General features: G+C 37.3%; 96 protein-coding genes, 6 pseudogenes and 1 CRISPR repeat array. Of the genes and pseudogenes, 20 read left to right on the forward strand and 82 right to left on the reverse strand.

Annotation, left to right across the window (positions count from 1 at the left end; all coding sequences use genetic code 11):
* The 3 genes and pseudogenes from BALCAV_RS01140 to BALCAV_RS01150 form a co-directional block, all read right to left on the reverse strand.
* Positions 1-811, reverse strand: an 811-nt coding sequence (locus BALCAV_RS01140) for an RNA-guided endonuclease TnpB family protein (RefSeq protein ID WP_040323314.1), incomplete at its 3' end; no start/stop codon positions are given.
* Positions 812-955: 144 nt separating this feature from the next.
* A pseudogene (locus BALCAV_RS01145) lies at positions 956-1,504 on the reverse strand (hypothetical protein); the annotation flags it as partial.
* Positions 1,501-2,667, reverse strand: a complete 1,167-nt coding sequence (locus BALCAV_RS01150) for an iron-containing alcohol dehydrogenase (RefSeq protein ID WP_004428095.1) — start codon at positions 2,665-2,667, stop codon at positions 1,501-1,503. The gene BALCAV_RS01150 and the pseudogene BALCAV_RS01145, both read right to left, overlap by 4 nt.
* A 283-nt stretch (positions 2,668-2,950) precedes the next feature.
* On the opposite strand from BALCAV_RS01150, the gene BALCAV_RS01155 reads away from it, so the two are divergent.
* Entirely contained in the window at positions 2,951-3,463 is a 513-nt protein-coding gene (locus tag BALCAV_RS01155) for a DUF3231 family protein (protein ID WP_004428093.1), read from the forward strand.
* Positions 3,464-3,755: 292 nt separating this feature from the next.
* Here the strand turns inward: BALCAV_RS01155 and BALCAV_RS01160 are convergent, their stop codons facing one another.
* The 4 genes from BALCAV_RS01160 to BALCAV_RS01180 form a co-directional block, all read right to left on the reverse strand.
* Complete coding sequence (locus tag BALCAV_RS01160) at positions 3,756-5,318, reverse strand: sigma-54 interaction domain-containing protein (RefSeq protein WP_004428089.1); 1,563 nt, start codon at positions 5,316-5,318, stop codon at positions 3,756-3,758.
* Positions 5,319-5,439: 121 nt separating this feature from the next.
* Positions 5,440-6,072: a glycerol-3-phosphate acyltransferase gene (locus tag BALCAV_RS01165; protein WP_004428088.1), complete on the reverse strand. Its 633-nt coding sequence runs from the start codon at positions 6,070-6,072 to the stop codon at positions 5,440-5,442.
* Positions 6,073-6,871: 799 nt separating this feature from the next.
* On the reverse strand, positions 6,872-8,701 hold the full coding sequence (locus BALCAV_RS01175) for a hypothetical protein (protein ID WP_004428084.1): 1,830 nt from the start codon (positions 8,699-8,701) through the stop codon (positions 6,872-6,874).
* Complete coding sequence (locus BALCAV_RS01180) at positions 8,698-10,761, reverse strand: efflux RND transporter permease subunit (RefSeq protein ID WP_004428082.1); 2,064 nt, start codon at positions 10,759-10,761, stop codon at positions 8,698-8,700. The genes BALCAV_RS01175 and BALCAV_RS01180 overlap by 4 nt, the downstream gene beginning before the upstream one ends.
* A gap of 157 nt (positions 10,762-10,918) precedes the next feature.
* On the opposite strand from BALCAV_RS01180, the gene BALCAV_RS01185 reads away from it, so the two are divergent.
* Positions 10,919-11,497 carry a TetR/AcrR family transcriptional regulator gene (locus BALCAV_RS01185; RefSeq protein WP_004428079.1) on the forward strand — a complete coding sequence of 193 codons (579 nt, stop codon included), beginning with the start codon at positions 10,919-10,921 and terminating at the stop codon, positions 11,495-11,497.
* 143 nt (positions 11,498-11,640) lie between these two features.
* Here BALCAV_RS01185 and BALCAV_RS01190 read toward each other — a convergent pair whose 3' ends face one another.
* From BALCAV_RS01190 to hppD, 6 genes are all read right to left on the reverse strand, one after another.
* Complete coding sequence (locus BALCAV_RS01190) at positions 11,641-11,943, reverse strand: YerC/YecD family TrpR-related protein (RefSeq protein WP_004428077.1); 303 nt, start codon at positions 11,941-11,943, stop codon at positions 11,641-11,643.
* Between the two features lie 339 nt (positions 11,944-12,282).
* On the reverse strand, positions 12,283-13,440 hold the full coding sequence (locus BALCAV_RS01195) for a homogentisate 1,2-dioxygenase (protein ID WP_004428076.1): 1,158 nt from the start codon (positions 13,438-13,440) through the stop codon (positions 12,283-12,285).
* A 57-nt stretch (positions 13,441-13,497) separates the two neighbouring features.
* A complete protein-coding gene (locus BALCAV_RS22625) occupies positions 13,498-13,782 on the reverse strand; it encodes a fumarylacetoacetase (RefSeq protein WP_235213056.1) in 285 nt (94 codons plus the stop codon).
* Positions 13,704-14,765 (reverse strand): fumarylacetoacetase, encoded by a 1,062-nt coding sequence (fahA, locus tag BALCAV_RS01200; RefSeq protein ID WP_235213057.1) that lies wholly within the window; start codon positions 14,763-14,765, stop codon positions 13,704-13,706. The genes BALCAV_RS22625 and fahA overlap by 79 nt, the downstream gene beginning before the upstream one ends.
* A gap of 16 nt (positions 14,766-14,781) precedes the next feature.
* The gene (locus tag BALCAV_RS01205) at positions 14,782-15,738 is read right to left on the reverse strand and encodes a hypothetical protein (RefSeq protein WP_040323335.1); all 957 of its coding nucleotides are present in this window, start codon (positions 15,736-15,738) and stop codon (positions 14,782-14,784) included.
* Between the two features lie 42 nt (positions 15,739-15,780).
* A complete protein-coding gene (gene hppD / locus BALCAV_RS01210; protein ID WP_004428063.1) occupies positions 15,781-16,902 on the reverse strand; it encodes a 4-hydroxyphenylpyruvate dioxygenase in 1,122 nt (373 codons plus the stop codon).
* Positions 16,903-17,300: 398 nt separating this feature from the next.
* On the opposite strand from hppD, the gene BALCAV_RS23320 reads away from it, so the two are divergent.
* The 5 genes from BALCAV_RS23320 to BALCAV_RS01230 all read left to right on the forward strand — a co-directional run bounded on the left by BALCAV_RS23320 (position 17,301) and on the right by BALCAV_RS01230 (position 21,962).
* Positions 17,301-17,531 carry a DUF1450 domain-containing protein gene (locus tag BALCAV_RS23320; protein WP_003321556.1) on the forward strand — a complete coding sequence of 77 codons (231 nt, stop codon included), beginning with the start codon at positions 17,301-17,303 and terminating at the stop codon, positions 17,529-17,531.
* A 110-nt stretch (positions 17,532-17,641) separates the two neighbouring features.
* Positions 17,642-18,802 (forward strand): Leu/Phe/Val dehydrogenase, encoded by a 1,161-nt coding sequence (locus BALCAV_RS01215; RefSeq protein WP_003321555.1) that lies wholly within the window; start codon positions 17,642-17,644, stop codon positions 18,800-18,802.
* Positions 18,803-18,901: 99 nt separating this feature from the next.
* Positions 18,902-20,632, forward strand: coding sequence for an aromatic amino acid hydroxylase (locus BALCAV_RS01220; protein WP_003321554.1), 1,731 nt, complete (start codon positions 18,902-18,904; stop codon positions 20,630-20,632).
* A complete protein-coding gene (locus tag BALCAV_RS01225; RefSeq protein WP_003321553.1) occupies positions 20,629-20,937 on the forward strand; it encodes a 4a-hydroxytetrahydrobiopterin dehydratase in 309 nt (102 codons plus the stop codon). Before BALCAV_RS01220 ends, BALCAV_RS01225 begins: the two co-directional genes overlap by 4 nt.
* Positions 20,938-21,164: 227 nt before the next feature.
* Positions 21,165-21,962, forward strand: a complete 798-nt coding sequence (locus tag BALCAV_RS01230; RefSeq protein ID WP_003321552.1) for a sulfurtransferase — start codon at positions 21,165-21,167, stop codon at positions 21,960-21,962.
* A gap of 236 nt (positions 21,963-22,198) precedes the next feature.
* On the opposite strand, the gene BALCAV_RS01235 is transcribed toward BALCAV_RS01230, so the two are convergent.
* The gene (locus tag BALCAV_RS01235; protein ID WP_003321551.1) at positions 22,199-23,059 is read right to left on the reverse strand and encodes a selenium metabolism-associated LysR family transcriptional regulator; all 861 of its coding nucleotides are present in this window, start codon (positions 23,057-23,059) and stop codon (positions 22,199-22,201) included.
* Positions 23,060-23,164: 105 nt separating this feature from the next.
* On the opposite strand from BALCAV_RS01235, the gene BALCAV_RS01240 reads away from it, so the two are divergent.
* A complete protein-coding gene (locus tag BALCAV_RS01240) occupies positions 23,165-24,187 on the forward strand; it encodes a YeiH family protein (RefSeq protein WP_003321549.1) in 1,023 nt (340 codons plus the stop codon).
* 73 nt (positions 24,188-24,260) lie between these two features.
* On the forward strand, positions 24,261-24,797 hold the full coding sequence (locus BALCAV_RS01245; protein ID WP_003321548.1) for a GNAT family N-acetyltransferase: 537 nt from the start codon (positions 24,261-24,263) through the stop codon (positions 24,795-24,797).
* Positions 24,798-25,045: 248 nt separating this feature from the next.
* Here the strand turns inward: BALCAV_RS01245 and BALCAV_RS01250 are convergent, their stop codons facing one another.
* The 5 genes from BALCAV_RS01250 to BALCAV_RS01270 form a co-directional block, all read right to left on the reverse strand.
* Positions 25,046-25,819, reverse strand: coding sequence for a Cof-type HAD-IIB family hydrolase (locus BALCAV_RS01250; protein ID WP_003321547.1), 774 nt, complete (start codon positions 25,817-25,819; stop codon positions 25,046-25,048).
* A 54-nt stretch (positions 25,820-25,873) separates the two neighbouring features.
* A complete protein-coding gene (locus BALCAV_RS01255) occupies positions 25,874-26,488 on the reverse strand; it encodes a YdcF family protein (RefSeq protein ID WP_003321546.1) in 615 nt (204 codons plus the stop codon).
* A gap of 103 nt (positions 26,489-26,591) precedes the next feature.
* Positions 26,592-26,783 carry a hypothetical protein gene (locus tag BALCAV_RS01260; protein WP_040323319.1) on the reverse strand — a complete coding sequence of 64 codons (192 nt, stop codon included), beginning with the start codon at positions 26,781-26,783 and terminating at the stop codon, positions 26,592-26,594.
* A 346-nt stretch (positions 26,784-27,129) separates the two neighbouring features.
* Positions 27,130-28,743: an ABC transporter permease gene (locus tag BALCAV_RS01265; RefSeq protein ID WP_003321544.1), complete on the reverse strand. Its 1,614-nt coding sequence runs from the start codon at positions 28,741-28,743 to the stop codon at positions 27,130-27,132.
* Positions 28,743-29,657, reverse strand: coding sequence for an ABC transporter ATP-binding protein (locus tag BALCAV_RS01270; RefSeq protein ID WP_003321543.1), 915 nt, complete (start codon positions 29,655-29,657; stop codon positions 28,743-28,745). The genes BALCAV_RS01265 and BALCAV_RS01270 overlap by 1 nt, the downstream gene beginning before the upstream one ends.
* Positions 29,658-29,820: 163 nt before the next feature.
* Between BALCAV_RS01270 and BALCAV_RS23190 the strand changes: the two genes are divergently transcribed.
* A complete protein-coding gene (locus BALCAV_RS23190) occupies positions 29,821-30,090 on the forward strand; it encodes a TetR/AcrR family transcriptional regulator (RefSeq protein WP_326938278.1) in 270 nt (89 codons plus the stop codon).
* Positions 30,087-30,407 (forward strand): hypothetical protein, encoded by a 321-nt coding sequence (locus tag BALCAV_RS23195; RefSeq protein ID WP_326938279.1) that lies wholly within the window; start codon positions 30,087-30,089, stop codon positions 30,405-30,407. Before BALCAV_RS23190 ends, BALCAV_RS23195 begins: the two co-directional genes overlap by 4 nt.
* A gap of 501 nt (positions 30,408-30,908) precedes the next feature.
* Here the strand turns inward: BALCAV_RS23195 and BALCAV_RS01280 are convergent.
* The 4 genes from BALCAV_RS01280 to BALCAV_RS01300 form a co-directional block, all read right to left on the reverse strand.
* Positions 30,909-32,165: an L-lactate MFS transporter gene (locus BALCAV_RS01280; protein WP_003324289.1), complete on the reverse strand. Its 1,257-nt coding sequence runs from the start codon at positions 32,163-32,165 to the stop codon at positions 30,909-30,911.
* Positions 32,166-32,887: 722 nt separating this feature from the next.
* On the reverse strand, positions 32,888-34,243 hold the full coding sequence (locus tag BALCAV_RS01285) for an alkaline phosphatase (RefSeq protein WP_003324290.1): 1,356 nt from the start codon (positions 34,241-34,243) through the stop codon (positions 32,888-32,890).
* Between the two features lie 499 nt (positions 34,244-34,742).
* Positions 34,743-34,988, reverse strand: a complete 246-nt coding sequence (locus tag BALCAV_RS01295; protein WP_003324292.1) for a hypothetical protein — start codon at positions 34,986-34,988, stop codon at positions 34,743-34,745.
* A gap of 146 nt (positions 34,989-35,134) precedes the next feature.
* Positions 35,135-35,641: a cupin domain-containing protein gene (locus BALCAV_RS01300; RefSeq protein WP_040323321.1), complete on the reverse strand. Its 507-nt coding sequence runs from the start codon at positions 35,639-35,641 to the stop codon at positions 35,135-35,137.
* Positions 35,642-35,893: 252 nt separating this feature from the next.
* On the opposite strand from BALCAV_RS01300, the pseudogene BALCAV_RS21920 reads away from it, so the two are divergent.
* Positions 35,894-36,571 (forward strand): annotated as a pseudogene (locus tag BALCAV_RS21920) (ABC transporter permease).
* A 74-nt stretch (positions 36,572-36,645) separates the two neighbouring features.
* Here BALCAV_RS21920 and BALCAV_RS01310 read toward each other — a convergent pair.
* The 3 genes from BALCAV_RS01310 to BALCAV_RS01320 form a co-directional block, all read right to left on the reverse strand.
* Positions 36,646-37,470, reverse strand: a complete 825-nt coding sequence (locus BALCAV_RS01310) for an aldo/keto reductase (RefSeq protein ID WP_003321537.1) — start codon at positions 37,468-37,470, stop codon at positions 36,646-36,648.
* Between the two features lie 184 nt (positions 37,471-37,654).
* On the reverse strand, positions 37,655-38,533 hold the full coding sequence (locus BALCAV_RS01315; RefSeq protein ID WP_003321536.1) for a pirin family protein: 879 nt from the start codon (positions 38,531-38,533) through the stop codon (positions 37,655-37,657).
* 327 nt (positions 38,534-38,860) lie between these two features.
* Positions 38,861-39,139 (reverse strand): thiamine-binding protein, encoded by a 279-nt coding sequence (locus BALCAV_RS01320; protein ID WP_003321535.1) that lies wholly within the window; start codon positions 39,137-39,139, stop codon positions 38,861-38,863.
* 208 nt (positions 39,140-39,347) lie between these two features.
* Here BALCAV_RS01320 and BALCAV_RS01325 point away from each other — a divergent pair, with 208 nt between their 5' ends.
* Positions 39,348-40,208 (forward strand): polysaccharide deacetylase family protein, encoded by an 861-nt coding sequence (locus BALCAV_RS01325; RefSeq protein ID WP_003321534.1) that lies wholly within the window; start codon positions 39,348-39,350, stop codon positions 40,206-40,208.
* Between the two features lie 419 nt (positions 40,209-40,627).
* On the opposite strand, the gene BALCAV_RS01330 is transcribed toward BALCAV_RS01325, so the two are convergent.
* The 7 genes from BALCAV_RS01330 to BALCAV_RS01355 all read right to left on the reverse strand — a co-directional run bounded on the left by BALCAV_RS01330 (position 40,628) and on the right by BALCAV_RS01355 (position 47,248).
* Positions 40,628-40,981 (reverse strand): DUF4260 domain-containing protein, encoded by a 354-nt coding sequence (locus tag BALCAV_RS01330; protein ID WP_003321533.1) that lies wholly within the window; start codon positions 40,979-40,981, stop codon positions 40,628-40,630.
* Positions 40,953-41,408, reverse strand: a complete 456-nt coding sequence (locus tag BALCAV_RS01335; protein WP_003321532.1) for a MerR family transcriptional regulator — start codon at positions 41,406-41,408, stop codon at positions 40,953-40,955. The genes BALCAV_RS01330 and BALCAV_RS01335 overlap by 29 nt, the downstream gene beginning before the upstream one ends.
* A gap of 647 nt (positions 41,409-42,055) precedes the next feature.
* Positions 42,056-42,244 (reverse strand): hypothetical protein, encoded by a 189-nt coding sequence (locus tag BALCAV_RS21925; RefSeq protein ID WP_136446095.1) that lies wholly within the window; start codon positions 42,242-42,244, stop codon positions 42,056-42,058.
* Positions 42,245-42,351: 107 nt separating this feature from the next.
* Positions 42,352-44,004: a glycerol-3-phosphate dehydrogenase/oxidase gene (locus tag BALCAV_RS01340; RefSeq protein WP_003321531.1), complete on the reverse strand. Its 1,653-nt coding sequence runs from the start codon at positions 44,002-44,004 to the stop codon at positions 42,352-42,354.
* Between the two features lie 170 nt (positions 44,005-44,174).
* Positions 44,175-45,665, reverse strand: coding sequence for a glycerol kinase GlpK (gene glpK / locus BALCAV_RS01345; RefSeq protein ID WP_040323323.1), 1,491 nt, complete (start codon positions 45,663-45,665; stop codon positions 44,175-44,177).
* A 16-nt stretch (positions 45,666-45,681) separates the two neighbouring features.
* Positions 45,682-46,506 carry an MIP/aquaporin family protein gene (locus BALCAV_RS01350; protein WP_003323010.1) on the reverse strand — a complete coding sequence of 275 codons (825 nt, stop codon included), beginning with the start codon at positions 46,504-46,506 and terminating at the stop codon, positions 45,682-45,684.
* Positions 46,507-46,699: 193 nt separating this feature from the next.
* Positions 46,700-47,248 (reverse strand): glycerol-3-phosphate responsive antiterminator, encoded by a 549-nt coding sequence (locus BALCAV_RS01355; protein WP_003323011.1) that lies wholly within the window; start codon positions 47,246-47,248, stop codon positions 46,700-46,702.
* 273 nt (positions 47,249-47,521) lie between these two features.
* On the opposite strand from BALCAV_RS01355, the gene BALCAV_RS01360 reads away from it, so the two are divergent.
* Positions 47,522-49,519, forward strand: a complete 1,998-nt coding sequence (locus BALCAV_RS01360; protein ID WP_003323012.1) for a S9 family peptidase — start codon at positions 47,522-47,524, stop codon at positions 49,517-49,519.
* A 122-nt stretch (positions 49,520-49,641) separates the two neighbouring features.
* On the opposite strand, the gene BALCAV_RS01365 is transcribed toward BALCAV_RS01360, so the two are convergent.
* Positions 49,642-49,824 carry a hypothetical protein gene (locus tag BALCAV_RS01365; RefSeq protein WP_003323013.1) on the reverse strand — a complete coding sequence of 61 codons (183 nt, stop codon included), beginning with the start codon at positions 49,822-49,824 and terminating at the stop codon, positions 49,642-49,644.
* A gap of 233 nt (positions 49,825-50,057) precedes the next feature.
* Between BALCAV_RS01365 and BALCAV_RS01370 the strand changes: the two genes are divergently transcribed.
* Positions 50,058-51,593: an esterase/lipase family protein gene (locus BALCAV_RS01370; protein WP_052044315.1), complete on the forward strand. Its 1,536-nt coding sequence runs from the start codon at positions 50,058-50,060 to the stop codon at positions 51,591-51,593.
* A gap of 629 nt (positions 51,594-52,222) precedes the next feature.
* Here the strand turns inward: BALCAV_RS01370 and BALCAV_RS21020 are convergent.
* From BALCAV_RS21020 to BALCAV_RS01480, 24 genes and pseudogenes are all read right to left on the reverse strand, one after another.
* Positions 52,223-52,921 (reverse strand): LPXTG cell wall anchor domain-containing protein, encoded by a 699-nt coding sequence (locus BALCAV_RS21020; protein WP_003323016.1) that lies wholly within the window; start codon positions 52,919-52,921, stop codon positions 52,223-52,225.
* Positions 52,922-52,970: 49 nt separating this feature from the next.
* Positions 52,971-53,570 (reverse strand): signal peptidase I SipW, encoded by a 600-nt coding sequence (gene sipW / locus BALCAV_RS01380; RefSeq protein ID WP_003323017.1) that lies wholly within the window; start codon positions 53,568-53,570, stop codon positions 52,971-52,973.
* A complete protein-coding gene (gene tapA, locus BALCAV_RS01385; RefSeq protein WP_003323018.1) occupies positions 53,571-54,473 on the reverse strand; it encodes an amyloid fiber anchoring/assembly protein TapA in 903 nt (300 codons plus the stop codon). It abuts the gene before it with no gap.
* 131 nt (positions 54,474-54,604) lie between these two features.
* Complete coding sequence (locus tag BALCAV_RS01390; protein ID WP_003323019.1) at positions 54,605-55,306, reverse strand: TasA family protein; 702 nt, start codon at positions 55,304-55,306, stop codon at positions 54,605-54,607.
* 348 nt (positions 55,307-55,654) lie between these two features.
* Entirely contained in the window at positions 55,655-56,062 is a 408-nt protein-coding gene (gene dhaM, locus BALCAV_RS01395) for a dihydroxyacetone kinase phosphoryl donor subunit DhaM (RefSeq protein ID WP_326938281.1), read from the reverse strand.
* Positions 56,055-56,672: a dihydroxyacetone kinase subunit DhaL gene (gene dhaL / locus BALCAV_RS01400; protein WP_003323021.1), complete on the reverse strand. Its 618-nt coding sequence runs from the start codon at positions 56,670-56,672 to the stop codon at positions 56,055-56,057. Before dhaL ends, dhaM begins: the two co-directional genes overlap by 8 nt.
* Positions 56,673-56,695: 23 nt before the next feature.
* Complete coding sequence (gene dhaK, locus BALCAV_RS01405) at positions 56,696-57,691, reverse strand: dihydroxyacetone kinase subunit DhaK (protein WP_003323022.1); 996 nt, start codon at positions 57,689-57,691, stop codon at positions 56,696-56,698.
* Positions 57,692-58,005: 314 nt separating this feature from the next.
* Positions 58,006-58,251 carry a hypothetical protein gene (locus BALCAV_RS01410; RefSeq protein WP_003323023.1) on the reverse strand — a complete coding sequence of 82 codons (246 nt, stop codon included), beginning with the start codon at positions 58,249-58,251 and terminating at the stop codon, positions 58,006-58,008.
* A gap of 1 nt (position 58,252) precedes the next feature.
* Complete coding sequence (locus BALCAV_RS22630) at positions 58,253-58,609, reverse strand: YesL family protein (protein WP_052044316.1); 357 nt, start codon at positions 58,607-58,609, stop codon at positions 58,253-58,255.
* 84 nt (positions 58,610-58,693) lie between these two features.
* Positions 58,694-58,923: pseudogene (locus tag BALCAV_RS22640) on the reverse strand (DUF624 domain-containing protein); the annotation flags it as partial.
* Positions 58,924-58,970: 47 nt separating this feature from the next.
* Positions 58,971-59,414 (reverse strand): hypothetical protein, encoded by a 444-nt coding sequence (locus BALCAV_RS01420; RefSeq protein WP_003323025.1) that lies wholly within the window; start codon positions 59,412-59,414, stop codon positions 58,971-58,973.
* 190 nt (positions 59,415-59,604) lie between these two features.
* On the reverse strand, positions 59,605-62,418 hold the full coding sequence (locus tag BALCAV_RS01425) for a glycoside hydrolase family 3 protein (protein ID WP_003323027.1): 2,814 nt from the start codon (positions 62,416-62,418) through the stop codon (positions 59,605-59,607).
* Positions 62,419-62,456: 38 nt separating this feature from the next.
* A pseudogene (gene yicI, locus BALCAV_RS01430) lies at positions 62,457-64,771 on the reverse strand (alpha-xylosidase).
* A gap of 151 nt (positions 64,772-64,922) precedes the next feature.
* Positions 64,923-66,626 (reverse strand): ABC transporter substrate-binding protein, encoded by a 1,704-nt coding sequence (locus BALCAV_RS01435; RefSeq protein WP_003323029.1) that lies wholly within the window; start codon positions 66,624-66,626, stop codon positions 64,923-64,925.
* Between the two features lie 80 nt (positions 66,627-66,706).
* A complete protein-coding gene (locus tag BALCAV_RS01440; protein WP_040323347.1) occupies positions 66,707-67,588 on the reverse strand; it encodes a carbohydrate ABC transporter permease in 882 nt (293 codons plus the stop codon).
* Between the two features lie 41 nt (positions 67,589-67,629).
* Positions 67,630-68,589, reverse strand: coding sequence for an ABC transporter permease (locus BALCAV_RS01445; RefSeq protein ID WP_003323031.1), 960 nt, complete (start codon positions 68,587-68,589; stop codon positions 67,630-67,632).
* A gap of 209 nt (positions 68,590-68,798) precedes the next feature.
* The gene (locus BALCAV_RS01450) at positions 68,799-70,349 is read right to left on the reverse strand and encodes a response regulator transcription factor (RefSeq protein ID WP_003323032.1); all 1,551 of its coding nucleotides are present in this window, start codon (positions 70,347-70,349) and stop codon (positions 68,799-68,801) included.
* 93 nt (positions 70,350-70,442) lie between these two features.
* Positions 70,443-72,227: a sensor histidine kinase gene (locus BALCAV_RS01455; protein WP_003323033.1), complete on the reverse strand. Its 1,785-nt coding sequence runs from the start codon at positions 72,225-72,227 to the stop codon at positions 70,443-70,445.
* A 199-nt stretch (positions 72,228-72,426) separates the two neighbouring features.
* Entirely contained in the window at positions 72,427-74,793 is a 2,367-nt protein-coding gene (locus tag BALCAV_RS01460; RefSeq protein WP_003323034.1) for a glycosyl hydrolase family 95 catalytic domain-containing protein, read from the reverse strand.
* 81 nt (positions 74,794-74,874) lie between these two features.
* Positions 74,875-76,908, reverse strand: a complete 2,034-nt coding sequence (locus BALCAV_RS01465; protein ID WP_003323035.1) for a beta-galactosidase — start codon at positions 76,906-76,908, stop codon at positions 74,875-74,877.
* An 88-nt stretch (positions 76,909-76,996) separates the two neighbouring features.
* On the reverse strand, positions 76,997-79,222 hold the full coding sequence (locus BALCAV_RS01470) for a cellulase family glycosylhydrolase (RefSeq protein ID WP_235213059.1): 2,226 nt from the start codon (positions 79,220-79,222) through the stop codon (positions 76,997-76,999).
* Positions 79,223-79,580: 358 nt separating this feature from the next.
* Entirely contained in the window at positions 79,581-80,225 is a 645-nt protein-coding gene (locus BALCAV_RS01475; RefSeq protein ID WP_040323352.1) for a TVP38/TMEM64 family protein, read from the reverse strand.
* A gap of 283 nt (positions 80,226-80,508) precedes the next feature.
* Positions 80,509-80,652 (reverse strand): hypothetical protein, encoded by a 144-nt coding sequence (locus BALCAV_RS22500; RefSeq protein ID WP_168771643.1) that lies wholly within the window; start codon positions 80,650-80,652, stop codon positions 80,509-80,511.
* A 102-nt stretch (positions 80,653-80,754) separates the two neighbouring features.
* A CRISPR array of direct repeats spans positions 80,755-81,317; the repeat unit is 32 nt; unit sequence ATTTCAATCCACGCACCCATATAGAGTGCGAC.
* Between the two features lie 265 nt (positions 81,318-81,582).
* A complete protein-coding gene (locus BALCAV_RS01480; protein ID WP_003321846.1) occupies positions 81,583-81,936 on the reverse strand; it encodes a DUF1801 domain-containing protein in 354 nt (117 codons plus the stop codon).
* Between the two features lie 309 nt (positions 81,937-82,245).
* Here BALCAV_RS01480 and BALCAV_RS01485 point away from each other — a divergent pair, with 309 nt between their 5' ends.
* Positions 82,246-82,665: an acyl-CoA thioesterase gene (locus BALCAV_RS01485; protein WP_003321845.1), complete on the forward strand. Its 420-nt coding sequence runs from the start codon at positions 82,246-82,248 to the stop codon at positions 82,663-82,665.
* Positions 82,666-82,786: 121 nt separating this feature from the next.
* On the opposite strand, the gene BALCAV_RS01490 is transcribed toward BALCAV_RS01485, so the two are convergent.
* The 3 genes from BALCAV_RS01490 to BALCAV_RS01500 all read right to left on the reverse strand — a co-directional run bounded on the left by BALCAV_RS01490 (position 82,787) and on the right by BALCAV_RS01500 (position 86,515).
* Complete coding sequence (locus BALCAV_RS01490) at positions 82,787-83,386, reverse strand: sugar O-acetyltransferase (protein WP_003321844.1); 600 nt, start codon at positions 83,384-83,386, stop codon at positions 82,787-82,789.
* A 43-nt stretch (positions 83,387-83,429) separates the two neighbouring features.
* Entirely contained in the window at positions 83,430-84,080 is a 651-nt protein-coding gene (locus BALCAV_RS21035) for a CPBP family intramembrane glutamic endopeptidase (RefSeq protein WP_136446091.1), read from the reverse strand.
* A 287-nt stretch (positions 84,081-84,367) separates the two neighbouring features.
* The gene (locus BALCAV_RS01500) at positions 84,368-86,515 is read right to left on the reverse strand and encodes a glycoside hydrolase family 18 protein (RefSeq protein WP_003321842.1); all 2,148 of its coding nucleotides are present in this window, start codon (positions 86,513-86,515) and stop codon (positions 84,368-84,370) included.
* Between the two features lie 775 nt (positions 86,516-87,290).
* On the opposite strand from BALCAV_RS01500, the gene katG reads away from it, so the two are divergent.
* A complete protein-coding gene (gene katG, locus BALCAV_RS01505) occupies positions 87,291-89,525 on the forward strand; it encodes a catalase/peroxidase HPI (RefSeq protein ID WP_003321840.1) in 2,235 nt (744 codons plus the stop codon).
* 225 nt (positions 89,526-89,750) lie between these two features.
* Here katG and BALCAV_RS01510 read toward each other — a convergent pair.
* From BALCAV_RS01510 to BALCAV_RS01520, 3 genes and pseudogenes are all read right to left on the reverse strand, one after another.
* Positions 89,751-90,490, reverse strand: a pseudogene (locus tag BALCAV_RS01510) (amino acid ABC transporter ATP-binding protein).
* Between the two features lie 15 nt (positions 90,491-90,505).
* Complete coding sequence (locus tag BALCAV_RS01515) at positions 90,506-91,207, reverse strand: amino acid ABC transporter permease (RefSeq protein ID WP_003321838.1); 702 nt, start codon at positions 91,205-91,207, stop codon at positions 90,506-90,508.
* Positions 91,208-91,326: 119 nt separating this feature from the next.
* Positions 91,327-92,214, reverse strand: coding sequence for a transporter substrate-binding domain-containing protein (locus BALCAV_RS01520; RefSeq protein WP_003321837.1), 888 nt, complete (start codon positions 92,212-92,214; stop codon positions 91,327-91,329).
* A 268-nt stretch (positions 92,215-92,482) separates the two neighbouring features.
* Here BALCAV_RS01520 and BALCAV_RS01525 point away from each other — a divergent pair, with 268 nt between their 5' ends.
* A complete protein-coding gene (locus tag BALCAV_RS01525) occupies positions 92,483-92,935 on the forward strand; it encodes an OsmC family protein (RefSeq protein WP_003321836.1) in 453 nt (150 codons plus the stop codon).
* A gap of 287 nt (positions 92,936-93,222) precedes the next feature.
* Here BALCAV_RS01525 and BALCAV_RS01530 read toward each other — a convergent pair whose 3' ends face one another.
* The 7 genes from BALCAV_RS01530 to BALCAV_RS01560 all read right to left on the reverse strand — a co-directional run bounded on the left by BALCAV_RS01530 (position 93,223) and on the right by BALCAV_RS01560 (position 98,818).
* A complete protein-coding gene (locus BALCAV_RS01530; RefSeq protein WP_003321835.1) occupies positions 93,223-93,630 on the reverse strand; it encodes a hypothetical protein in 408 nt (135 codons plus the stop codon).
* Positions 93,631-93,785: 155 nt separating this feature from the next.
* Complete coding sequence (locus tag BALCAV_RS23200; RefSeq protein ID WP_003321834.1) at positions 93,786-94,655, reverse strand: methyl-accepting chemotaxis protein; 870 nt, start codon at positions 94,653-94,655, stop codon at positions 93,786-93,788.
* Between the two features lie 12 nt (positions 94,656-94,667).
* Positions 94,668-96,122, reverse strand: coding sequence for an aldehyde dehydrogenase family protein (locus BALCAV_RS01540; protein WP_003321832.1), 1,455 nt, complete (start codon positions 96,120-96,122; stop codon positions 94,668-94,670).
* Positions 96,123-96,409: 287 nt separating this feature from the next.
* Positions 96,410-96,919: a GNAT family N-acetyltransferase gene (locus BALCAV_RS01545; protein ID WP_040323359.1), complete on the reverse strand. Its 510-nt coding sequence runs from the start codon at positions 96,917-96,919 to the stop codon at positions 96,410-96,412.
* A 114-nt stretch (positions 96,920-97,033) separates the two neighbouring features.
* Complete coding sequence (locus tag BALCAV_RS01550) at positions 97,034-97,222, reverse strand: hypothetical protein (protein WP_003321829.1); 189 nt, start codon at positions 97,220-97,222, stop codon at positions 97,034-97,036.
* 126 nt (positions 97,223-97,348) lie between these two features.
* Complete coding sequence (locus BALCAV_RS01555; protein ID WP_040323361.1) at positions 97,349-98,281, reverse strand: alpha/beta hydrolase; 933 nt, start codon at positions 98,279-98,281, stop codon at positions 97,349-97,351.
* Positions 98,282-98,344: 63 nt separating this feature from the next.
* The gene (locus tag BALCAV_RS01560; RefSeq protein WP_152563025.1) at positions 98,345-98,818 is read right to left on the reverse strand and encodes a hypothetical protein; all 474 of its coding nucleotides are present in this window, start codon (positions 98,816-98,818) and stop codon (positions 98,345-98,347) included.
* Between the two features lie 682 nt (positions 98,819-99,500).
* Between BALCAV_RS01560 and BALCAV_RS01565 the strand changes: the two genes are divergently transcribed.
* Positions 99,501-99,785, forward strand: a complete 285-nt coding sequence (locus BALCAV_RS01565; protein ID WP_003321826.1) for a hypothetical protein — start codon at positions 99,501-99,503, stop codon at positions 99,783-99,785.
* Between the two features lie 208 nt (positions 99,786-99,993).
* Here the strand turns inward: BALCAV_RS01565 and BALCAV_RS01570 are convergent, their stop codons facing one another.
* From BALCAV_RS01570 to BALCAV_RS01615, 10 genes are all read right to left on the reverse strand, one after another.
* A complete protein-coding gene (locus tag BALCAV_RS01570; RefSeq protein WP_003321825.1) occupies positions 99,994-101,475 on the reverse strand; it encodes a plasmid pRiA4b ORF-3 family protein in 1,482 nt (493 codons plus the stop codon).
* A gap of 307 nt (positions 101,476-101,782) precedes the next feature.
* Positions 101,783-102,361 carry a DUF6037 family protein gene (locus BALCAV_RS01575; RefSeq protein ID WP_004429177.1) on the reverse strand — a complete coding sequence of 193 codons (579 nt, stop codon included), beginning with the start codon at positions 102,359-102,361 and terminating at the stop codon, positions 101,783-101,785.
* Positions 102,362-102,377: 16 nt separating this feature from the next.
* Positions 102,378-103,148 (reverse strand): HNH endonuclease, encoded by a 771-nt coding sequence (locus tag BALCAV_RS21040; protein ID WP_004429179.1) that lies wholly within the window; start codon positions 103,146-103,148, stop codon positions 102,378-102,380.
* A 447-nt stretch (positions 103,149-103,595) separates the two neighbouring features.
* Positions 103,596-104,390, reverse strand: coding sequence for a DUF3800 domain-containing protein (locus tag BALCAV_RS01585; protein WP_003321824.1), 795 nt, complete (start codon positions 104,388-104,390; stop codon positions 103,596-103,598).
* Positions 104,391-104,847: 457 nt separating this feature from the next.
* On the reverse strand, positions 104,848-105,663 hold the full coding sequence (locus tag BALCAV_RS01590; RefSeq protein ID WP_003321822.1) for a hypothetical protein: 816 nt from the start codon (positions 105,661-105,663) through the stop codon (positions 104,848-104,850).
* The gene (locus BALCAV_RS01595; RefSeq protein ID WP_003321821.1) at positions 105,653-106,111 is read right to left on the reverse strand and encodes a hypothetical protein; all 459 of its coding nucleotides are present in this window, start codon (positions 106,109-106,111) and stop codon (positions 105,653-105,655) included. The genes BALCAV_RS01590 and BALCAV_RS01595 overlap by 11 nt, the downstream gene beginning before the upstream one ends.
* Before the next feature lie 341 nt (positions 106,112-106,452).
* Complete coding sequence (locus BALCAV_RS01600; protein ID WP_003321819.1) at positions 106,453-106,833, reverse strand: IS3 family transposase; 381 nt, start codon at positions 106,831-106,833, stop codon at positions 106,453-106,455.
* 23 nt (positions 106,834-106,856) lie between these two features.
* A complete protein-coding gene (locus tag BALCAV_RS23480) occupies positions 106,857-107,135 on the reverse strand; it encodes a hypothetical protein (protein ID WP_003321818.1) in 279 nt (92 codons plus the stop codon).
* Between the two features lie 442 nt (positions 107,136-107,577).
* Positions 107,578-108,747 (reverse strand): hypothetical protein, encoded by a 1,170-nt coding sequence (locus BALCAV_RS01610; RefSeq protein ID WP_003321816.1) that lies wholly within the window; start codon positions 108,745-108,747, stop codon positions 107,578-107,580.
* Positions 108,748-108,901: 154 nt separating this feature from the next.
* Complete coding sequence (locus tag BALCAV_RS01615; protein WP_003321815.1) at positions 108,902-109,144, reverse strand: hypothetical protein; 243 nt, start codon at positions 109,142-109,144, stop codon at positions 108,902-108,904.
* A gap of 132 nt (positions 109,145-109,276) precedes the next feature.
* Here BALCAV_RS01615 and BALCAV_RS01620 point away from each other — a divergent pair, with 132 nt between their 5' ends.
* Complete coding sequence (locus tag BALCAV_RS01620; protein WP_003321814.1) at positions 109,277-109,729, forward strand: hypothetical protein; 453 nt, start codon at positions 109,277-109,279, stop codon at positions 109,727-109,729.
* Positions 109,730-110,149: 420 nt separating this feature from the next.
* Here BALCAV_RS01620 and BALCAV_RS21935 read toward each other — a convergent pair.
* Positions 110,150-110,308 (reverse strand): annotated as a pseudogene (locus BALCAV_RS21935) (IS5/IS1182 family transposase); the annotation flags it as partial.

Genomic DNA, 110,308 nt, shown 5'->3' on the forward strand with positions numbered 1-110,308 from the left:
GGTTTTTGATGATGTCTGTACTTAGTTTGTGAAGGAAATCGTCACGTTGGTTCATTACTCTTTCGTGTAATCTAGCAACTCTACGTTTTTGTTTCTGATAGTTTTTGGCATCAAGAAGGTTCATACCATTGTTTTTAGCATTTAACGCACGTCTTGAAAGTTTTCGTTGCTCACGTTTTAGTCTCTTTTCCATTTTGCATGTGAACTTATTGTTGTCAATCTTACGACCATCCGAAAGAACCGCAAAATCCTTGATGCCTAAATCTATACCGATAGATGATTCCGTTTTCTTCAAGGGCTGTACGTCTGTTTTGACTACAATGGATACAAAGAACTTTCCGCTTGGATTTCGTCTGACTGTAGCGCTCAGAATACGTCCTTCAACCTCACGACTTTTGGCCAAGCGAACATACCCTAGTTTCGGCAATTTAATTTTGTTGTCTACTATGGCAATGTTATGGTTTGTTTCTTTCGTGGTGTAGGATTGTACCTGATTCTTTTTTGATTTGAAGCGAGGTGCTTTATTTTGTTTCTTGAAGAATCGAGTAAAGGAATCAGCAAGGTTTTTCAGGGAGGATTGAAGGGCAATGCTGTCCACTTCTTTTAGCCATATGAATTCCTTTTTTAGTTGCGTTAATTCAGCCGAACAAGCATTGTAAGTTAACCCTTTGCCTGTTTCTTGGTAGGTATCGTTCCATTGCCCTAAAAAGCGATTAAAGACAAAACGAGAACAGCCGATGGTTTTAGCAATGAAGATTTCCTGTTCTTTGGTTGGGTAGAGACGGAATTTGTATGCTTTGTTGATGAGCATTGTTTTCACCTCCGATAGGAACGTATGTTCTTATTATACCTTAACAAGAATCTCTTTGGCTACCGCCAACCGCCATTCATCTCCCCCTTATCGTTGGGCTTCTCCCTTCACACGATTGAAGAGGGAGTCTTCTGTCGGAAAATGATAAAACCCAATACCAATGGCAATTGATATTGTCCATGGAAAGCTTTCAAACCTGCCACCAACTTCAAAAATCGTAATAACCGCAATGATCCCAGCCCCAAGAATCACTCCAGATTTAATCGCACTCGGCACAATACGAACGACTTTGTTCGCAAGCCCTGTCATCGCTAAAAAGATCGATAAAATTCCAAGTGTTAACTGAAACGCGATGAGTGCATGAATCTTTTGATCCTCTGGGAATTGTGAAACATAAATCATAATTAACGGGATAGCAGGAGTAATCCACCCTGGAACGACCGGGTCACCTAATAAATGATGTGTTAAATATAATAAGCCGTTTAAAATCACGATCGCTAATGCTACTTCAAATGGCATTCCAAGCAGCTCCATTAACAACGGGATCGCCGCTAAGTCAACCGCACACATCATTAATCCTTGCACATAATCAGGCCATTCAAAACGATAATGAACAAATGGAATACGTAATTTAAATGGACCTAAAGGAACATACGGCGTCTCTTGACCATGTTGACGTAATTTCCATTTCATTGGACAGACCGTCCTTCATAGGCTTCTTGGTAAATGGCGTAAATGTCATTACGCGATAGTCGACGTGGATTATTTTTTAGTAATCGGTCAATAAGGCTAGCATCATCGGCCATGAGGGCTAAATCCTCTTCACTTATCTCGATAGTCTTTAAGCTGCTTGGGATATTGACTTGCTCACATAATCTAGTCATCGCTTCAATCGCTAAATCTGCTGCCGCATTTTCACTCATTCCATTCGTTTGCTCACCAAGAGCTTCAGCGATCTCCTTCATCCGATCAATACAAGCGATTTTGTTCCATTTCATCACAAATGGCAACAACAATGCATTACTCACGCCATGGGCCACATTGAATCGACCTCCTAACGGATAGGCTAGGGCATGAACGGCACCGACCCCTGCATTGCCAAAGGCCATTCCTGCCATCAAACTAGCCGTTGCCATTTGTTCTCTTGCCTTCATATCGTCTGGATTGGCGTATGCTTTTGGTAAACTTTTGGCAATCATTTTCATTGCACCAAGAGCAAGTGAGTCGGTTATTGGTGAGGCATGAACAGAGAGATAAGCCTCAATTGCATGGACGAGAGCATCAATTCCACTAGCAGCTGTTACACTTGCTGGCATTGTTCTTGTCATTTCAGGAGAAACAATGGCTACATCTGGTAGCAAATAATCACTGACAATCCCCTTTTTAACTTGAGCCTCTTTATCCGATAAAATCGATATATTTGTCACTTCCGATCCAGTTCCTGCTGTTGTCGGAATCGCTATTAGAGGTGCCCCCTTTTCCGGAACTAAGTTTGTCCCAACCAAATCCGTTAAAACACCAGTATAAGTTGCGTACGCCGATACGGCTTTGGCAGTGTCAATCGCACTCCCTCCGCCAATCGCAATGAAGCCATCATGCTTATTTTGATTAAACATTTGTTTACATTTTTCAATGACTGAAAAGGCCGGTTCAGGTTCTACCTCTAAAAATAAACCGTATGAGACTTCTCCTAATAAATCAATAACTTGTTGTAATAATCCCGTTTTTTCAATAATAGCATCCGTTACAATCAATGGATTTTTCATCTGCAGCCTTTCTACTTCTTCTCTCACATGAGAGGTCGCTCCTGCCCCTGTAATCAATTTGTAAGCGCTCTTAAAACTAGATACTGTCATCGTTTACTCATCCCCCTTATCATTTGTTTATTTACATTGCAAAAATCGTGCCAATTTAATAAATCGCTTACACAAAGGGATGGATAAATCAAATCGATTATTTTTGTAATCAAATTGATTTGATTACAAATCAAACTAATAATAATACGTCACTTGAAAATAGTTTTGAATATAGTCATCAGCCCCAAAACTTTTAGAGAATAAAAAAAACGATTGATACATATTAAAAATGTGCATTTATAGAAAGGTGGCACACAAAATGAATTTACTTAGGAGGATAACAATGGGTATTTTAAGTGGTAATCCCCAAGATGAGCCAATGCATTATGGGGAAGTTTTTAGTGCGTGGAATTATTTAATGGTAGCGAATAAAGATATTGCTGATTCACAAGTTTTATTAAGTCATGTAGGTGATGATGATTTAAAAAAGCTATTACATGAATCAATCGAAGCAGGAAAAGGAGAAGTCAAACAAGTAGCTGAATTACTTAAAGCGAACGGTATTGCTCAACCCCCTGCTGCACCAGAACCTCCTTCAGCGGAACTAAATGATATTCCTGTGGGAGCAAGATTCCCTGATGCGGATGTTGCAGCAACGGCCTCGATGGCATTAGCAACTGGTTTAGTGACTTGCAGTAAAATTATGGCCCAATCAATAAGAGAAGATATTGGGATGATGTTTGGGCAATTCCATATAGCAAAAGCAGCATTAAGTGCAAAATATTTAAAACTAACGAAAGAAAAAGGTTGGTTAATACCTCCTCCCTTACATCATAACAAAAGTATAGATGACTGATAGCTTAAAGCTGGGACAAAAGAGTTTTTACTAACGAGAAATCCGAACATAATGGTTTATCGATGCCTTAAGACTTGCTTTCCGTAGGCGGCTGGTGAGCCTCCACGTGCATACGCACTGTGGGGTCTCACCTTTGCCTTTTATGTGTCCTCTGAAAAAGTCTCATTCTCACCATTAACGGCATTAAATGATCAATTATGGCTTGGGCAGAACGGTGCGTTCGCTCCTCCGAGGGGAGACCGCTAAGCTTTCCTGTCTTAAACAAATTCACTTTTCTACTATTACCGTAAAGTTACGAAGGTGATTGCCATTTTTTTCGTTTTACCACTAATGCTGATTGACTAATTCCAAGCGCTTCGGCCGCAGCTCTTGTCGTTTTATGAAAGGCAAGTGCTTGTTCAATTTTCTCTCGTTCGAAGTTTTCTATTGCTTGTTTTAATGACCGATTTATATTATGAGGTTGTTCTTCTTTGATGACATTGGGTGGCAATTGATGAACAGAGATATATGTCGTTTGTGATGTAACGACAAGGTATTCGATAACATTTTTTAATTCTCGGATGTTCCCTGGCCAACTATATGCTTCAAGATATCGCAACACTTCGTCCGTTAATATAACATGACGTTCATGTTTATCATTTAATTGTTTTAAATAGAGTCTAATAAGCCGTTGCACTTCTTTAGGTCGTTCTCTTAATGGGCGAATATAAAGAGGAACAACGGTTAAACGGTAATACAAATCTTCTCGAAACTTTCCTCCTGCAACCAGTTCTTCTAAAGGACGATTGGTCGCGGCAATGATTCGGACATCCACTTGTTTGGAAGTCGTGGAACCAACAGGGGTAAACGTAAGTTCATCAAGCACCTTTAATAATTTCACTTGGACAGATAAAGGCAAGTCACCAACCTCATCGAGAAATAACGTCCCACCATTCGCTACTTCAATTAACCCTTTTTTTCCTTTAGCTGATGCTCCAGTAAACGCTCCTGCTACATATCCGAACAATTCTGCTTCAACAAGAGATTCACTTAAAGCACCACAATTCAGTGCAACAAAAGGTTTTTCTTTCCGTTTCGAATGTTCATGGATATAGGAAGCTGTTCTTGTTTTTCCTACTCCAGTCTCCCCCATCAGACAAACCGTAGCACTTGAAGACGCCACGCGCTGCACCATGCCAAGAAACGCAATGGATTGTTCATCCTCAGCAATAAACGTCGTCTTTTCACTATTCGGTAAATACCGATCAACTTCTGCCTGCCATTCTTTTAAATCTTCAAGCTCTGTTTGCATCTTAAATAAATCAGTCATATCACGAACGATGTTTACAACCATTAACATGGAGCCATCAGTATCAAACACAGGCGTTCCAGAAACCATCGCATTTCGTCCATTGGCGATACGTTGCATACGAGTGACAGCCTTCTTTTGCCTAATGACTTCTAATGAAATCGACCTAGATATATAACCCTTCTTCTCCATCTCACTCATATGCATACCGATAATTTTATCTGCAGTAATGCCAGTAATTCGTTCATAGGCTTCGTTAATAATTAACGTTCTTCCCTCACCATCTGTCACATACAGACCATCATAGAGTGAATCAATAAGTATACGAAACATCTCACTCTGCAAAAACTGATCGAAATTTTGACCTTTATCGTAGGATTCTCTTTTTTGAAAAAATTGTTCGAGTGTCAATGTTGTCAAGCCAGACTGAATGGAGTTGATGACATCTTGAAGCGATAAATCTCCTAAAATCATTCCATCATCGCTTTTAATCACTATTTTTTGCTTGTTCCATTTTGTCATTTCTACTAAAGCCTCTTGAAGTGTACTCTTTTGTTTCAACTCCATGTTGTTCACATCCCTTCCTTTACTAGCACGACTCTGTGTCGACTTCTCCCATGATTTTTGCTTTCTAAAAGAAGAACTTCAAACTTAATCCCTACAAAACTTTTGCAATAAAAGGACTTTGCTACGCAGATTTTTTCTTCTTAATCATACTAGATATAGTCCTTTCCGTTTTATTAGCTATTCTACGGTAATTCTCCAAATGTTTATATACACTCAATAACGTTAATAAAATCGCAATCAATATGCTATATGTTCCAAAATCAAAGATAATTGTCGTAATGACAAAGGCCGCATACATAGCGATAACCCCGACTACTAAATAATCACTTATTAAAGTTATCAGCACTAACGTTATGATACCAATTAAAACGAGCTTCCAATCAATGGCTAGTAGTACTCCAACCATAGAAGCTGTCCCTTTGCCCCCATTAAATTTCATCGTTACTGGATAAATATGGCCAATTACGACTAGAAAACCAACTAAATAAACGAGTGTATTCATTACTTCCTTAGTAACCCCATAATGACTTGCAATCATTTGAATGACAACGACAGGGATAACCGCTTTCAAAATATCAATCAAGGCAACAATGATGCCATATTTCCATCCTAATAGTATCGTCGTATTAGAAGCACCTGCATTTTTAACCCCAGCATTTTTTATATCTACTTTTTTTATTTTTCCAACAATTTGTGAACCATGCAAACACCCAAAAAGATAACTAATGATTCCTGCAAAGAGGATGTATCCCATCTATCATTCTCCTTATAAATACTATTGATTGAAAATCTAGCTCTGTTTTACCTGATAATTCTTTTAATCTATCTAATGAAGCATCGGTTACTAACTGAATATGTTTTTCTTCAATTGCCCCCAAAGGTATATGTAACGGTGTAAATATAGACGACGAGACTTTTCGTTAAGATTTGTTTTCTATTTCGTTAATTAATTCTTCACCTTACCAGTAAAGAACCTTTCCCTCTGGTGTGTCCAATTAACATAAAAACGACCCCTCATTATAAAGATTCTGATTTTTTTGTAAGTAATTTCAAGATACCTCATTTAATTATCAACTAGCAAGAGATATTTTTCTCTTTAGCCGAGTTTCCAATACACGATAATCAACTGTATTTAAGGAGAGCATTCCTTCTATTATCATTAGGGTACTTGGGACTTTTCCAATCCAAAACCGTGGGCAATAAAGGCCTTCTTAAAATCTAGCATGTCCTAAAAGCCATAACTCCTTAAACACCGGGTACTAATATCCTTTACTCCTCACAAAACTACTCATGACATAAAAAGACGTTCCTTCATTAAAGGTAGATTGATTGATGACTGTATATTCCATTTCATATAAGTCATGGGCAATCCGCAGTTCCTTACTCTTAATTGTTTCTGCATATTCCGCTTCCGAACACCTAATAAGAGACTGATAAAAAAAGAAGCAGCCTCAGCTACTCCTTTTAAACTTTTAAATACTCCATCTCTATTCGTAATAATAGAGAAACTTCTAGGTTCGCTCAATTCGTCAAGTTGAATTCCGCGCTCCTTCTCATTCACCTAGTCCAAATAGTTTGAGCAGGCGCTTCCAAAAGCCTTGTTCTTCTTCTACTTCCTCATCGCTCGTTTCCATCTCTTTGCGCTTGATACTTTCTGTTTTGATGACAAATTGAACGGCCTGGATTTGTTCGTTATTTTGCTCTGAAACAAAAGAAATAGCCTCAAAATCAGATTTATCAAATTCAGCCATCATTTCATCGATCTCTGCTTGCATTTGTTCTGGCATATCGGAGGTCGCCTCATACAATTCCCCTGTTCCTTCATGCAATTCATTCACTCCATTATGGAGGTCCTTTGTCCCGTTAGCTAATTGAGTATTTCCTGAATGCAAGTCATCGTAAGAGTCCGATAATTGACGAACACCCTTTGTATAGCTTCTGATTCCAGTATGGAGTTCACCATAATGGGTCGCAACTTCGGTTAATCCGTCTTTTAATTGTTGCATAGCATCAGCAATATCGATATTTTCTAAACTAGACGAAAGGCCATCAGCGATTAATTGGAGGTGGTTTCCCATTTCTTTCGTTCCACTACTCACTTCTTGAAGCGTTGGTGCAACCGCGTCGAATCCTTCTTTAACAGCTAAGTACGTTCCCTTAGCAGTTTGGGCAGCCGAGTAGGAATCTATTAGTTTTTGAATAACCTCTTTGTCTGCATCACTACTATAAAGAAGGGCGATTTCTTCTTCTGTTATTTCCGCCTGAGGTATGGCATCCATTGCATCGTCTAAAGTGTTATAAGCGATTGTATAATGCTCACTTAATACGAGGAGACCTTCTGCCACTTCCTCTAACCCAGCCGAAATTTCAGCAAGACCTTCCTCAAGAGCTTGCCAATCATCAAGAACCAGCTCATCCATATCGCCATTAACGGATTGACTCATCGTTTTTAACGCCTCATGCATTAATTCAGACGCCGCAACCAGTTCTCCACCACCTTCAGCTACTTCTGACATTCCACCTTTAAACTGCTTGGAACCGTCAGATAACTGAATCATTCCATCACTTAATTCTTTTACTCCATCTTTTAATACGCCTACCCCATCATGGAGATCTCCAATCGCACTAGATAGAGTACTGATATCATCTGTCATCTCTTCTGTGTCAGGTAAATCAATCGACATCGAATAAGGAACAGCAACTATTTCCACTCCTTCAAATTCGAAATCAAGGACATCTGCTTGAACAGTTAGCTCCGCTTCTTTTTCAGGCAAAACGGTGAATGTCACTTGTTTATTTTTCCCGGCATTGGCAATAGTCGCATCCGGTGCCTCGATGTTCTGAAACTTTTCTTCACTTAGATTTAGTGTGATTTGTAACAAATAGTTTTCAAAAAAAGCAGGATCCACTTGATCATTTGCCTTCGTCTCTATGATGATTTCGACCAATCCATCCTTCCCTACTAATTGTTCTGGTTTTATATCTCTTCCATCCATTTTATAAGTAAGGAAGAACTCCCATGGCAATTCCACTTGCTCCCCCATATTACCTTGATAATAAAAAGGACCTTTTGGAGCATCGAGCACTAATTTGTCTCGCTCTTGTGTGATTTCCGATAAATCAGTCAAGTTTGTGACATCGCTGTACGAACCGTAATCTTCAACGATCCCTGCTTCGGTCACATTCAAATAATTGACGACATACACATTATGAACTTCCCCACTTGCTTGTAAATTGGCATAAACGACTTCATCTTTAGAGGCCATTTCTCCAGATGTTTGCTGCTCACCTTGTGAAGAAGAATTAGAAGCAGCATTTACAAAAAAGGAAGGCATAATGAGCAACATCGTTAAAGTAAGGGCTATCCAACGTTTCTTTCTCATCGTTTTTCCTCCTCATGATAATTAGCTTTATACGTTGTTTTTCTAATCCATTTATCAAATAGGACAAGTAATGCCGGTAAAAGACAAATGACCATAACAAACGCAAGTAAAGCTCCTCTTCCAAGTAATAAACCAACCGATGAAACAATTGGATTTGAAGAGGTAATCCATAAAACAAAGCCAACACTCGATAAAATGAGCGCCGAGACAATAATAGAAAACATTTTTTCGTCCAAAGCTTTTTTAATGGCTGCCACAGGTGACATCTGTTTACGGTAACCTTTATACGTTTCCATTAGTAAAATTCCATAATCAACCGTTGCCGCAAGCTGTACCGTACTGACAATTAAATACCCAACGAAAACAAGCGATGAATTCGTAAAATAAGGGACAGCCAAGTTAATCCAAACAGCTGACTGAATCGTTAACAAGAGGACAATTGGGATCGAAATCGACTTAAACACAAGCATTAACACAACAGCTATCGTAACAATCGTCATCACATTAACGACGATATTATCCTTCGTCACCGTTTCCTTCATATCATAAAGAGTTACACTCTCACCTAAACTAAGGGCCTCTTCTCCGTAAAAATCGGCTGCTGTTTCCCGCACCGTTTCCACAATTTGAAAAGGAACCTCTCCCTCAGGACCTTGATTCGTATTGATGATAATTCGACTGTAATTTTCAGAAAAGAATTCACTCGTAATCGAGTCATCTAAAAAGTCTGGTGGAATGGCAGCTCCGACCAAGTTCACATAAGCGATGGCTCCAGTAACAAACTCGCTTCCTTCTAATTCCTGTACGAGCTCTTCTTCTTTTGCAAGGTCTCCTTTTGGTACTAATAACACGATCGGAGTTGATTGACTAAACGTTTCTTCAATCGTTCTTTCATCTTGGCCAGCCCGCGTATTTTCTGGTTGGTCGCCTAGACCGTATATAAAGGATGTATTACTTTGAGCTAAAAAAGCAGGAACAATCAAAATAAAGACAATGATCACACTTGGGTATTTGAGCTTCATTAATTTATCGCCGATCCCTTTAAAGCTAGGAACGATGTTTTTATGCTTCGTTTTATCCATCCATTTATAAAAACATAGCGTCAAAGCAGGCAAAAACACGACCACACTTATAAAACTTAACAAAATCCCTTTTACTAAATTTAACCCAAGATCAGAACCAATTTGAAAGTCCATTAACATCAGAGCCATAAACCCAAAAAACGTCGTTGCTGCACTTGTCGCAATAACTGGAAAAGATTCTTTCATTGCTAGTTTCATAGCTTCTTCAGGAGAATTCGTCTTTTTCCGAAAGTCTGAAAAACTATGAAGAAGAAAAATTGCATAATCCAAAGAAACCGCTAATTGCAAAATCGGAGCAACGGACTGAGTGACATAGGAAATTTCCCCAAGAAAAATATTTGAACCTAAATTAATTAGAACCGAAACACCAATTGCTGTTAAAAAGAAAATAGGTTCAACCCAAGAGGTTGTCGATACGACTAAGATGATGATAATAATCGGCACTAGCAAAAGGGCTGCATACATCGACTCTGTCCCGGCCATTTTTTGTGAGGTAGCCGTATTTAATGCTTCACCTGCCATCGCATTCTCTTCACCAATTAATTCATAAATCTCATCTGTGACTGCTACTTCATCACCACCACGAATGCTTATCGAGAAGAGAGCACTTCCATCTTTATAATAGGATTCTACTAACTCTGAATCCATCATTTCAATTGGCATTTTGAGATCGACTGCATCATCTAGCCAATTCACATGTGTTACGCCTTCAATATGTAAAAGCTCTTCTTTTATAACTAATGCCTCTTGTATCGAAACGTCAAATATCATAACCCTTGTATTCGGGATGGAAGCTGTAAATTCCGTCTCCATCACTTCCATGGCTATCGTCGATTCAGCATTATCAGGTAAATAATCAACCATATTATAGTTTATGGAGACAAAAAATTGTGCCCCCACAGACAAAAGTGTCATCAGTAAAAAGACAATAACAACTGTTTTTTTATGTTTTAAAATTGCTCCAGTTAGGTCAACCATTCCACACCTCTTCTTGTCGACATTTCATTTTTACTTTAATATTATAACTACACGATGTTGGATATACAACAAACAGTTGGCTTGGAAATGTTGATAGAACAACACTTTGGACACTTTTGTTGGATTACTCCTTAAAAATAAAAAGAAGGTGAAACGTATGACCTCGAAATTAGATCGACGAAAACAATATACTCGAATGGTCTTAAAAGACAGCCTAATGAAGTTATTATTAGAAAAGCCGGTCGCAAATGTAACGATTAAAGAGCTATGTGAACGTGCTGATATTAATCGCTCGACCTTTTACAGCCACTATAAAGACCAATATGAATTACTTTACAAAATAGAAGAAGAAATTATCGAAGAAATGTATCTTACGTTGAGCCAGCACAACTTTACGTCAGAAAGTGAAACATTGCAGTTAACGAAAAGAATAGTGGAGTATGTTGCAGAAAAAAGTGAGGTTTGTCAGACGCTATTAGGTGACCACGGAAGTAATAGCTTTCAAAAAAGGGTGATGGCTATTACCCATGAATTACTAATTAAGAAGTGGACAGATGAAAACCATCTGCAGTTGAAGACTTTAAAATATGTTGCCCTTTTTACCGTGAGTGGTGGCATCCAAGTCATCCAGCATTGGCTCGCGGAGGGCATGATAGAATCTCCTGAAGAAATCGCCCAATTAATTAATGATTTTACGAATAAAGGTCTTTCCTTTATGAATACTTCTAACCATTAATGACAAAAGGAAAAGTTAGCTTTTGCATCTGCCGTCTAGCAGCTTGATTAAAGTTAACAACTATTGACTCATAGAAAAGAAGACTGGCTCCTCTTATGAGTCAGTCTTCTCTACTAAACTTATTCCATTATACAGTAAGCATTTTATTCAATAACACCTTGCTCTTTTAGTCGTTCGATCGCCACTCTAAGTCCGCTCTTTTCACGATGTAAGCATTGTTTGACACGAAATATTAAGTTCGACCGTGCATTGCTTTCTATGCTAATCGTTTCATAGGATTCCCCATTTAGCACACGTATACCGACTCGAAAACGTTGGACATAAGACTCTAGCTCTTTTGGCGTACACATATCTTCAAAAAAGTCGATGCACTCCTCTACTGTATTTAATGACAGCACAGCCTTATAAAATTGCTCTCTAGTTGCTCTATTCATATCCTTTTTCATAAAGCTCCCCCTATAGAAAGATAACGTCACACTGGCATTTTTTTCTCTTTTACATTTTGAGCAATGGAGTCACCTGGATCTTCTTCTATATGTTTGATTGAAATTCCTGTATAACCATAAAAAATAGCAATAAGCGGTGTAATAAAACACTTGAAGCTAAACAAAGCATACTCAACACCAATATTTAATGTCGACGTACTAAAAAAGAGGGATTACGAGTTTGATTTTCCATACATGACCTCCGCGTCGATTAATGAGATTGAACGCAAGGCAAAAACCTTGCGTTCATTAAATACCTAACCTATTTAACGTTTTCATTTTTTGTGGAGCGTACGTTCATCAATCTTCTTTCCAGCTATATTTATAGCTTTGTTGCTCGTATTTTCGAGCTTGCTTTACGACTTTTAATGGTCTAAAGGTGTCAATCATCACAGCGAGCTCCAGTGTTTCCTTTTTGCCGATGCTGCCTTCAATTTTTCCTGGGTGTGGACCATGGGGAATTCCAGAAGGATGTAAAGTCATCGACCCTTCATTTACTCCTTTTCGGCTCATAAAGTTACCCTTTACATAATAAAGTACTTCATCGCTATCAACATTACTATGATAGTATGGAGCCGGAATCGCCTCAGGATGATAATCGTACATTCGTGGAACAAATGAACAGATGACGAAATTATTCCCTTCAAATGTTTGATGAATCGGTGGTGGCATATGAATTCGTCCAGTAATCGGTTCAAAATCATCAACATTGAAAATATACGGGAATAAGTATCCATCCCAGCCGACCACATCTAATGGATGGTGACTGAATTGGTGGGAATGCATATACCCTCTAGATTTAGTTCTTACTTCAAAGTGACCTTTTTCAACATTTGTTTCTAGCTTTTCTGGTCCATGAAAATCCCGCTCACAAAATGGGCTATGCTCGAGTAATTGTCCATGAATATTTCGATAACGTTTTGGAGTCGTAATCCAACTATTCGTTTCAATGACTAACATCTTAGACTCTACCTCATCTGGGACAACCCGGTAAATCGTACCTATCGGGATCACAATATAATCACCTGGTTTGTAAGAAAGGGTGCCAAAGGTGGACTCTACTTTTCCTGTACCATAATGAACGAATAAAACTTCATCTCCATCGCCATTTCGATAAAAGTAATCCATTGACTTCGTCGGATTGACGACACCAATTAGAACATCCTCATTTCCTAAAAGGTATTCCCTTCCCATAACAGCATCGGTTTCTTCTGTATATTGATGCGAATATAAGTGGCGTGGTGATAAGTCCTGCTGCTCCTCATATTCGACCGCACAGCTATTTAATAATTTAGATTCGACCATTGCTGTTGGTGGATGATGATGATACAAAATCGATTGAATACCTGAGAAGCCCTTTGTCCCCATTACTTGCTCACGATATAATTCTCCATTTTCTTTCCGAAAAACCGTATGTCTTTTCCGAGGGATTTCCCCCATTTGTTTATAAAATGGCATAGTTGACTCCTCTCCTGATAATCGCTCAAATCAAAATATAGCAACCTATCTTTACGTTTATTCCTCTAGAAACGCTGGTAAAATTCGTCCAGTTACTTCGCCAAATCCGATTCGATAACCATCTCCTTGGCACCAACCAGTCATCGTTAACTCATCTCCATCTTCAATCCAAGTTCTCTCTTCCCCATTTTGGAAAACAAGCGGTTCTGTTCCTCTCCAAGAAAGTTCAAGTAAACTGCCTCGTTCTTCTTTTGTTGGACCACTTATCGTTCCTGATGCGTGAAGGTCACCTGGTCGTAAATTACAACCATTAATCGTATGATGACTAATTTGTTGAGCCATACTCCAATAAAGATATTGGAAATTAGTAGCGACGATTTTTTCTTTTTTGACATCGTTTTTCCTTTTAAATACACTTCTAAATTCACATCAAACGAGCTCGGTCCTTCTTTTGTTAAATAAGGTAATGGTGCTGGCTCCTGCTTCGGTCCATGCACTCGAAATGGCTCTAATGCTTCAAGTGGAACAACCCACGGAGATAGAGAAGTGGCAAAGCTCTTTGCCAGAAAGGGTCCAAGCGGTTGATACTCCCATGCTTGGATATCACGGGCACTCCAGTCATTCACTAATACTAAACCAAAGATTTGCTCTTCTGCCTCTTTAATAGGAATTGGTTTTCCTCGTTCATTCCCTGGTCCTATAAACCAACCCATCTCTAATTCGAAATCGAGTTGTTTTGTTGGTCCAAAGCTTGGAGATTGTTCAGTTGCTGCCTTTGTTTGACCATTTACACGTCTCACATCTGTCCCACTAACGACGACTGAACTGGCTCTCCCATGATAACCAATCGGTAAATGCGTCCAGTTAGGCATTAAAGCATTCTCCTTGCCTCGAAACATCGTCCCTACATTTGTCGCATGCTCCTTTGAGGCATAGAAATCCGTATAATCACCGATTTGTGCTGGCAATAATAACTCCACATTTGCTAAAGGTAACAAGGCTTTGTCTCTTAACTCTTGGTTGTCACGCAGGGTTGGTTCATCCTCCCTTAATAGCTGCTGAATTTGGTGACGGACATCACTCCAGGCTGTTTTTCCAAGAGCCATAAAATGATTAAGGGAAGATTGATTAAAGACTTTCTCACCCGCTGTTACCCCTTTTACATTTAGCAGTCCAGCCTCTTCCAATATAGATAGATCCAAGACATATTCGCCGATCGCGACTCCTACTCTAGGACTCTCATTTGAATGCGGTCGAAAAATACCATAGGGTAAATTTTGAATCGGAAAATGGGATTTTTCATGAACCGGAATAAAAGATTTCATCGTTTTGACCTCCATCCTATATTAATTGCAAGCTGCGAAGGTCTTCTCTTGGTTCATCAAAGCTACAACTTCCATACGAATAAACCATACCTTGACGCAATCTCTTTATCTCTGAATAGTTGACAACAGTCCCCTTCCACTCAATACCATCTTCTAAAAACTTAAAGCTTGTTGGTTCCTCATCAGAAAGAATTTCAATCAGAGTTTCGAACGATGGTTGATAAATTCTAGCGAGCATACTAGCTGTAAAAATATTTATAAAACCGTGCATATGGGTATTTACTTCCTGCCGGTGCATCCGAATCGGATGATGTAAACCCGCCGTGAATTTTTGTGGAATCTCTCGCTCACTACAGCCGATTAACACTTTGGCTACTTGTTCTGGTGTTGGAAAAGCATCAGCGGTAACACCACCCGTTCTCAACTTCAACCCAATGACTAATGAACTTGTCTCGTTATGACTGGCTATTTGTCTTAATGATTCCTCAACCTTCTGCTCCCATCCCTCATTTAAAGGGAAAGTCAGCTCACAAAATAGTTGGACATGATGTTTTCTGGCTTCAGCTGCAATTGCCTCAAGAAACAAATGACTTGGAATCAATGGAGGAAGCGGCATTTCAAACACATTAATCTGAACAACCTCTTTAAACTCATCCAAAAATTCAGAACATCTTTCCAAGTCAGCTCTTAAATTATTTAGACAACTTGCCTCATCTGTGCTCCGCTGTCCAACCACAGCTAGCTCTAATCTCTTCTCCTTTGAAAATAAGGATAAATAAGGAACCAATTCCTTTAACCGAGCTGCTGGAATAATAAATCGACCAAGCATCCAAGCATCTTTATCATTTTGATAATCTACAAAATTATGAATCGCTGTTTCAAGAGAGAGATTAGCAGGCGGAAAAAGTCCTGCGTAATCAATTAAATTTTCTAAGTAAGCCTGTATACTCGGGGTGTAATCGTCTCTCTTCAAGAGAACACTCCTTTCTTCACACATCTTATCTCCTTGCTCTTTTTAAATATTACCGCGACGCTCTTGCTCACGTTCAATCGACTCGAACAAAGCTTTGAAGTTCCCTTCTCCAAATCCTCTTGCACCTTTTCGTTGAATGATTTCAATAAATAAAGTTGGGCGATCAACTATTGGTTTTGTAAAAATTTGCAGCAAATACCCTTCATCGTCCCGGTCAACTAAAATATTAAGCTCCTGTAGTTTTTTCACATCCTCATCGATATCACCAACTCGAGCTATTAAATCCTCATAATACGTATCTGGAGTTTGCAAAAATTCGACTCCATTCTCCCGAAGTGTTTTCACCGTTGAAATCACATCATTAGTCAACACGGCTAAGTGCTGCACACCAGGACCATTATAAAAGTCTAAATACTCTTCAATTTGAGATTTACGTTTCCCTTCTGCTGGTTCATTGATTGGGAATTTAATACGTCCCGTTCCATTCATCATCACTTTTGACATCAAGGCCGAGTATTCTGTTGAAATATCGTCATCATCAAAATGTTTTAAGACATTAAACCCAAATACCTTCTCATAATAATTCGTCCACTCTTCCATTCTTTCCACATTTCCGACAACATGGTCGATTCCGACAATTCCTGATGGCTTAGAAAAGTTTGGTCCCTCATATGGTTGGTAGCCTGGTAGAAATAACCCTTGATAATCGCCATATTCAACCAATGTATGAACTGTATCACCATAAGTACCAATAATCGCCTTTTTCACGTAACCGCTTTCATCTTTATCAATCCATGGTTCTTTAATCGCAATTCCACCACGTTCAATCGCACCATAATATGCTTTATCGACATCTGATACTTTTAACGCAATATCTTTAACACCTTCACCATGTAGTTTAACAAATTTAGAAACCTCATGATCAGCCGTCAGTGAACCTGATAAGATAAGACGAATCGCCCCTTGTTCTAGTACATAAGAGACAACCTCTCGACTCCCTGTTTCCAATCCACGATAGGCTTTAATTTGAAATCCAAACGCCTGACAGAAATAATAAGCGGACTGCTTAGCATTGCCTACATATATCTCTAAATGATGAAAACTCTCTACTGGAAAAATATCTTCCGTTAATTGGTCTGCCTTACCCATTACTTTATTTTCCATTAGTATTCCTCCTAATTTTTAAAGCGAAGCCTGTTTGGTCAGAAGCGAGAAAAAATTAGGGTCGGCTGATGAAGATGTTCTTTGTCTTCATTCAGACGAACCGATTTTTCTCGAGCTTCTAACAGGCGCAGCTAGATTGAATATTTTTCCCTTACTAAAATAATAATATTTGGTCCCAATCCTTGCAAACACCTGCTTTGACGCTTCGCTTCTTTACTGAAAAATAGTGCAAGTTTCCCCTAAAAAAATTCATGCATCAAAAGTTCTATTCCCTTATCCCTTCACCACAATAATGCGTTTAAGCTTTCATATCGATCCTTGCAAAGAGTTCTGATTCAAACATATACTCACTACAAAAATAAGACATTCTACAGGAGGTCAAACCATTGTGCTTTGATGTGAAGCTTTGCCCTAATAATGCGAGTGCACAATCAAATACGCTCAAGAATCAATTAAACAATCTTCCTTCTATTAATATTGTAGAAAAGCAATGTCTCAATTATTGCGGCCAATGTATAGTAGAACCTTTTTGCCTAATTAACGGGAAAAACATTTCAAGTGATACGGTTGAAAACCTCTATTCATCTATCACAAAATATGTAAGCTCCCAAAAATCAAGCTGTGTGTAAGTAAGGTCTGTAAGAGGAAATTGTGCAGATAACTTGAATCTATTTAATTTCGGAATTATATGTAAGCGGTATCAAGCATTCACCATTTTAAAAACTACGGGGGAATCATAATGGAAAAAATGACACTATCAAATAATCAAATGGAAGATTTCACAAACAACTCTATCGATTTGTTTGACAAAATGAAAAATCATGAGCAAGTTGTTTTTTGTAATGACCCAAAGACCGGATTAAAAGCGATTATCGCCATTCACGACACAACATTAGGACCGGCATTAGGTGGAACGAGAATGAGAAATTACGCCAGCTTTGAGGAAGCTTTGGATGATGTTTTAAAATTATCGGAGGGAATGACGTATAAATGTGCCGCTGCTGATGTCGACTTCGGTGGAGGGAAAGCTGTTATTATCGGAGATCCAACAAAAGATAAAACACCTGAACTATTTCGTGCCTATGGACAATTTGTCGAATCACTAAATGGCCGCTTTTATACAGGAACCGACATGGGCACTGAATTAGAAGACTTTGTTCATTCTTATAAGGAAACGAACTGTATTGCTGGCCTACCAGAAGAATATGATGGTGGTGGAGAAACATCGATTCCAACGGCTTACGGTGTCCTTTATAGCATTAAAGCCGTTGCAAACGTACTTTGGGGAAATGAAGACTTAACCGGCAGACGTTTTGCCATTCAAGGATTAGGCAAAGTCGGTTTTAAAGTCGCAGAGCACTTATTGAACGAAGGAGCCGATATATACGTAACCGATATTAACGAGGACACAGTGAAAAAAATCATCGACATTTCAGAACAACTTGGTAGAAAAGCCGTGGCAGTAAAAAATGATGATATTTATAGTGTAGAGGCTGATTTCCTTGTTCCATGTGCAATTGGTGGCATCATTAATGAACAAACAATTAATCAATTACAAGTAAAAGCGATTACAGGTGCAGCTAATAATCAACTCCTTCATAAAGAAAGTGCTTTAACCTTAAAGAAAAAAGGGATCCTATACGCACCAGATTATATTGTGAGCAGTGGCGGTATTATCCAAGTAACTGATGAACTATACACACCTAATAAAAAACGAGTTTTAGCGAAAACAAAAGCCATCTATCAATTACTGCTTGAAGTTTTTGAAGAAGCTGATAAACGAGACATCACAACCATTGAAGCGGCTAATCAAATTTGTCAAAACCGAATTGAAGCCCGAAGAGACCGGAATAGCTTCTTTTCACCAAAGAAACGTCGAAAATGGCAAATTCGTCATTAATAGAAGGATGGATAAATGACTACTAACAGTTGGATCCATTGATTTTCCAGTCAAGTCATTTTTAAGTCATAAAATAAAATAGGTGAGGAGTCATGAGTTATGAAAAAAGCGATACCTACACATTTAAAGCCGTTTGTTTCCCAGCAACATTATAATGCTTACAGTCCAATCGACCATGCCGTTTGGCGTTATGTGATGAGGCAGAATCATCATTTCCTTGAAAATATTGCTCATGAGGCATTCACAACTGGGTTAAAATCATCAGGAATCGACATTGATAACATCCCGAAAGTAAAAGACATGAACGAAAAGTTAAGTAAAATCGGCTGGGGGGCCGTTATTGTTGACGGATTAATTCCAGGCTCTGCTTTTTTTGATTTACAAGCACATGGAATCCTCCCGATTGCGACAGATATTCGTCAGAAATCGAATATTGAATACACACCTGCTCCTGATATCTTACATGAAGCGGCAGGTCACGCTCCTATTTTATTTAATGAAACCTATTCTAAATTTGTAAAATTAATCGGTCATATCGGGGCCAATGCGTTTGCAACAAAAGAAGAACATGAAGTATTTGAAGCGACAAGAGAGCTATCGATTGTGATGGAGGATCCATCTTCATCACAGAGTGAAATCGACGCGGTCAAAAAGAAATTGAAAGAAAAGCAAGCAGCGGTAACCGGTCTTTCTGAATCAGAACAAATTTCCCGGATCTTTTGGTGGACAGTTGAATTTGGTCTAATTGGCGACCTTCAACAACCTAAAATCTTTGGGGCTGGGCTACTCTCCTCTGTTGGCGAAAGTAAACACTGCTTATCGAATGAAGTAGAAAAACGTCGCTTTACGATCGAGGATGCCGCTGCCACCAGTTATGATGTAACCTCTATGCAAACCCAGTTATTTGTTTGTGAAAGCTTCGAACAATTGATTGAAGAAGTGAATCATTTTGGTAACACAATGGCCTTTCGACAAGGTGGGACCGAAGCGATTGAAAAAGCGATTGCTTCTAGTCAAGTTGCCCATATTGAGTACAACTCAGGACTTCAAATCACCGGATTATTCACTGAGCTTCTTAAAGACTCGGACGGAGAGGCCATTTATGTCAAAACTTCTGGCCCTAGTGCTCTTTCTGTTCAGAATAAACAGCTCGCCCACCATGGAAAAGAGGTTCACCTTGATGGATTTGGTGCACCAATCGGAAAGCTTTTAGGAGGGGTTCAGTTAGAGGCACAAACGGAACAAAGTTTAAAAGAGCTTGGTGTTGAAATCAATCAAAAGACTCGAATCACTTTCGAAAGTGGAGTTGAGCTCACTGGTCATGTCACTAATCTCATTTTTCATCAAGATACACTTATTTTAATCACACTAGAGGAATGCCTCGTGACTTATAAAGAGGAAGTATTATTTGACCCGTCATGGGGTACGTATGATTTAGCCGTAGGAAGTCAAGTCGTTTCCGCACGTCCAATCGCCGCTGATCATCTCTCCTATTATGGGGAATCTATTATAGTAGAAGAGGAAGAAAAAGCAGCGAATGCCCTGACACTATTAGAAGAATTATATTTAGAAGTTAGACAAATACGCGAAGCGACCACTTTTCAAGAGTCACCTCTTCAAAGTATTGTTCAAAATATTATGCTTGAATGTCCAGAAGAATGGCTGCTTCAATTAGAAATCCTTGAATTACTAGAAAAACATAATCCACAATCACCACTGAAAAAAGTACTGTTGATACAAATTGAGAAATTAAAGCAAGATGAACGTTACGTGCGATTAATTCAAAATGGATTAGATGTTATCTACAACCGGAGAACAATGGCCAAATGAAAAAACTCAATGAACAAGAAATCACTGAACAATTAACCTTAGTCCCTAAATGGAAAAGAAAAGAGACTAAATGGATTGAACGTCGTTACCGTTTTAACGAATTTTTGGATGGGATCACATTCGTAAATAATGTTTCCACTATCGCAGAAAGAGAAAATCATCACCCTTTTATACAGATTCAATATAAAATGGTCATTCTCAGCCTCTCGAGTTGGAATGAAAATGGATTGACTGACCTCGACTTTCAACTCGCCCAAGAGATGGACGAATTATTTGTAGAACAAACGAAAACTTCGAATCATTAGCAAGAAGCAGGGGTTTAGTCAATAGGACTCGTCTCAATTAAAATCGAAAAAGAACAAACCTCTCATCGTGATTGAGAGATTTGTTCTTTTTCTTTTTCGACAAAAACCGAGGGTGGCAGACACCTGTCAATTTGCTCTTAGGTCCATTTTTTACTCCGTCATGGTGGTTTTGTAGACGCTTTAAAGATAAGATTGAATATATCTTATATAAGAAAAGAGGAATGAATATGTCAGTATTTATCAATGCCGGGGAACTTCCAAAAGAAGTACGTTTTATTGATACGCGCTTTTCACTAACTGATTTATCAGCAGGACACAAAGCTTATCACAATGGCCATATTAACGGGGCGATTTATTGGGATCTCAATCAGGATTTATCTGACTTATCGAGTAAGAATGGGCGCCATCCTCTTCCTTCTCATGAGAAACTGCAAAAACTATTTGAAAAGTCTGGATTAAAGCAGGAACAAGTAATTGCCCTTTATGATAACGGCGGAGAACCTTATGCAACCCGTGCCTACTGGCTGCTTAAATACGCTCAATTTCCTCATGTATATGTTGTAAATGGAGGATTTGAAGCACTTCAAAAAGCTGGCTATGCTATTGATACTGCTGTTCCGCACTACCCAGAAACAACGCTTGAGCTTAAATGGGCTCCTACCATTTATGCTAGTCGAGAAGAAGTAAAAAAGATAGTCGACGGTCACATATCTGGTGTCCTTCTCGATGCAAGAGAAGAATTTCGTTACCGAGGTGAGTCTGAACCAATAGATAAAATTGCAGGACATATTCCATCTGCTCGTAATTATTTTTGGGCTCACTTAAAAGATGAACAGACACTTGCCCCAACAGAAGAGTTACAAGAAATCGTCTCCAAAGATGAACAGATTGTCGTTTATTGCGGCAGTGGTGTTACCGCCTCCCCCATCTATGCCGCATTAAAAGAAGCTGGCTACGAAAAGGTCAAATTATATGTAGGAAGCTATAGTGATTGGATTACTGCTTACGAAATTGAAAAAAGTTAAACACAAATACATCCATTTTATATTTATAGTTCAAATTTTTTGAAGGGTTGACCATTTTCCAAACAACGAGGACACCTCAAAGATCCTTTAACAGAAAAAAGTTCGGGAAGCCATTTCTTCTCGAACTTTTTAATGAATCTGTTTTCGCTGCGATAAGCTCACTCGACATGAAACTATTCCCCTTGTAAGAGTAATCCTCAAAGGCACTTAATTTAATAATTTCACCATATTCTTCTTCATAAATACTCTAACAACAGTTGGATGTTCCGACTGGACTTTGCCCCCTTTGTCAAAATATAAGAAAAAGCTCTTTCTTCATACAAACCGTCAATGGGAATGATTTCAAGAGTGCCATGCTTTAATTCTTCTTGAATGCTCGCCTCTGATAACAAGGCAATCCCCATGCCACTCGTAACACTTCCTTTAATCGCTTGGGTTGAGCTAAAGACAAAAGTCGCCCCGACCCTAATGTTATGGCTTTGAATTAAATGGTCAAATGATTGCCTTGTCCCCGATCCTTCTTCTCGGATAATCCATACTTGTTCATGTAAATCTGTCAATGTATGAATCTTTTTTGAAGACAACGGTGAACGGACGATGACGAGTCTGTCTTGTTGAAAAGGCGTCTGAATAACATCCTTTGAATGACTCGTCCCTTCTACCAATCCAATATCGACCTCTAAACGCCGAACAGCATCAATCATGTTATCCGTATTACCAATCGTAATATGAAAGTCTAGTTGTGGGTGATCTGCATGCAAGTTTGCAATGATTTTTGGTAATAAATATTCTCCGACCGTAAAGCTTGCCCCAATTCGGATCAGTCCAGAAGCTTGCTCTTTTTTCTCGTATAGCGTTTCTTGCAGCTCTTTATATAAATCTCTCATCTGCAAGGCTTTGTCATAAAAAAGCTCGCCCTCTGGTGTTAAGCTCACATGTTTTGTTGTCCGTTTAATCAACGCTGTAGCAAATTCTTTTTCTAAATTTTTGATATGAACACTTACGGTCGGCTGTGATAATGCTCGCTTAGCCGCAGTTTTAGTAAAATTTTTCTCCTGTACTAATGTGATAAATGTCTCTAGTTCGTCTAGATGCATAGACATCACCCTCAATTATTAATATTTTCTATAAGTATAATTATATATATTCATTTCACAAATAGATAGTTCTCGCGTATCCTTAATCATGACAGGGGGAACATCATGAAGAAATATCAACAATTACAGGACCGCTCATTTTATATTGGTATGTTAATCACACTCATTATTGCGGTTGCCTCAGCATTATTAGCTCAAATTCCCTACTTAACGATCATCGGACAGCTCGTGCTCGCGATGATTTTAGGAACAATCTGGAATCATACACTCAAGGTGAAAAATGAATGGAGAACGGGCATTGAATTTTCCAGTAAAAAATTACTGCGGCTAGGAATTATTTTATTAGGACTACGCTTAGATATAACTGATATTTATTTTGCAGGTTGGAGCACTTTTTTGTATGCTTTGATTTTGCTTGTGACTACACTTGGCGTCGTTTATTGGCTCGCTAGGCTTTTAAAAGTTGATAAAACGCTAAGCCTTTTAACCGCATGTGGAACAGCGATTTGCGGTGCCTCGGCAATTGTGGCGATTGTTCCACTTGTTAAAGCGAAACAGAGCATTACCGCTGTCAGCATTGCTGTTATTGCGATTTTAGGAACGATCTTTACCCTTCTTTTTACATTTCTATTTCCTATGCTCCCACTCTCGGCTTATCAATTTGGCCTCTTCACCGGGGGAACATTACATGAAATCGCCCATACTATCGCTGCCTCTTCAGCAGGTGGAACCGAATCAGAAGATATTGCACTCGTTGTGAAACTCACACGTGTCGCTCTACTAGTGCCCGTTGCGATTTTAATCGGATTTTATATTAACAGAAATGCTAAGTATAGCGATAAGTCCGTACATGGATTCACGACGCAAACACTCCCCATCCCTTGGTTTATAGTTGGCTTTCTAACAATGAGCACCATAAACTCGGTCGGAATTTTGCCAGAACCTCTGATTAACGTACTCATTACGATTTCTTATCTTTTACTCGGAATGGCAATGGCTGGTGTCGGCTTTAACGTTGATTTAGCCGTCTTTAAGAAACTAGGATTGAATGTGTTTTATGCAGGATTATTAGGAACAATTGTATTGGTTGGACTTGGATTTTCCCTTATCTGTTTATTAAATCTCTAATGACTTTTAATCACTAAGAATATGTATATAGTGTTATCATTTAGGGAATTGATTATTTTTAAGGGGGATTTTTATGCTAACATCTGAAAGAGTGCAGCTAAGAAAAATGGTGATGGAAGATAGTGAAATCTACCATAGTTGGCGTAATGATTTAGAGGTGATGAATTCAACTAGTCTCTCACTCGATCTGTATACATATGAGGAAACGAAAGCCTTTGTTGAGAATGTGATCTTAAGTTCAACAACCTCTAAAAGTTATATGATTACCGATGTCAACACCGACATCGCCATAGGAATCGTTTCACTTATTAACATTGATTCGAAAAATCGAAATGCTGAGTGCATTATTGATATCGGCAATAAAGATTACTGGGGCAAAGGCTATGGACAAGAATCGTTGGCATTATTACTCGATTATGCGTTTCTTGAAATGAACTTGCATCGTATCTCATTACGCGTTTTTTCTTTTAATAAAAAGGCGATTCATTTATACAAAAAGCTCGGTTTTGTCCAAGAGGGATTGAGCCGCGAAAGTCTTTTCCGTAAAGGCAAGTGGCACGATATTATCCAAATGGGCCTGTTACGAAGTGAATATAAGGAATCAATGTAACTAAAGTCATCCAGCTCATCAAAATAGCTCTTACGACACGATTCTCGGCTCTTCTCGTTTTTCGTGTCGTATTACTTCTTTGTTATTGATAGGTCAAGTTTACTCTCTTTTTAGCTTTAACTTCCGTAAAACTATCTCATTTTTTAGGAGTGCTTAGTAGGCAGGCTGTAATGATAAAGCTTAAATCTTGTTCAAGCCCTTTTGTACACTCTTTACTCGAAAAGAGAATGACTAAATCATTGATTCAGTTAAATGATTCCAAATTTTCTTAAAGCGAACTCAATCCCACCTTCACTCGATTTTTTTGTGACAAAATCCGCTGCTTTTTTTAACGATTCATTTGCATTCCCCATCGCAATACCTAATCCTACCAACTCTAGCATATCAAGATCATTGCCTCCGTCCCCAAACGCAATCGCCTCTGACTTATCCAACCCAAAATACGTTAGCACTTCTTTAATCGCAATCGATTTCGATACGTCTACTTGCAAAACGTTCGTAATAAACGGGTGCCATCTGCTAAATGTAAGGTGTGGAAATTGCTTTTTAAACTTTTTCACCATCTCCTCATTAGCATATAAACACATTAAAAAAACTTCCTGTCTATAGATCTCCTCCTTGACACTCGGGTATTGAGTAACCGACAACGTTTCTGCTAAGGCTGCTGCTATCTCTTCATTTTGCACACCATTCATCGTAAATTCTTCCGTAAAAAAAGAAAGTCCCTGATTATGTAAAGCAGCAAATTTGCAAACTTCTAAAAGCGTTTTTGCTTGCAAAGGTGATTTATATATGACCTCTAGTTGATGTTTTACATATCCTCCATTCGCAGTAATAAACGTCTCAATCCCAAGCTCCCTTAACTCATGACACATCGATAAAGGTCTCCCTGTTGCTGCGACAACCTTCATTCCTTTTTCTACTAAAGTTGCAATCGCCTTTTTAGTAGATAAAGGAATGTGTCCATTTGTATGATCAGTTAACGTCCCATCGACATCAAAAAAGATAATTTTATAATTCATATTCATGCCCCTCTATTTTGTTGATTTTGCATTAATAATGTTACTAGAATCCATTTATCCGTCTGAGATCTTGACCTCTTCATCGATAAGAATTCCTTCATTTACATATCGAATAATCTTCTCCACTTCTGTCTCCACTCTTAGTCGCCCATAAGGAGTTAAGAACCAATTATCTTCTCTTGCTGTTCGGTCATTAACAGGATATAAAGAGTACTCAATCCAACTTGGCATATAGGTTTTGAAGCTTAAATAGATTCGTAGCATTTGTATATAAGTAGTGACGACTAACACCCGTTTAATATTATGAAGATCAAATTCTCTGTCTAAGACAAGCAAGGATGCGAGCACATTTTCCTTTGTATGCAGGGACATATTTTCAACGAGGATCGCCTCTTCAGGAACTCCCATCCTCATCGCTTCTTTTTTTAAGAGTTCAGCCTCTGTTAGCTGCTGTCCTTGCCAAGTAACTCCACCCGAGAACAAAACCTTTTTTGCTTTCCCAGCTTGAAATAATTCAACTGCTTTAGGTAATCGATACTCAACCGCCTTGCTACTCCCAGGGACAAAAATAACATCACCTTTTTTATGATCTTGTTTAATATTACGAAAGATAAAATCAGTCTTCTGTACATCCGTTAATTGATTAGCTTGTAACTCTGATATTTTCATTTCATTCTCCCCTACTCCCATCTGTTCTTTTCCATTAAAACATAAACAACATAAATATTTGTATGCTTGGCTATGAATTTTGTGAATATTATTACATTTATCATTATAATCCTTTTTTGTTGATATTTTCATTACGGGTTTGCGGGTTTTCATACCGTAATCTCGGCCATCCGCCCATCTCATTACCTATCACCCTTTTTTCATACCATAATCTCTGCCGCTCGCGATTTTCATTACCTATTCCAGTTTTTTCGTACCCAAATCCGTCACAGCCCGGCTTTTCATTACCTATCAACTCTTATTCGCTCCCTAACCCCTGCCGCTCGCGATTTTCATTACCTATTCCAGTTTTTTCGCACCCAAATCCGACACAGCTCGGCTTTTCATTACCTATTCCGTTCTATTCGCACTCAAATCCGACACAGCTCGGCTTTTCATTACCTATTCCGTTCTATTCGCACTCAAATCCGTCACAGCCCGGCTTTTCATTACCTATCACACCTTTTTCGCTCCCTAATTCCCGCAACTCACGATTCTCATTACCTATCGCATACAAAAAAAGCTCCCAAAAGATTTAAACAATCTTCTAGAAGCTCACCCAACCCATTTTTCACCTTTTCACCCTATTAATCCGATTCAACTTACCCCGCTATATCTCGCTTCCGATAAAAAATGAATCCACATATCGTTATCGCTTTTGCCACTATAACTAAAAGAATCATCACCCAAACATTCATCTCATCGACTGGAATTTGTGGCACATATTCAAAAACTGAAATACCCTTCATCCAGCCTGGAAAATCAAGTAAATCGCCAAGATAAACAACGATAAAACCATACACTATATATGCCCAAATAGCCGCCGTTACTTTTGGAACTAGACCGACCAACAAGATAGCCAAACCAACTACGACCCAAATTGCCGGTAAATAGACAAGAGCTGCCCCCAAAATACTTCCAAATGATAACGCCTTATCCATCACCGTACTTCCAACTGACCATAAGCCAACCGCCAGTAGTAGTTGCATCACCATACTCACGACAATCGCTAAAACGTAATAACTTCCGAGCACTTTAGTACGTGATAGGGCACGACTATAATAATACTCCATCCGATTTTTATTTTCTTCCCCTTTCAATTTTAATACGACCATTACAGCTGGAATCGCACTAAATAACGACATAATCGCCATTAAAAGTGTGACGAACTGCTCCGTCATCGTGCTGCTTGAATCTTCAGGAATAAAGGCTTGCATAATTTCTAAATCGACAAAGTAAGTTTCTAGTTCTCCTAAAATCGATCCAAAAGTAGCACTTAGTACAAAGAGACCAATTGCCCAAGCAATAATATTCGTGCGCTGCAGTCTAAGTGCAAGACCGATGGGTGTTTGTAAAAAACGTGAAGCGTGTTTGTTCCCTTTTTTTACAGGAAGAAACCCTGAGTCTATATCACGAATCGCATTTAAAAAGAATCCAATAGTAGCAACAATAATAGCAACTCCCATTAATAAGAAAACAGGCCACCAATTATTGTCTAAAAAAACAGACGTTCTAACCGTCCAACCGAGGGGAGAGAATAAAGAAACCGTTTCATTACCAACATCCCCTATTGCCCGTACAAGATAAGTACCAATTAAAAAAGCAAAAGACAGCCCTACTGTCCCCTTTGAAGTTTCCGCTAATTGAGCAAATAAAATCGCAAAACTACCAAACAAGAGGCCAGTTGTCCCTAAAACCAGACTGTATAAAAAAGAACTACTAAAATCAATTCCTTCAATTCCAAGCGTACCTAACCCGATTCCAGTCAAAAGAACTAAAAGTCCATTAGTAAGAAGTAAAACAAGCGTAGCAGCACTTAAATAAGCGAGACGTCCGACAGGAAGAGAGCCAATCATTTCAGTCCGACCATCCTCTTCATCAGCACGAGTACTCTTACTCACCAGTAAAATACTCATTATCGCCACAGCGATCGCTGTAAAAAGCAACATCTCATAAGAAAAAATAACTCCAATTCCAACATTCGTTACGTCAGCTAAATCGTATCCACTTCCAACCATTGCTTTCATCGCCGGATTTTCCATCGTCAAGGCAAAAGCTTGTTTTGATTGTTCATCTGGATAAATACTCGGATAAGAGGCTGCCGCAGCCAACGTAATGCCTACTATGCCTAACAACCAAAAGAGAATTTTAAGGCGTTGTTGTTTCACCATCAGTTTCGAAATCGCCACTGTGCCTTTAAATAATCGAGAATACATTACACCGTACCCCCAACCCTAGAATCCTTGTGTTCTGTCCCTTGATAATGACGCATAAATAAATCCTCTAAAGCTGGCGGTGCACTTTCTAACTTTACAAGACCAAGTTGACTAATGTGGCGAATCACCGCATCAATTTCTTCTGTATCCACTTGAAAGGTAAACTCTGAATCAACCTCTTGAACATTGTGAACTCCCTTCAGCTCATTTAACAAAACGACCGGTTCTTTTGTTTTGATAACCATATTCGTCCGTGTCAAGTGGCGTAGTTCATCGAGCGTCCCAGTTTCAATGATTTTGCCTTGGCGAATAATTCCAACTCGATCACATAACTTCTCGACTTCAGATAAAATATGGCTCGAAAGCAAGACGCTTTTTCCTGCCTTTTTTGCTTCCAATACACATTCCTGAAAAATATGCTCCATTAAGGGGTCAAGCCCTGAAGTTGGCTCATCTAAAATAAACAAGTCTACATCAGATGCAAAGGCCGCAACTAAAGCGACTTTTTGCCGATTTCCTTTTGAATAAGTACGACATTTTTTTGTCGGATCTAAGGCGAATCGTTGAATTAACTCCTCGCGTCTTTCCTTATTTCCTCCACCACGTAATTTAAGGAATAAATCAATTACTTCTCCCCCCGATAAATTTGGCCAAAGGTTCACATCACCAGGAACATAAGCAATTCGTTGATGAATATCTACTGCATCTTGCCAAACGTCCTTCCCAAAAATCTTTGCATTACCACCTGTCGCTTTTAAAATTCCGAGTAAAACCCGAATCGTCGTAGATTTCCCCGCTCCATTTGGACCAATAAAACCAAAGACCTCGCCTTTTTTCACTTCAAGATTTACTCCGTTTAAAGCTTTAAACTTGCCGAATTCTTTTTGTAAATGGTTAATTTCAATGACAGGCATTATCCTTCACTCCTCATATAAGCAACATTTTTTATTTAGTTTTGAAATATTTTTATCTATATAGTTCATAATATATAAAAATAACTCCTTTGACAATACTTTATGAACTATTTCCATTGTTTTATTACATAATTTTGATAAACTTACTTTAGAGGTGAAAGAAATGAATGGTTTTGAAAGACGCAAAGAACAAAAGAAAAAGAACATTTTAGAAGCTTCACTAGCCTTATTTAAAGAATATGGCATTCAAAAGGTTTCGATTGCGGAAATCGCCCAAAAAGCCAACGTGTCCCAAGTGACTATATATAATTATTTTGAAAGCAAAGACAATTTAGTTCAGCACGTTTTTAAATATTATGTCGACCTAGTTTGGGAAGAACAAAAAGCACTATTTGACTTAGACCTTCCTTTTAAAGAAAAATTAAACGTATGATGTTTGAAAAAAGTGATTTGGCCGATGAAATAGGAGAGAAATTTTTCCAAGATTTTATGCTCGATTATTCAAACGGAAAAAGTTATGTCGAAGAACTTTATATAAAAGAAGGGCTTCCTAGATTAATCGAATTATTTAATGTAGGAAAAGAACAAGGTCATATCGATCAGAGTATTTCAAATGAAGCTATGTTACTTTATCTACAGATGTTTAAAGAATTTATGCAACGCAAAGACATAGCCCAAACCCTTTTACCGTTAACTGAGGATCTAACGAAGCTATTCTTTTACGGCATCGTCGGTGAAAAAGACAGATAGGGGAGTCAGGTCGCTCCTCTATTTTTGTAACAGCAACTGTTTAGTTGCCTCCACTCCCTTTTGGTAACCTCTTTTCTTGTTACTCCTCTCCTTTTCCTGCCTCCATCCCCTTTTCATAACTACTTTCCTTACAGCTCTTCCCCCTTCCTTGTTTCATAACCACTTCCCTAGGTACTCCTTACTAATTTTTGCCTCATTACTAGTTGTTATTAAATACCCCTTTTTTACTTTCTTGAAAAGCTCATGAACAAACTCCCCACGATAGTCGCAACTGCCGATTTTGATAATAAAAATATGGAATATGATTAAACATGATAGTCTCTCCTTTCAAAACTCTCTTGCTCTCTCTGAGCATATGCCCTAACTATTAGAAAGTTTCTCGCTCCATTCAAAGAAACCGTCTCAAACGGGTAACCCCTTTAAGACGGTCCTTTTATCAACCATATCCCATTCAACAAAACCGAGCATTTCCAACAACGTTCGAGTGGTGACAGGCACCACCTATGAGATCATCTGCTTCTGACTTGCTGCTAACTTTTGCTCGCTCTTCTTAATATCGAATTTTAATAAAATCGAAACGATAAAGGCAACTGAAATGAGTCCTAAGAAAACGAAAAAAACAGGTGTATAACTGCCTGAACGGTCATAAATTTGTGTTACAATTACCGGACCGAATACACCGCCAAGTGACCATGTTGTTAGCAGAAAACCATGAATGGCCCCTAGTTGTTTTGTTCCAAATAAATCTCCGACAAAGGCTGGTAGGTTCGAGAAACCGCCGCCGTAACAACTTACAACAAGTAATATAAACAGCTGAAAGAGAATAACACTCGTTGTAAATGGTAGTGTTAAGAATGCAACTACTTGTATCGCAAAGAAAATGACAAACACATTCGGTCGCCCAATATAATCCGATAAAGCGGCCCAACCCAACCGGCCACCTCCATTAAAAATCCCCATGATCCCAACCATTGTGGCGGCCGCAGCTGCTGATAACCCTACTACTTCCTGTGCCATTGGCGAAGCAACGGCAATCATCATAATTCCAGCCGTCGTATTAATCAGCATCATCGTCCATAGCATCCAAAATCGTCTTGTCTTGACCGCTTCAAATGCTGTAAGTTGTTGTAAATCTTTTTTGACAACTTTTTTTCCAGACGCGATATCCTTTTTCATATTAGCAGGCATCCAGCCATCCGCTGGTGGAGCGATATAAAGAGCTCCAGCTACCATTAATAAGAAATAACAGGCACCCAACACATAAAAGGTAGATTCAATCCCAATTGAGCTCATTAAACTATCAGCGACTGGTGCAGTAATTAATGCCCCTGAACCAAAACCAAGGACAGCCATACCCGTTGCTAGCCCGCGACGATCCGGGAACCATTTTACAAGCGTCGATACAGGAGAAATATAACCAATTCCTAGCCCTAAGCCACTTGCAATCCCGTACATTGCTAAAAATAATGGAAGTGAGTCAATCATTATCGCAACACCTGAACCCGCCTGCCCAATTCCGAAAAGGACAGCAGCAACCAAAGCTGATTTTCTTGGACCACTCTTTTCCACGAATTTTCCAAAGAAAGCAGCCGAAGTACCTGCTAATCCCATCATGATCGTAAAAGCAATGGTAACTTCTGTAGCTGTCCATCCCATCTGTTCACTAACCGGGTAAGTATACACACTATAAGCATAAGCCCCACCAATTGACAGGTGGATGGAGATTGCGGCCAAAGCAATTAGCCATCTGTTTTTCATATGTAAATCCTCCTCTTCGTTGCACCAATTTTTGAGAGCTTCCTCTGCTCCGTTCCATTGAAAGCCCTTACATTAGAAGTATATAATAAATTGACTAAATAATACAACAATTTAATTAATTGTATAAATTTCGAATACTACCCTTTGCTCATTTCCCCTTTACTTAAAAGACCCTATATTGAAAAGGTAGCGGTTTATGGTTGTTTAAAATTTCGCTCAAAAAATTATATAACAACCGTAGAGGTTATATATGGTGATTGCACTGGAAGAGTGGCGTTTGTAGGACAGTTTGAGACTTATTATTTCTCTTTTGTCTTTAAAATGTGGTTATTGGACATTCTGACTACCTTCCCTTTCTACTTTGTCCTTTAAACTTGGAATCTTGGACATTCTGACTACCTCCACTTTCTCTTTTGTCCTTGAAACTTGGAATCTTGGACATTCTGACTACCTCCACTTTCTCTTTTGTCCTTTAAACTTGGGATATTGGACATTCTGACTACCTCCACTTTCTCCTTTGTCCTTTAAACTTGGGGGATTGGACATTCTGACTCGCTTCCTTTTCTCCTTTGTCCTTTAAACTTGAGTTATTGGACATTCTGACTACCTCCACTTTCTCTTTTGTCCTAAAACAAATCTAATAGGAAATCAAAAAAGACTCAGAGATCCATTCACCTCTAAGTCCTTTGATTCGATACTAATCATAGCATCTTTATTGCCAATTAATGATTTTCCACATTTAATTCAAGCTTCATTGCTTTAGCTATTCGTTTTGGTATGTCTGTATTATTTAGAACACCATGGAATAAGTGAGAGGATGGACCATAGGCATAGAGTGGAACATCGACTCCTGTATGAGCCGTTGTTGACCAACCAACATAAGCTCTCTCGCTCACGATCTCATTAATGACAATCACAAGCACCTCATCACTTGCTTCCATAATACGCTCTTCCTCTTCTTTGGTCAGCTCGATGTTGGTATAGCGTACCAAAACATCATGTGCATTGCTTCTTTCTTCATTTAATTGACTTGCCATATAGTTTCCCGTCGCACTGACATCATGTAAAATGTCAACATTGGCTAAGTATTCATCATAACCCCCAACCGTCATGCCACCTGTCTCATGATCCCCTGCTACAACGACTAACGTATTCCCATCTTGTTCAGCAAATTCAATCGCTTTTTGTATAGCTGCTTCAAAGGCCTCAGTATCGGTCATAGCCCAAGCCGCATCATGAGCATGTCCGGCCCAATCAATTTGACTACCTTCGACCATTAAGAAAAAGCCGTTTTCTTGCTTTGATAAAGTTTGAATCGCGACTTCCGTCATCTCAGCTAGGCTCGGTTCATTTGTAGTAGATTCACGCTCTAATTCAGAGGCCATCGCATCAGCTGCAAACAACCCTAACAGTTTAGGATAATCCTCTTGAATAGCTAACAGTTCATCTCTTGTCTCTACAAATTGAAATCCCTTCATCATCGCTTCTTCAACGACATGCTGTTTGGGTTGGGTCCCACCTTCTGATTCGGGTAGAAAATTACTTTTTCCTCCCCCCAAAAGAACATCGACCTTCTCAATCATTTGCAAGGCTATCTCTGCTTCACTCCCTCTTGACTCCACATGAGAAGCAAAAACGGCCGGAGTCGCATGTGTAATAGTTGAAGTCGCAATCAGCCCTGTTGATTTTCCGGCTTCATTTGCTGCTTCAAGAATCGTCTTCAGCTCTTCTCCATCTGATGAAACACTTATCATTCCATTATTTGTTTTTACACCAGTTGCCATAGCAGTTCCTGCCGCAGCAGAATCCGTCACCCAGTTATCTTCTGAATAAGTTTTCATCATTCCAACAAGCATCTGATCAAAAATCGTTTCTTCTCCTTTATAAATGCGATAGTTTGTTGCATAACCCGCCGAAAAACCATCAGGAATCATAAAAATCACATTCTTGGTCTCTTCTCCTGAGGAAGCTTCCTCATTTACTACCTCTTCTGCTCCTGCATACCGAAAAAAGAAAATAACAGCTACTAAAATCACAAAAAAGCTTGCCACTACTCCGACCGATTTAAAAGTCTTCATTATCTCACTCCTCCTAAGTAATAAGTAACTTACATTTAAAAGTATATTGGATTATTATTAAGCTCCCTTAAAAGACAAGTAAAGGAAGATTAAGCTTGTATGAAGTTTCTCTGAGCAATTGCAAAAATGAATTGCTTTTAACGGAAAAATGATTTCAAATATACATCCTTTTCCCTATCAACTTTGCTTCTAACCAAAAAAAATAAATTATTTCAGAGGGACGAGGTGTAGAGTTCAGTGAAGATTGGTAATGAATTTCCGCTATCTCTCCAATTTCGGTTCGAATAATCAGCAATTCGTAATAAAAACCACTCACAGCCAGCGTTTTCGTTATAAATTCCAAATTAGGTAAAACTGCCTCTTTCATCCCCCACAAATATAGTCCAAGCAGAAAAAAAGAGGCCCCAAAATCCATAAAATGACTTTTGGTAACCTCTTCATATTTATACTTTAAACTTTTGAATAAGAGTCTGTAACTCCTCTGCTAATGTAGCTAATGTTACTGCTGTAGCTTGATCTCTTCCATCGAGGCAAGTTGTTCTTGGGTAGCTCCTGCCATTTCATCGGCCACGGATGCATTTTCGCTGGCAATAACAAGCAGTTGATTCGACGTCGAATTCACCGCCTCTATGTTTTGGGAAATTTGCCCTGAAATAAGAGCAACCTCCTCCATTCTTGGAACAATATCCTGAAACCCTTCCATAATCGCTTTAAACTTTTCTGTCGTATTTGTAGAAATTTGCAATTTTTAGCTGAAAAGTCATACCCGGAATATTCTAAATATAGACCCAAACTAGTAGAAAATCATTCAAAATAGCCGACCACATAAATAGCAGTCGACCCGTTAGAGCATCTTATAGGAGTACACTAAAAATTCAATCATTCTATCTATTAATAATGGTGATGCTCCTCTGCTGCGATGGCAATTGCTTTCGTTTCGTGCACAGTTCCATGCGGATGATGTGGAGGAGCATAAATGGAATACAGTTTTAACGGGATGGGACCTGTATTCAGTAGATTATGCCATTTCCCAGCTGGTATAATGATCGCATCGTCTTGTTGAACATGTTGCACATAAGTTAAATGGTTTGGCTGGTCTCCCACTTGAACAAGCCCTTGTCCCTGCTCAATCCGTAAAAACTGATCATTCTGAGGATGTATTTCTAAACCAATATCATCCCCGACATCAATGCTCATTAGCGTGACCTGTAAATGTCCACCTGTCCATAAAGCCTTACGAAATGATTGGTTGTTTTTTGTAGCACTATCAATGTTGACAACATAAGGTTGTGGCCCATAATCCCTGTTGAAATGATTTAATTGATGATTTCTTAAAGGAACATTCGAATGATTCATCCGTCTATTTTGATAATAAAAATATGGAATATGATTAAACATGGCACTCTTTCCTTTCTAAAATTCACCTACTCTACCTCATCATATGCCCTTGTGATTAGAAAGTTCTTACTATCCATTCAAGTACTTAACTTCTTACTCAATGGAGCTTTATTTTTATTGTTGGCTTTTATCGTGGTAAAATAGAAACAGAATAATATCAATTAAGGAGATTTGATTCATATGGCCCGCTTGAATGAAGCCGATTTAGAACAAAAGAAACTAGAAAGAAAAGAACAAATTGAATCCCTCTTAATGGCTATCGGCTTACCAATTGCGATTATGGTCATGTTCGTTTATGTTTTTGGGGGTGCCATTCAAACGGGCACCGATTATGTTAATTATGTGGTTCCTGGCGTCATTATTACATGTGTCGGATTTGGAAGTTCTTTAATTACGATCAGTGTTACACAAGATATGGTAGGTGGTTTGTTTGAACGCTTCCGCACGATGCCACTCCTCCCGTCCTCTTTAATGCTCGGTCATGTCATCGGAGGGTTTGTTCGTAACGCGATGGCAACGACCGTCATTTTCCTTGTGGCATAACTTATTGGCTTCCAACCAAATGCAAGCTTTCTCGATTGGCTCGGAGTCATTGGCATTTTATCTTTTTTTATGTTTTCTTTAAACTGGCTGTTTGTCGCAATTGGCTTACTCACTAAAAGTGTCGAAACCGCCAACGCTGCCACATTCCCGATGTTATTTTTACCCTATGTAAGCAGTTCCTTTATTCCGACAGAGACGATGCCTTCTTGGTTACACGCTTTAGCTGAAAACCAGCCGATGACCCCGCTTATCGAAACGGTGCGTGGACTGCTGCTTGGGACACCGATTGATAACAACCTTTGGTTAACGTTAGCCTGGTTTGGTGGTTTGTTTATCATATCATTTGTACTTGCCACTCTTTTATTTAAAAAGCGTAAACAGAACTAAACAGTCGTTCTTACTAAACAGCCTACCACATCGTATATAGACGATGTGGTAGGCTGCTTTTCCAATATATATATTTACCTTACATTCATTTCACTCGGTTTTGGACCTTTGCGTTCGTTACGGTCAAGCTGATTTATTTGTTCCATTTCCGCTTGCGTTAGCTCAAAATCAAAGACATCAAAGTTTTCTTCAATTCTTGATGGCGTGACGGATTTAGGAATGACAATCGAGTTATTTTGTAAGTGCCAACGGAGAACAACTTGAGCAGCTGTTTTTTCATGAGTTGCTGCAATGTTTTGAATCACATCAAGATTTAAAACTTCTCCCCCTTGTTGTAATGGGCTCCATGCTTCTACGTAAATATCATGCTTAGCACAAAACTCTTTTAATTCTCTTTGAGCTAAATACGGATGACATTCCACTTGGTTTAAGACGGGCTTTACTTCACATTCAGCCAAAATTCTTTCTAAATGGTCAATGTCAAAGTTACAAACACCGATCGCTTTCACACGACCATCGTGGTATAGCTTTTCTAACGCCTTGTATGTATCAACATATTCGTCAAATTCAGGCGTTGGCCAGTGCACTAAATAAAGATCCACATAGTCTAATCCAAGTCTTTCTAAACTTTCATCAAATGCTTTTAAAGTATTTTCATAACCTTGATCCGAGTTCCAAACCTTTGTTGTAATAAATAATTCTTCACGTGGGACAGATGATTCTTTTAAAGCTTTTCCAACACCGTTTTCATTTTGATAAATCATCGCTGTATCGATTGAACGATAGCCTGTTTCAATCGCCTTCGTTACCGCTACTGTTGCTTTATCATCTTCCACTTGCCAGACACCAAAGCCAAGTTGAGGCATTTTTAATCCATTATTTAACGTTATGTGATTCATTCGGCATCTCTCCTCATTTAGATGAATTCCGATAATTTAATATCGTTTATCATTCATATTATCGCACGTCCTTTAAGAAACCCCAAAAAGAATGCTCGCATTTCCCAACAATCTTTTCGACAAAATTTCCCCTGCAATCCTAGCATCAGGGTAGCCTTTATCAATACATTAGATCGCTTTTTAGTTAAATCGCAGGTGGACCAAATTTGCCCTCTCGATAATCGGTATAAGCTTGTTTAATTTCTTCCATTGAATTCATAACGAAAGGACCATAAGGAACAATTTCTTCTTTGATCGGAGTACCAGAATAGATTAGAACTTTAGAGCGTCGACTGTTTGACTTGATTCTAAATTCACTTTGCCTTAAGGAGTCTCCACCTTCATTATATGTAAGAGTAGCAACCCCATGTTTTGTTAAACGCACCACGTCTTGCTCATTCCCCAAATCTAGATCGCCCGATAATACATAAAGGAAAGCATTATGAGCTTCAGGTAAAGAATGGATGTAATTTGCTCCTTTTTCAAGATTGATTTCCGCTAATGTTATCGGGACGACTGAATCAAGCGGTCCTTTTACTTCACCAAAATCACCAGAAAACACTTTTACAGAGCCCCCTTCAATGTCCATTACCGGAGCATCCTCAGCATAAATATTTTGATAAGATGTTGCCGTTTTCCGGAGATTTTTCGGTAAATTCAACCACAACTGTAGCGTATGAGCAATATCATCCTCCACTCCCTCTTCGGCATGGCGAGCCGCCCAGCCTGCATTCATATATTGAACATCACCAGGCTCTAAAATGTCTCGGCCGCCTCCATTATCAATATGTTCTAATCTACCATCTACTACATAAGTAATCGTTTGAAATCCACGATGAGGATGATCAGAAAATGCTCCTCTTTTAAACCAATCTTCTGCCATTAAAATAAAAGGATCAAAATCAGCCCAACGATCAACTGGTAAGATCCAGCCTTTTTGAATAAACGGAAAAGATGCTTGTTCGTACTTCACATACCAGTGATCCTTAACTTTTCTTTGGAAATTCGACGTCTCTTTGTTCATTTTATCACTCCTCCATAAATACTTAACGTATCGCAACAAGTAGTTTATATATCCAGCTACTGATTTATTCTTAATAACCTTTTCAAAATCACTAAAAAACTAACATACTTTCTAAACAAAAAAGTATGTTAAGTTCTTTTAAAGCTTAAAAGAAAGCTTTTAAATAAGCAATTGATTTGCTCCTACTCCTTCTCTTATCTCGAAAACCCAAACATACACTCGCTCCCATACAAGCTTATTAACCAAATATAGAGTATAACCAATACATGAAGATAAATAATAAAAATAAGCAGGGTTTTAACACCACTGCTTATTTTTACATCTAAGCTATATTTTTTTATCTTCCAACGAAACGCCTTTCACACGATAATGAATCTTTATGTTACTGAAAAATTCATCAGCTCCGGCCTCAAATGCCTTAACATGGATGTCCTTAACTAATGTCATAATAGAATCAAAATCACCTTCTACAACGGTTTCTAATGGTCCCACTTGATAACGTAATCCAGAATTTTCGATTGTTTCAATTGTTTCCTCAATGATCCCACCAGTGTGGTCTTCCTTTTGGTTTGGTAATAACTGAAATCCAGCTAAGACTGTCGTCATTTTTTTACCTCCTCTTAATGAAATAAAGATATATTTTGGAATTTCCCTAATTATCGATTGTTAAACGTCAATCTTATATCGTTCAATAAAACGTTACAAACGACAAGCCATGCCAAAACATTTTCATCATTTAATTACTGCCATTTGAATAAAAATTCAATTTTTATTCAAAATAATACTGTGCTTTTAATCTAAAGGAGATGAATAAATGAAAGAAAGAATGTTTAAGTGGTTGTTAATTATTGGGCTTCTATTTTGTTATCAAATGACAGATCTCATGACCGTTTCTGCCAATAAGGATACAGCAGGTGATGTTTCACAGCAGTGGTGGAAAAAAGATAAACCTGATAAAGATTTTCCTGATCTTAGAGGAGGACCTGAAAATCCAGAACGACAACGGCAGCAACCCGTTGACATGAACCTCCTACAACAACGCTATCCTGACACGTTTATTTTACAAGGGCCTACAGATCAAAACCGTATTGCTTTAACTTTTGATGACGGTCCTGACGCACGCTTTACCGAAGATGTATTAGACGTACTAAATCAATACAATGTTCCAGCAACCTTTTTCTTATTAGGCTCAAGAGCCGTTGCTTATCCTGAAATTGTGACGCGAATTCAAAATGAAGGTCATGTTATTGCCAATCATACTTATTTCCACCCTAACCTTGTTGATGAATCTGACATTGAAACTCTAGAAAGAGAAGTATCGAGAACAGAAGATGCTTTGAATGACATTATTGGCTACCGCACAAGTTTGTTCCGTCCACCATATGGCTTTTTATACAATGAATTAGTTGAAAAACTAGCAGAAATGCAATATTTAGTTATTGGTTGGTCAGTCGATTCATTGGACTGGCAGGAAGACCCGCCTGAGACAATTGCTGCAAATGTATTAGATAACGTTCAACCAGGTGCAATTATTCTGATGCATGACGGGGCCGATTGGGATGGAGATAGAACCAATACGATCGAATCTCTTCATCAAATTATCCCGGCCCTGCAAGAACAAGGTTACGAATTTGTCACCGTACCAGAATTGTTGAATGTTCCATTTGCGAAATAGACAGTATAGAGAGGCCGTCTCAATCTTTTGGACGGTCTTTTTATTTACAAATTAAAATGAATGGTTTTAGGCGAATGAAAAATGAGCCATCAAAAAAAAGATCCGTTTTCGCAAAAGCACTTTCACCAGAACAAATCTCTTTGACCAATCGCTGTCTTATCCATTATCTATTTCAACTTTTCTGCAATGAGTGATGCCGCTTTTTTAGGAGTCATTCGATAAAAGAAGTCCATGAGCTTTGAATCTTTACCAGCCAAGACTCGGTATTGGTTATTTTCTGTACCTTTTACAATCGGATTAATTATGAACTAGATAGCGATTGACTTATTTCAGTAAGTTAATGGCTTTTTATAATCAACCTTTGACGGAAGTTGAGCAGCGATCACAAAAGCCTCTTAATATTTAATATATTAGGTCTATCAAACTATTTTTTGAATATGTGTTTCTCTAAAATGCTCGGTATATTTCAATCCAAACCCTAATGCCCGATCCATACAAATATGAGCGAACCAAATAAGGGCAACCATAAGTAAACTCGATACACCCATCGACAATGCGAAAATGATACAAATCATTGGAATAATAAAACTATGTCCTACATTATATAGACGAGCCCCGAACTGATTATTAATGAAGTACCCAATCATTGTTACATCAGGAAGTAATAAAAAAAGCGCAAATAAAAATAAAGAGTAATCAAGATAGATATAAAGAAATAGACACAAAAGAAATGCAACAGCATATTCAATCCTTATCAAACTCTGTAGAGACATACCCTCTAACCCCCTTGACCATTTTCCGATATAGCTCATCAAACTTTTCTTCCATAAGTTTTTTATTGTCTCTATACATTCCTGTATCAATCATATTTTGAACCTTTTGTAAGGAAAATAAAGAAAGTTGAAGAAATTCCATTTGATTTTCAATTTCTACTATCTTTTTCTTAAAAACCTTTGACGATTCTTCCATACATTCAATTGAAGGAGGCTTTTGCTCAAGAGTCAGAATAAAATCAATTTCTTGCAATGAAAATCCTAACTGCTTTAAGACTAGTATTAACTTCATCTGCATTTCAGATTTTTCATCATAAAATCGATACCCATTTTCTGATCGAATAGGACTGAGCAAACCTTGTTTTTCATAATAACGAACGGCATCACTACTTAAATGAAACTTATTAGCAAATTCTTTAATATACATGTTTTCTCCTCCTTACCATTAGGCTAACATTGGAGTATACTCTAAGGTCAAGATGATTTACAGAAGATTCAAATTTAATAGAAGATCGACTGCCACTCGCAAGTTGACCCCCTACGTAAAATCATAAAGGAAGTTCCCAAATGGTCAAACATATGACTTTTTAGAGAACAGCTCTTCTTTTTGTGCCGAGTTCCGCCTTGTTCGTCTTATATTTTTCGGCTGCTCTCCCTTTTACGCTGAGTTCGGCCTTGTTTGGCTTATAATTTAATCGCAACTCTTCCTTTTACGCCGAACTCAGCCTTGTTCGTCTTATATTTTTCGACAACTCTCCCTTTTACGCCGAACCCAGCCTTGTTCGTCTTATATTTTATGCCAACTCTCCTTTTTTACGCCGAACCCCGCCTTGTTCGTCTTATATTTTATGCCAACTCTCCCAATTCAAATTACGACTCGATATTATCTTCTTCCTCAAATGCAACTTCTTTTTCAAAGTTTACACTTAACTTGAAGCTTGAGCTTACCTACCACACACGGAAACAGATTATATATCCATACTCACTGAAAAACAGTTCGAGAAGCCCAACCCTTCAACGAACTGTTTTTTATTTAAGATTTTTTGAGACATACCCTATTCCTAGTACATTTAGCTATTTATATTGAGACTCTGTTAACTTATCTTTTATTCCTTTTAAGTTTGCAATGATTCTTTCATTTTGTTCCACTTGTTTTTCTGAATTTATTTTTATCGTTCTAATCCAGCCCATAACAAGCGCCGTTAAAATGACCAATATAATAAATAATAACAAAAAATCGTCCCCTTTTATCGCCAAAATCATCTTCATTATAACAAATAAAAGGTTATGAACTCTTTATTTTTTAATAAATGCTCTCTTTTTAGCTCACCCTCAGCTTAAGAAAGAAACCGAAAAAGGGTAGTAAATCATTATGCTTCCGTTGTTTGTTTAATCGCTTTTTCTAATTCTTGTTGGTGAAATTCCTTTTTCTCATCGTCCCATAAAAACTCGTTAGCCATATAATCGATGATGTTATTCTTATAGCGTGCCACAGTTGCCATATCAAATAAAATAGCTCCTGTTCTTCTATTGAAAAAATCGATTGGAGTTGCTGCCATTTCATAATCAACCGCATATTTTAACTTCGCCCACAGGACAATCGGCAATTGAAAACGTGCCGCTTCTTCTTCTCCAGCTTTTTTCACAAATTCGAATATAATAGGGCTATTTGAACCGTATAATGAAACTAAATGATCCGCCTCTTCCCGTTTTAAACCAGCTGATAGTCCAATTTTGATTTGTTCTTCTTTATAGTGCTTGAAACCTTTACTTCCACCGACATCCCCCCCTGAAATAGGGATATTTTTCGTTACACAAGCACTAAACTCTTTGTTTGTTTCTTCTTTTAATTCCTTTGCTAACAAATCAACAATCGTTTCGGCCATTTTTCGATAACCCGTTAATTTCCCTCCAGCGATCGTTATCAAACCGGATTTCGAATGCCAGATTTCATCCTTACGCGATATCTCTGATGGATCTTTTCCTTCTTCCCAAATCAGTGGTCGAACTCCAGCCCAGCTTGATTCTACATCTTCTTCGCCAACAGAAACCGATGGGAACATAAATTTTATTGCCTCTAATAAATAGGTACGATCATCATCTGTCATTTTCGGATCAATTGGATCATTTTCATAAAATGTATCCGTCGTCCCGACATAGACTTTGCCATCACGTGGAATCGCAAAAACCATTCGTTTATCAGGTGTATCAAAATAGACTGCTTGACCCATTGGGAATTTCGATTGATCAATGACAATATGGACCCCTTTTGTTAGTTTCAAGGATTTCTTTTCTTTTGAACCGTCTTTTTGTCTAATCGTATCCACCCAAGGACCTGAAGCATTAACAATCTTTTTGGCATAGACTTCATAGCGCTCACCAGTTAGTTCATCACGAACAACTACACCTACTAGCTGACCATTTTTGTACAATAATTCATCCGCTTTGGAATAATTTAATGCAATCGCTCCTTTTTGGTGGGCTGCTTTCATTACTTCTAGTGTGAGGCGGGCATCATCTGTACGATACTCAACGTAATAACCTCCACCTTTTAGGCCCTCTGATTTGACTAAAGGTTCCTTTTTTAATGTTTCATTCATAGAAAGCATTGAACGTCGCTCTGCTTTTTTTACTCCAGCTAGAAAATCATATACTCTTAAACCGATAGAGGTACTAAATTTCCCAAACGTTCCGCCTTTATGAATCGGTAACAGCATCCACTCCGGTGTCGTCACATGTGGACCATTTTCATAAACAACTTCTCTTTCTTTCCCTACTTCCGCTACCATTTTCACTTCAAATTGTTTTAAATAACGTAAACCACCATGGACAAGCTTAGTGGAGCGACTTGAAGTACCAGCCGCAAAATCTTGCATTTCAATAAGGCCCACCTTCATTCCTCTTGCTGTCGCATCTAAGGCTATCCCTACTCCTGTTATCCCACCACCGATAATTAATACATCTAGTGTTTCATCTTTTAATTGTTGTTTGATTGACTCTCTTTGTAAGTTTGAAAATTTCATTTGATTTCTCTCCTTCTTAACGAGCAAATTTTAGCTTCAAATAAAACAAAAAGAGACCAAAATGCACTATTCGCTCAGAATAATGCTTTTTGGTCTCTCCGAATCTCCTACCGAGTTATTAACTTAATTTCATTATAACATGTTTCCTCTATAATAGATACGTTAAAGTCTTATTTAAATGCAGTCGCTGCAAAAATAGCTTTCTTCCAACCCGCATAAAGTTGCTCTCGTTTTTCTTCCTTCATCTCAGGGATAAAACCTCTCTCCTTTGCCCATTGCTTAGAGATTTCCTCTTTATCCTTCCAATAGCCAACCGCTAACCCTGCCAAATAAGCCGCTCCTAAAGCCGTTGTTTCGCTAATATTCGGACGTTCCACTGGCACATTTAAAATATCAGCTTGGAATTGCATCAAGAAGTTATTATGAACAGCACCACCATCAACCCGTAAAGCCTTCAATTCAATCGCTGAATCAGCTTCCATCGCAGAAAGAACATCCTTTGATTGATAAGCAAGCGATTCTAAAGTAGCTCGAATAAAATGTTCCTTTGTTGTTCCACGTGTCAGCCCAAAGGTTGCACCGCGTACATCACTATCCCAATATGGTGTCCCGAGCCCTACAAAAGCAGGTACAACATACACACCATCAGTAGAATCAACTTTTACCGCGTAGTCTTCGCTATCCTTTGCATGTTGAATCATTCTCATGCCATCTCTTAACCATTGAATCGCCGAACCCGCTACAAAAATACTTCCTTCTAGAGCATATTGCACTTTTCCATCAATTCCCCAAGCAATCGTTGTCAGTAAACCATGCTCCGATTTCACCGCTTTTTCTCCTGTGTTCATAAGCATAAAGCAGCCTGTACCATACGTATTTTTGGCCATTCCTTCTTCAAAACAAGCTTGTCCAAATAAGGCAGCTTGCTGATCACCAGCAACTCCTGCAATTGGAACTCCTTGTCCAAAGAAATGATAATCAACTGTATGGGCATAAACTTCAGAGGAAGGCTTCACCTCAGGAAGCATCGAAGCTGGAACACCTAATATATCAAGTAATTCTTCATCCCATTTCAAATCGTAAATATTAAACATTAATGTCCGTGAAGCATTCGTATAATCGGTCACATGGGCTTTTCCTCCAGATAGTTTCCAAATTAGCCAGCTATCAATCGTGCCAAATAACAATTGACCGTTATCCGCTTTTTCCCTCGCACCATCCACATTGTCTAAAATCCACTTCACCTTTGTTCCAGAAAAATAAGCATCAATTAAAAGCCCTGTTTTTTCCCTAAATAAATCATTATGACCGGCCGCCTTGAGCTCGTCACAAATTTCACTCGTTTGTCTTGATTGCCAAACAATTGCATTGTAAATCGGTTCGCCTGTCTCCTTATCCCAGACAACGGCCGTTTCACGTTGATTCGTAATTCCAATCGCTTCCACTTGTGCAGGTTGAACACCTGATTCTGCAAGCACTCCTGCTAAAACGGCAAGAACGGAACCCCAAATCTCATTAGCATTATGCTCAACCCAACCAGGCTCGGGAAAAATTTGTGTAAACTCCTTTTGGACGGTATGAACACTTTCCCCTTTTTTATTAAATAAGATCGCTCTTGAACTTGTTGTTCCTTGATCAAGTGATAAAATATATTTTTCCATTTTAACTCCTCCTCGATTATGATACTTTTTTGATTTCTTGTTGCTCAGAATTCCCTTTATACCCGAACATCCAAGCTAACGCTAATATAACTATAATAACAGCTAAAATCACCAAAACGATATTTGAAAAGTTCCCCATAAAAAATACCTGATAAAAGACTGCTCCATGTGCTCCCCCCATAATCGGACCTACTACTGGAATCCAAGCATATCTCCATTGTGATGAACCTTTACCATGAATCGGAAGTAAAAAGTGAGCAAGACGTGGACCAAGATCCCTTGCTGGGTTTATCGCATAACCTGTCGTACCACCTAAAGACATTCCAATAACAACAATTAATAGACCAACTGCAAGTGGATTTAAACCTTCTGTAAATTCATTGGCTCCGATAAAAAGTAACCCTAGCACAAGTACAAATGTCCCGATCATCTCACTTAATAAGTTTGAAAATGTATGAGGGATCGCTGGACTAGTCGAAAATACAGCAAGCTTTGCCCCTTGATCTTCTGTCGCACGCCAATGCGGTAAATAATGAAGATAAACTATAACCCCACCAATAAAAGCACCTAGTAGCTGTGCGACAATATAACTTGGGACATCCGCCCATAAGAAATCACCATTAATGGCTAACCCTATTGTAACCGCAGGATTAAGGTGAGCTCCACTAATCGAACCTACTGCAAAAACCCCCATTGTAACAGCCAGACCCCAGGCAATTGATATGACGATCCAACCACCATTATGAGAAAAAGTTTTCTTCAGATTAGCACCGGCTACCACACCACCACCAAATATAATGAGAATCATTGTGCCTATTAACTCTGCTGTAAACGCTGACATCCAATCTCCTCCATTCTTTTTAACAAAAGAAAAGAGACCCACAATTAAGCAATTCCCCTTCTCTACGAATACAAAGGGAAATGCATAATGTGAGTCTCCTAACCTCCGCCACATGTATTAACTTGATAGGCAAAGTATATATTAATCATGAAAGCGTAGTCAACCCTTTTTTTACAAGTTTTTTCTGTTTTGTTTACTCGTGAAAAATATCCCATAAGGACGTCTTAGAAGTCGTAATAGCCGAAGCTCCTGCCGCTAGAGCGTTTTTTATATCCTCTTCCGTCCTAATTAACCCGCCTGCCAAAATAGGTGTATTCACCTGCTCAAGTACTTCCTTAATCATCCACGGCATGGCCCCAGGTAAGACTTCGATATAATCAGGCTTCGTTTTTTCAATGAGCCTATAGCTTTTTCCAAGTGCATGTGAATCTATTAAGAAAATCCGTTGAATCGCCACGACTCCTTTTTGTTTTGCCTTTAAAATAACACTAGACTTCGTTGAAATCAGTCCATATGGTTTAAATTCCTGACAAATAAACTCAGTTGCATAATCATCATTTCGAATTCCTTGAATCATGTCGACATGATAAATCATTTCTTTGCCATTCGACTTTGCCATCTTAGAAATATTCTTTAATTGAGAAATATGAGTTTCTAAAAGAATCCCCACTTTAAAGGGACTTTTTAAAAAATTCTCAAACTCCTTCATATTTGATGAAGCAGGTAATATAGATTGATCCATAGCCATTCCCCTTACTTCTAGTATAGTTGAATACAGTTTAGCCGACAGGAAATTTGTAAGCAAGGGGTAAAGGGGGGTAAATGTTCGTTGTATAGTCCACTTATGCATCTTTTTCATTCACATTCATTATCCTCCCTACTTTTTGACTAATACAACACTTCTTCTTTGCCAAAACGAAAGACTATTTTGTATAGTAAGATAATACCGACTAAATTCGAGTGGTGACAGGCACTTGTCTGCTCAGCCACCTATCCCAAACGGAGGAATGTATCAATGACAAAGCGTCCTATCACAGCAGTTGACTTATGCAAATTCAAGTTTGTAGGCGATCCTCAATTGTCCCCAAACAAAGACAAAATCGCCTATGTTTTAACTCATGTCGACGAAGAAAAAGATGGCTATTATTCTTATATTCATATCAATAGTTTAAAAGGTGATGATACACAATTTACCTCACATTATTCGGAGGAACATTTGGTGAGAGACACTTCCCCCATATGGTCACCAGACGGAAAATCACTCGCCTTTCTTTCCAATCGTACAGGAGTAAATCAAGTTTGGCTAATCGCTTCTAACGGTGGTGAAGCGAGACAATTAACTACGGTAGAACAAGGGGTTCGGGAATTTATTTGGTCACCTGATGGCAATCAACTCTCCCTTACAATTAAAGGTGAATTAAATCATACAACGGTGAAACAAAAAGAAAAAACAGAAGCAAAAAGTGATGTAAAAATCATTACGAGACTTCGTTATAAAATGGACGGGGTAGGGATTCTAAACGAAGAACGAAAACATATTTATTTATTTGACATCCAGACAAAATCTTATACTAAAATAACAGAAGGGGAGCATGATTTTTCACAACCTCGTTTCTCTCCTGACGGTCAAAGCTTATTTTATATCGGAACCAAAACCGAAGATAAAGAATGGGGCTACCTCCCTGCGATTTGGAAATATGACATCGCTTCAAAAGAAGAAAAACTTCTTTACCAAGGAAATGGAAACCTTAACGCTCCATCTCTATCACCAGACGGGAAATGGTTAGCAATTGCCGGCCATACAAGAGGAGAAAGAAAACAAGGCAATACGAACATTCTATTAATCGCTTTAGAAACAGGCAAACTCACAAATTTAACAGAGTCGTTTGATTACACAGTTGGTAACCTAATAGGCGTTGATGCAAGATATGATACAGCTGAGCTTCGACTAATTTGGGACTCTTCTAGTTCCCACATTTTCTTTAGTGCGACAGTTGGTGGGGATTGTCAATTATTTAAGGTGAATTTAGACGGTGAAGTTTCTGTTGCCCTTTCTCCATCTGTTGCATCTGTTACCTCCTATGATATTATCACCACAGAGCAGGCTGTTGCTGTTCTCGCAACACCTTTTTCAACTGGAGATTTAGTCACCTTAGACTTAAATAACGCAAACCAGATCGAACCACTCACAAAGTGGAACGAAGAACTATATAACGAGATTCATTTAAGCACCCCAGAAAATTTTCATTATAAGAGTATGGACGGATCAGAGATAGAAGGGTGGATTTTAAAGCCTTATGATTATCAAAAAGAGCAAAAATATCCACTAATTCTCCAAATTCACGGTGGACCAGCTACCGCTTACGGCAATGGCTTGCATCATGAAATGCAATTAATGGCAGCTAAAGGCTATGCGGTTCTTTATACAAATCCACGTGGTAGTCATGGGTATGGACATGATTTTGTTAATGCTGTGATCGGTGATTACGGTGGTATGGATTATGAGGATATTATGGCTGGGCTCAATTATGCTCTAGAACATTATAAATACATCGATCACGAGCAACTTTTTGTAACAGGAGGAAGCTACGGTGGTTATATGACGAACGTGATCGTCACTCGTACAAATCGTTTCAAGGCAGCTGTCACTCAACGCAGTATTTGCAACTGGCATAGCTTCTACGGAACGAGTGATATCGGCTTCTATTTTACAGAATGGCAACATGGGCACGCTGATTTATGGAATGATTTCGAGAAATTAATCAAACTCTCACCTCTTCACTATGCCCGCAACGTCAAAACACCAATCCTTATTTTGCACAGTGAACAGGACTTACGTTGCCCAATGGAACAAGCAGAACAGTGGTATATCGCCCTTAAACGGTTAGGCGTCGAAACGAAACTCATTCGTTTCCCAGATGAGAATCACGAATTATCACGTTCAGGTAAACCTCAGCATCGAATAGAACGATTGGAGCATTTGATTGGATGGTTTGATGATAGACGTAAATAATAGTATTTACTAAGAAAAAATGGTTCTTTGCCTGAGTCGTAAGCAAAGAACCATTTTTTAGTTTGTACATGAACTGTTCCTGTCAACTCGTTAGCAAGGACGCCTTCTCCTTTTCGAAATTATTAATGCATCCCTTTCCATTCGCCTTGATTTTTTGATGATTTTTTCTGTTTAGCCTTTTCTTTATGTGCTCGATTTGCAGCAGCACTACCCGGTTCTTTAGCGAATTCTGAATCCGTTTTACTTGCATCAAACCCTTGCTTATTCTTTTGATCTGTTCCTGTTTTTCCACTTCTTTTTGCCATACAAAATCACTCCTTTTTTTATTATGAGAAAGAAAAAGAGAAATATACATTAGGATCAAACTAATCCCATTTCCCTATATATCCGCATAGGACATACTCTTTTGAGCAAAAATCCATAATTGATCACTCTTAGAACAGCTTGATGATTGAACTGTTTAGCCTGATTCCCGACAGTAGTGAGAATAAAAGAGCTACATTAGAAGGGCGGTTCTTCGGTTAATAGGGTCTTTTTAATGAAAAAAAAAGCTTCTTCACAAAACCATTCATATCCAACTGTTCAACATACATACACTGAATTATCTTTTCAGAAAAGGAGTGTGGTATATGAAATCTATTTTAGTGAAAACGGTTTCAGTTATGGTTATACTTTTATTTTTTCCCCCTTTCAAGCAAATGCTGGCTTTCTTGGTATCGGCAAACCTGGTCCGGGAGATCCGCCTGGCTCGTGGACAGTTGGTGAAATGCCAGAGGGTGATACAAAAACACCTCTTCTCTTCTTGCATGGCTTAAACAGTTCTTCCTCCACATGGTTTGAGTCAAACGATATGTACCAACAAGCATATGAACATGGTCACCCTACTGCGTATTTAAACCTTTATCCTGACCAATCAAACTGGGATAATGCCGAACTACTCACCGAAATCCTACCTGAGATCTATGAATACTTTGGCGAAAAAATGATGGTCGTTGCTCATAGCAAAGGAGGAGTCGACGTACAAACGGCCGTCGTTCATTATGATGCGAGTGATTACATTGAAAGAGTCATTACGCTCGGTTCCCCGCACCACGGCAGTGAATTGGCGAATTTGGCCCATAGTTCTTGGACTTGGTGGTTAGCTGAAATTATCGGGATGCGTTCAGATGGTACAGACGCTTTGCAAACCGGAAACATGGCTTATTTCCGAAGTCAAACCGATCCACTATTTGATCCAAGCACTGTTCCATTTTCAACAATATCCGGAACGGCATGGGGCTCTTTTGGCTCTGTCCTTTATTTTGGTGGACTTTATTTATCTATTTATGGAACAAATGATGGGGCGGTGACGTTAAACAATTCAAGACTACCCGGTGCACCTGAGATCGCCTCTTTGCCATTGGATCACTTTGAAATCAATCAAGGTCACCTCATTTTTCCTTATTTACAAGGAGAGCTTAATCAGCAAAACATAACCACTCATTCCGGAAGTGATGGGGCAAATATGATTGTTCGTGGTGGTGAATTGAGAAATGAAGCTGAACAACCATTCACCGTTGAGAGTGATGTAAATGAATTAAATATTTTCCTATTAGCAAGTGATGAACTTGCAGAAGCCTCACTTCATGCACCAAATGGAAAGTTATATCAGATAGAAAGTGTTAAAAAGGAGCCTGAACATAGTATTTTTTATGGCACATATGTACACCATTTTAAAGTGCAAGCACCAGAACCAGGAATGTGGGACATAACAATGAGTCACGATCACGACGCCTCTTATTTAGCGGTTGCCATGTTCGAAGGAGGCATCAGTGAAGCAGTTCAGATGAATTTATCGAACCTCCAAACAAGTTTAGACAAAAATGAGATTATCCTCAGTGAAACGTCTTATACTGTTTACATTAATGATAAAAAAATGAGCGATTCCTCCACCATTCAAAGCCTTCCATTGCAAACTAACCAATCACAAACGCTCACAATCGACATTGAAGGAAAAACAACGACTGGCCAACCGTTTGAACGCACCATTATCACCCATCGTTACATTGATGAGAAAGGAATTGTATACGATTAAAAGAAAGACGGCTCAAAAGAGAAGTTAACCTTTTGAGCCGTCTTTTTTGTGGAGAGGAATGTTGATTTCGTGGATTGGTAATGAAAACACTGCGTTTTAGGAATTATGGTGCTTATTCTCGCGGATTGGTAATGAAATCATCGTAGTTCTTGGCTTACGGAGCTTATCATCCCTTATTCGTAATGTAATCAGCACAATTCCAAAATTACAGTGCTTATTAACTGTGATTCGTAATGAAATCATCCTCGTCCCGAAATTACAGTGCTTATTAACTCTGATTGGTAACGAAATCTTCCTGGTCCCAAAATTACAGTGCTTATTAACTCTGATTGGTAACGAAATCTTCCTGGTCCCGAAATTACGGTGCTTATTAACTCAGATTCGTAATGAAATCCTCACCGTTCCGAGATTACGGTGCTTATCAGCTCTCATTAGTAATGAAATTATCACTTTCCCCTAATTACGGCACTTATCAACATTAACTCAAAATGAAATCCAGCCCCCTAAAGTTAAGGCACAAAGATTCACTGAATACCCCTAAACGACAAAAAAGGCATCCAAAAGTTTCAACAAATAAACTTTTGAATACCTCGTTAAAGCTTTATGATTTCACACTAAACTCAAACGTGCTATTCATTCACATTCTTTCTCCGGTTGTATAAATAAAGAATACTCGCCAACACCATTATACAAATGCCCAGAGCAAGATAATTATAAGAATCAGTCGCCGTTGACGGAAGAATTTGACCATCTTTTACCTTCCCACCGAGATCACTTTCAGAAATGGGGCGTTGAGCTTTTTCCACAGCACTATCAGTATCACCATCTTCGTCAATTGGTTCTTGAGGCTGTTCTCCTCCCTCTGCTACAAACTTTAGCTCCACTTCAAATTCTAGTCCTTGGAATTCATTTCCTAACTCAGTTGGAAATCTTATAATCAGTGAAAGGTCCTCTTCATGTTGTGTTTTTAAGTGTCTTGGTTCAAAGCCAGTGAAATCACTTAACTTTCCCTTATATAAAGGACCATTGACAGTCTCAATTTCTAATAAAAATTCATTATAAAGTTTTTTAGAGCCGCCTTGAAAGAGTGCTTCCGAATTATACGTAAAATCTTCAGAACCTCTGTTTTGAATCGTTAAGCTCCGTTCCGCCCAATCACCTGGTTTCATATTATCGACCTGAAATAAGAAACTATCAGGGGAAGTTGAAATATTGATCGGATTCGTTTCTGCAAGCGTTTGATGACTATATTGGATACTCAAGCTGACGAGCAGAAATACAGTTAGTGCTGTTACTAGTATATAGATAAACCGTGTTTTTTTAACCATATCATCACCTTCAGCTAATGCGTAGTTTACGACCGTATTAATAAAATTTCTAAACCGATTCCTTCATTTCCTCTACTTTCGTTACTTCCTCTAATTTGCTTTTAGTCTTATTATCTTTTTCGAGTTGAGAAATTCCTTGCCAGATTGTAAAGCCTGAGTATATGAGTAATAATAGCCCAGGGAGAATTAATAGTAGAGCAGCCCCTTCTTTTGACTGAGCAAAATTGCCAACATAGCCTGCATATGGAATGGTAAAACCAACATATTCAGCGATGATATTTTCCGATAAAACGAGAGCACTATCTGGGGCATTGTTATTATCCCCCTTCGTTTCATACATGACATGCTCTCCACTTTGAACGACATCGATGACTCTATGAGTAATGAATTTGTTTTCATTTTCCATAAACGTAACAATATCGCCTTCTTGAAAACGAGTCATATCCCCACCTGGTTTCACCGCAATGATCGAGCCTGTTTGAAACTCAGGTTCCATCGATCCAGATAAGACCGTTTTAAATTGGTAACCAAAAAGTTCTGGTTCTCCTCCAGACGCTTTTGAGGATATGACAATAAAAACCATAAACACCAATGATACAAATAAGACAAAGCTAATTAGACGACTACTCCATTTCATGGCTACTTTCATTTATTCGTCACCTTCTTCTGTAGATTCAGATTCTTCCTCTTCTTTTTCACTTTTGGACATTTCTTTCATTTCCACTTTATTGACCTCGATTTCTTGATCAGCTTCTTTACTTTCCTTTTTTGGCTGCTCCTCTGTCGGCTTCTCTTTTTCTTTTTCTTTTTCTTTCTCTTTTTCTTCTATCTTTTCTTTTTGGTTATCTTCATTTGATTTATCAGTCTTTTCTTTTTCTGAATCAGATTTATTGTCTTCAACTTTAGTTTCTGTCGGCTGCTCAGTATCTTCCTTCTCCAACTCTTCTTCCTGTACTACATCCTCTTCTGTTTTTTCTTCAATCTCTTCCGTCTCTTCAACTTCATCTATTTCGAGATCTTCTGCCTCTTCTATTACACATTCAATGACAAAAAACTTCTCACTCCAGCTTTCTGTTCTTTCTTCATAATCATCATCATAGCCTTCTCGTTGATAGAGCTTAAATATATATGTACCAATGTCAGCATTTTCAAATATAAGCTCCGTATTCTGTTCTTGGTTGATTGGATCAATTACCCCTTCACCAACCTTCTGACCATTCTTTTTGGGATCTTCATTTTCGGAATAATACACTTCATATTCTGTTGAACCAAACATGTCAAAACCATTGTTTATTACTTTGATGGTGATATCTATCGGGACACAAGCTTCAAAATCAGCACTTTCACTAATAAAGCTCAAATCACTCCCGTCCCACCAAGTTCCCGTTTGAATCGACATTTTCGTTTGATCAGAATCACTAAAAAAGGCAAAGGTATCGGATGTTAAGACAGCGGTAGACAGAACGACCGCATACCAAATCGCAAGGAGCTGTGCTAAGATAACTAACTTTTTATACTTTTTTCGATACTTAACAGCACGTAAACTTCTCATCTTCTCTAATCCTCCTATAAATAAAGGCCTTTTTATTTGCTATCATAAACGTACAAAGAATTTTATAGATTTATGATAATAAATATGGGAAAAAGGTGAGGGTGAACTCACCTTTCCAAGTTGAAAATGAATTATCTTTCTTCTCCATCTGTTTGGAAGCCTTCAAAAGTCCAAGTAAGATCTAAGTCTAAATCTTGAAGATCGTTTTGGGCTTTACCCGTATCATTAAATCTAAATTGCACGGTAAAGTCTGCTGTCTCACCTGCTTTAATTCCTGTGATCTCCTCTGACACTTCACCAAATATAGGATCTACAGTAACCCATTTTCCAAATAGTGGCCAGATAATCCATTGCCAATATTCATAACCTTCTTCTAACATAATTTCTTCTAGATTTACCTTAGTTGCTAAGTCTTCTGGTGTTAAATCACGTAAATCTTTTAAAGAGACTTCAAACAACACTTCATAATCTTCATCACCAGTCGTATTTTTAAGGAATTGAACATAAAGTTGTTCCGCGTATTTATTAGCTAATGGATTCGGAACCGCTTCACCATTTTTTGTCACTTTATACTCTGTCTTCAGATCGACATACTTCATATCCAAACTTCCGTTATTTTGAAGCTCAAATGACCTCGGCATCCAATCACCAGGTTTTATGTTTTCCATCGGAATTTGAACGGTTGGATCTACATCTAAAACAATTGTTCCTGACGCAAAAGTATTCGTTTGCGTCGCCGTATCACTAAAATAAGCAAACGTTCCTCCTCCGATTAATGAAATACCTAGTGCTGCTGTTAAGACACCCATCCCCAACTTTTTCTTAATACTCATAAATGATTCCATCCTTTCACCCTTTTGGGTATGTAGTTTTTATATGAACCTTTGCGATTACAAAGGTATCAACCGGTAAAACTATAACTCCAGAATTAATTCCTTTTACAGAACAAAAACCGCTAATAACTCACTTGATTTGTTCTGTATAACGAACTGTTAACCCTAGTATATTTCATGTGAAAGAGAAAGGCAAAATAGTAAAATCACGCAAAATACCTATATAACGAACAAATAACTTTCAATTACTCTCATTTACTCTATTTTAATAACTTTTTCACAATATTATTTAAATTCATTCTTTTTAGCGAACAAAAAAATCGACAGGTGCTGCCACCTGTCGATTTTTTAGCTTGTCGGAATTTTGGGTATTCCCCTCACCATTTGTGCAGCTTCTTTTACTTCCTCTACCTCACTGCCGAAACCAGCTTCTACAACGGCTGCATAACCTCCTTCCAAAATGGGAGCATCGGCAATACATACATTTGATGCATCATCCAATAATTCTATTGCCATTTCAGAATTCATTAATGCACTCCCTAAATCAAACAAAATTACGACACCTTTCTCCGTATAGACGGACTCAATTGCCTTTTTTATATCAAGTGCATTTGTCCCAATTCCTCCACCTGGTTCACCACCAGCAATTGCGATCTTCACATCTGGCTGCATTTCCGTCATTAATGCTTGCAACCCTTTTACAATATGATAGCTATGAGACACAAAAACAAGGCTGACTCTGTCTATCTTACTCACCCCTTTTCGCTAATGTTTCGGCCAAGCTTAAAAAGAGCAAGTAAGATGAATAGGCACCTGCATCGATATGACCAACAGAGCGCTTTCCTAAATAAGCAGCTCGGCCTTTTTTAGCTTCTAAAATTTCGGTTGCCTTCATACAACTTTCTGCTGTTGCCCGCATTTTCTCGTGATTCAAGCTATTGGCTTTTTCTAGTTCAGCGACTACAGGTGACCAGACATCGATCATCGTTTTTTCACCAAGGACAGCCTTCCCCCGCTGCCTAAGTGCCTTTTCGCCTTCTCTTAAAGCAGAAATGAACAGAGCGTCTTTAATTGTCTCTTCTATCCCTAACGTTTGAGAAATTTTTAAAAAAGCACTTCCATAAAGAGGTCCAGATGCCCCACCTATTTTAGAAATGAACGTCATCGCGACTGCTTTTAATACATTTCCTGGACAAGTAAACGTTTTAGCTTCAAGCACTTTCACTGCCTCTGCTGTACCTCTTGCCATATTGTGGCCATGGTCGCCGTCTCCAATCGCTTGATCTAAATCAGTTAAATAGCTCTTTTCGCTTGAGATTTTTTCTTGAAATTTTTTTATCCACCATTTAACCTCGATAGTATTCACGTTCTTCACCTCCATTTTACCCCTTATCGTTTAAATGCTACTGTATCAGCCTCTTGTTTTAAAAGTGTCTTCAACTGGTCGTCCAAACGTAAAATCGTAATCGATACACCAGACATTTCAAGTGAGGTCATCCATTCACCTACAATCGTATCGACTACTTGAAGTTTCTTCTTATCTAACAGGGCCTTTAAATTGTAATGTAAGACATAAAGCTCCATCAGCGGTGTCGCTCCAAGTCCATTCACCAAAATCGCTACTTCTTCTCTTTCTTGGAGATTTAAGTCATTATTCACTTTTTGAAATAGCACTTCTGCTAATTCCTTCGCCGTTAAAATCTTTGTCCGCTCGACCCCTGGTTCCCCATGAATCCCCGTCCCAATCTCTATTTCATTTTCTGCGAGCTGAAAACCTGGTTTGCCTGAAGCTGGTACCGTACAAGGCGTTAGTGACATACCCATAGATTTGACATTTTGAATGACCTTATTTGCTACGGATTCTACTTGTTCAAGTGATGCCCCATTTGCAGCGAGGGCACCAGCAATTTTATGCACAAGAACGGTCCCAGCAATTCCCCTGCGTCCACTCGTAAATGAACTATCTTCAACGGCTACGTCATCGTTAACAATGACCTGTCGAACTTTAATTCCGTCTATCTCGGCCATTTCAGCAGCCATTTCAAAGTTCATGACATCACCGGTGTAATTTTTAATAATGAGCAGAACTCCTTTACCCCCATGTACTGCCTTAATCGCTTCATAAATTTGATCCGGTGTTGGAGATGTGAATACCTCACCTGCGACAGCCGCATCGAGCATTCCTTCCCCTACAAATCCTCCATGTGCCGGTTCGTGTCCACTTCCACCGCCGCTAACAATTCCTACCTTCCCGTTAACAGGTGCCTCTTTTCGTACGAGCACTGTCGTTCCTTTTAAACGGCGTAATCTATCAGGATGAGCCGCGACCATTCCTTCCAGCATCTCATCCACTACTGCTTCCACATCGTTTAAGATTTTTTTCATTGTTACTTCCCCCTTTAGGATTAAATGAACTTAAGATACAAAACTCTCATAGTAAGCGATTTCAGAAAAACTAATAAGAATTTTGAATTATTCTTTAAGCTTGTAATATCCTATTTTTAGTACTGAAGTTTTATGTATAATGTGATAACAATATTCTAAAATCTCTATATGCTGTGGGGCTTTTTCAAAGAGACGCACAAAATTTGGACAAAATAAAAAACCTCCTATCATTAGGAAGCTTTTCTACTTGTACCTGTTTCGACATTTCCCGAGAAATATCGAACGCCTTTTCTAATTTACAACAAACAAATAAGTTAGCTAAAATCTCCATTAAGGTATTTAGATAATAGCTTCCTTTCTACATACTCCCTGCCCTCAGGAGATAAATGAGTTCGCTCATAGTGAATAATATCTCCAAACACTCTATCTGCTAAAAATTTCACTTCACCAGTAAATGATGCATCCAACTTGGCATCATAACCGGATATTTGCACAAAAACCGATTGATGACCCGTACGAACAAAATCTATTACGTTGACACTATGCTTTTTCTGATGCACATTAATTCCCTCCAAGTTTCGACAGGTGTCTGTCATCTGTCGAAACCATGTTTCTTTTTTTATTTTCAATACGATTATAAGCTAATATAGTAGACCACATTAGAAAAGTCGCAATCGCACTTCCAAAAAAGAATAAAGTTAAACCAGGTATAAAATTAAATAGATAATAAACAGCTACCAATCCCGCTGCCATAAAGATTATAATATGTGGATTGATAAAAGAAACTAATAAACTCTGTTTAAAGTAATGAAGAAACTTCAAATCAAGATGAACATACAATGGAAATATAAGCATTAATAAAGCTAAATAAAAGAGTCCTATAAATACCAGACCAAAACTCAATAATGTATGAACCATTCCTGAAATCGTCCCTAAATAAATAAAGTTTATTACAAGAACATAACCAAAAACAACTAAAATAAGTCCAATGATATTTGATTTTATAAATTCCGTTTTAAAAACGTTAAAAAAGTTTTAAAGATCGGTACACTCTCTTCTTTCATTAACAGCATCCTTATGACCGTAAACATCGCTACTGTAGCTGGCATAAAACCGACAATAAACAAGCCTATTATCATAAAAAGTAGCCATAGTAAATTTATATAAGCTAAACGCATAATCCAATCTGAGATTGTATATAGCGGTGAATCTGCCCAACTTCTTTGCATCATTATCACCTTCTCTACAAATAGTATTAATTTCGATACTAACGAGTCGATTAAGACTCACCATCTATCATAGCCTCTAATAGATTAAGACCATATGAATAAAAAGGTCGTTCCTTTATCATCACAGCAATATAAGAGCTTGGTTCAGCGATTTCTAAATGTTGAAAAAAACTAGTATCGCTATTAACAGTTATTGCATATACATGTTCTTCTCCTGTTTGCTCATTTGTTCCTATATGTTGATTTTCTTCTTCAACAACCGCTCCAATCGAATCAAGAGGATGTAAAATAACCGGATCAAAAATGATCGGAAACAGCGATTTCTCAACTAAGTATATATCTCCTTCACCCGCTACCATTTCTACCGTTAGTTTTTCCGGAGAAGGTAAAAACATTTGCACTTCCATGCTCATACCTTGATCATTATTGACAGCTTCAAAATAAGCTTCAATCTGTTCAGTATATGAAAAGGGAAGATCAGAAAACACCATCATATTTAAGTGCTCCTTCTCACTAGAATCGCTACAGCCCGAAATAAATAGCCATAATACTACCAAAACCAAACCTACACAATACTTACCCTTCAAGTTATCACCTGCTTTTCTATACAAATGAAAGAGGAAAAGGGGCTGCCACCTAAGATTGTTAATCTCCTAACAAGCAGTCCCTTTCTTTTCTGTTCTTTTAAAGGAGCTGGAGTTTACTCACTTGTATATCCCCATTCAATATGAAGTACATATCACTCTCTTCTGGTAGGAGCGATAGTTCAACTTCCACTTCCTGCCAATCATCAGATTTTGGAAAACTAGCCTTGCCCATCATTTCTCCATCTAAACGGCCTAAGTGCACTCTTATTTCTCCTTCTTCTAAAAAAGAGAAAGCTGTGATCTTTATCTTTTGGCAAGGAATCGTTCCGTTCACTTGATGAAAAGCAATCCAACCTTGATTCCCTACTGTTCGTACACAATAATTTCTCCCTGCGTATTCATCAATAATTACATTCTCATAATCATCATAATTAAACGCAGACACACCATCATGTAAGTTGCGAGCCGGAATATTATCTCCATCAACCTGAATTTCCGTACAACAAGCTATATTTTTAGAGGAACTTCCGATCAATAAACTATAAACTCCCTTTTCCACACAATATCTTTCTTGCGTGACATCCCAAAATTCGAGTTTTGAAATAGGTACAGTAAATTCAATCTGTTTTTTCTCGCCTGATTGAAGGTGAACTCTAGTAAAATCTAATAATGTTTTGAGCGGGCGTTTGACTCTAGAACGTTCTGCTCGTCCATAAAGTTGAACAACCTCATCCCCAGCAAATCTTCCTGTATTTTCTATACTGATCGTCACTTTCACTTGATCATCAGGTGATAAAGTAGTCTCGTTCACTTGAATATTGCTGTAATTAAATGTCGTATAACTTAATCCGTGCCCAAAAGGATATAGGACTTCCCCTTCAAAATATTGATAAGTACGCTTTCCTTTAATAATATCGTAGTCCATGATATCAGGTAGCTGATCAACAGAACGATACCATGTCATACTTAGTCTACCAGCTGGATTATAATCTCCAAATAAAACGTCGGCGACTGCCTTTCCTAACTCTGGTCCAGCATGGGAAGTGTACATAATTCCACTTAAGTTCTCATTTGCCCAATTAAGAGCATATGGATAACTACTTACAAGGACAGCGATTGTGTTTGGATTCACTTGTTTAACCGCTTGAAGCAACTTTTCTTGTTCAGGAGGTAAAACAATATCCTCACGATCTATACACTCTTTTCCATTAATGAACGGATTATTTCCAAGAACCACGACTGCATAATCCTGCTCGGCTGCTGCTTTGACTGCTTCTTCAATCCCGGCTTCGATTACTTCTATCTCATATTGAGCTCCTGTTTCCACCGACTCTTTATCATGCTCCTGCACAATTAATGATTGATCATCGGAAATAACGACTCGCTTTTCGTCCCAAGACTGAAGCCTATACATTCCCTCACTATTTTCTATAAATTGAAAGCTTTCTTTCACAAACCATCCTCTTGCCTCATCTGCAGTAGCTGTCATCATTGCTTCACCTACTGTCACATACTTTCCAGTTGATAGTGATTTTAAGGTTTGACTTCCCCAGCCCCAATCCGTCCATTCAAATATCTCTGCTTCCTCAACCTTACAGTTAGCCATCAATTTATGATTAAATGATTGATCTAACCCTATATAACTGCCTGTTTGGACTGAGCGAATTCTAATTAAGGGATTACCTGATTTATGGATCACCTTTTTATTTTGAAGTTTATGCTCGATTGCTTCCAATGCAGTGATCCGATAGGATGGCGTTCCACTATACCAATCAACTAGAACATCGTCTGACAGTGGGCCAATGACAGCTATGGACTCAGTCGTCCCTTCATTTAAAGGTAAGAGACCATCATTCTTTAGCAAAACCACTTGTTCTTGGGCTGCTTGATAAGAAAGTTGCTTATGCTCTTTTGCAAGTAATTTCGATTCAGAGACAAAGGCATAGGGATTTCTTTCTTCATCAAACTCACCCAGCCTAAACCGTACTTTAAAAGTGTTAATGAGAGCCTTATCTAGATCAGCTTCTACAAGTAACCCTTTAGATAATGCATCTCTCATTGCTTGTAGCGAAATTTCCGCATCATCAGTAATACTATCAATTCCGCTCTTAATCGTATCAGCTAACGCCTCTGAATAAGTTTCATAGTATTTATGATCATTAACAATTCCTACTACATCTCCTGCATCGCTTACAATAAAGCCATCCATTCCCCATTCTTGTTTAACTACTTCCTCTACATAAGGATGAAGCAGAGCCGGTGTGCCATTAATCGAATTATAAGCTGTCATAATGGACTTCGCTTTTCCTTCCACAATGGCTGGCTTAAATGCTTTAAGATAATACTCATGCATATTCCTTGGGTCAATACTAGCGGAACACTTATCTCGATTTATCTCATTATTATTTCCAAGAAAATGCTTTAAAGTTGCGACAGACTTAAGATAATCGGGATCGTTCCCTTGCATTCCCTTTACTAGTTCTGTTGTTAATTGTCCCGTTAATTCGGGATCTTCGCCATAGGCTTCTTCTGTACGCCCCCAGCGTGGATCCCTTTCCATATCAACTGTTGGTGCCCAAAGGGTCAAACCATGTTTAGAAGGATCTTTTTGATAAAACACCCTTGCTTCATCGCCAATAACGGTTCCTATTTTATTCATTAAATCTTTGTTCCATGTGCTAGACAGTCCTATGTTTTGTGGAAATACCGTCGCTTCTCCTAACCAGGCAATTCCATGGGCCGCTTCTGTTCCTTGTTTATGAGCTTTAATTCCTAGCCTTTTAATTTCGGGCTGATGTTGCATCATTAATTCTATTTTTTCATCAAGTGTAAATCTGTTGACTAAATCTTTTACTCGGTCTTCTACTAATAGCTCTGTATTCTGAAATGGAAATTTTACTGCTTGAGGCACTGAAATCTCTCCTTATGTGGCGATTTTTTAGACACCTTTTACAATTGAATCGTAAACTCTTGAACCTTTTTCCCTGGTGATAACTTTACTCCAAATGTCGTTCTTTCAATGAATAGCCCCTCTGCGCTAGAGACTGAGTCCATCCCTCGAAGAATCATACTCCACGGTTTAGTAGGTACTTGGTTAAACCTCACTTTTAAAGCAGTTTCACTTTTTTCAATCATAACTGTGAACTCCTCTTCTCCATTTTGATTTCTAATGATAGAAGTTGCTGAACTCGTTATTTGAAAGACATGAAGCTCTACTTGCTCGGCATAATCATAATCTGGTTTTGTATCTGTATCACCAACTGCAATGATAGAATTAGGACGAGCAAATAATGGTAGACTCATATAATCATGATGCTCCTTTATCCATTTACCACCTTCAATCACTTCATTCGTTAAATAATTGGTCCACGAACCATTTGGCAAATAATAAGAAACAACTCCATTCTCACTAAACACGGGCGCTACTAGTAAGGACTCCCCTAACATATACTGACGATCCAAATAATCACATGAAGGATCACTTGGGTATTCTAATAACATCGCCCGCATCATAGGTATTCCAAGCTTAGACGAACGAAAGGCTTCATTATATAAATAAGGCATGAGCGAGCACTTTAATTTCGTAAAAAAGCGAATGACATCAACAGATTCCTCATCATAAATCCAAGGGACTCGGTACGATTTGCTCCCATGCAATCGACTGTGACTAGAAAGTAAACCAAAAGCTGCCCAACGTTTATACAAATCAGCAGGTGCTGTACTTTCAAATCCACCGATATCATGACTCCAATAACCGAATCCAGATAAACCTAACGATAACCCACCTCGAAGACTTTCGGCCATCGACTCATAGGTTGCATCACAATCACCACCCCAATGAATTGGAAATTGCTGCCCACCCGCCGTGGATGAGCGGGCAAATAAGGCCGCTTCACCGACACCTAATTGCTCCTCTAATAACTCAAAAACAACTTTATTATATAAATAGGAATAATAATTATGCATCTTCACTGGATCAGAATTGTCATAATAGACGACATCTGTAGGGATTCTTTCCCCAAAATCCGTCTTAAAGCTGTCCACACCCATGTCTAACAATCTTTTTAAGTGAGAGTTATACCATTCGCATGCTTCAGGGTTCGTGAAATCTACAATTCCCATCCCTGGCTGCCATTTATCCCACTGCCAAACATCACCATTTTCTTTTTTAATAAATATCCCTTTTCTACCGCCTCATCAAAGAGATCGGATTGTTGAGCAATATATGGATTAATCCAAACACATATTTTTAATCCTTTTTCTTTTAAGCGCTGTAACATCCCTTTTGGATCAGGAAATACCTCTTTATCCCACTCAAAGTCACACCACTTCAATGCTTCCATCCAAAAACAATCAAAATGAAAAACATGTAATGGGAGCTCTCGCTCGGCCATGCCTTGAACAAATTGATTAACGGTCTGTTCATCATAATTAGTTGTAAAAGACGTCGTTAGCCATAATCCAAACGACCATGCTGGAGGAAGAGCTGGTTTCCCCGTTAACGCCGTATAGTTCTCCAACACCTTTTTCGGTTCACCACCACCAATAATAAAATATTCTAATGACTCGCCTTCTACACTAAATTGAACTTTAGATACTTTTTCAGAGCCTATTTCAAAAGAAACGTTTTCTGGATGATTAACAAAAATTCCGTACCCTTTATTTGATAAATAAAAGGGAATATTTTTATAAGACTGCTCTGTACTCGTTCCCCCGTCTTTATTCCAAGTGTCAACTACTTGTCCGTTTTTAATAAAAGGTGTAAAACGTTCCCCAAGTCCATACAAATTTTCACCAACCGATATACCTAGCTCTTCTCGCATATAAGTCTTTTTTGTAGAATCCGTTATATGAGCCATCCCTTTATAACCGCTACCAGTTATTAATTCTCCGTCATATAAATACTCGGCCCCCCAACCACCTGTTTTCTTCATTTTCACTGTTAAGTTTCCACTTGATAATGAGAGCTCATCGTCATTTTCTGTTACATTTATGTGATTTCTTTGATCATGAATCGGGAATTCGGGAGAACGTGGCTTTACCCCTTTATGGTGAACGATCTTTACACGAATTACATCAGCGATAGGTGAAGAATATTCAACAGTGAGTAATGGTAAATCCAATTGTGCCCCACGATTTGTAAGATCTTGTGGAGCTACTAGTGCTTTTAAAGTTGTTTCATCATATGTTGCTTTAAAAAGTTGAACAGGCGTAATCAGTTCAAACCCTTCTCTTGTAAGCCAATTGCCATCTGTAAATTTCATCGTTATGCACTCCTTATCCTTAACAACGCTCTCGATTAAATAATGTCTCGTTTCACCTTTTTAAGAGAATGCTTGTTACGAATTCACATCTCATAACAAGCATTCAAAAGGCCTCTATTATAAAAGCTTAAGTCTCAAGCTTTCTGCGAGATTAGTTCCCTCCCCAAAGCTCAACTCGGTTACGAACAAGATTAGTAAATTCCCTTTCCGCTTCTTCAATTGCATCCGTACTAATTTCATCCATAAACTGATCATAAATTTCATCAAACTGATCTGGTCTTGCTAAAATGACCTGTGGGATTCTCGTAAACATAACATCTTGTGCACGTTGGAATGGTACAGCAATTGGTGAATTAGCACCATAATTAATTTCCCATGCAGCACCGTATGGTCTTGGTCGGAATTCATCCTCTTGTGGGAATAAATCCTTCCAAATTTCTGCTCCATAAGCAGCTAAAACTTCTTTTTCTACCGCTGTATAATCCTCAATTAATGTTTCTGGTGTATTAATCGTAAACGGTTGTCCTGATGAGTCTAAGACACCGTTTCCATAATGAGGACCGTAAGCTTTAAATACATTAATTCCCGTTCTTTCATTAAATGTGCTATCAGCTCGACGCTCTTCTCGTTGTTCTTCTGTTAAATAACGGTTGCCCTCTTCATCAACTTGATAATGCTCTCCTTCAATTCCCCAATTGTTTAAAATTTGAGCTTCTTCGCTAGCCATCCAGTCGAGAAATTGAATCGCACGTACCGGATCTGGATTATCGACAGTAATTCCGATTCCCCATGTTGAAAGATATCCAGTAGGTTTAAAGTTCCCATGCTTATAAGTTTCATCTAACGTTACAGGATAAACACCGTGCATTCTTTCAAACTTCCCATCTTCTCGTAGGGCTGTTTGCGTATCAGCAATTGACCACTCCGCATCGATCATTCCTAGCACACGCCCAGAGGAGATTTTAGATTTATATTGATCTTCTTGCTGAACAAAGCTTTCAGAGTCTAATAAACCTTCTGCGTTCATATGATTTAACCAGCGGAAATATTCTCTTTCTTCCGGCCTTTTATAGTGTAATTTCGCTTCATAAGTATCTTGGTCAATATACCATTCTCCATCATCAGGAGCACCTGTTGATAAGAAAGCAGGATTTGTTACGGAAATTAGTAATCTCCAATCATCTGCTAAAAGTGTTAATGGAATCGTCGGTTGACCATCAATTTCTGGATACATTTCATAATACGTTCTGATAGCGTTCTCAAAATCCTCTAATGTATTAATCTCAGGGTAACCTAATTCTTCCACGACTGCGTGTTGTAACCAAAACCCATTCCCAGGAGTTCTATATTCTTCATCTACTGGATTTGTGCCAATAAAATAAATTGAATCATCATCGTCACTCCATACCATTCGTTCTAAATACTCTCCATAGATTTCTTGAATATTCGGTGCGTGTTCTTCAATTAATGGTCTTAAGTCTACCATTGCACCAGCTTCAACTAATAGATTGCCATCCCCTTTAGGTAACATAAAGTCAGGATAATCTCCACCAGCAGCAAACAAAGAGATTCTCTCCGCTGGATCCCCAATTGCATAATCCGTTTCTAACGTAACACCCGTCGCTTTTAAAATCTCTTGCCCAATCGGTGAATTCATGCCATCCCAATCTGGATTATTGTCTGCAGCAAACAAGCTAAACGTAATCGGCTCTAAATCACCATCAATTTCAACATCCACAGTTGTCTCACTATCATTGTCTGTTGTAGTATCAGTATCCCCACTACAAGCTACTAAGCTAAAAAATAAACCGATAACAAAAAATAACATAAACCTTTTTCTGTACTTACTCATCATAAAATACCCCTCCCTTTATTAAAAAGCGTTGTATATCAACTCGTTCCCTTTGTAAAAGCAACGAGCTGTTACCGATTTCATTACTTTACTGCCCCTAATGTCATACCTTTTACAAAGTATTTCTGTAAAAATGGATAAACAAGTAAGATAGGTACAATGGTTACAATCGTAATCGCCATTCGAACCGACTCTGGTGATACTCTACTTACCAAATCTGCGCCTTGACCACCACGAGTAGCATCAATCCCTGCACTTGTGGCCGTATTTTGTAAAATTTTCATTAATTCATATTGTAAGGTTGTTAATGCAGGGCTCGCACTATTGTAAATATAAGTATCGAACCACATATTCCATTGCATAACGGCGATAAATAAGGCAATGGTTGCTAAGACAGGCTTACAAATAGGCAAAATAATTTTCCAATAAATAGTAAAATCGTTTGCTCCATCTATTTTAGCTGATTCTTGCAAAGCAGCTGGAAGCGTATCCATAAAGGAACGAATAATGATAATATTCCACGCACTCGCTAAAAGTGGTAATATATAAATCGCAAATGTGTTAATTAACCCTAAATCACGCATCAACATATAAGTTGGAATTAGTCCCCCACTAAAAAACATTGTTAATACAATAACTGTTGAAACAAATCGCCTTGCCTGAAAGTCTTTTCTCGCCAAAGTATAAGCGACCATCGAACAAACAAATAAGCTTAATACAGTCCCAATAACCGTTCTTAAAACAGAATTGATAAATCCGGTAACCAAACTATCGTACTGCAGAATAACCGCATAGTTATCAAATGTCCATTCCCTTGGCCATATGTAAATTCCTCCCCTTACTGTGTCCGTCGATTCATTTAACGATATAGCAAGGACATTTAAAAATGGGTAGAGCATGACGACAATGACAATCACCATAAACAAATAATTAATATAATCAAAAAGCTTCTCTCCTGGAGTCATTCTATTCAAACCCTTTTTCTTCTTCACGATTGTCACCTCCACTACATAACGCTCGTATTTGAATATCGTTTAAATACCCCGTTTGCAATCAACAATAAAACAATACTTACCATCGCATTAAATATACTAATGGCTGTACCATAAGAATATCTGCCCATACCAATTCCATAATTCAACGCATATAATTCTAAAACTTCGGAATATTCCCTCACTAGAGAATTCCCTAATAATAATTGTCTTTCAAATCCAATACTAATTAAATTTCCAATCGATAAAATCAAAATCACCAAGATGGTTGGTCGAATTCCAGGTAAGGTAATATGCCAAATTCGTCTAAATCGACCGGCACCATCAACTTTAGCTGCTTCGTATAATTGCGGGTCAACACCAGCCATAGCCGCTAAAAAGATAATAGAGTTCCACCCCATTTGTTTCCAAACATCAGAGGCTGTTACGATATACCAAAACCATTCGCCTTTTGCCATAAACTGTATGGGGTTGTCGACTATGTTCAAACCTACTAATAAATCATTAATGATTCCACCATCCGTTGAGAGCATCTTTGTTACGATCCCTGCTACAACTACCCATGAGACGAAGTGAGGTAAATAAGAAATCGTTTGGACGGATCTTTTAAATATGGAGTCTTTCAATTCATTTAATAAAACGGCAAAAACAATCGGGATCGTAAAACCAGCGACTAATAACAACACACTCATTGCTATCGTATTACGTAAAACTAAATAAAAATGGGGATCATTAAATAGTTCAATAAAATGAGCAAACCCTACCCATTCCTGTTCATAAAACGATCTTCCTGGCCTGAAATCTTGAAAAGCCATCGTCCAGCCCCAAACCGGAAGATAATTAAAAATTAATACATATATAACGACTGGAATTGACATTAGGTACAAGATTTTTTGTTTCTTCATTGTCTCCCAAAAGTTTTTTTTCTTTGGAATAACAACTTTTGATTGTTGTGACTCGACCGATATTTTCAATGTAATCCCTCCCTCTTTACTCTTCTATCATAGCTAATTTAAAGCGTTTCAAATACCCAAATGATTACTACTAAAATCATATAATAATTGGAACATGAAGTCGCTTACACCACTGTTTTATAAGGGATTTAATCGATTTATAAAATCAAACTATTATCTCTTGTACTTAGATTGGATAACAAAAAACCTCTTAATAAATAAGAGGTTCGTTATACGTTATTTTTCTCTTTTCGCCGATAGGTGGACGGCGATAGTCCGACATATTTTTTAAACTTACTATGAAAATAATCTACATTATTATAGCCGACTAGCTCAGCAACTCGATACACTTTGAGTCCTTCTAATAGTAATCGTTTCGCGTTTTTTATTCTTACTTTATCTAAATACGTATTAAAATATTCTCCCGTATGACTTTTAAACAACTTTCCTAAATAAGCACTATTATAATTAAAAAGTCTCGCAAGTTTTTCTAGTTTTAAATTCTCATGGTAATTATTATCAATTAATACTAATAATTTTTTTAATTGATCATCCGCCTGATCGTATTTAAATTCCCGATCAATCTCATCCATTATTAAATTAACAAAACACTGTAATTTCTGATAATTCCCCAATTGATAAATCTCCAATATTTTCTCAGATGTATTGGAAATAAACATTTCTTTATCTGGCTTTTCCTTTTGAAGTTTATTCATAACAATCGTTAGCACATAAACATAATTCTTTTTTATATGTTCTTCGGAATAAGGATGATCGATTAAATGAAAGATTTCAGACAATGCCGGCTCTACCAATTCAAGTTCCCCAACCTCTATCGCCATATAAACTCGATCAATAATGTCTGTCAGCTGAGTGGATGCTCTTTCATTTTGTCGTTTAATTAATTCCTGACCCTTTATGAGCATCCGATCCTGAGGAAAGAAAAACTTCTTTTCAATTAAAGTTAAAGCTGTATGATAGGAATCTTTAATTTCACATAACGAATCCACACAAGTTCCTAAAGCAACGGTATAGCTAATATCACTTCTTTTCATTATATCGCTAATTTTTTTATAAAGATTTTCAATAACACTCCGTTTATAAATATTGCAATTAATAATAATCCCTAAATAAGTTTCATGTAAAAAGATACTAGCCTCTTTGTCATGAATGACTAAATCCTTTATTTGCTCTTTGATCGTCAAAACCTGAAATATCTCAAGTCTTTTCTCTTCTATTTGAATTAATAGAACTTGGTATTTATCCCAGACCATTTCGAATTCTTTGGCTAAGCGTTTTCTCTCAGCAGTCATTTTATCGTACGTACTATTCAAGACATTAGATAAAATAAACCTCTCTCGTTTTCGCTCTTTTTCAATTAAAGTTAGTTCTTGAACCGTATTCTCTTTATCTAATTCTTTCTTTATCTCCACTAACGCATCTATTAAATCCTCTTCATCGATTGGCTTTAGTAAATACCCGGCTACATTGTGTTGAATCGCTTTTTTCGCATAATTGAAATCTGCATATCCTGTTAAGATTAAACATTGTATTCTTTTATTAAACTCTCGAATATTCTCAATTAACTGAAGTCCATCCATGCCAACCATCCGAATATCAGAAATAATCAAATGATATTCTTCATCTCTACACATATTCAAGGCACTTTGACCATCTTGGGCTAATGCTACTACCTGAAAACCATAGGCTTCCCAAGGTATAACCACTTTTAAACCTTCCCTAACTGTCGTTTCATCATCTACAATTAATACTTTATACATGAAAACCACCTCTATTTTAGAATCAATCTAGTGACATTTTCCAATAAGTTATCTCACATATAAAAGAATTATTGATAAGTTTACTTCATTTCTTTAAGCTCTCTTTAATGGAATCGTAAAAGAAATTCTCGTCCCTTTTTCTTCTTCACTAAAAATAACCAGCCCTTTCCCCGTGTTATAGGTTAATAAAATCCGTTCATGGACATTCTTTAATCCAATCCTATTCTCCTCTTCCATGTTATCTTCTGTTAATGCGAAGAAGATTTCTTCTTTTTTATTCTCTGATATTCCGATGCCATTGTCGATAACTTGTACAAGGAGATCGCCCCCTCTAATTTTCGTCTCGACAACAATTTTACCACCTTCAAGCTTACGTTCTAGTCCATGAATAACCGCATTTTCCACTAACGGCTGGATGATTAATGGTGGAATCTCAATATTAAGAGACTCTGAATCTATATTTAATTCATATTCGAGACGTTCATCAAAACGGAAATTTTGAATTTCTAAATAAGCTGTAACCATATCAATTTCTTGCTTTAACGGAACCATTTTCCCTCCAACCTCTAAGCTGATACGCAATAATTTTCCTAATCTTTTTACTACATGGGCAATTTCCTTTTCACCTTTTAAAAGGGTTTTCATCCGTATTGTTTCTAACGTATTGAATAGAAAATGAGGATTAATTTGACTCGCTAACATTTTTAACTTCATTTCATTTTGTCTTTTTTCTAAGACATTTTTTTCCCGATTCTTTTGTTCAACTTCCTCTAAAAGCTCCTTAATACTTATCGTCATCCGATTAAACTCAGTCGACAATTTTCCGATTTCATCTTCCCCTTCAACTTGAGCATAAGTCGATAAATTCCCCATTGCTACCGTTTGAATTTGTTTACTCAATATCGATATTCGTTTCGAAATTAAGTGTGAGACACCATAGATTAAAAATAGAGCAATAATGATACTAACCGAAATCACCACAAAACCTAATCTCTGTAACTTATTAGCTCCTTCCATAATGTGAGCATCCGGAATGATCGAAACAATTCTTAAGTCATTCACACTATTTGGGACCCTAATAGCATCTACCATAATATGAGAAGGATCATTAAAAACAACATCTTGAAATGTTCCCAAATCACCATTTATCAACTTGGGAGATATTGTGATATCCTCGAGATTATTTCCTATTAACTCACTTGCATTCGTAGCCACGATATTATTATTAGCATCTAAAAATAAAATAGGCAGACTTTCTTGGGACAGAATAAAGTTAAGATAATTTGTATTCATATCCACCGCTAAAACACCGTACGTATTAAATTCTGCAAAATGTATCATTCTTGTAATGCTAAAATTATTCTTAATCCCTCTTATTTCATCCTCTACAATCCCCCAGCTCATTAATCCACTATTTGCGATCGCTTCTTGGTACCACTCATTATTTAAAATTTCCTCTTTAACGGGAATAAATCTCCAATTATTTAACATCGAATCATTATTTACGTAAAATCGAATATTTTCAATTTCATTATAATAACGAATATTATTTTCAAAATAAGTAAAATTTCGATAAGCTTCTACTACATCATAGACAGTATCATAATTTGTATTAACGATGTCTTTTAAACGTTGATCAACAAGAAGAGCGTTAGATACATAAGTAGGCGGGACCAATGCATCAGAAATTCTCGCTTTTATTCTTGTCATATCTGAAACCGTTTGCTCAAGAGTACTATCTAAAGCCATCTTCCGTAATTCAGACGTTAAAAACAGACCCACGATCAGAACAGGAATAAAAACAACTACTAGAAAAGAAAAAATCAACTTATTTCTTAGTTTCATATTATTCACTTTCTTGAGAAAGAATTTCTTCATAAGTGAGCTCCAATGTAGTTAATTTCTGATGGAAAACGCTTTCATTTATCTGTAAAATCGATATTTTCTTTCATTTTATATTAGATAGGTCTAAAAATATACTGCAAGAATTTCAAAAAAAATCATATAAAAATTTGACATGACAAACAAAAAACCGTCCAATTATAAAATTACTTTTAATTGGACCGGCTTTTCTCTCTTATAAATCGATATTTATTTCTAATGGCTCATTTTCTAATAGGGTCACAATGACATGAGTTTGATCGTCTAAATGAACTAAGTCGGGATGATTACTAGAAACACTCGTCAGACCTTCTCTTATTCTTATCTCCACTTGCTGATTCTTTTTAGATTGGAGAACCACTTTCATTTTTTTCATTTCTAGATCCCACTCTAATCTATTTATGTCTACAGCGGTTCGAGTAAGTGCACCTGTTAAACAACCTTTTGTAATCTCTTCTGGAAGAGCTGGTAATAGCTCAATCCGACCTGGATATGAATAAACAAGCATTTCCAATACTAATGTTGGCACACTACAATTTGCATCAACATTATAAATTTCACGATTTGGGTTATGGGAAGTAACTAAACTAGAATAAATATAGTCCCCTTCTAAAAGTAGCTTTAAATTTTCCCTCACGACCGCTTTATTTTTTAACCGAGCCGCTACAATGCCACAGTGCATCACCCCATGAGCAGAATAATTTTCTCTTTCCCTCAATTTGAGAGCTTTTTCTGCTGCCTTAAATAGTTGGGGCGTTAATTCTGGAGTAATCTCATGACCTGGCCATACAGGATACAAGTGAGATATATGGCGATGATCATATTGATCATGTAAGTCTTTATGAATCCATTCTTTTAATGCCCCATCTTCATTAATCATATAATCTGGAAGTTTCTCAAGTTGTTTTTTCCACTTCCTAATATTTTCATGCTCTATTTGAAGTTCAACACATGTTTGGATTAAGTTTGTCAAAAGCTCTTTAGCCACAGCGATATCCATCGTTGCATTTATAGAAGCTTGACTTGTTTGCCAGCCTTGCTGAAGTAATTCTTGTGAAATAATTGGCGTATTTTCTGGCGAATAAGAGGGGATAAATAGGCTTTTTCCATTTTCATCTTCTTCCGTTAAAAAATCTTCATAAAACAGAGCAATTTCTTTCATTAAAGGCAGTGCTCTTTGAACAAAGAACTCTTTATCATCGCTTATTTGAAACCATTCAAAAAAGGGCATAACTAACCATTGTGCCCCCGCCGTCCAAAAACCTAATGGCCAATCAACATTAAAATGGGTATGAATATTATGATTGCCATCTGTTTTAGAACCTGCTAAAAAACCTCTACAGCCATATAGGACTTGCGCATTTATTTTCCAATCTGGAGAAATTTTTTCAATAAGATGAAAATAACCTTCCAATGCTTCTCGCATATTTCCAATCCCACCACTTGAAACCGCTAAATTGACATTGGCATCTGTTGTAAAATCCCCACTCCAAGGCGGACGCCAACCTCCTGTCCATAATCCAACTAAATTAGGAGGATAATCACCTGAGGAACAAATGAATACGTACCGTCCCATATCAAACATCTTTTGTAAAAGGCGCTGGTCCAGCTCTTGGCTCTGATTGAAAAGCAATGACTCGGTCGTCACATCACCTTCATCTGGAGGACCAATAGACAAACTCATTCGATTAAACATCTCTCTATGAAGCTGTTCATGTTTTTTTAATAAGTCAATATATTCGGTTTCTGCTAATGTCAAAAGTTTTGATTTGAGCTTATTTAACTGTTCTGTTTCTTCCTTTTGATGATCACTCAGCGGAATAATTTCAGTAAATACGATAATCTCATTCGCCTCTTCAATGATAAAACGCTCATTCTCTGAACTAATATTTCCTTTTTCCCCTTTTAACAAAATATACGAACTTCCCACATACCCTTTTTGGGAGACGGTATATTTACAAGCAAAGGATAGATGGGCTCCGTCGGTCATCACTTTATACGTTCCACTGCCCTCATGAATTAAATCATCGAGCAAAAGCTCACCATTTAACTTCCCATCCCCGATTGCCTTCATCTGAAGAATGGTCACATCATCCGCTCGTGAAATAAATAAGTTTCGTTCGTAGCCCCCTCGTTCATCTTCCCAGCTTACTTTCACCTCTCCAGTTTCAAAATCAACTGAGCGACGATAGTTTTCAATAACTCCTTGCTCGGATTGATTCCATTTTAGTGCATATGCGGGATGATAGGCATCCGTCCAAAGGAGAGAATGACCAGATTTATCCGCAAATAAGGCCGCTGCATCTCTAAATTTTCCTTTTTTCATCCTTTCCCTAATTTCACCTAGGTATGGGGCTATATGATTATTTTGAACAACATCTTCATGAAATGGCTCATATAACTTCTCATGATTAAGGATAATCGTTTCATTTAATGGTTGACCATATATTAAAGCACCCATTTTGCCATTCCCTGTTACTAATGCCTCCTCCCACCGTTCTGCCGCTCTTTCACTTACCAATCCTCTCGCCGGAATTTCAGTGTTCACTTCTTTTTTAATCACGTTACCTCAACTCCTTTGTTCGAGCAAATTGTAAATTTTAATATCCGGCTGTTTTAAATAGAAATTTGAAGTGCCTAAGATTCATTTGTTTATTTTTTCTAATAACATGACTCCTTGTTCTCTTAACTGTACCGTTCCTGATATCTCACTTCCCGTTAAAAGGTCAACGAACTCTTCCTTCACCTCGAATGAAGTCTCAATGTCATTATGATTTAAAACAAATAAAACGGCTCTTCCTTCTTTACTTCTCTCAGTTACTTCAACCCCACTCGGTGTAACTAGAAGGGAAGTTATCTCTTTTTCTTGACACAAGTTTTCAATAAGACCATTTATAAAAGCCTGCTCCCCACTTGAACCAACATAAATCGCTTTTCCATTCCCATAATTATTGGCCGTAACGACCGGTAAACCTTGATAAAACTCTGAGCCATATTCTGCTATTATATCGGCACCTTCTGTATGAATAATGTCAAAGAGAAGATTACAATCAAACTGACCTTCTAGCCTTCCCCACTTTTCCTTCATGACGATTTGATTAAAATGACTCGGATCAAGAGCATCAATTTCTTCAACCCAAATCCCTAACAACTTTCGAAGCTTCCCTGGATAGCCTCCTAACGTAACTAGGTCATGTTCATCGACAATTCCACTAAAAAAGGTGGTAATAAACGTTCCTCCTTTTTCAACAAATGATTCTAATTTTTGGTGATAATCTTTTTTTACCATATATAAAACAGGAGCTATAACAAGGTCATATTTACTAAGGTCATCCTCTGTGCTAACTATATCAACTGGAATGTTTAACTCATACAGTGCGGCATAATATTTATGTACCTCTTTAACATAATCTAACGACCCAGAAGGTCCACTCGATAACTCAATCGCCCAACGATTTTCCCAGTCATAAACAATCGCTACCTTTGCCTCGGTCCTCGAATCGATAAAAACATCTGATAACTGCTGTAACTCTTTTCCTAAGTCAGCTGTTTCCCTAAAAACCCTCGTGTGCTCATGTCCAACATGTTCAATCACAGCACCATGGAATTTTTCACAAGCACCGATAGAACGTCTTAATTGAAAAAACATGATCGTATCTGCCCCATGAGCCATCGCTTGATAACTCCATAACCTCATCACCCCTGGACGCTTTAAGGCATTATACGGTTGCCAATTTTGTTGGCTCGGCGTTTGTTCCATTAACATAAATGGTTGACCATCTTTCAATCCACGCATCAAATCATGGGTCATCGCTGTCAGACTGACCGGTGTATCAATCCCTGGATAACTATCCCATGAAATGACATCCATTTCTTTTCCCCACTTAAAATAATCCAACTCTGGATAGGTCCCCATTAAATTGGTCGTAACCGGAATATCAGGTGTATGTTTTTTTAAAGCGTTATGTTCCAATTTATAACACTCTAATAAACTTTCAGATTGAAAAATTCGATAGTCTAATGAAATCCCTTGAAAAGCACTCACATTCCCTTCGCCTTCTTCACTTAAAGCATTTGGAACGACAATTTCGTCCCATTCATAAAAGGTATGTCCCCAAAATCTCGTATTCCATGTTTGGTTTAGCTTCTCTAAACTCCCATATTTTTTCTGTAACCATCGCTGAAAACCATTCGTACAATTTTCACAATAACAGTAACCCCCATATTCATTTGAAACATGCCAAATTAAAACAGCTGGATGCTCTTTATATCTTTCGCCTAATTTATCGGCCATTTTTTCTGAATACTCTCGATAAGTAGGACTGTTCGGACAAGAGTTATGTCTACCTCCAAATGTTCTTTTTCTTCCATAAAAATCAACTCGTCGTACGTCAGGGTACTTCTTAGCCATCCAAGCGGGATGAGCAGCAGTACTCGTAGCTAAACATGTATAAATCCCTTGTTCATAAAGTCTATTAATATGAGCATCTAAATTTGTAAAACGATAAATGTCTTCATTAGGCTGATTAAGCGCCCAAGAAAACACATTCAGAGTCACTATATCAATCCCTGCTTTTTTAAACATTCGAATATCTTCTTCCCATACAGCAGGGTCATCCCACTGTTCAGGATTATAATCACCACCATACCAAACCTTCGGGAGTTTACGACTTATCATTTATTTAACCTCCAATGTTAATGTCCTACTTTTAATTAGATAGAGATAGTTGGCTTCCAAGTCTCATAACCTTGGAAGCTCCTTTTCCCTACATTTCAAACGATTGTCTCCTTTTTAAGTAAACAGTAAGTGCGGCTCCTAACAAAAACAATAGTCCTCCAAGCAGAAGGTAATTAAATACATTCGTAGCCGTATTTGGCAGAATGTCCCCACCCTTTTTGTCTACTGCTCCTCCTCCACTAGAACCTTCATCTTCATTGTTAATAGTTGAGGCAAGTTCTTCTTCTTTTTCCTTCTCTTTCTGCCATTCCTCGATGATTGTTTTTAACTTATTTAGTTCACTTTCGATTTCTTGAATACGTTTTAAAGCTAAAGCAAATTCCAAACTGTTCAGCTCTTCCTCCAGAAATCTTTCAAACTCCTTCAGTTTACTTTTTATTTCAGAGATTTCAGCTGTCACATCTAAACTTTCGATTTGACTGAGTAGATAACTAATTTGTTCTTGCAATTCATTTACTTTCTGTTGTAATTCTTTGATTTGCTCCTCTTTTTTATCTTCTTCAACTGAATCATTTTCTTCCTCTAAATCATCTGGTAATGGATTTTCTTCTTCAGGTTCTGTTGGCGTCTCTTCATCCTCTGGAACAAAAACACCGACAATCTCATCACCCTTTTTTGTAAGTTGATAACTTAAGGACTCTCCACTCCAAAAATAGAAGGTAAGATTTACGTCCCCATCATTTAATTCATCGAAAAAACGACCATAAGGAAAACTGATTTCATCCTTTTCATAATCTGGTGAAAAAGCATAGCCAAATTCTTTAAACGTCGTCCAATTATGTGGTCCAGCTGCACTTCCATCTGGATAAATCGCTTCCATTGTTTGTAGGGCATCACCATTAAATTGAGCAGGAATGACATAATCACTTGTGTTACCTTCTGAATTCTCCAAAACAGGAATATCATACGTAATGACCTTAAAATACCAATCAGCCCCTTGATTAAACGTCGCTGTTAAGACAGCATTCTCACCTAATGAGTCAGCTGACGTTAGCTCTTCTAACAAATTGGCTTTTACGATTAACTGTTGACCATTTAATACATAATCTTCTCCTTCTATCAATGGTTGCCCTTCCAAAAGTAAAGACACAAATTCATTTCCATTCAGATTAAGTTCCAGGCTTCTATCCTCTATGTCCTCTCCCGATTGTAAATAAATAAAATTTGCTTCGGCTGTGGCAGAACGAGTTTCCCAACTAGCCCTCATCATGTCATAGAGCTCTTGATCGGCCCATTCAAACGTCGTACGTCCAAAGTGTTGACCGTTGTCCCAAAGCATATGGGTTATTTCTTTCTCTTGTGCATAATGAATCATAAATTCAAAAAACTTCAATTTTTCTCCTTGCTGAACGACTCCTGTATGTGTATCAAACCCTAATAAACCATATTCTCCTAATACAACTGGAATACCATTGGCTGTAAATCTATCTGCTACCCGATCAAATGTCTCCATAATATGATTTTTTGCTTCATTATCAAAATGAGTATGGCCGGCCACATTCACACTAAATGGCCAAAATCCATAAAAGTGAACGGTAGAAATTAAATAGGGATCATCTAGTTCGATAATCGTTTCATATAAATGCTCTAATTCCTCTATATGATCTGGACTCGAATCTAAGGTCGGTAAAACCAATGGGCGTATATCATTATGACCACCCGATTCTCGAACAATGTCATAAAATGAAGTGTTTAGATCATATAGAAAGCCTCTTTTTTCTTCCTCTGTCCCCCAAAACCTTGGTTCGTTAATACTCTCAAACATCAGTTCTAGCGGATAATCTTTAAAATGAGCAGATAATTGCTGCCAAATCTCTTGAAAACGAGCGAAGGACTCATCATATTCTTCATACATACCAGACTCTAACCAAATCCAAGAGTCATGATGTACATTAATCATGACATATAAACCTTCCTCTAAAGACCAGTCAACTGCTTGTGTAACTCTATTAAGAAAATCCTCCTTAATTGTATAATCATGCCCTTCAGCCATACGCTGATCAAACGTTAGAGGAATTCGAATACTTTTAAATCCTTGAGCGGCAATCTCTTTGATTAATTCCTTTGATACAAATGGATTTCCCCATGCTGTTTCATCCTTACCAACTGCATCAAATGTATTTCCTAAATTCCATCCTGGTTGCATCTCTTGTACATATTGTTGAATATCCATCTCTTGTTTGTCTTCATTGAATGCAAAACTTGTTTCCACCAAAAACATACTTACGACAAGTACCGATGCTAATATGATCATGCTAGTCTTCCAAAGGAGTCTTTTCCTACTAATCTTTTCCATTACATTCATTCTCCAAATATCCTCCTTTTACTATTAACTATCACACTGACAAAACAAAAAGAGTGATAACAAAATTCTTTCTACCATCTAAAGTAGCTAAAGCCTCCTTTTACAGCACTGAATTAAAACGCTTTCATATTAAAAATAACATAGGCAAAATAACCAAAAAACCGGATTAATTAGAGGCAAAACTATATAAAAAATAGTGATAAACCTCAAATAGAAAAAAACACCTCCAATTGTTGTCCTAACAATTGGAGGTGTCATTCATCCGTATATTAATTAAATTCATTTCTTCTCTACTAAAAAAGAGCCCCTATAATTTAGGAAGCTCTTCTGTTTTCACTGCTGCTTTTTGCCAAAGACGATAGCAACTATATACGATCGCTAAGAAAACGGCATAGGCTCCAGCTATTAATAAAATTTGACTGGGATTATGAACAAAGGAATTTCCAACCGTTGCAAACAAGATCATCGCCGGAACTTTCCCTAAGGATGAAGCAATCGCATAGGATAGAAACCGTACTCTGCTTAGGGCAGAGTAGATATTGACGATAATGGATGGAATGACTGGGATTAATCGTGTCATAAAAATCGTCATAAAAGCATTTTGTTCAAAAAGCCTCGTCACTTTTGCTAATGAACGATACCGATTCAAAAGCTGAATTCCCCAATCCTGATATCCATATCGGACAAAAACAAACATTATAATAGAAGCAAGTGAAGAACCAATCCACGTGACCGCGCTTCCTAAAACTCCACCATAAGCTGCTCCTAATAACGCTCCGATGATCGGATACGGAATAATTGGAAATAGGGCAAACAATGTAGCCAACACCATCGTTAACAAGACAAATTGCGTTCCACCCTCTTGTAACCAAACAAGCAGCCCTTCTCCATATACAAAAATAGATAAAGCCACTAATAAATATATAAATATAATGATTATTTTACGGTTCATAAAAGAATCTCCCATCTTCAAACTCCCTTTATTTTCTCACAAAACGAAGGAGAGTAAAGAGAAATGAATAAATATTCGATTCATTTTCAGAATTCGATAGGGGCACTTGTCGAACTACCTCTTTTTTTGCGGGTGGAGAGGGGCAGGAGTGGATTTTGGAAGTCATTGAAGCCAAAGCGAGAGAATTGGGAGGGGCAAAGAGAATCATAGAGCCGCAATGAAGCCAAAAGCCAGCGAATCAGAGCCGTGAAATTTCGACAAGATCAACTGTCACCTGTCGAATTTACTTCCTATTTAATTCAGCTTTTAACTTCTCTTTCATTCGCTCTACTTTGTTCACTTTTTTAAAGGTCAGGAATGAAATTAAAGTAACGATGATAAGCGTCCATTCTTTTTCTTCACGATTTTGTTCCAAGATTTTTTCCATAAGTTACTCACCTCCTATATATAATGCGACAGAAGTTTCATAGGCAAGCACGCCATATAAAGTGCGACTGTAGCTAATAAACGACTAGACGACTTCTTAAATATTTCAATCCACGCACCCATATAGAGTGCGACGTTAATATTAAATCGATAAGGAGGTTTTTTAATGATTTCAATCCACGCACCCATATAGAGTGCGACTATTTTCAGTACTAGCACTCCTAATGGTGATTGTATTTCAATCCACGCACCCATATAGAGTGCGACCTAAAGTCACCATTAGTTATTAAATTTTGTATCGGTATTTCAATCCACGCACCCATATAGAGTGCGACTATGATGCGATAGGCAAGGCTGACGCGGTGATTATTTCAATCCACGCACCCATATAGAGTGCGACCGTAAATGTGGCTGAAATCATACTCAACATTAGAATTTCAATCCACGCACCCATATAGAGTGCGACGACGAAACGATTGACGTTATTGACCTTAAATATGGATTTCAATCCACGCACCCATATAGAGTGCGACAAATTGAAAAAAACGAGAAGAATAAAACCGTTAAATTTCAATCCACGCACCCATATAGAGTGCGACTTGCTTGCTTGTCTCGTTTGATTGATTGTTTTGTAATTTCAATCCACGCACCCATATAGAGTGCGACTACGATTTTTGACTAAATAACGCTCAAAACCACTCAAATATATAAAAAACTTTCTCTTATTACTACAATACAGCAATTCCCCACTCGATTACGCACATATTTTCACATAATACTGTCTTTTTTCAGTGCGAATCTACTAGGTATTTTATGTTTGCTATAGGTTCGCACCGCTGTCAAAAATAAAAGACTCTTTAAGTTACACAGAGAACAGACTATAATTATAAAAATATTAGTGACCCTGTACCTGAAGCCCATTAACTTGTCATTATTTATTCAGTTCTATCGCTTCTTGAATGAGAGAATTATACAAATCCGCTCTTATATCCTCTACTTTTTTCACCTGGATATGACGCATATCTTTTCCCGTTCCTTGAAGTACCCCTTCCTTGTCATTAAGTTTTGAACCTTGGTAAAGGCCAAGGTTTACATGGTTTTTGGCAGGTGCTAAGTAACAAACAAGTCCACCTTGTGCATAACTTGGTTTTGACCATTTCACTTCTTCCACTAGTTCAGGCGATGCCTCCCATATAATCTTTCTCAAACTTAGCGTTATTTCCTGAGTATGTTCTGGGAGCTCTTCAATTAATTCCGTCACCTTAACATTTTCTCTCGTATTCATTGTCGTCCTCCTATACGTCTCTTCTAAAATCCCAAAATAGCCTTCTCACTAATTACTCTACAGCACCTATAATACCATAAAAAAACATTTATTCATTAAACTAACACATCCCTTAACACTCTCTCAAGTAGCTATCTCAAAAACTCAAAGTGAAAAGCAACTACTAACAATTCAGAAGCTCTTCACTATTCTTATCAGGTATAAGAATCCTCATTCATAACCACCTAGTAAAAATAGTCTTTCATGTTAAAATAATGTGAACAATCAATTTATTACTAAAATACATACCTACTAAAAGGAGCTGTTGAGATGTTTAAAACTGACATTATCGTCCGATTCAATGATTGTGACTCTTTAGGTCATGTGAACAACGCTACATACTTTACCTATTTTGAAGAAGGAAGAAAAGGACTTTTTCAAATATTTAACCCTTCTTTAGAAATCCGTTCTTGGAATTTGATATTAGCTTCTACCAAATGTGATTATTTACATGAAGTTGTCTATGGCCAACGGCTCACCGTTTACACGTGGGTAAGCCGACTTGGAAACTCAAGTTTTGATGTCGAACATGCGATACAAGATGAGGATAAAAACTGGGTTGCACGTGGAAAAGCAATATTGGCTTGTTACAATTTTGATACAAAAAAATCAACACCCTTAACTAATGAAACCCGTGAAAAGCTTCTCAATTATCAAACTGGCCCTAGTGATGCTCCGGAACTAGCATAAAACGATTTGTTACTCGTAAAACTAAAATGGCAGGCATAGAGGTTAGCTCTATACTTGCCATTTTAATTTTATATAGTAGAGATTGAACAACCTCCAACATTTTAGAAATGCCTATACATAGTTACTTATTAATCTTTCTATCCTTATGGTAATATACCTTATCTCGTTCGCCAATCTCCCGTAGCACCTTACAAGGATTTCCAACGGCTACGACATTGGCTGGTATGTCTTTTGTGACCACACTTCCTGCACCAATAACCGAATTCTCACCAATCGTGATTCCTGGAAGTACAACAGAATTTGCTCCAATCCACACGTTATCTTTAATAGTAACAGCTAAGTTGAATTGCATTTTCATCTTTCTCAAATCAGGATCAATCGGATGACCAGCAGTAGCAATCGTAACATTCGGTCCAAACATCACATCATTTCCTACATAAACAGGTGCATCGTCGACAAGCGTTAAGTTAAAATTAGCGTAAACACCATTTCCGAAATGTGTATTTGATCCCCAATTCGCCCTTAAAGGAGGCTCTACATAACAATCATCCCCACATTCCGCTAATAGCTTTTTTAATAAACTTTCACGTTTAGCAGATTCAGAGGGTCTCGTTTGATTAAAAGCATATAATAGCTCATTCCACTTCTGTTGTTCACTCATTAATTCATTTTCTGTCGGATCGTACAGCTCACCACTCAACATTTTTTCTTTACTATTCATTTCTATCTCCCCTTCACGATTTATCGTTATACTTCTTTATTTTTCACACTATCAAACTCTCTTTACCACTTTTCAGAACTTTTTTATTCGGTAAAAACACAAATTTTGCATCAACGAGAATATGTAAAAGAATAGGTATCCATAAACTTCCTGTCAGTACAAAAAGAAAGAAAAAAACAGCTCCTAAATAGGCCGTGAGTAACACACCCTTTAATCCTTGATACAAATGAACAATTCCAAATAATAAACTTGATATAACCCCTATAAAAATAATTGGAACTTCGATTGGAAAGTGACTAAAATAATAGAGCATTACACCACGAAAAATAATTTCTTCACAAACCCCTGCTGTCACAGCAACTAAAAGAAAAAGGACACGCTCACCAAATGTAGATGGTAATAAAAATTGAATACTTTCATCCGCTAAGCTTTCTGCTATTTTTGTTCGAATTGCTTTTGAGTAACGGATCATCAATGAAAAGAATAAAAGTACAATGCCTACTCCTACTCCAATACCTAGTATAGTTTCTAGATTTAGAGAAATATATGAAGAGTCATATGAAAATAAGTCGATAAAAGAACGTCCTGTGTAAACCCAATACATATAAAGAATAATAACGATTAACCATTGAGCTATCATAATCTCTATGTATATTCTCCACTTATTAATCTGATTATTTTTGAGCTTCTTCATATAAAAATAATCCCATATCGGATATCCGACAACAACTATCAATAAAGTTACTGTTAGAAAAATGATATTTATCACCTCTTCTTATTTAGGACATTTGCAAAAGCATATCTCTATGTTACCATATTCAACCAAGTTATTATTTATAGCACTTAACAAGTTTCTTCATTATACAGGAAGACATTCCTTCTCCATGAAGAAATGCCTCCCTATTCCGAAATCACTTATACTCTTCAAAGTATCGCTCATATAGAAACCGCTTCAATAGTTAAAGCGGCCATGTTTATCTTTTATTCCTTTACTAACTCTTTTCTTCTTTGATAAATAAAGAGACCAGCACCAACTAAAATAACGATAAATCCAACTGCTAACATGTTGTATAGATTAGTTGCGGTATTTGGAAGTTTATTGCTACTTCCTGATTTTTCGCCTGCATCTGTTTTGTCATTATTCGTTCCTTTATCTATACCGTTGGCGTCATCCTTACCTTTATCAGTTCCATTATCGTCTCCGTTATCATCATCATTGTTTCCGCCTGTTCCAGTTCCGTTATCACCATCATCGTTTCCACCTGTTCCAGTTCCGTTATCATCATCACCATTTCCACCTGTTCCAGTTCCATTATCATCTTCATCTTCATCCTCTTTATTTCCATCAACAGAACCATCGTTGTCTATTTCTTCATCTTCTACAAAAATTCCAAAAGTTGAAAAATGGGATACGATTACGGTGATTTCATTCTGAGCCACTTCATTAGAAACTTTCTCCCATTCCCCATCTTCACTATTAAAATAATAGAGTGCTGGGTCATTTGAGTCTTCTTTAACAGGGAATGTTAATCCAAACCCTTCTTCACTCGTGAAAGCTTCTCCATCTGGGTATTCGAAGGTAAACGTATACACAGGTCCATCTGCTTTTAGACCTGAAAGCTTGTCCATCCCTTCCGTAGCTTCTTCAATCTTTAATTTTGTACCCTCAGGTAAATCGGTAGGTAACTGGATTTGCACACCGGTCGCTTCTCCATCTTTTAAGACTTTTAAAAGACTTCCCGCACTAACAGGGGCAAACTCATCAGTAAGGCCAATTTCAACTTCTGGGACTGGGTCTGGCTCTGGGGCTTCATTTGAAACACCCAACCCATAAGAAACAGTCTTTAATAAATTATAATCCTCATCATCGCCCGCTAAATCCCAAACCATTGCTCCAGCAAGTCCAGTCTCTTTAATAAAATTGACTTTATATCCAAGGGATTCCACATTATCATAAGATATAAATTCACCCTTGCTTTCATTGTATAAATAGGGAACCTTAGCGACATTGTCAAAGAAATAATGATAGCCATCTTGATTAATAAGTGGCTTCACAACATCGTAATTGAGGGTTCCACCACCGAGTCCTGGCTTTTCCCACCCTGCTGCACATTGTTGATAGGCACCATTTTCCATCACTTTTTTGCCCTCATTATCTTCATTACACCCTGCCCAAGAATGACCATAAAATGGTAAACCTAATAACAATTTATCTTTTGGTACAGCTCCGTAAACGTTTGGCGTACTAGCTATACCAAAGCTCCATCCTCTTACTTGTTCTTCTAAAGGATCAAAATACAATGGCGAATTATGTCCAGTTAGTCCTGTCCATGTACCGTTGATGTCATAAGACATGATCGCCATATAATCAACAATTTCTGCAATTTTTCCTAATTCATTATTCTCCGCATATGCCCACGTTGCAGCACCGGCAATCGTCACTAAATACTCTCTGCCATCTTCTTTTTCTGCCTCGTTAAAAGCATCCCGCACAGCTTGTAATAATAATGTATGGTTTTCTTTATCACTCGGATCACGATGATTGTTAGGCATTCCCGCTGCCACTGGATACTCCCAATCGAGGTCTAATCCATCTAAATCAAACTCCCTCACAAAATCGACCGCTGATTGAGCAAACGTTTCACGCGTTTCGTCTGTTCTCGCTACTAAAGAAAGATTATTCGATAACGTCCATCCGCCAACAGAAATTAACGTCTTTAAGTCTTTGTTTTGATTTTTTAATTGAGCTAATTTCGGTAATTCTACTAAATCAGTTTCATAGTCATATAAAACAATTGTTCCATTTGCAAGCTCTGCTTCATTTCCTTGAAAATCTTTACAAGACCATGTTTTCGGTTCATCATCAGGAATTTCTTCATTGTCAGGATTCCCATGTTCGCCTTCCCAGCAGACATCGGCGAACGCATAATTAATATGTGTTACTTTATTCGGGTCCAGATTTTCCGGCGGATTCCAAGACGTATAATACCCTAAAACAATACTAGCTTTTTCTGCATGAACAGTGTTAGTCGGTTGAATAAGTAAACTTAACGATGAGAGCACAAGCAGTAGACTAAACACCAATGCAAATAAACCTCTTTGATCCCGTGAAACTGCAATCGTTTTCAATAATTCTTCCCCCTTACAAAATGGATAAATTTTCAACATCTAAATCGGTATTTTGACGTAAATCTGCAAGCCTAACCTATATAGACATCTAAACATTATAATATTATCACCTTTATAAATTGTCAATATATTATGAAAATTGTAATTCCTTTGTAATGTTTTGCTAAATTTCCTCGTAGTTTAAGAGATTTTGGCAGAGTAAAAGCATTGAATTTGCGTTTCTTAGGTATCTAAATGCTTACTAGCCTGCCATTGAATAAGATAACTAAACCTTTTGCACCTGCCCGAATGTCTCCATTTCCTCCTTTTAATTAAAGGAGATTTTAACTAGATTATCGAAGTAGTACGACTACCTATTGTTATTTGTTTATTTCCATAATTCTTCTCAATTATATTCACTACATGAGAAACTAACTATTGCTGAAACGATTGAAATTCATCCAATCCTCAACTTCTACTTCATCTTTTACACTTTGACAATTACAGTCAAAATTTGAACTTCCTAACCTTAGCAAATAAAAAACCTTACTCTTCTATAAGCTGCATATACATAGGGACAAATCGTAAAACACTCCTAAGAAATAAAAAAATAAATCTATAAAAAACCCTGATGTTACACAAATTTCTAAAAAAATTTTGATTTTGTGAAATAATAGTCTTTCATTTTCCGCAATAATTTAATATAATGATTATATAAGAATAATTATCATCTGATAGTTGTTAGCAGTTGTATAATTATTTTCGACTACTCTTTACAAAGAAAAGGAGAATTAGTATGAGCGAAAACAATATTATTTCAGAAGCAAATCATGGTGGAAATTCTGGCGGTAAATGCCCATTTTCACACGGTAGTACAACTAGTCAAAAATCAAGCGGTACTACGAACAAAGACTGGTGGCCAAATCAATTAAACTTAAATATTCTACATCAGCATGATAAGAAATCTAACCCACTTGGCGAAGAATTCGATTATGCAGAAGAATTTAATAAACTAGATTACGATGCACTTAAAAAGGATCTACACGATCTTATGACAGATAGCCAAGACTGGTGGCCAGCTGACTATGGTCATTATGGCCCAATGTTTATTCGTATGTCTTGGCACGCAGCTGGTACCTACCGTACTGGTGATGGTCGTGGGGGCGGTAATACAGGTAACCAACGATTTGCTCCACTTAACAGTTGGGCTGATAATGCGAACATTGATAAAGCACGTCGTCTTCTATGGCCAATCAAGCAAAAGTATGGCAACAAAATTTCTTGGGCTGACTTATTGCTTTTAACAGGTAACGTTGCGATCGAATCAATGGGTGGAAAAACATTCGGTTTTGGTGGTGGACGAGCTGATATTTGGCATCCTGAAGAAGATATCTATTGGGGTAATGAAACAGAAATGCTAGGTGATAACCGTTACAGTGGTGATCGTGAGCTTGAAAACCCATTAGCTGCGGTACAAATGGGTCTTATCTATGTAAACCCAGAAGGTCCTAACGGTAAGCCAGATCCAGTTGCAAGTGGTCGCGACATCCGTGAAACCTTTGCTCGTATGGGAATGAATGATGAAGAAACAGTGGCTCTTATAGCTGGTGGACATACATTCGGTAAAGCACACGGTGCCGGTGATGCTGCTCAAGTTGGCCCAGAACCAGAAGCTGCTCCTCTTGAAGCACAAGGTTTAGGTTGGTTAAGTTCACATGGTAGTGGTAAAGGTCGCGATACGATCACAAGTGGGATTGAAGGTGCTTGGACAGCAAACCCAACCCAATGGGATAATGGTTACTTTGATTTATTATTTGGAAACCAATGGTGGCTTACAAAGAGTCCTGCAGGTGCATGGATCTGGCACATTGTTGACCCTGAAGAGAAGGATCTTGCACCAGATGTAGAAGATTCATCCATAAAAGTTCCGACCATGATGACAACTGCGGACATGGCTTTACTTCATGACCCAGCATACGAAAAAATTTCTCGTCGATTCCATGAGAACCCAGAAGAGTTTGCTGATGCATTTGCTCGTGCTTGGTTCAAATTACTACACCGTGATATGGGACCTAAAGAGCGTTATTTAGGACCAGAAGTTCCACAAGAAGAGCTTATTTGGCAAGATCCAGTTCCAACGGTTGATTATGACTTATCTGAAACTGAAATTGCTGACCTTAAAGCAAAAATTCTTGGCACAGGACTTTCTGTTAGTGAACTAGTGAAAGTTGCTTGGGCTTCTGCTAGCACATTCCGTGGTTCAGATAATCGTGGAGGAGCAAACGGTGCCCGTATCCGCCTAGAACCACAAAAGAACTGGGAAGCAAATGAGCCAGCTCAACTTGAAAAAGTTCTTGGTACTTTAGAAGAACTTCAAGGTACATTAAATAAAAAAGTAAGCCTAGCTGACCTTATCGTACTCGGTGGTAGTGCAGCTATTGAAAAAGCCGCAAAAGAAGCAGGCTTTGACGTAACCGTACCATTTGCTCCTGGTCGTGGTGATGCCACACAAGAACAAACAGATGCAGAAAGCTTTGATGTATTAGAGCCAGTTGCAGACGGATTCCGTAACTTCCAAAAGAAAGAATATAGCGTAACGGCTGAAGAGCTTCTAGTAGACAAAGCACAATTACTAGGATTAACTGCTCCAGAAATGACCGTCCTTATCGGTGGTATGCGTGTACTAGGTGCAAACCACAGTGACACAAAATATGGTGTATTCACTGAAAATGTTGGAGCACTTTCAAACGACTTCTTCACAAACTTACTTGACATTGGTATTGAGTGGAAGCCAGTAAACGGAAGCGTATATGAAGGACGCGATCGCACAACAGGTGAAGTCGTACGTACAGCAACAAGAGTTGACCTTGTCTTCGGTTCAAACTCCGTACTACGTGCCATTTCAGAAGTTTATGCTCAAGACGATAACAAAGGGAAGTTTGTTAATGACTTCATCGCTGCTTGGGTGAAAGTTATGAACGCTGACCGTTTTGATCTTAAGGTTAAAAAGGCTGAATTAGCAGGGAAATAAGAAGAAACCGTTGTTGGATTAGACGGTGGTACAGCTTGTCGACCAAGTCTCATTTTACGAGGCTGTCGACAAGCTTTTTTTGTATGAATCAGAAGTGTCATGATGATCTAGCCGGCGTTCCTTCTCCTTTTTTTCACATACCACCGCCATCATTCTCGAGTTCCCCCTCCAAAATAAGAAAAACTGCACGGAGCACTCACTCCACACAGTTTTTGTCAACTATCATTATTCATCTAAAAGCTGTAAAAACTCTTTTGTCCGTTTTTCTTTCGGTTGTTCTAAAACGTCTGATGCTATCCCTTCTTCGACGATATATCCTCCATCCATAAACAGTACTTTATCTGCTACCCTTCTAGCAAAGTTCATTTCATGAGTGACAATCACCATTGTTTGGCCTTCTTTAGCAAGCTCTTCCATTACCCGAAGAACTTCTTTTACTAATTGTGGATCAAGGGCTGAAGTCGGTTCATCAAACAACATGACATCCGGATTCATCATTAATGCTCTCGCTATAGCCGCTCGTTGCTGTTGTCCGCCGGAGAGAGAATCTGGATATTTATCACGATGTTCGAGCATCCCTACTTTTTTAAGCAATATTTCACCATCTTTTATTAACTGCTCTTTTTTCTTTTTTTCACAAATAACGGAGCCTCAATGATATTTTCCATGACTGTCTTATGAGGAAATAAATGAAAGCCTTGGAACACCATCCCTGAAAAGCTCCGAATCTCTTTAATATCCTTTTTAGAAGGAGATTTCCCATCAAAGGAAAGAGCTTTATTACCAATCGTAACGGAACCGCCATTTGGTATTTCTAATAAATTTAGACAACGGAGGAGAGTTGTTTTCCCTGAACCAGAAGGCCCAATTAGGCACACTACCTCCCCTTTTTTTACAGAAAAATCAATAGACTGTAAGACAGTGACGTCATCAAACTTCTTATTCAAGTTCGTTACATTAATCATAAGCTAAAATCCCTTTCATCGTTTGCTCAAATAGCGACTGTACCGTTTTTCCAATCGTTCTTGGAAGTACCCTATCACAATACATACGATCCAATAAATGAGAGCTGCGGTAATGTACATCGTCATACTATCGAAAGTCCGACCAGCAACAAGACGCGATGTATATAAGAGCTCATGAACCGTTATGACAGAAGCTAAAGATGTTCCTTTGACAACATCCATAAAAATACTAAAAGTAGGCGGTAAAGCTATCCTTGTTGCTTGTGGAATAATAATTCTTCGTAACGTTTGTACATATCCCATTTGCAAAGACCCTGCTGCTTCCCATTGTCCTCGTGGGACAGACATGATGGCGGAACGGACAACCTCCGCAATATAGGCGGCAAAGTTTAAACTAAGCCCAACAATACCAGCCACAACAGCACTATTGAACTGGACACCAAGAACTGGTACACCGTAATACAAAATAAAAATAAAGACAAGAAGAGGGGTACCCCTCATAAATGATATATAAATTTTCGCCGGTAAGCGTAAAAACCAGAATTTTGACATTCTAGCTATCCCTAATAAAATACCAAGAATAAGTGCAAAAAACATACTAAATAGGGAAATAATTAACGTAATTTTTAAGCCTTCCATTAAAAAAGGTAATGAATTCCATGCTAGTTCTGGATCATATAAATGCTCCCACTGAATTTGATTAAACCATTCAATCACATTTTCGCCTCCTTACATATAAACCTTAAGTCTTTTACATAAAAAGAAAGGGATTGTCCCAAAAAGTCAAAAATCAACCTTTTGAGACACCCTCGTTATTCCAAACCTATACGTTTTTATTAAAAGTCAAAATCAACAACTTCAGATGAATCGACAGGTTGAGAAGCATCTTCCCCTAGAAATTCTTCTGATAAACGAGCAACCGTCCCATCCTCAATCAACGCTTCAATCGCCTCACTTAAACGTTCGGCTAATGCTTCATTTCCTTTTAAAACAGGCATCGCACTAGATGTTTCGTGGTATTTCACTTGAGGAGCCACAGCTAAACGGTCATCGCCGAACTCTTCAATCGTACGTGCTAATACAAGTCGATCATTTAAGTATGCATCCGTATTCCCACTAATCAAATCACGAAGAATCGCTTCTACTCCTCCGTCATACGCCGTTCCATTTGCTCCAATATGTTCTGCAAATCGAGCGTAGTTACTTGTCAGGGAGCCTAATGCCACATCAACACCCTCAAGATCGTTTGCCGTTTCGAAATTATCTACATCTTCCGCTCTCACAATAACAGATCCGTAAGAATATTTATATGGAACAGTAAAATCAAACGTCTCTAAACGCTCTTCTGTAATGGAAAAGTCATTTGTAGCAAAGTTAATTTGTCCATTCCGTAATGCTGGTAAAATACCATCAAAATCCATCGTGCTAAATTCTACTTCTACATCTAGATAGTTAGCCATTTCTCTTACTAATTCCACATCAAATCCTGTTAATTCATTATCTTCGTTATAGTAAGTGACAGGTGAATATGTACCTGATGTACCAACAATAATTTTCCCAGCTTCTTCAATATCAGTCCATGAAGTATCTTCTTCATTTGTACCTGTTTCTTCTGGTTGGTCACCAGCCGTTTCATTCTCATCAGCTGAATCGTCTGTAGTACCACATGCTGCTATCGTAAGCATAAGCATGACCATTAATAATAGTGACAAAATCTTCTTCATATATTTTCGCTCCCTTTAAATTCTTAGTTAATCAATCGGAATAATAAATTTAAATTACCATTAGTTCGTTCCATTGTCAATACAAATAATTTTCTCCTCATAGTTTATCCATTGAAAACGTTAATATTAAATTTTACTGGTACTACTTTAAAGGTTAGAATAAAAATAAGAGTAAGACAAAGGTTAAAGCATCAGAGCTGATATAGTAAACATTTCATTATATAGATTAATATCAATCCTAAAAAACACAAACTAAGGAGGAAAGAAGTTGGCAGAACATCATTTTCATTTAAAAGCAAATTGGCCTGGATTACGTAATGATGTGGGAGAGATTGAAACCAAAAATTTAATCACAAAAGTCTCGATCCCTCCAGAAATGGATGGCCCCGGAATCGGAACCAACCCTGATGAAATGCTCCTTGGTGCAGCCGCGACCTGTTATATCATTACTTTAGCAGCCATGATGGAGCGTAGTCGTTTAGATAAAGTTGATTTAACGATGACATCTGTTGGCATTGTTGATGTGACCAAAGGAGTCATCACCTATAAAAAAATTATCCATCGTCCCGAAATCGTCTTAAAACAAACCGCTTCGCCCCAAGATAACAAGTTAGCACATAAACTTGCTGAGAAAGCAGAAAAATCCTGCATGATTAGCCGAGCCATTCAAGGGAACGTAGAAGTTGAATTACAAGCAACGGTTAAGGTTGCTACTGAGTAAACAAATAAGCCATTAAAACGTTACATCAACCGGTGATTCAGTAAGCTTTGTAATGGCTGCATCTAAACTGGCTTAGAAAACGGCTATCTTATTAATAAAATAAACTTGTAAATACATATTAAAGCACCCTAATTTGAACAAATTAGGGTTGCTACAGCATTATAACTCAGTAGTCACAGGGCTTTAAATAGAAGCTCTTGCAAACAGATTAAAGATGTATGTAAGATCACTTCATCTAACCCCGTTCCACACTACAAATGTGGTCATTTACCACACTTTCAACTTTTTTATTCTCTCTTAACAAGCTCAAATGATTCTTCAAACTCATTCCATTTTACATTCACCTGTATAACTTCATCTTCATTTAATTTCATGCCATCCCCACCACCATCCATAGTAAATGTTAGATTATTAGGTGGTCTATCAAATTCTCTAGCACTACTACTGCCATGAAGACTCGTGTCGAAAGAAAATTCTATTTTTTTTAATGGTTGAATATCTTCAGTCGTTCCTTTGAAAGTCAGAATAAACTTATCCCTATACTTATTAGAATATACGGTTATTCCATTCTCTTCACCAAATATTTCTGCTCCTTCATATAGATAGTCAGCCTGCCAAAACTCTCCTTCCCCAGCAAAAAGGTATTGATAGTTTTCACCTTTATCATCTGAACAACCGCTCAATATCAAAAACATAAACAAGAGTGTTATTTTGATTAGATATCTAATAGGATCCCCTCCTTTGAAACTCTATTGGCGCTCGTTCAATATTTAATTTAAAATTACTTACAATATACTAACTTCCTTAAAGTGCACAAAAACACCTGCTCCTTAAGCAGATGTTTTTGTCATTACTTTTTATCTTCATCCGTAAGCATAGTAGATTCAGCAAGTTGAGCAAGCTCTTGAGCTTGATGATTGATTTCTTGAATCGTTGCTGAGAATTCTTGAATTGAACCTGTTTGTGTGTCCGTTAGCGAGTGGATTTCAGTAAATGCTCCATTTAATGCCCTTAATAGTTCTTGGATATTCTGAGTAATAGCATTGATTTGGTCAACATTTTCTTTTGAATTTGAAGCTAGCTTACGAATTTCACTAGCTACAACCGAGAATCCTTTTCCTACTTCTCCAGCTCTAGCCGCTTCAATAGCCGCATTTAAACCTAATAAATTACTTTGATCCGAAATCCCTTTAACAACTGATGAGATTTGCCCAATTTCTTCAGCACTAGAGCTAACATCCTTCATTTGACCCGTGATACTCGTTACTCGCTCAGATAGCTTCATCACGGAATCTGTAATATCTTCAATTGAGGCCGCTGTCTGTTCAACAATTGCCGAGAAACTTTCAGCCATCTCAAATAACTTGTTTGCCTTTTCTAAGCTCGTTCCGATACCTACACCACCAACTACCTTCCCTTCTTTGTTGTGTAATGGGATAGCTCGTGCAATTAATGGAAACCCAAAAAGCTCTTTTGGTAACACAGCCGATAATTGTGTTTTATTCCGAATTGCATTCGTAACAATATCACCTTCTACTAATGGGTCTCCCGAGCGAACATCTAAAGAAAAAGTTTTACCAGGAATATTCACAAGTAATTTCTCAGTGTCATAAATACCGACCGTAATATCATCTTGAATAAGATTATTTAACAATGGAGCCACTTTTACAAAAGCACTCAGTACATCATCTTCAATTTCTAAATTAGCTATATTATTCATGTTCTATCACCTCTAATATGGAAAGTTTCTTTGCGAATGATTGACTGAAATCCATTTTAACGTAGTGAATTCTTCTAAGCTCCACTCACCGTTCAATCGACCTAAACCTGATTGCTTTTCACCACCAAAAGCCACAATCGGTTCATCATTAATCGTAATATCATTAACATGAATCATACCAGTGTGAACCTTCTTGGCCATTTCTACACCACGTTCTGTATTGGAAGTGTGAATCGCACCACTTAAACCAAATCGAGTATCATTCGCAATCTCAATCGCATCTTCTTCCGTGTCAAAAGGGATCACACAAACGACTGGTCCAAATAATTCTTCTTGGGCTAAAACCATATTTGGAGTCACATCAATGAGAATAGTTGGTTCGACCATTCTTCCTTCAATATTGCCTTTTAATAAAGGCACCGCTCCTTCTTGTATACCTTCTTCAATTAAATTGTATAATGTTTCTGCTTGGCGATTATTGATCACAGGACCAATGATTGTGTCTGGGTCTCTTGGATCCCCTGTCTTCAGCTTGGAAACCTTGTCCGAATACTTATCAACAAACTCTTTATATACATCTCTTTGAACAAGAATCCGATTTGCTGACATACAAATTTGACCTTGATGTGTAAATCGACTAAATGTTGCAGCCTCAACAGCATAATCAATATCAGCATCCTCAAGTATTATAAAGGCACTATTTCCACCTAACTCGAGAATCGGCTTTTTGAAATTCTTAACAGCAACTTGTCCAATATAGCTACCAACTTTTGTTGAACCAGTAAAGGAAATGATTCTTGGGATTGGATGCTCAACAAATGCATCTCCAATTTCTTTAATATCGGTTACGATAACATTTAATAGCCCTTTTGGAACTCCTGCCTCCTCAAAGATCTTTCCGATAAGAGTTCCTCCTGTGATCGGTGAATCTTCATGAGGTTTTAATACAACCCCATTTCCAGCTCCTAAGGCAGGTGCAACAGATTTCATCGATAAATAGAATGGAAAATTAAATGGACTAATGACCCCTACAACTCCAGCTGGAATTCTGTATAATCTATTTTCCTTACCATCCTCTACTGAAGGCAATATTTTACCTTCCATTCTTAATGGAAAAGTGGCCGCTTCTTTGATAATGTTTTTTACAAGTCCTATTTCAAACATCGCTTTTAGACGTGTTCCACCTAACTCTTCCATAATTAGTTGGGTTATCTCTTCTATATGTGTATCAATGTACTTTACTGCTTCTTCAAGAATGTCTCTTTTTTTATATGGGTTCACTTTATCCCATTCGCACTTTGCCCTATGTGCTGCTTGGTAAGCAAGGTCAATATCAGCTTTATTCGCTATCTTAAACTCTGTTATCAGTTCATCATTGTATGGATTCACATTTTTAAGTACCGTACTACTCTGTCCATCTCTCCATTCTCCATCAATCAATTGCTTTCCCAATAACTTTGTATCCACGTTATCCCCACCTAGCTGTATAATTTATCCAATCATTATTAATATCGGTGAGTTCTCCATTTAATTTAGTTCTTTAGGAGCGCGAAATAATAAAAAAAGACCTGACTCCGTTTTTCACTTAAACAAATCCTAATGTAATCGCTTCTCATCCCATAAATGTCCTTTTATAAAAATGTTCACCTGACAAAATTCAGTTAAAATGACCCATAAAAAGTTTTTCACAAATAAAGGTGTAAGGATTTAATTAAAAAGAGTGACGAATAATGAAATAGGAAGAAATCCGTACCCTATAACCCAAACTCCTTTGCATAGATTACAGCCCCACTGATAGGCTTTGCATTCTCTTGTAATTGAATTGCCATAAAATTAACAGAAGGGATTCCCGCTGGAACTAATACTCCTAGTTTCTCTGCTGGAATATAGCCTAAGCGTGGGTAATACTTTTCACTTCCCAAAACAAGCGAATACTTATATCCCAATTCCTCAGCAATTTTATGCCCTTCCTTTATCAGTGCAGTTCCAATACCCTGACTTTGGAAATCTGGTAAAACAGATAACGGGGCTAACACAAGCACTGTGTCGTTCCCTACCTTAGCCTTTGTAAACAGAACATGTCCTGCAATCTCCCCATCAACCACCGCTACTAGTGATAATTCAGGTATAAATGCCTCACCTTCTCTTAAGGCCACAACTAAATCCTGTTCATTACCATCACTATGTTCCGCAACTTTAAAAGCATCTTTTACAAGATCATATACCTTATCGTAATCATTTTTAGTCTCTTGTCTAATTAACATTTTTTCCTCCAAATATGTTCTTGTTTGAACCGACAAAAGATCATCGGCAAGTTCAATGTTGAAATTCAAAAAAAGGATGGTCACTACTCCATCCTTTTAAAGTTCTATCATTAACTAATCAATCACACGTGCAACCTTCCTACCACAAGTCTTACATTCCCCCTTCAATACAGGGGCATATTCACCTTCTTCTATCGTATACTTCACAATTTCCGTTACACCACAATTGCTACAAAATACGTTTTTTACGAGCATTTCTCTAACATTTTGTGGGATAGAGAGCCATTTTTTTGCTGCTTCCATTATATTCACTCCTTTAGAGTTGGTTTAAAAGATAACTATTTAAAATCATGCCAAGAATGTCGATTTAAACTAGGTTGCAACTACATTTATCTCGACTTCATTTGTTAAGTTAGTCGATTTGGTGCCTTATAAATGTGTTTGAATCCACTGAATAATATCTGAAGAAACTTCTTCCTTATTTACTTCATTCAATAATTCATGTCTGGCATTTTCGTAAAATTTATATGTTACATCACCAATTCCAGCCTGCTTAAACCCTTGATAAGCTTGTAGCACACCTTTCGTATCATTCCCAACAGGATCAGCACTTCCCGAAATTAAGAAGATTGGTAAAGTAGAAGGGATACGCTTAATGTTTTGGGGACTATTTACCAGTTCAATCCCCTCAAGCAAATCACTGAAAAATCCGGTTGTAAAAACCCCTCCACAGAATGGATCTTCTATATATTTATTTACTTCCTTTTCATCACGGCTCAGCCAGTCAAAATCCGTTTGTTTCGGATGGAACGCTTTATTATAACCGCCGAAGATTAAGTTATTCATCCTAGAACTTGGTGTTTGGCGACCATGCTTTTTTATTTCCCATCTCGTGATCAACCTTCCTATTTTCCCACTTAATCCTAGATTCCCTCCAGTACCACATAAGATAACACCCGCAATTCTGTTTCCATGTAACTGGATATACCTCCTTGATAAAAAGGAGCCCATACTATGTCCAAAAATGAAGATTGGGACATTAGGGTTCTCCCTTTCTATAACAGATGTCAATTGGGCCATATCACCAGCTACCCTTTCAAATCCCTGTTCATCATCAAAATATCCAGACATCCCATTTAATTGTGCTGTCCTACCATGACCACGATGATCATTGCCATAGACTGAGAAACCCTCCGCTACTAACTTCTTTGCAAACTCATCGTATCTTTCAATATGTTCTGCCATTCCATGAGCAATTTGAACAATGGCACGTGGATTTTCCTCCGTAACCCACTTCCTTGCAAAAACCTTAAACCCGTCATTTATATCAAATGTAAAAGACAAATGTGTATTCACGCTCATAACCCCTTTTGTTATTTTTTTACAAGTCTGTTTTCGTAACCACTCTCTTTCTTGCATTACAAATTAATCTGTGTTAAATAATTCATCACCTGTTAACCATTCCAAGTCATCATCTAATTGAAGAATAGGTTCGATAAAACTACCATTAATAATTTTATAATCAGAACGCCTTCCACTAAAAAATTCATCATCGAAATCAAAGTAATAACTATTAAACCTTGTATGTATAGTCATGCTATAATCTAACGTTTTCTGGATTCTTTTATACTGATTTCTTATCGATATGATTGATTGTTCTTCGATTAAAGTATTAATCATTTCAGGATCATCAATCTGTAACCATAAAGGCTCATCTTCTACTCGAGAGTATAGATTAATATGAGTGATTTCATCAGTTTCGCTAATGTCTTCTGCTAACATTTCTCCAAATGAAGTTGTACTAATAAATCGAAACAATATTACGCTAATTAATAATCCAATTAAAATTAAAAAAATGACAATTAATTTCTTCAAAAATTTCACTCCTTTCCGAAGCACAGGGACCGAAGCACAGGGACGGTTCTCGCGCTTCTCTCCCCCTTTCCTTAGGGAGTGCCAACCTCCCACCAGCTTATGTAATTGCTATAAATAATCTAGCGGAGCCAACCATAACTGTTCGATAAAGTCTAGCAATCTTCGGGTCGTTCCTAGCACCAAAACTGTCGAATTGTTCTCGGGAGCTATACGTTTACTAATACGCAAAAGAGAAGCAGGAGAACCGTCCCCATGCTTTCTTAAAACTCTTCTGCTTTACCACTTACTTTGTATAATCATAATAACATATAATGGAATTAGGAAAGTGCGAGAATCACCCCGAGCTTCAATTTAAAGCGTTTATGATTCCCTTTACGGCTTTTACTCAATAGCTTTCATAGCGTATGTAGTTTCTATAACTAGTCTAGCAGAACCAAATTAATTTCTACTTCAGCCATCATCAGCAATTCTTTCCAATATTATGTTTGTTTGTACAGAGAAAATTCATGGCACTAAGGCCGTTTAGATGTATTTGCAAGCAAAAAAAGAGTATGATAAAAGAAATGAACATTATCCTTTATTCTCTTCAACCACCATTTTCCATCTTTTAAGAAAGTCCCGTTTTTATGTTAAGTGGTTTTTACATGATTTATCGTTAGAGAATTTAACTATAATTTACAATATATAAAATACTGGAGGCCCTAAAATGAATAAAGAAGCAGGATTAGTAGCAATAAGAGAAGTAACGAGAGAAGAGTTTGTTGACTTAGCTCAAAGTGAGATTCGTGAATTATTTGAAATTGAACATTTTAAAGTGATTGACGGTTCAAAAGGCGAAGAACTAAATCATTTTGTTTATAACATGGAAACTCACAGCTGTTATTTAATAAATATGGCTACGTGCTATCAATTAGTTACATCTTTCTATTGTGGTGGAAGTAAACCCTCTATCATTGAAAATTTAAATAAAATCGCTGCGTCAACTAAATAAGCAAAAAACCGAGAAAATAAATTAGGGAGCCTCATGAATAGGGCCCCTTTTTAGGTGTTTCCATTGGTTACACAACCATATTGATGAATACGTCTTCTACACCCTTCTAATGTTTCTTTTTACTTTCTGTGCAGTCGGCAAGTAACCTTGAATACCCTTTAAATGTATCATAGTTACATTGTTTTCAACCCTTTTATTTTAAACTCTCCTATTCGAACCATGATTCATCTTCTGCATACTGTTCAGGGGCTTTCCCTTTTCTTTCCTGAACAAATGGATTAAATGGTATGGAATCTACTTCCTGAATTTGCTCTACCTCGACAGTAAATTTCCACTCATGACCATAATCAAACAAATATAAGAAACGCTGCTTCGGGATCAATCCTAAACCACCTATTAGAATCTGATCTGCATTAGGATGCCCGTAGTCATCACCTGGAGAGGCAATGCAATCATTTGACCATTTTTCCCCGTCCATAAAAAATGAATAGAGATGGTCATCATCAAAACCGTAGGCACTTAAAATGATTTCGTGCAGATGTTCCATCGTATGTTTTCCTGTTAAAACAACCTTTCGCCAAAGCCCAGTTGATATTGAAACCTTAAACGTATAAATGCCATCGATAAATCTCCTTTTATTTCTTGGCAAAGTTCTTTGCAATTCTTCTTCTGGAAATAAAATCTTAAATGGCTGGAAAAATGGCTGTGAGCTTTGATCAACTTTCATTCTTTCCAAAATAGCATTGATTACTTCTTCTGGAATATCCGCAAACATCATTTTCTCCAGTTCAAGTTCAGTACCAGGGATCGGATTAATCTCCCCTTCTTCCCTCCTAAAAGCAATATTCCAAATATTTATATTTCGGTCAATTAGTAAAACCGGGATTACTTTCGCTCCAAAAGCTGTTCCTCTGATCGACTTAGCAAAATATTCATTCTTCCGAAAAGACATCTCGATTCGTTCTTGATCATTTTCACATTTCCATAATCCGAACCAATCAAGGTATAGAGACAAGGAACTAAATATATTAAGATATTTAATTAGAGATGATTCTCTTAAGTCACTATTTTTATTTAATGCTAGGTATTCTGAATTTTTCTGACTAAACAAATAAAATATATCCTGCAGTAGCACAGGTATCGGGAGCGGTTTATACCTTTGAGCAATAAGCTTTTCCCAATTTACATCAAGCCAAAAAGTTTCGAGCAGGAAGAAGTATTTTTCTGTATTCGATAAATCCTTGTATAATTGTAGCCGCTCCGTGCCCTTCAGCAGTAATTTCCCTTGTTTTTCAGAGACTTTCTCCAACAGATGGCCACTTAAAGCCAAATAATAGAAAAAGTGAATATATGGGTAATAGTCTTGCTTAGTATACCTTGTTGCGTGTTCGTTCTGAATCGTCATCCTATTATTTAAGTCTGGCAAATGTTTCTGTGAAATATATTCCTTTGTTTTTGTTAACTGAACCGGGTGATTTTCAATATAATTAATAAACCGGTCAAAATCACTTATTAATGTTATCGGAAAGGATTCCTTATTCGTGTCCTTTCCAGATTCCACTTCGAGATTTTCGATACTTGGCGAAGAATCAGTCCAATCCGATAATTCATCAAATGAAAGCTGTTCCGTTTCTTTATTTATGACAGGAGATTTCAAATTATTTTTCTTTTTGTTAATACCTTTTCCCAAAATTAATTCCACCTTTCTAGGAGCCGTTAGGAAGCACAGGGACGGTTCTCGTGCTTCTCTCCCCCTCCCTTTCCTTAGGTGTGCCAACCGCCCACCGTTTATGTAGTTTCTATAAATAATCTAGCAAATCCAACCTTTTAAACTTATTGTTAATTAAAGATAATAACCTCTTACTAACTTAATCTGTTCGATAAAGTCTAGCAATCTTCAGGTCGTTCCCAGCACCAAAAACTAAAACTAACGAACTTCTCAGAAGCTATCCGTTTACGAATTTGCAAAAGAGAAGCAAGAGAACCGTCCCCATGCTTCACACTTCATTAAGTTTGGTTAAATCCTCACTATTTGCTACATCGGTCCAACATGAACTAATATTTTTATCACTGCATACCTGTGCCTTTTCATCCCCAAATGCACTTTTTGTTTTCTCAAGATTTTCGGGTCTTACTTTTCGTCCAGCAGGGTTCTTATACCAACCAAAGAAATAAATTTTGTCTCTTTCTTCTATCTTTCTTACATCTGCCGCAATATTTAAGACCTCTGTATATTTTGGTCTTTTAGAAAACTCCGCTGGAACTTTTTTATTTAAAACCTCAAAAAAATCTTTTGGTTTAAATGTGTGATTCGGATCATATTTAAAATCAAGATAAGCAACCAGTTTATTGTAATCTTTTAGATAACTGCTTACTTTATATCCCTTTTTAATTTCCAACTCAAATACTTCTGGTTTTGTTCCAAGTGTTGTTAAATATAATCTATAAGGAATTACATCTACTAAAAATATACAGCTAAATCCTTTTCCGTTATATTCAAATGGAAATACTACCCTATCTTCACTTTTATTAATCATATCTTGATGCAAAACTCTTAATCCAGTAAATTCAAACATTCTCATTTCCCCCTTTTCAAAAATTAGTTTTAATCATCTGTTTTTTCATATAATCTAGAAAGCAATCAACAGGCTTATCATTCCACTTCTTACTATGTACTGCACGATGGCAATTTGCACATAGCATCATTAAATCTATTCCTTTAGTTATTCTTTCACCCATATATAATGGTAAAACATGATGGCCCTCTATAAAATCAATTCCATATGATTTTTTAAACGAGAAATTGCATGCCTCACAAAAAAGGCTACCATTCTTTTTAACAAATTCCCTTTTTGCGTAATTTACAATTACAGAATTACGTTCAACTTGATAGTGAATACGTTGTCGTCTTATCCCTTCAACTGCTTCTACCTTATTTGTCTTTTCATTATAAACAATAGAGAATCCACTTTCTTCATTTTCACTTATGAACTTAGTAAATGCTGTATGTAAGCTATCCTTAATTTCCCAAATAAATAATTTATCTTTGTAATATCCATTGTAAAAGTGACTCCAATAACGCTCCTTTTTACTTCTTTTTCTTATATCTTCAACAAAAATATATCCCTTATTTCTTAAATTCTTTACTGTTTCCACCATTGATCTGTTATAGGTCTGATATGGACGTCCAGTTATTTCTGATATTTGTTTTGCAGAGCCACTACCATCCATTTCAAACATTAAAGTATAAATTGCCTCCATTAAAATAGGCGAAAAACAATTATCCTCTTGTAACATTGCGAACCATTCATCAACGGTAAAGCTTTGTACATTTGTTGGATAGTAATTTAATGCCTCTTTCATTTCAATCACCCGTCCTAAATTTATTTATATTGCACTGCAGGAAGCACAGGGACAGTTCTCGCGCTTCTCCCCCCCCTCCCTTTCCTTAGGTGAGCCCACCGTTTATGTAGTTTCTATAAATAATCTAGCAAATCCAACCTTTTAAACTTATTGTTAATTAAGGATATATAAAGGATGTTCACTACTGCTCTGTCGATTTAAATAGCTCACTCCAAACATTATAGGCGAATTAGATATTGAAAAAATGAAAGTGGCATTAAAAGTGACATTAAGCCAACGTAGTAACAAAGAATAAAGTTTTTAGAGGAGAAAATGGATATAAAGAAGGTAACCATTGGGCTATCTTCTTTATTCGCTTTAGAATTACGATCTTGATTTACGAACCTGACACAGTGAAGTTAAATTATAAGGGTCCTTGTTAATCAAAAAAGGTTGAATTGTGCATTGCTATAAATGGTTTAGGTAATTGTTGAAGTCTAACTCATTTAATTCATAAGTATTACTCCATTCATAATACTTAATATTTTTTAGGAAGCTATGGAAGTTACTATCCTTTAATAACTTTATTACTAATGAAACCTGTTCTCTATTTTTTCTACTACCTTCGCTATTATTAAAGCCTGAGTTTTTAATTATCGTCCTAATCATTCCTAATAATAAATCAATTGTCTCAAGACCAACCTGTTGCTGTTTTGGAACATATTTACTGCTTTTAATTTTATAATTTTCTCCCCTATAAATAGCTTGTACATTTAATTGCTTAGGTAATGTTTCAGCCAACTGAACTTCTTTTTTTCTATATTCCTCAGCATCCTCAATAAAAATATGTGTATTAACCTGCAAATGTGTACCGAACTTACGCAAAAGCCCATACACAATTCGTTCTGGTAATTTCATGTATATAGATGAAAAGAACAGACTTGGATCTACATCTGTAAAATCTCTTGCATTCATCTTGATGATCGTTTGATCATAATTAAACACATTCATTTTTATTAATTCTTGATAGTTCATCATTTGTTTGATTATTTTCCAAATAGTATTTCTTTCCCTACTGTCACCCTTATAATCAACCCAATGTAACTTTTTATTTCTAATAATTTGATTCAGATCTTCTATTTCGCTTCTAAGATAAATTTCTTCTGGAATAGCTAATGCACCCATTAAATGAGGACGATCGCTACTATTTTTTCCACTTTCATCAAAAAAGATGTTTAAATTAAAGACTGTTTGTCCATTCATATACTAATACCTCTTTACAAAAGTTATAAAATCATACATAATAGTAACTAATAAATAATATACTAATTACATAACTCATCGTGCCATTGAATTAACGATGCGTTAAGTTTACTTAAAACTACTTGTGGAGCCCATGTATTTCCGCACGTAGTTTTTTAGTTTATACTTAATGTTGATAAAACGAATGCAGATAAAGTGTAACAAAACAATCTCCTGAAATTGCTGTGGATAAGCTGCCTCACAACCATTTTTGTGGACAAGTTTGTGGAGTAAGGTAGTTATCTTTGGATAAGTTCATTTGGATTATCATGAAAAAATAAGAGCGATCACTTGAAAGTGTGGATAAACTAAAAACTTAACCTTCCTTATTCAACCGGATAAAAGTCTATACTGTTTTTAAACTAGGCAATATTATCGTCCGCTTTTCAAAACACAATATAACATAGCCTATGTCCTTCTAAATAAACAATGGAGCTATCAGCTCATATAATTTTCTGCTACTTTCTACTGCTGTCACTGCCAAAGGTACCGTTTTTAATAAGTTTTGAATTGTATTAATAGCTGTCTTCAGAACTTCTTTTTTGGGTTTTTCTTCAGCTGTCTCAGTTTCAATAAGCTGAGCTTGAGATAATAAAATATTTTTTATATCCTTATTATTTGCCAACTCAATTTCAATATTAGCTTTCAGCTCAGTAATTAAACTTGCAATCTCCGATTGGTTTACCTGAATATTTTGTGTTGCATTTAAGGTACTGTTGTCATTTGATATGTTTACCTGTGCTTGACCTCCACTTACATTTATCATAAATCTACTCTCCTCATCATATCCCATATCTGTTGCAATATCAGATAAATAAACATTAATTCCATCTACAAAAGGCATTACAACTCGATTTCCAAATTCTTTTACCATATCTTGATACTTTTTGGAGGATGTATAACCCCAACCAAGTGCAGATGTTTGAACTGAAGTATTTTCACTGATATATTTCAAAATTTGGTATACATAGTTAATTTCCTGTTCAGGTGTATCACCAGTTGACAAAACAAGTCGACCATAACTTGCAGATACCTGCTTAATTTCGTCTTGCAAGTTAGGATATTCTACGAAAATACTTTTAATATATTCATTAATTATAGGCGTATCATCAATATATTCAATAAACATTTTAATAATTGAATTGATTTCATTATAATGAGCATTTAAAACTCTTGAAGCCATCTGTCTGAATTTTCTACTTGTTTTCTTTAATTCCTTTTTATTAATTTCCACTTTGCATTTCCCCACAAAACGGACAATATCCGCCTTCCATTTTTAAGTTTGGACTAATTTTAGCTTCCTTGTGACAACATCTATATGTTTGAACTTCTAAGTTATCTATTCTTGAAAAAATCGGATCAATAGAATCCTTTTTTATTTTTTGACCAGGTTTATATTTTATGTTTCCACCCTTGAATGTTTTACTTAATTTTTTGCTGAAATCATTAAGCAAATCTGATACATGGTTATTAGCCATTTTCATAGCTATATCAAATACCTCTTCAGTAATCAAACTGTCGGGAGTCAATCCGCAGTTTGGACACCAAATTTGAAGTTGTGAATCATCTTCAAAATCAGTAGGTGTCATTTTAAAAAACTCGCCACAAAGAGAACACTGTAGAAGAACAAATCCATCCAAATCCGATGGAATAGAAATATTAAATGTTACATCCTCCGACATATTAACAACTCCTTTCACCTTTTATTTGTAATAAAACTATTAAATTTACCTTATCATAAACTAAAACAAAAACATATTAACTTAATTAAAGAGAACGTTCACTATAAACCTTACTTTTTAATATCAGATTTCTAAAATTTTTGGGGGGTTCGTGGTTATAGTGGTTGATATATTCTTTTATTCCAAGTCTAGCTATTAAATATTGCAGGAACGCCTTTCGTAAAGGCTTGGTTCACTGCTGCTATGACAAATTCAATATCTAGTGATTGTTCCAGTTCCCATGAAATAATGTACCTTGAAAACCAATCAATAATGGCTACCAGATACATCCATCCTTTTTCTTATCGAATGTACGTTATGTCTGTTGCCCACACATGGTTTGGATGGGAAGTGGCCAGATTTCGTAGAAGGTAAGGATAGACTCGATGTTGATGATTTCGTTTACTAAGATTAGGCGCAGGTGAAATCCCTTGTAGGCCCATTTCTCTAATATGCCTTTGAACGGCTTTACGATTGATGATCAATCCCTGTTGATTAAGCACGGCTGTCATCCTACGAGAGCCATAGTAAGGAGTTTTTGTATAGATCTCATCGATACGGTGTTTGATCAAGATTTCTTCCGGATCTGGTGGAACAGGCTTATAGTAGAGACTTGAGCGATTCAACCCTAGTAATTCAGCTTGTTTCTTTAATGCGAGTTCTGAATCTTCCCATTCTATCATGGCTATTCGTTCTTCTCTAGGCTTTAAAGCCAGTTTTTTTTTAGCCACGATAGTTCCGTGGTTAATCGTCCGACTTCGGCATATAAGGTTTCAATCTGTTGTTCATACTCCTCCTTCATCTTGTCGGCCTTTTTAGTAGATGGATCAAAAGCTGAGGGTAACTGATCCAAAGCAGCTTTATTCCATTGCGTAATTGGTTTACATGAATCCCATACGCAGATGAAATTTCGTTTAAGGTTTTTTCTTCCTTGAGCATTTCTAGTACAACTTGAGCCTTGAAGTCTTTTGTATACCGTTTTCATTTCGTCATGATCTACCTTAAATTCTCCTTTCTGTGTGTCTGAATTTATGGGTCCATTATAGTCTTTCCACTGCGGTATCTTGTGTTTCCTTCGTTAAATTCAATGCAATGCAGAATTTTTCGTACACATCTACATCAACCGTAAAAGTTACACTTTTATCCACTGTTTACACATCCCCTTTACATTCACTATTTAGAAAATTACACCATATACATTTGTATTTTATAGATACTCATAAACTAATTTTGTATTTACTCATTACAGGAACATAATAAAAAACACCCTACATATATTTTCTGCAAGGTATCATATCCTGATAATGATTTGTTATTCACTTCTACTTGTCTACATATACGCTCATGCCTGATTTGAATTCCACCTCAAATCCGACATCGTGTACGTGTACCGTAATTTTCTCAATAAGCCTCCTTACCAACTGCCATCACGTAGCTTTAATTTCAAATATCATTTTGTCTAAATACTCATTTAAGTTTATTTCATCCTTTACTTTCTTCATTGCAATCTCAATGGCAATTGTTGCCGAACCAAGCTTATTTTGATTCTCATCTACAATACAAATTTGAGTGCTTTTAAAATTATCTCTTACGAATTCGTCATCATATATTGCAGAAGATAGTTGATCTAAGCATTGCGACGCATGAATTAATGATGATTCAACATCATGACCGATTTTTCCCCTTACATTTAAACAAAAAACCTCTGACTGCTCTTCTGTTGAATCAAATTCAAAACCAACGATTTGCAAATTGTGAATTATGTGCAATAATGATGATTCAAATCTGATATCAAAATTTACTCCCTCACCTAATTCCGCTACTATTTCCTCCATATAATTTAAGTAGGTTAATATCTGTGCTAATCTAATAGTTCTATAAATGTCCTGTGTCCAATAAACTATTCTGTAAAATGCTTCGATTGATATAGTTTGTGTCCGGATATTTGGTCTCCCATATTTAACTGCTATGTTGTCTTTGCTTAATATGTATGATTTATGAGCTGCGATATTTCTCCATTGATTTGTTGATACAGAATAAAGAGGATCTTCAAGAAATAAATTAACATCTTTTTTGAATTGATTTGGAAAATTTCTTATTAAATTTCCGAAATCAGAATCTGAATTATCAACAACGGTTTGATTCAACTTTAATTTAACTAATTTATCTAAGAGCTTAAATCTTGGTTTAAATACACCTTCAAGAGTTTCGTCAATAATTTTAAAATAGGAAGTTATTTTATCTCTTTCTGAAAGAGTTGCAATGTCTGGTTGGGTTAGAACATTCGTCATCCACTTTGAATCAGTTCTTGAAATATCATTAAGAGACTCAGCAAATATTTTAATTGCTAGTTCCTTGTTGGTGTTTAAACACTCCTTGTAAAAATCAAATGTCCACTCAAATAATCTTAAATACTCTGGCTTTTCACTCAATCTTATGTAATTGATAATTTCAGTCTTTAATAGATCTTTGTTCTTTTCTAAAATAGTATCGCTTATGAAATACTTACCTAGCTTTAGCTTTATCAAAGCTTTCCAATCATCTACTGAAAATTCTTTTGAAAGTTTCAGGTCCTCATAAATTTTATCTCGTCTCAAATTGACCTCCCCCTCATATAGTCTAACAATCCCTCTCTGAATGCTTGTCCTCAATCAATATATATTTCTTTTTCATCAGTACTCCTATATATTTCCAAAAGGGTCTTGTTTGAAAAATATGCATAAACTTTTCTCCAGCCAATTAATTAAAATCTTATCTCCCATTCAGCTTTTCCTGCTCAATAAAATAATCCAGTGAAATCCCATAATCATTACAACCAGCAGGAAACATTTTATCTGCTTCTTCTATTGGCATTCCATAAGTATCCTCACTATTATCCATTCTAGTACCATGCCCGGTGCACACATCTCCAAAATTAAACTCACAAGTAGAGCAATTCTGCTCAACAAGCTTATCTCCAGGATTTGCTTTCATTTTTCTTAACTTATCCTCCATTTTCACTTATCCTTATAGAGCGTGTTCAAAAAGTCCTCAAATTTCAAAAAAAATAAAAATGCACCTTAATAAAAAATGGTAAAACGGGAGTGACCAAACAACCAAAAATACCAATTTGCGAGGTGCATTTTCATGGATTTGCAGTTAGAACTGCTTCCTTACCATGACTATAACACACTCGGATTTGGTGCTGAACTCCTTGATTATCTAAATTTGGTCGATGATTCGATCGTTTTGGATCAAGTGGGCCCCCTTTATAAGGAGGGTGGGCGTCGTCCAGTCGATCCGAGAACCTACTTTCGGATGCATGACCTTTATTTTACTCGTCCAGAAATCACGTCCTTTCGTCAGCTTTGTAAGCAACTTGTCGATCCTAAAAATCACGCTTGGCGCAACTTCATCGGGACGCCGAACATAAAAGATGTGCCTGTCCTAGGTGTGGCATCACATCTGTTAACTACTTCTCTTGTCGTAGATTTATTGCAAAAATACTCAATTTCATCATTACTCTGTCTATCAAGAATAAACTCTGTTGTTTTTACTTGGTCTTGCCTTCTTGTCTTGACTCCAATTCTGAGTAGCTGAGTATTCGTGTCTGGATGGGCTTAATTCACGCTTATCTCACCCATGATATAGTGTAATTTACTGAACCTACGTCATATGCTTCAGACCATCTATGAGATATAATTTCCCTACAACTTTCAACCCTTATTTTATCATTCGCAAAAATCTTAAAAATATCTAATAGAAATAAATTGACAAATATCGAAATCAGTAGTACAAATATTCCAACAAAAAATACTTTTTAGTCATGTAATAACCACTCCTTTCTAACTAAAAATTTTGCAAATAATAGCTGATTTTATTTAAAAGTCAATCATTACCTTTGTGTTATTTTTTTGTACTATTGCTATGTTTTTTTTATAACTGAATCAATTTCATAAAACCTATCTAAAGAAACATACAAGGACCCAATTTTCATGTTCTCATTTTTAAAAATGGAAATTACACAGCTTGAATAACCTCTTTTTCAGATAAGGACTTAGCTATACGATCACACGCGAGTTTTGCTCCATTATAAACCAATTGCGTCAAATCAAAATGAACTTTTGCTCGCTTCCCCGTTCGATAACGAACATTATTTAACTGGAAGAACTCCTTGAA

It is taken from the genome of Alkalihalobacillus alcalophilus ATCC 27647 = CGMCC 1.3604 (genome assembly GCF_000292245.2).
In the GTDB taxonomy this organism is placed as follows: domain Bacteria; phylum Bacillota; class Bacilli; order Bacillales; family Bacillaceae_D; genus Alkalihalobacillus; species Alkalihalobacillus alcalophilus.

Excerpts from the sequence above, each read along its gene's own strand:
- BALCAV_RS01150 (WP_004428095.1), bottom strand. The coding sequence starts at position 2,667 with ATGACAGTATCTAGTTTTAAGAGCGCTTACAAATTGATTACAGGGGCA.
- BALCAV_RS01155 (WP_004428093.1), top strand. The coding sequence starts at position 2,951 with ATGGGTATTTTAAGTGGTAATCCCCAAGATGAGCCAATGCATTATGGG.
- BALCAV_RS01160 (WP_004428089.1), bottom strand. The coding sequence starts at position 5,318 with ATGGAGTTGAAACAAAAGAGTACACTTCAAGAGGCTTTAGTAGAAATG.
- BALCAV_RS01165 (WP_004428088.1), bottom strand. The coding sequence starts at position 6,072 with ATGGGATACATCCTCTTTGCAGGAATCATTAGTTATCTTTTTGGGTGT.
- BALCAV_RS01175 (WP_004428084.1), bottom strand. The coding sequence starts at position 8,701 with ATGAGAAAGAAACGTTGGATAGCCCTTACTTTAACGATGTTGCTCATT.
- BALCAV_RS01180 (WP_004428082.1), bottom strand. The coding sequence starts at position 10,761 with ATGGTTGACCTAACTGGAGCAATTTTAAAACATAAAAAAACAGTTGTT.
- BALCAV_RS01185 (WP_004428079.1), top strand. The coding sequence starts at position 10,919 with ATGACCTCGAAATTAGATCGACGAAAACAATATACTCGAATGGTCTTA.
- BALCAV_RS01190 (WP_004428077.1), bottom strand. The coding sequence starts at position 11,943 with ATGAAAAAGGATATGAATAGAGCAACTAGAGAGCAATTTTATAAGGCT.
- BALCAV_RS01195 (WP_004428076.1), bottom strand. The coding sequence starts at position 13,440 with ATGCCATTTTATAAACAAATGGGGGAAATCCCTCGGAAAAGACATACG.
- BALCAV_RS22625 (WP_235213056.1), bottom strand. The coding sequence starts at position 13,782 with ATGGCTCAACAAATTAGTCATCATACGATTAATGGTTGTAATTTACGA.
- fahA (WP_235213057.1), bottom strand. The coding sequence starts at position 14,765 with ATGAAATCTTTTATTCCGGTTCATGAAAAATCCCATTTTCCGATTCAA.
- hppD (WP_004428063.1), bottom strand. The coding sequence starts at position 16,902 with ATGGAAAATAAAGTAATGGGTAAGGCAGACCAATTAACGGAAGATATT.
- BALCAV_RS01215 (WP_003321555.1), top strand. The coding sequence starts at position 17,642 with ATGGAAAAAATGACACTATCAAATAATCAAATGGAAGATTTCACAAAC.
- BALCAV_RS01220 (WP_003321554.1), top strand. The coding sequence starts at position 18,902 with ATGAAAAAAGCGATACCTACACATTTAAAGCCGTTTGTTTCCCAGCAA.
- BALCAV_RS01225 (WP_003321553.1), top strand. The coding sequence starts at position 20,629 with ATGAAAAAACTCAATGAACAAGAAATCACTGAACAATTAACCTTAGTC.
- BALCAV_RS01230 (WP_003321552.1), top strand. The coding sequence starts at position 21,165 with ATGTCAGTATTTATCAATGCCGGGGAACTTCCAAAAGAAGTACGTTTT.
- BALCAV_RS01235 (WP_003321551.1), bottom strand. The coding sequence starts at position 23,059 with ATGCATCTAGACGAACTAGAGACATTTATCACATTAGTACAGGAGAAA.
- BALCAV_RS01240 (WP_003321549.1), top strand. The coding sequence starts at position 23,165 with ATGAAGAAATATCAACAATTACAGGACCGCTCATTTTATATTGGTATG.
- BALCAV_RS01245 (WP_003321548.1), top strand. The coding sequence starts at position 24,261 with ATGCTAACATCTGAAAGAGTGCAGCTAAGAAAAATGGTGATGGAAGAT.
- BALCAV_RS01250 (WP_003321547.1), bottom strand. The coding sequence starts at position 25,819 with ATGAATTATAAAATTATCTTTTTTGATGTCGATGGGACGTTAACTGAT.
- BALCAV_RS01255 (WP_003321546.1), bottom strand. The coding sequence starts at position 26,488 with ATGAAAATATCAGAGTTACAAGCTAATCAATTAACGGATGTACAGAAG.
- BALCAV_RS01265 (WP_003321544.1), bottom strand. The coding sequence starts at position 28,743 with ATGTATTCTCGATTATTTAAAGGCACAGTGGCGATTTCGAAACTGATG.
- BALCAV_RS01270 (WP_003321543.1), bottom strand. The coding sequence starts at position 29,657 with ATGCCTGTCATTGAAATTAACCATTTACAAAAAGAATTCGGCAAGTTT.
- BALCAV_RS23190 (WP_326938278.1), top strand. The coding sequence starts at position 29,821 with ATGAATGGTTTTGAAAGACGCAAAGAACAAAAGAAAAAGAACATTTTA.
- BALCAV_RS23195 (WP_326938279.1), top strand. The coding sequence starts at position 30,087 with ATGATGTTTGAAAAAAGTGATTTGGCCGATGAAATAGGAGAGAAATTT.
- BALCAV_RS01280 (WP_003324289.1), bottom strand. The coding sequence starts at position 32,165 with ATGAAAAACAGATGGCTAATTGCTTTGGCCGCAATCTCCATCCACCTG.
- BALCAV_RS01285 (WP_003324290.1), bottom strand. The coding sequence starts at position 34,243 with ATGAAGACTTTTAAATCGGTCGGAGTAGTGGCAAGCTTTTTTGTGATT.
- BALCAV_RS01300 (WP_040323321.1), bottom strand. The coding sequence starts at position 35,641 with ATGTTTAATCATATTCCATATTTTTATTATCAAAATAGACGGATGAAT.
- BALCAV_RS01310 (WP_003321537.1), bottom strand. The coding sequence starts at position 37,470 with ATGAATCACATAACGTTAAATAATGGATTAAAAATGCCTCAACTTGGC.
- BALCAV_RS01315 (WP_003321536.1), bottom strand. The coding sequence starts at position 38,533 with ATGAACAAAGAGACGTCGAATTTCCAAAGAAAAGTTAAGGATCACTGG.
- BALCAV_RS01320 (WP_003321535.1), bottom strand. The coding sequence starts at position 39,139 with ATGACGACAGTCTTAGCTGGATTTCAGTTATTACCAAACCAAAAGGAA.
- BALCAV_RS01325 (WP_003321534.1), top strand. The coding sequence starts at position 39,348 with ATGAAAGAAAGAATGTTTAAGTGGTTGTTAATTATTGGGCTTCTATTT.
- BALCAV_RS01330 (WP_003321533.1), bottom strand. The coding sequence starts at position 40,981 with ATGTCTCTACAGAGTTTGATAAGGATTGAATATGCTGTTGCATTTCTT.
- BALCAV_RS01335 (WP_003321532.1), bottom strand. The coding sequence starts at position 41,408 with ATGTATATTAAAGAATTTGCTAATAAGTTTCATTTAAGTAGTGATGCC.
- BALCAV_RS21925 (WP_136446095.1), bottom strand. The coding sequence starts at position 42,244 with ATGATTTTGGCGATAAAAGGGGACGATTTTTTGTTATTATTTATTATA.
- BALCAV_RS01340 (WP_003321531.1), bottom strand. The coding sequence starts at position 44,004 with ATGAAATTTTCAAACTTACAAAGAGAGTCAATCAAACAACAATTAAAA.
- glpK (WP_040323323.1), bottom strand. The coding sequence starts at position 45,665 with ATGGAAAAATATATTTTATCACTTGATCAAGGAACAACAAGTTCAAGA.
- BALCAV_RS01350 (WP_003323010.1), bottom strand. The coding sequence starts at position 46,506 with ATGTCAGCGTTTACAGCAGAGTTAATAGGCACAATGATTCTCATTATA.
- BALCAV_RS01355 (WP_003323011.1), bottom strand. The coding sequence starts at position 47,248 with ATGGATCAATCTATATTACCTGCTTCATCAAATATGAAGGAGTTTGAG.
- BALCAV_RS01360 (WP_003323012.1), top strand. The coding sequence starts at position 47,522 with ATGACAAAGCGTCCTATCACAGCAGTTGACTTATGCAAATTCAAGTTT.
- BALCAV_RS01365 (WP_003323013.1), bottom strand. The coding sequence starts at position 49,824 with ATGGCAAAAAGAAGTGGAAAAACAGGAACAGATCAAAAGAATAAGCAA.
- BALCAV_RS01370 (WP_052044315.1), top strand. The coding sequence starts at position 50,058 with ATGAAAAAAAAAGCTTCTTCACAAAACCATTCATATCCAACTGTTCAA.
- BALCAV_RS21020 (WP_003323016.1), bottom strand. The coding sequence starts at position 52,921 with ATGGTTAAAAAAACACGGTTTATCTATATACTAGTAACAGCACTAACT.
- sipW (WP_003323017.1), bottom strand. The coding sequence starts at position 53,570 with ATGAAAGTAGCCATGAAATGGAGTAGTCGTCTAATTAGCTTTGTCTTA.
- tapA (WP_003323018.1), bottom strand. The coding sequence starts at position 54,473 with ATGAGAAGTTTACGTGCTGTTAAGTATCGAAAAAAGTATAAAAAGTTA.
- BALCAV_RS01390 (WP_003323019.1), bottom strand. The coding sequence starts at position 55,306 with ATGAGTATTAAGAAAAAGTTGGGGATGGGTGTCTTAACAGCAGCACTA.
- dhaK (WP_003323022.1), bottom strand. The coding sequence starts at position 57,691 with ATGAAAAAAATCTTAAACGATGTGGAAGCAGTAGTGGATGAGATGCTG.
- BALCAV_RS22630 (WP_052044316.1), bottom strand. The coding sequence starts at position 58,609 with ATGGTTCATACATTATTGAGTTTTGGTCTGGTATTTATAGGACTCTTT.
- BALCAV_RS01420 (WP_003323025.1), bottom strand. The coding sequence starts at position 59,414 with ATGATGGTGTTTTCTGATCTTCCCTTTTCATATACTGAACAGATTGAA.
- BALCAV_RS01435 (WP_003323029.1), bottom strand. The coding sequence starts at position 66,626 with ATGATGAGTAAGTACAGAAAAAGGTTTATGTTATTTTTTGTTATCGGT.
- BALCAV_RS01440 (WP_040323347.1), bottom strand. The coding sequence starts at position 67,588 with ATGACTCCAGGAGAGAAGCTTTTTGATTATATTAATTATTTGTTTATG.
- BALCAV_RS01450 (WP_003323032.1), bottom strand. The coding sequence starts at position 70,349 with ATGTATAAAGTATTAATTGTAGATGATGAAACGACAGTTAGGGAAGGT.
- BALCAV_RS01455 (WP_003323033.1), bottom strand. The coding sequence starts at position 72,227 with ATGAAGAAATTCTTTCTCAAGAAAGTGAATAATATGAAACTAAGAAAT.
- BALCAV_RS01465 (WP_003323035.1), bottom strand. The coding sequence starts at position 76,908 with ATGATAAGTCGTAAACTCCCGAAGGTTTGGTATGGTGGTGATTATAAT.
- BALCAV_RS01470 (WP_235213059.1), bottom strand. The coding sequence starts at position 79,222 with ATGATCATATTAGCATCGGTACTTGTCGTAAGTATGTTTTTGGTGGAA.
- BALCAV_RS01475 (WP_040323352.1), bottom strand. The coding sequence starts at position 80,225 with ATGAACCGTAAAATAATCATTATATTTATATATTTATTAGTGGCTTTA.
- BALCAV_RS22500 (WP_168771643.1), bottom strand. The coding sequence starts at position 80,652 with ATGGAAAAAATCTTGGAACAAAATCGTGAAGAAAAAGAATGGACGCTT.
- BALCAV_RS01480 (WP_003321846.1), bottom strand. The coding sequence starts at position 81,936 with ATGAATACGAGAGAAAATGTTAAGGTGACGGAATTAATTGAAGAGCTC.
- BALCAV_RS01485 (WP_003321845.1), top strand. The coding sequence starts at position 82,246 with ATGTTTAAAACTGACATTATCGTCCGATTCAATGATTGTGACTCTTTA.
- BALCAV_RS01490 (WP_003321844.1), bottom strand. The coding sequence starts at position 83,386 with ATGAATAGTAAAGAAAAAATGTTGAGTGGTGAGCTGTACGATCCGACA.
- BALCAV_RS21035 (WP_136446091.1), bottom strand. The coding sequence starts at position 84,080 with ATGAAGAAGCTCAAAAATAATCAGATTAATAAGTGGAGAATATACATA.
- katG (WP_003321840.1), top strand. The coding sequence starts at position 87,291 with ATGAGCGAAAACAATATTATTTCAGAAGCAAATCATGGTGGAAATTCT.
- BALCAV_RS01520 (WP_003321837.1), bottom strand. The coding sequence starts at position 92,214 with ATGAAGAAGATTTTGTCACTATTATTAATGGTCATGCTTATGCTTACG.
- BALCAV_RS01530 (WP_003321835.1), bottom strand. The coding sequence starts at position 93,630 with ATGTTTTTGATATTGAGCGGTTGTTCAGATGATAAAGGTGAAAACTAT.
- BALCAV_RS23200 (WP_003321834.1), bottom strand. The coding sequence starts at position 94,655 with ATGAATAATATAGCTAATTTAGAAATTGAAGATGATGTACTGAGTGCT.
- BALCAV_RS01545 (WP_040323359.1), bottom strand. The coding sequence starts at position 96,919 with ATGTTAATTAGACAAGAGACTAAAAATGATTACGATAAGGTATATGAT.
- BALCAV_RS01550 (WP_003321829.1), bottom strand. The coding sequence starts at position 97,222 with ATGGAAGCAGCAAAAAAATGGCTCTCTATCCCACAAAATGTTAGAGAA.
- BALCAV_RS01555 (WP_040323361.1), bottom strand. The coding sequence starts at position 98,281 with ATGAGCGTGAATACACATTTGTCTTTTACATTTGATATAAATGACGGG.
- BALCAV_RS01565 (WP_003321826.1), top strand. The coding sequence starts at position 99,501 with ATGAATAAAGAAGCAGGATTAGTAGCAATAAGAGAAGTAACGAGAGAA.
- BALCAV_RS01575 (WP_004429177.1), bottom strand. The coding sequence starts at position 102,361 with ATGTTTGAATTTACTGGATTAAGAGTTTTGCATCAAGATATGATTAAT.
- BALCAV_RS21040 (WP_004429179.1), bottom strand. The coding sequence starts at position 103,148 with ATGAAAGAGGCATTAAATTACTATCCAACAAATGTACAAAGCTTTACC.
- BALCAV_RS01585 (WP_003321824.1), bottom strand. The coding sequence starts at position 104,390 with ATGAATGGACAAACAGTCTTTAATTTAAACATCTTTTTTGATGAAAGT.
- BALCAV_RS01595 (WP_003321821.1), bottom strand. The coding sequence starts at position 106,111 with ATGTCGGAGGATGTAACATTTAATATTTCTATTCCATCGGATTTGGAT.
- BALCAV_RS01600 (WP_003321819.1), bottom strand. The coding sequence starts at position 106,833 with ATGATAGAATGGGAAGATTCAGAACTCGCATTAAAGAAACAAGCTGAA.
- BALCAV_RS23480 (WP_003321818.1), bottom strand. The coding sequence starts at position 107,135 with ATGAAAACGGTATACAAAAGACTTCAAGGCTCAAGTTGTACTAGAAAT.
- BALCAV_RS01615 (WP_003321815.1), bottom strand. The coding sequence starts at position 109,144 with ATGGAGGATAAGTTAAGAAAAATGAAAGCAAATCCTGGAGATAAGCTT.
- BALCAV_RS01620 (WP_003321814.1), top strand. The coding sequence starts at position 109,277 with ATGGATTTGCAGTTAGAACTGCTTCCTTACCATGACTATAACACACTC.